The sequence below is a fragment of the Bifidobacterium sp. ESL0775 genome, assembly GCF_029395475.1.
In the GTDB taxonomy this organism is placed as follows: domain Bacteria; phylum Actinomycetota; class Actinomycetes; order Actinomycetales; family Bifidobacteriaceae; genus Bifidobacterium.
Genome location: NZ_CP113917.1, coordinates 288,358 through 403,700 on the forward strand (window position 1 = coordinate 288,358; position 115,343 = coordinate 403,700).

General features: G+C 57.7%; 72 protein-coding genes and 2 tRNA genes (2 of these 74 only partly in view). 35 read left to right on the forward strand and 39 right to left on the reverse strand.

Annotation, left to right across the window (positions count from 1 at the left end; genetic code table 11):
• Positions 1-2,513: the 5' portion of a BspA family leucine-rich repeat surface protein gene (locus OZX73_RS00880; RefSeq protein WP_277149763.1), read on the reverse strand. The gene continues 784 nt to the left of window position 1, outside the view; 2,513 of the gene's 3,297 nt are visible here — the first part of the coding sequence; it begins with the start codon at positions 2,511-2,513; its stop codon lies beyond the left edge, outside the window.
• 1,175 nt (positions 2,514-3,688) lie between these two features.
• On the opposite strand from OZX73_RS00880, the gene OZX73_RS00885 reads away from it, so the two are divergent.
• Complete coding sequence (locus OZX73_RS00885; protein WP_277150867.1) at positions 3,689-4,987, forward strand: MFS transporter; 1,299 nt, start codon at positions 3,689-3,691, stop codon at positions 4,985-4,987.
• Between the two features lie 449 nt (positions 4,988-5,436).
• On the forward strand, positions 5,437-6,492 hold the full coding sequence (gene ilvC, locus OZX73_RS00890) for a ketol-acid reductoisomerase (RefSeq protein WP_277149766.1): 1,056 nt from the start codon (positions 5,437-5,439) through the stop codon (positions 6,490-6,492).
• A gap of 249 nt (positions 6,493-6,741) precedes the next feature.
• Here the strand turns inward: ilvC and OZX73_RS00895 are convergent, their stop codons facing one another.
• The 3 genes from OZX73_RS00895 to OZX73_RS00905 form a co-directional block, all read right to left on the reverse strand.
• On the reverse strand, positions 6,742-7,932 hold the full coding sequence (locus OZX73_RS00895) for an ATP-binding protein (RefSeq protein WP_277149768.1): 1,191 nt from the start codon (positions 7,930-7,932) through the stop codon (positions 6,742-6,744).
• 215 nt (positions 7,933-8,147) lie between these two features.
• Positions 8,148-9,677: an amino acid permease gene (locus OZX73_RS00900; protein ID WP_277149770.1), complete on the reverse strand. Its 1,530-nt coding sequence runs from the start codon at positions 9,675-9,677 to the stop codon at positions 8,148-8,150.
• Positions 9,674-9,823, reverse strand: coding sequence for a hypothetical protein (locus OZX73_RS00905; protein WP_277149772.1), 150 nt, complete (start codon positions 9,821-9,823; stop codon positions 9,674-9,676). The genes OZX73_RS00900 and OZX73_RS00905 overlap by 4 nt, the downstream gene beginning before the upstream one ends.
• A gap of 352 nt (positions 9,824-10,175) precedes the next feature.
• Here OZX73_RS00905 and OZX73_RS00910 point away from each other — a divergent pair, with 352 nt between their 5' ends.
• The 4 genes from OZX73_RS00910 (at position 10,176) to OZX73_RS00925 (ending at position 17,325) form a co-directional block, all read left to right on the forward strand.
• On the forward strand, positions 10,176-11,651 hold the full coding sequence (locus OZX73_RS00910) for an amino acid permease (protein ID WP_277150868.1): 1,476 nt from the start codon (positions 10,176-10,178) through the stop codon (positions 11,649-11,651).
• 845 nt (positions 11,652-12,496) lie between these two features.
• Positions 12,497-13,024 carry a MarR family winged helix-turn-helix transcriptional regulator gene (locus OZX73_RS00915; protein ID WP_277149775.1) on the forward strand — a complete coding sequence of 176 codons (528 nt, stop codon included), beginning with the start codon at positions 12,497-12,499 and terminating at the stop codon, positions 13,022-13,024.
• Positions 13,025-13,413: 389 nt separating this feature from the next.
• The gene (locus OZX73_RS00920) at positions 13,414-15,273 is read left to right on the forward strand and encodes an ABC transporter ATP-binding protein (RefSeq protein ID WP_277149777.1); all 1,860 of its coding nucleotides are present in this window, start codon (positions 13,414-13,416) and stop codon (positions 15,271-15,273) included.
• A gap of 216 nt (positions 15,274-15,489) precedes the next feature.
• A complete protein-coding gene (locus OZX73_RS00925) occupies positions 15,490-17,325 on the forward strand; it encodes an ABC transporter ATP-binding protein (RefSeq protein WP_277149779.1) in 1,836 nt (611 codons plus the stop codon).
• 274 nt (positions 17,326-17,599) lie between these two features.
• Here OZX73_RS00925 and OZX73_RS00930 read toward each other — a convergent pair whose 3' ends face one another.
• Positions 17,600-19,357 carry an MFS transporter gene (locus tag OZX73_RS00930; protein ID WP_277149780.1) on the reverse strand — a complete coding sequence of 586 codons (1,758 nt, stop codon included), beginning with the start codon at positions 19,355-19,357 and terminating at the stop codon, positions 17,600-17,602.
• 289 nt (positions 19,358-19,646) lie between these two features.
• Entirely contained in the window at positions 19,647-20,318 is a 672-nt protein-coding gene (locus OZX73_RS00935) for a hypothetical protein (protein WP_277149782.1), read from the reverse strand.
• Positions 20,319-20,522: 204 nt separating this feature from the next.
• Between OZX73_RS00935 and metG the strand changes: the two genes are divergently transcribed.
• From metG to OZX73_RS00960, 5 genes are all read left to right on the forward strand, one after another.
• Positions 20,523-22,400, forward strand: a complete 1,878-nt coding sequence (gene metG / locus OZX73_RS00940) for a methionine--tRNA ligase (RefSeq protein ID WP_277149785.1) — start codon at positions 20,523-20,525, stop codon at positions 22,398-22,400.
• Between the two features lie 631 nt (positions 22,401-23,031).
• Complete coding sequence (locus tag OZX73_RS00945; protein ID WP_277149787.1) at positions 23,032-24,006, forward strand: transporter substrate-binding domain-containing protein; 975 nt, start codon at positions 23,032-23,034, stop codon at positions 24,004-24,006.
• A gap of 1,625 nt (positions 24,007-25,631) precedes the next feature.
• Entirely contained in the window at positions 25,632-41,402 is a 15,771-nt protein-coding gene (locus OZX73_RS00950; RefSeq protein WP_277149789.1) for an InlB B-repeat-containing protein, read from the forward strand.
• A 237-nt stretch (positions 41,403-41,639) separates the two neighbouring features.
• A complete protein-coding gene (locus tag OZX73_RS00955; RefSeq protein WP_277149792.1) occupies positions 41,640-42,578 on the forward strand; it encodes an aldo/keto reductase in 939 nt (312 codons plus the stop codon).
• Between the two features lie 306 nt (positions 42,579-42,884).
• Positions 42,885-43,151, forward strand: coding sequence for a hypothetical protein (locus OZX73_RS00960; protein ID WP_277149793.1), 267 nt, complete (start codon positions 42,885-42,887; stop codon positions 43,149-43,151).
• A gap of 204 nt (positions 43,152-43,355) precedes the next feature.
• Here the strand turns inward: OZX73_RS00960 and OZX73_RS00965 are convergent, their stop codons facing one another.
• Both OZX73_RS00965 and OZX73_RS00970 read right to left on the reverse strand, forming a co-directional pair.
• Positions 43,356-44,147 carry a nitroreductase family protein gene (locus OZX73_RS00965; protein ID WP_277149795.1) on the reverse strand — a complete coding sequence of 264 codons (792 nt, stop codon included), beginning with the start codon at positions 44,145-44,147 and terminating at the stop codon, positions 43,356-43,358.
• A 275-nt stretch (positions 44,148-44,422) separates the two neighbouring features.
• Positions 44,423-44,725 carry a DUF4235 domain-containing protein gene (locus OZX73_RS00970; RefSeq protein ID WP_277149797.1) on the reverse strand — a complete coding sequence of 101 codons (303 nt, stop codon included), beginning with the start codon at positions 44,723-44,725 and terminating at the stop codon, positions 44,423-44,425.
• A gap of 40 nt (positions 44,726-44,765) precedes the next feature.
• Here OZX73_RS00970 and OZX73_RS00975 point away from each other — a divergent pair, with 40 nt between their 5' ends.
• On the forward strand, positions 44,766-45,113 hold the full coding sequence (locus OZX73_RS00975) for a hypothetical protein (protein ID WP_277149799.1): 348 nt from the start codon (positions 44,766-44,768) through the stop codon (positions 45,111-45,113).
• A 174-nt stretch (positions 45,114-45,287) separates the two neighbouring features.
• A complete protein-coding gene (locus tag OZX73_RS00980; protein ID WP_277149801.1) occupies positions 45,288-45,986 on the forward strand; it encodes a histidine phosphatase family protein in 699 nt (232 codons plus the stop codon).
• Positions 45,987-46,095: 109 nt separating this feature from the next.
• Here the strand turns inward: OZX73_RS00980 and OZX73_RS00985 are convergent, their stop codons facing one another.
• Both OZX73_RS00985 and OZX73_RS00990 read right to left on the reverse strand, forming a co-directional pair.
• Complete coding sequence (locus tag OZX73_RS00985) at positions 46,096-47,868, reverse strand: glycoside hydrolase family 13 protein (protein WP_277149804.1); 1,773 nt, start codon at positions 47,866-47,868, stop codon at positions 46,096-46,098.
• A 173-nt stretch (positions 47,869-48,041) separates the two neighbouring features.
• Positions 48,042-49,340 carry a LacI family DNA-binding transcriptional regulator gene (locus tag OZX73_RS00990; RefSeq protein WP_277149805.1) on the reverse strand — a complete coding sequence of 433 codons (1,299 nt, stop codon included), beginning with the start codon at positions 49,338-49,340 and terminating at the stop codon, positions 48,042-48,044.
• 291 nt (positions 49,341-49,631) lie between these two features.
• Between OZX73_RS00990 and OZX73_RS00995 the strand changes: the two genes are divergently transcribed.
• Positions 49,632-52,118, forward strand: a complete 2,487-nt coding sequence (locus OZX73_RS00995) for a TIM-barrel domain-containing protein (RefSeq protein WP_277149808.1) — start codon at positions 49,632-49,634, stop codon at positions 52,116-52,118.
• Positions 52,119-52,337: 219 nt separating this feature from the next.
• On the opposite strand, the gene OZX73_RS01000 is transcribed toward OZX73_RS00995, so the two are convergent.
• The 3 genes from OZX73_RS01000 to OZX73_RS01010 all read right to left on the reverse strand — a co-directional run bounded on the left by OZX73_RS01000 (position 52,338) and on the right by OZX73_RS01010 (position 55,451).
• Positions 52,338-53,174, reverse strand: a complete 837-nt coding sequence (locus OZX73_RS01000) for a carbohydrate ABC transporter permease (RefSeq protein ID WP_277149810.1) — start codon at positions 53,172-53,174, stop codon at positions 52,338-52,340.
• Positions 53,171-54,025 carry a sugar ABC transporter permease gene (locus OZX73_RS01005; protein WP_277150869.1) on the reverse strand — a complete coding sequence of 285 codons (855 nt, stop codon included), beginning with the start codon at positions 54,023-54,025 and terminating at the stop codon, positions 53,171-53,173. Before OZX73_RS01005 ends, OZX73_RS01000 begins: the two co-directional genes overlap by 4 nt.
• Before the next feature lie 73 nt (positions 54,026-54,098).
• Entirely contained in the window at positions 54,099-55,451 is a 1,353-nt protein-coding gene (locus tag OZX73_RS01010) for an ABC transporter substrate-binding protein (protein ID WP_277150870.1), read from the reverse strand.
• Positions 55,452-55,891: 440 nt separating this feature from the next.
• On the opposite strand from OZX73_RS01010, the gene OZX73_RS01015 reads away from it, so the two are divergent.
• From OZX73_RS01015 to OZX73_RS01045, 7 genes are all read left to right on the forward strand, one after another.
• Entirely contained in the window at positions 55,892-56,920 is a 1,029-nt protein-coding gene (locus tag OZX73_RS01015; protein WP_277149812.1) for a LacI family DNA-binding transcriptional regulator, read from the forward strand.
• A 140-nt stretch (positions 56,921-57,060) separates the two neighbouring features.
• Positions 57,061-57,717 carry a YesL family protein gene (locus OZX73_RS01020; protein ID WP_277149814.1) on the forward strand — a complete coding sequence of 219 codons (657 nt, stop codon included), beginning with the start codon at positions 57,061-57,063 and terminating at the stop codon, positions 57,715-57,717.
• Between the two features lie 120 nt (positions 57,718-57,837).
• Positions 57,838-59,031 carry a LacI family DNA-binding transcriptional regulator gene (locus tag OZX73_RS01025; RefSeq protein ID WP_277149816.1) on the forward strand — a complete coding sequence of 398 codons (1,194 nt, stop codon included), beginning with the start codon at positions 57,838-57,840 and terminating at the stop codon, positions 59,029-59,031.
• Positions 59,032-59,163: 132 nt separating this feature from the next.
• On the forward strand, positions 59,164-60,603 hold the full coding sequence (locus OZX73_RS01030) for a glycoside hydrolase family 32 protein (protein ID WP_277149818.1): 1,440 nt from the start codon (positions 59,164-59,166) through the stop codon (positions 60,601-60,603).
• A gap of 201 nt (positions 60,604-60,804) precedes the next feature.
• A complete protein-coding gene (locus OZX73_RS01035) occupies positions 60,805-62,127 on the forward strand; it encodes an ABC transporter substrate-binding protein (protein WP_277149820.1) in 1,323 nt (440 codons plus the stop codon).
• Positions 62,128-62,240: 113 nt separating this feature from the next.
• Entirely contained in the window at positions 62,241-63,095 is an 855-nt protein-coding gene (locus OZX73_RS01040) for a sugar ABC transporter permease (protein ID WP_277149823.1), read from the forward strand.
• Positions 63,092-63,928, forward strand: coding sequence for a carbohydrate ABC transporter permease (locus OZX73_RS01045; protein WP_277149825.1), 837 nt, complete (start codon positions 63,092-63,094; stop codon positions 63,926-63,928). Before OZX73_RS01040 ends, OZX73_RS01045 begins: the two co-directional genes overlap by 4 nt.
• 940 nt (positions 63,929-64,868) lie before the next feature.
• Here OZX73_RS01045 and OZX73_RS01050 read toward each other — a convergent pair.
• The gene (locus tag OZX73_RS01050; RefSeq protein WP_277149827.1) at positions 64,869-68,219 is read right to left on the reverse strand and encodes a BspA family leucine-rich repeat surface protein; all 3,351 of its coding nucleotides are present in this window, start codon (positions 68,217-68,219) and stop codon (positions 64,869-64,871) included.
• Between the two features lie 475 nt (positions 68,220-68,694).
• On the opposite strand from OZX73_RS01050, the gene OZX73_RS01055 reads away from it, so the two are divergent.
• The 3 genes from OZX73_RS01055 (at position 68,695) to gndA (ending at position 72,801) form a co-directional block, all read left to right on the forward strand.
• Positions 68,695-69,873 carry a DUF262 domain-containing protein gene (locus OZX73_RS01055; RefSeq protein ID WP_277149829.1) on the forward strand — a complete coding sequence of 393 codons (1,179 nt, stop codon included), beginning with the start codon at positions 68,695-68,697 and terminating at the stop codon, positions 69,871-69,873.
• Between the two features lie 248 nt (positions 69,874-70,121).
• The gene (locus OZX73_RS01060) at positions 70,122-70,964 is read left to right on the forward strand and encodes a tyrosine-protein phosphatase (protein ID WP_277149831.1); all 843 of its coding nucleotides are present in this window, start codon (positions 70,122-70,124) and stop codon (positions 70,962-70,964) included.
• A gap of 376 nt (positions 70,965-71,340) precedes the next feature.
• Positions 71,341-72,801 (forward strand): NADP-dependent phosphogluconate dehydrogenase, encoded by a 1,461-nt coding sequence (gene gndA, locus OZX73_RS01065; RefSeq protein WP_277149833.1) that lies wholly within the window; start codon positions 71,341-71,343, stop codon positions 72,799-72,801.
• 302 nt (positions 72,802-73,103) lie between these two features.
• On the opposite strand, the gene OZX73_RS01070 is transcribed toward gndA, so the two are convergent.
• The 12 genes from OZX73_RS01070 to OZX73_RS01125 form a co-directional block, all read right to left on the reverse strand.
• Positions 73,104-74,066 (reverse strand): 6-phosphogluconolactonase, encoded by a 963-nt coding sequence (locus tag OZX73_RS01070; RefSeq protein WP_277149835.1) that lies wholly within the window; start codon positions 74,064-74,066, stop codon positions 73,104-73,106.
• Between the two features lie 99 nt (positions 74,067-74,165).
• Positions 74,166-75,140 (reverse strand): glucose-6-phosphate dehydrogenase assembly protein OpcA, encoded by a 975-nt coding sequence (locus OZX73_RS01075; protein WP_277149837.1) that lies wholly within the window; start codon positions 75,138-75,140, stop codon positions 74,166-74,168.
• A complete protein-coding gene (zwf, locus tag OZX73_RS01080; RefSeq protein WP_277149839.1) occupies positions 75,137-76,675 on the reverse strand; it encodes a glucose-6-phosphate dehydrogenase in 1,539 nt (512 codons plus the stop codon). The genes OZX73_RS01075 and zwf overlap by 4 nt, the downstream gene beginning before the upstream one ends.
• A 73-nt stretch (positions 76,676-76,748) precedes the next feature.
• Positions 76,749-78,737, reverse strand: a complete 1,989-nt coding sequence (locus OZX73_RS01085) for a hypothetical protein (protein WP_277149841.1) — start codon at positions 78,735-78,737, stop codon at positions 76,749-76,751.
• Positions 78,737-80,170 carry a hypothetical protein gene (locus OZX73_RS01090; RefSeq protein ID WP_277149842.1) on the reverse strand — a complete coding sequence of 478 codons (1,434 nt, stop codon included), beginning with the start codon at positions 80,168-80,170 and terminating at the stop codon, positions 78,737-78,739. The genes OZX73_RS01085 and OZX73_RS01090 overlap by 1 nt, the downstream gene beginning before the upstream one ends.
• An 83-nt stretch (positions 80,171-80,253) precedes the next feature.
• On the reverse strand, positions 80,254-80,553 hold the full coding sequence (locus tag OZX73_RS01095) for a type II toxin-antitoxin system YafQ family toxin (RefSeq protein WP_277149844.1): 300 nt from the start codon (positions 80,551-80,553) through the stop codon (positions 80,254-80,256).
• On the reverse strand, positions 80,534-80,785 hold the full coding sequence (locus tag OZX73_RS01100) for a type II toxin-antitoxin system RelB/DinJ family antitoxin (RefSeq protein ID WP_277149846.1): 252 nt from the start codon (positions 80,783-80,785) through the stop codon (positions 80,534-80,536). The genes OZX73_RS01095 and OZX73_RS01100 overlap by 20 nt, the downstream gene beginning before the upstream one ends.
• A gap of 395 nt (positions 80,786-81,180) precedes the next feature.
• Positions 81,181-82,251, reverse strand: coding sequence for a 2,3-butanediol dehydrogenase (locus OZX73_RS01105; RefSeq protein ID WP_277149848.1), 1,071 nt, complete (start codon positions 82,249-82,251; stop codon positions 81,181-81,183).
• Positions 82,252-82,493: 242 nt separating this feature from the next.
• Positions 82,494-83,513: a class 1b ribonucleoside-diphosphate reductase subunit beta gene (nrdF, locus tag OZX73_RS01110; RefSeq protein WP_277150871.1), complete on the reverse strand. Its 1,020-nt coding sequence runs from the start codon at positions 83,511-83,513 to the stop codon at positions 82,494-82,496.
• A 495-nt stretch (positions 83,514-84,008) separates the two neighbouring features.
• On the reverse strand, positions 84,009-85,556 hold the full coding sequence (locus OZX73_RS01115; protein ID WP_277149850.1) for a sucrose-6-phosphate hydrolase: 1,548 nt from the start codon (positions 85,554-85,556) through the stop codon (positions 84,009-84,011).
• A gap of 26 nt (positions 85,557-85,582) precedes the next feature.
• Positions 85,583-86,929 carry an MFS transporter gene (locus OZX73_RS01120; RefSeq protein WP_277149852.1) on the reverse strand — a complete coding sequence of 449 codons (1,347 nt, stop codon included), beginning with the start codon at positions 86,927-86,929 and terminating at the stop codon, positions 85,583-85,585.
• A 259-nt stretch (positions 86,930-87,188) separates the two neighbouring features.
• Positions 87,189-88,250: a LacI family DNA-binding transcriptional regulator gene (locus tag OZX73_RS01125; protein ID WP_277149854.1), complete on the reverse strand. Its 1,062-nt coding sequence runs from the start codon at positions 88,248-88,250 to the stop codon at positions 87,189-87,191.
• A 134-nt stretch (positions 88,251-88,384) separates the two neighbouring features.
• Here OZX73_RS01125 and OZX73_RS01130 point away from each other — a divergent pair, with 134 nt between their 5' ends.
• From OZX73_RS01130 to OZX73_RS01140, 3 genes are all read left to right on the forward strand, one after another.
• On the forward strand, positions 88,385-88,744 hold the full coding sequence (locus tag OZX73_RS01130; protein WP_277149856.1) for a DUF1516 family protein: 360 nt from the start codon (positions 88,385-88,387) through the stop codon (positions 88,742-88,744).
• A gap of 80 nt (positions 88,745-88,824) precedes the next feature.
• A tRNA-Lys gene (locus tag OZX73_RS01135) sits at positions 88,825-88,897 on the forward strand.
• Positions 88,898-89,260: 363 nt separating this feature from the next.
• Complete coding sequence (locus OZX73_RS01140; RefSeq protein WP_277149858.1) at positions 89,261-89,431, forward strand: hypothetical protein; 171 nt, start codon at positions 89,261-89,263, stop codon at positions 89,429-89,431.
• A 57-nt stretch (positions 89,432-89,488) separates the two neighbouring features.
• Here OZX73_RS01140 and OZX73_RS01145 read toward each other — a convergent pair whose 3' ends face one another.
• Together OZX73_RS01145 and OZX73_RS01150 are read right to left on the reverse strand one after the other, a co-directional pair.
• Positions 89,489-90,526, reverse strand: coding sequence for a glycosyltransferase family 2 protein (locus OZX73_RS01145; protein ID WP_277149860.1), 1,038 nt, complete (start codon positions 90,524-90,526; stop codon positions 89,489-89,491).
• 244 nt (positions 90,527-90,770) lie between these two features.
• Complete coding sequence (locus OZX73_RS01150; RefSeq protein WP_277149863.1) at positions 90,771-91,502, reverse strand: TetR/AcrR family transcriptional regulator; 732 nt, start codon at positions 91,500-91,502, stop codon at positions 90,771-90,773.
• Positions 91,503-91,768: 266 nt separating this feature from the next.
• Here OZX73_RS01150 and ftsY point away from each other — a divergent pair, with 266 nt between their 5' ends.
• The 3 genes from ftsY (at position 91,769) to OZX73_RS01165 (ending at position 94,783) form a co-directional block, all read left to right on the forward strand.
• Complete coding sequence (gene ftsY / locus OZX73_RS01155; protein ID WP_277150872.1) at positions 91,769-92,926, forward strand: signal recognition particle-docking protein FtsY; 1,158 nt, start codon at positions 91,769-91,771, stop codon at positions 92,924-92,926.
• A 223-nt stretch (positions 92,927-93,149) separates the two neighbouring features.
• Entirely contained in the window at positions 93,150-94,445 is a 1,296-nt protein-coding gene (locus tag OZX73_RS01160; RefSeq protein WP_277149865.1) for an ammonium transporter, read from the forward strand.
• On the forward strand, positions 94,445-94,783 hold the full coding sequence (locus tag OZX73_RS01165) for a P-II family nitrogen regulator (protein ID WP_277149867.1): 339 nt from the start codon (positions 94,445-94,447) through the stop codon (positions 94,781-94,783). Before OZX73_RS01160 ends, OZX73_RS01165 begins: the two co-directional genes overlap by 1 nt.
• A 74-nt stretch (positions 94,784-94,857) precedes the next feature.
• Here OZX73_RS01165 and OZX73_RS01170 read toward each other — a convergent pair whose 3' ends face one another.
• Both OZX73_RS01170 and OZX73_RS01175 read right to left on the reverse strand, forming a co-directional pair.
• The gene (locus OZX73_RS01170; RefSeq protein ID WP_277149869.1) at positions 94,858-95,097 is read right to left on the reverse strand and encodes a type II toxin-antitoxin system YafQ family toxin; all 240 of its coding nucleotides are present in this window, start codon (positions 95,095-95,097) and stop codon (positions 94,858-94,860) included.
• A gap of 32 nt (positions 95,098-95,129) precedes the next feature.
• A complete protein-coding gene (locus OZX73_RS01175; protein ID WP_277149871.1) occupies positions 95,130-95,390 on the reverse strand; it encodes a type II toxin-antitoxin system RelB/DinJ family antitoxin in 261 nt (86 codons plus the stop codon).
• A 539-nt stretch (positions 95,391-95,929) separates the two neighbouring features.
• Here OZX73_RS01175 and OZX73_RS01180 point away from each other — a divergent pair.
• The 3 genes from OZX73_RS01180 (at position 95,930) to OZX73_RS01190 (ending at position 102,445) form a co-directional block, all read left to right on the forward strand.
• Positions 95,930-99,007 (forward strand): hypothetical protein, encoded by a 3,078-nt coding sequence (locus OZX73_RS01180; protein ID WP_277149874.1) that lies wholly within the window; start codon positions 95,930-95,932, stop codon positions 99,005-99,007.
• Between the two features lie 185 nt (positions 99,008-99,192).
• Entirely contained in the window at positions 99,193-101,196 is a 2,004-nt protein-coding gene (locus tag OZX73_RS01185) for an isopeptide-forming domain-containing fimbrial protein (protein ID WP_277149876.1), read from the forward strand.
• 253 nt (positions 101,197-101,449) lie between these two features.
• Entirely contained in the window at positions 101,450-102,445 is a 996-nt protein-coding gene (locus OZX73_RS01190; RefSeq protein WP_277149877.1) for a class C sortase, read from the forward strand.
• A gap of 111 nt (positions 102,446-102,556) precedes the next feature.
• On the opposite strand, the gene OZX73_RS01195 is transcribed toward OZX73_RS01190, so the two are convergent.
• A tRNA-Ser gene (locus tag OZX73_RS01195) sits at positions 102,557-102,641 on the reverse strand.
• Positions 102,642-103,024: 383 nt separating this feature from the next.
• On the reverse strand, positions 103,025-103,426 hold the full coding sequence (locus tag OZX73_RS01200) for a glycerophosphodiester phosphodiesterase (RefSeq protein ID WP_277149879.1): 402 nt from the start codon (positions 103,424-103,426) through the stop codon (positions 103,025-103,027).
• A gap of 693 nt (positions 103,427-104,119) precedes the next feature.
• Here OZX73_RS01200 and OZX73_RS01205 point away from each other — a divergent pair.
• Together OZX73_RS01205 and OZX73_RS01210 are read left to right on the forward strand one after the other, a co-directional pair.
• Entirely contained in the window at positions 104,120-105,910 is a 1,791-nt protein-coding gene (locus OZX73_RS01205; protein ID WP_277149882.1) for a GH25 family lysozyme, read from the forward strand.
• Between the two features lie 618 nt (positions 105,911-106,528).
• The gene (locus OZX73_RS01210; protein WP_277149884.1) at positions 106,529-107,857 is read left to right on the forward strand and encodes a DUF2142 domain-containing protein; all 1,329 of its coding nucleotides are present in this window, start codon (positions 106,529-106,531) and stop codon (positions 107,855-107,857) included.
• Positions 107,858-107,944: 87 nt separating this feature from the next.
• Here the strand turns inward: OZX73_RS01210 and rfbA are convergent, their stop codons facing one another.
• From rfbA to OZX73_RS01245, 7 genes are all read right to left on the reverse strand, one after another.
• Positions 107,945-108,832, reverse strand: a complete 888-nt coding sequence (gene rfbA, locus OZX73_RS01215) for a glucose-1-phosphate thymidylyltransferase RfbA (protein ID WP_277149886.1) — start codon at positions 108,830-108,832, stop codon at positions 107,945-107,947.
• A 9-nt stretch (positions 108,833-108,841) separates the two neighbouring features.
• Positions 108,842-110,290 carry a bifunctional dTDP-4-dehydrorhamnose 3,5-epimerase family protein/NAD(P)-dependent oxidoreductase gene (locus OZX73_RS01220; RefSeq protein WP_277149888.1) on the reverse strand — a complete coding sequence of 483 codons (1,449 nt, stop codon included), beginning with the start codon at positions 110,288-110,290 and terminating at the stop codon, positions 108,842-108,844.
• Positions 110,291-110,371: 81 nt separating this feature from the next.
• Complete coding sequence (gene rfbB, locus OZX73_RS01225; protein ID WP_277149890.1) at positions 110,372-111,391, reverse strand: dTDP-glucose 4,6-dehydratase; 1,020 nt, start codon at positions 111,389-111,391, stop codon at positions 110,372-110,374.
• Between the two features lie 91 nt (positions 111,392-111,482).
• Positions 111,483-112,649, reverse strand: a complete 1,167-nt coding sequence (locus OZX73_RS01230) for an acyltransferase (RefSeq protein WP_277149892.1) — start codon at positions 112,647-112,649, stop codon at positions 111,483-111,485.
• Between the two features lie 60 nt (positions 112,650-112,709).
• A complete protein-coding gene (locus OZX73_RS01235; RefSeq protein WP_348519457.1) occupies positions 112,710-113,789 on the reverse strand; it encodes an acyltransferase family protein in 1,080 nt (359 codons plus the stop codon).
• Between the two features lie 115 nt (positions 113,790-113,904).
• Positions 113,905-114,669: an ABC transporter ATP-binding protein gene (locus OZX73_RS01240; RefSeq protein WP_277149897.1), complete on the reverse strand. Its 765-nt coding sequence runs from the start codon at positions 114,667-114,669 to the stop codon at positions 113,905-113,907.
• Between the two features lies 1 nt (position 114,670).
• Positions 114,671-115,343: the 3' portion of an ABC transporter permease gene (locus tag OZX73_RS01245; protein ID WP_277149899.1), read on the reverse strand. 191 nt of this gene lie beyond the right edge of the window; only the last 673 of its 864 coding nucleotides appear in the window; the start codon falls outside the window, past its right edge; the stop codon is at positions 114,671-114,673.

The window sequence follows — 115,343 nt, forward strand, 5'->3', positions numbered from 1 at the left end:
ACTTTCAGACCGCGTGGCGCGCTGCCGCTGACGGTGGGTGAACCGACGAAACTCCAAGGTTGCCCGGTGCCGGTTATGCGGATTTGGTTGGTTGACGGGACGCGGTGCGCCTCGGTGATGATGGGGGTTTGGGCGGTGTGCCATACGGCGTAAAGGGTGACGGATCTGTTGGCATAATTGACTTCGGTGGGTATATGGTTTCCCGGATTGTAGGTGGCGTTGGGCACGGTGGCGGTGCTGCTGGTGGCCCATCCGGCGAACATGTCATGCTGGCCCTTGGTGGGGATGGTGTTGGTTGGGATGGTGAAGGCCGTTGCCCTGCCGTTGTCGGCATCGCCGAAACCGGACATGCTGGCGGGGGCGCCGGTGCCACCGTTGGCATTGAACGTGAGCTTGATATATGGCAGCACGCCATTTTTGACCGCATTCCCTGAGCTGACGTTGTTGCCTGTGGCCGGGTCGGTTATGGTGGTGATCGCGTTGATTCTGTAATTGACGCCAGGATTGGGCTCGAGGTCGGCCACGGGGCGGCCGGTGTAGTTCCAAGTGCCAGGGCCGGTCTCGGTGGACCACGTGCCACGGTTCGTGGTCACGGTGGTGGTACTTCCAGCCGGAGCGGCGGTGTTCGAGACCGTCAGGTCGACGGTCGTGTTGCCGGAGACGGGCGCGTGCACGACGGGCGGGTTAATGACCGGGACAGGTACATTGGCCCATTCGGCGTAAAGCGTGAGGGTTCTGACGGGGTAGGAGTCGCCTTGGTCGACGCTTATGGTGGATCCTGGGGCATATCGAGTGCAGTCGCCCGTGGTGCCGCCGGTGCTGCAGGTGTTCCAGCTCAAGAAGACGCTGGATGTTTTGTTCGAGGTGAGCACGTTGGCTTGCGGAACCGTGATGGTGGCCGCTGCGGTGGTGGTGTCGTAGGTGACCGGAGCGAAGCTGGTGGTGCCACCGTTGGCGTTGACGACGAGCTTCACACCGTATGTCATGAGCCTCGAGTCCACGTACACGCCGGCGGGGCTGTTGGAGGCCGCCCGTGCCTGGAGTTTGGCGATGCCGCCGATGGTGCCGACATGGTCGGCGCCGGCGTCAAGGCTTGACATCTCCTCCCAGGTGATGGTGGGGGACACGCTGAAAAACGCGTTGTTGTTAAGTTTCGTGTTCGGGCCCAATGCGAGGCGGCGCAGACCATTCGGCAGCATGCTGGACATATTGCCGAAGCAGTTGCTGGTGTCGAATCCTGACAGGTCGAGCGTGACGAGGTGCAAGCAGAGGTCGAACATGCCGCCCATGTCGGTTACTCTGGATGTCTTGAAATTCGAGGAGAACTTGATTGATGTGAGCGCTTGGCAATTATTGAACATGCCGTTCATGTCGGTGACCTTGGCGGTCGCGAAATTGCTCAGATCCAGTGAGTCGAGTTTGACGCAGCCGGTGAACATGCCGTTCATGTTGGTGACGCTGGTGGTCACGAAATTGCTTAGGTTCAGCGAGGTGAGCTGAGGGCAGTTGTAGAACATGTTGTTCATGGTGGTGACGTTGGCGGTCGTGAAATTGCTCAGATCCAGTGAGTTGAGTTTGACGCAGCCGTAGAACATACTGCTCATGCTCCGCACGTCGGCGGTGTTGAAGTGTGAAAGGTCGAGCGAAGCCAGACTGGAGCAGCCGTAGAACATCTCGCCCATACTGGTCACGTTGCCTGTCGACAAACTGGTGAGGTTGACGTAGGTGAGCGCGGAATTGTTATAGAACATATCGCTCGTGTCTTCCAGCAAAGGGGTACGGAAGCCAGAGAGATTCAGCGACGTGAGCTTTGAGCAATAGTAGAACATGCTGGCCATGCCCGTGGTCTGGCTGGTGTCCCAGCTGGTGATGCCGTTGATGGTGGTGAGCTTCGTGTCGCTGTCAAACAGGCCATTGGCGGCGGATTCCACCAGATGCAGGCTGCCGCGGGTGGTGTCGAAGCTCGTGAGTTTTGTCATCTGGGCGAACGCCGGGTTGAGGTCGACGTCGACGTCGCTTTTGACTAAGGTGAGGTTGCCGTCGACACTTACGCCGACGATGCTGGGGAGCTGGTTGTACCAGGGAATGCTGGTTGCTAGGGTCGGGATGTCCGGGCTGGTGCCGTTGCTCAGGTGCAGGACGCAGCTGGTGTCGATATACCATTTGACGGTGCTATGGTCTTGCCCGCTTACGCCGGTGTAGCCGGCATAAGGGCTTCCCCAGTTGGCTTGGGGTGTCTGGGGGCAGACGGCCTGTGGGCCCACTTCTGGCTGCGATGATTCCGATTGCCCGCCGCCTCGGGTTTCGACTTCTCTGGCGGTTCGTACACGTCCGTTTTGTGGGTTTGCCTGGTCGCCCCGCGAATCAGAGGGATTCGGCGAATTGGGCAAAGCGGTGTCCGCTCCGGCGCTCGCTGAAGAGCCCGGTGTCTGGTTCACTGTTGCTGGGACCGGTGTCATGAACGACAAGGCCGTGCAGAGGATCGTTGCGATAACGTGGAAGATGATGCTCATCGGGTTTCATCCTTGCGTTGTCTGTGCGAATGGATTCGAGTGCTTAAAGCGTTTGATGTTCGTAGCCCGCGCGGCGAAGTGGAAAAGGGGCTGAAAGAAGTTTCTTCTTGGTGAGTACCGAAGACATAAGGTGGCTCACGGTCCTTTCGAGGCACGGCGTCTGAGGATAAAAATTGCGTCGTTTCGTTGTCGCGTGCGCCATGGAGCGCGTTAATTCTACGAGTACTTAAAACGATACAAGATAAAATTATGTATTACGATGGATGATGGGTGCCGTTCTGTCTAGTGGCGTCCGGAGAACCAATCAATGATGGATAATGATGTCGGGAAAATAAAAATTTCCTTACGTTTTGTCGTGTTATGCTTCGCTAAAAACTAGCAAAAAGCCCTGATTTCGTCTTCGCTGATAAAGAAACTGTTCGGCGCTGGGTGAAAGACCCCTGCAAAGCGCGTTTTCGCTGGCGTTTTGGCGTCTCAATTTCGCGGGTTCTGCCATCCCTTGATGCAAGTCTCGGCAGGGCAATCCGAATACAGACGAACGGATAGCAGGTCATTTCGCTTGTCCACATAGTGAGACGGTTGGCGGAGTGGCGTAGAGGCGCGCCTATGGTAACTCATTAAACGGGTCACGAACCCGGAAGAACTTGGTAAATGTGAAAGGAGGACGCCATGAAGAACGGATTGATGAGTTTTAACGAATCTGCACGAATTATTAGCCCGTCTTCGTTGGCGGCCTGATTTTCACATTCAGCTTGAGCCCCGCCAATGAAGGCAGGGCAAAGCAAGCAATCGTTCAATCGAACGAATAGCGATATTGAAAAATATTTGGCGTATAGCTTTCAAGCCCTGCAATCAATGGCAGGGCTCTTTTGTTATCGCGCCCCAAAAGGTCACCGTGGTAGTGCCGCAAGTTCGTGCACGAACTATCCGTCAGCCGGATAGCAATAACTGAAAACCAATGACTCGAAACTCGAATCCGTTTCATGGCATCACGCCCGCGCCAAACGCAACGCAGGCCGCGGACGCAAGAGCACGAGAGAACAATGAAGCAGTGGTCGGTACCGAAAGTACCGAAGGAGAACATCATGACATCAGTCGACACAGCGACTGGGAATGGCAGCACCGGCGGGAACAGCAACGTCGGGGCCGCCGCACGCAAGGCAAAACTTCAGGAGATGGCGCACGATTCGGTCGGCACCGTCATCGCCGCCTCGATGGTCGGCACGGCCATTGAATTCTACGATTTCTACGCCTATGGCACCGCCTCGGCCAACTATTTCCCGAAGATCTTCTTCTCGGACAAGACCAACCCGACCGTGGCCCTGCTCGTGAGCCTCCTGACCTTCGCCATCGCCTTCATCGCCCGCCCGCTCGGCTCGCTGATTTTCGGCCATTACGGCGACAAGATGGGCCGCAAGACCACGCTGGTCGTTTCGCTGATGACCATGGGCCTCTCCACCTTCCTCATCGGCTGCCTGCCGACGTATAGCCAGTGGGGTCTGCTCGCGGTCGTCGTACTCTGCCTCTGCCGCTTCATCCAGGGCATCGGTCTGGGCGGGGAATGGTCCGGTGCGGCTCTGGTCGCCACGGAAAATGCCCCGGCCAACAAACGCGCGCTCTACGGCTCCTTCCCGGAGCTCGGCGCCCCGATCGGCTTCTTCCTCTCCAACGGCACCTACTTCGTGCTTGAATCCTTCTGCACCCCGGCGCAGATGCTCGCCTGGGGCTGGCGCGTGCCGTTCCTGCTCTCCATCGTGCTCGTCGTGGTCGGCCTGGTCGTGCGCGTCCACATGGAGGAGACCCCGATCTTCCGCCTCGCCCAAGAGCAGAAGAAGACCGTCAAGTCCCCGCTGAAGGAAGTCTTCCGTACCAGCTGGCGCCAGGTCCTGCAGGCCACGTTCATCGTCGCGGTCACCTACACGCTCTTCTACACGCTGGCCACCTGGTCGCTCGCCTGGGGTACCAAGACCCGCGCTGAAGGCGGCGGCGGACTCGGCTTCACCAACCGCGAGTACCTCTTGATGTTGATGGCCGGCATCTGCGTCTTCGCCCTGTTCATCGTGCTCTCCTGCGTCTACGCCGACAAGCTCGGCCGCCGCCGCGTGCTGATGTTCTCCGCGGTCGCGCTGGTCGTCTTCTCGTTCGTCTTCCCGTACCTCTTGATGGGCCACCGCAACTTCGTGGAGATCATGGTCTTCCTGTGCGTCGGCTTCGCTTTGATGGGCATCGCGTTCGGCCCAGTCGGCGCGATCTTGCCCGAGCTCTTCAGCGCCAACGTCCGCTACTCCGGCTCCGGCCTGGGCTACAACCTCGCCGCCATCGTCGGCGCGGCCTTCGTCCCGACCGTCGCCACTTGGCTCTCGTCGCATTGGGGGGTGCAGTCCGTCGGCCTCTACATGGCCGTGATGGCGGTGTGCTGCTTGGTCGCCCTGCTCACCTGCAAAGAGACCAAGGACACCGACTTCACCGCGTGACCGCGCTGGATGCCTGGCCCGTGGCTTCCGCTCCCTGCCTCTAACCCATGTGGAACGAGGGCTTCCGGCAGGGTTAGAGGCAGTATCTCGGCCATCCTGCCCACAAGACAAGTGGAAGTGGCGGTAGCTATGGCGGGAAGTTGGGAAATCGGCGAATGTTGCCCAATCCCTTGACCGGTTTATCCATTCGTTAATCATAACTGAATATTAATAATTGAAAAGTAAAATAAACATTTGAAAGCGGCTGTTGATCCGGGATCTGTCCCGTCTCAATCTGTAAGAAATACCTGTTCGATAAATGGACGGCGGCGCGGTTCGCACTGTGACCGGCGTTACAATGGACGCACAACGGGACAAAATCCCCTTTTGATCAAGAGCCAATTTCTACGCACGGCAGGCAGAGTGCCTAGCCGGGCAAATAATAATAAATTATGCAAGGAGTGCATACTATGGCAGCACAAATCTGGTACGAAGACGACGCTGATCTCTCCGTTCTCGACGGCAAGAAGGTCTGCATCATCGGTTACGGCTCGCAAGGTCACGCGCATGCGCTGAACCTGCGCGACTCCGGTGTGGACGTCGTCGTCGGCCTGCGGCCTACCTCCAAGTCCGTTGAGTACGCCAAGGAGCAGGGCCTGGAAGTCAAGCCCGTCGCCGACGCGGTCAAGGAAGCGGACATCATCATGTTCCTGGCTCCTGATCAGTATCAGGGCACGATCTATAAGGAAGAGGTCGAGCCCAACATGAAGCCCGACGCGGCGCTCGCTTTCGCGCACGGCTTCAACATCCGTTACGGCTACATCAAGCCGGGCAAGGGCCATATGACCTTCATGGTCGCCCCGAAGGGCCCGGGCCACATCGTCCGTCGTGAGTACGTCGCCGGCCGTGGTGTGCCGGTGGTCGTTGCCTGCGAGAACGACGACAAGGGTGACGGCTGGGATATCACCCTGGCTTACGCCAAGGCTCTGGGCGCCCTGCGCGCCGGCGCCATCAAGACCACCTTCAAGGAAGAGACCGAGACCGACCTCTTCGGTGAGCAGGACGTGCTCATGGGTGGCGTCAACCACTTGGTCGAGACCGGTTTCGAGGTCCTCACGGATGCCGGCTATCAGCCGGAGATTGCCTACTTCGAGGTCTGCCACGAGCTGAAGATGCTCGTCGACCTGATGAACGAAGGCGGCCTGAACAAGGCCCGTTGGTCCTGCTCCGACACCGCTCAGTACGGCGACTTCACCTCCACGGTGATCGACGAGCACACCCGCCACAACATGGAGCATCAGCTCCAGCGCATTCAGGACGGTTCCTTCGCCAAGGAATTCATGGACGACCAGGCCAAGGGCGCACCGCGCTTCAAGGAGCTGCAGCAGAAGTACAGCCACGAACGCATCGAGACCGTCGGCCCGAAGCTTCGTTCGATGTTCTCCTGGCTCAAGGGCAAGTCGGCCGACGCCGACGAGAACGAGTCCTTCAACGGCGACATCGCCCGTACACAGGTTCAGAAGTGAGCTTGCCGCGAGGCCACTCGTTCTGACTGACTGAGCGTTCGCGCCTGTCAGGCTAAACGTAAAGGGGTTGCCACCAAGTTTCAGCTTGGTGGCAACCCCTTTTGTTTGTTCCACATATTTTGTATCCGTGTTATTTTCTGCGTTCGTATCGGGAATGACCGTTTTATGGAAAGCTGTTTTGGCTTCAGATTTGTCTTGTTCTTTGGTTCGTCGTCGGCATTGGATTACCGAATCCCATTGATGATGAGGTTATTTTTCAAGCAACCAGTCGAGCAGGTTCTCCTGCTTGATGCCGTCATGGTCGCCGTTGCCGATGCGATCCAGAGTGAGCAGGGTTTTAGGGTGGTTGTCGTCAATACCTTGCAACGGCGCGAGTTCACGGTTCAAGGTTGCGCTATCAAGTACGGTTTGTGAGACTTGGAAATAGTGGACTCCGTCGGCATCGTTAGCGCAAAAGTCAATCTCCTTGGTTCCGATTTTCCCGATGGAAACGGTCCGATAACGTCGCAGAAGTTCAAGGTAAACCACGTTTTCGATGCGATGACCGATGTCGCCGCTTGATTTGCCGAGGAACCAGAATCTGAAACCTGGGTCGCCTAAGTAGTATTTCTCAAGCATTTTCATATAAGCTTTGCCTTTGATGTCATACCGGTTGGCGCTGAAGAGCAGGTAGTTTTCGCACAACGCAGATATATACTCGCGGACTGTGTTGGGGGAGATGCCGGTATGCTCCTGTTTCATGGTGTCCGCGATGCCTTTGACGGAGGTGATATTGCCAACGTTGTCGGCTAGGAATGCCGCGACTTCATTGAAGGCTGGCATATCGATTTTCGGATGGCGGACCGCTATGTCTTTAACGAGGATTGTGTTGAACACGCCCCCGAGGTAGTCGGTGATGCTTTGTTCGTCGTCGAGATAGGTCGTGTACGGCAGGCCGCCGTAGGTGAGGTAGCGTTCGAACGACTGGTCGGCGGTCTCCGATTCCGGCCTTGTGCTGCGGTATTCCGCGAACGAAAGTGGGAACATATTGAGTTCGACGTAGCGGCCGGTCAATAGCGTCGCTAGTTCGCTGGAAAGCAGTTTGGCGTTTGAACCGGTGATATAGGTGTCGGTATCTTTGCGGATATACAGTGCGTCGACAGCTTGCTCAAAATGTTCGACGTGTTGGATTTCGTCCAAGAATATGTAGTTTTGACCGGGTTGCAGACGCTTGACAATGTAATCGTAAAGCGGCTTGGCTTCGGTCGGATAGCTTTCGTCAAGGTTTTCGAAGTTGATGGCGATGATGTTTTTAGCATTGGTGCCTTCGCTCGTGAGACAGTCGCGGAAGATTTCAAGTATTTTCGACTTGCCGCTGCGCCGCATGCCAGTCACCACTTTGATGGGCTCCTTGTCGCGCCAGCGTTCCAGCCAATCCAAATAATAGGGACGATCAATCATTTCTTGCTCCAAACCTGTCAGTCTATTGATAACTTTAGCAGGAAATTGAAAGTTTTGTCAGTCTATTGACAACTTTAGTAGAAAAGTCAGAGAGTTGTCAGTCTGTTGACAGAACTTTTGATTTTGAACTGGAATTGTCAGCAGACTGACAGAACTTTCGCGACCGGGCTGCTAAGGGATCAGTCGATTATCGATATTCACCAGTAGATGGACGGTTACTTGCTTGCGGCCGCCTGTGCCTTCTGCTGTTTCAGGACTTCGGGGCGGGCGGAGGAGACGTCCATGTCAGTTAGCTTGACGATGTGGGTATGGTGGGTGAATTTGTAGCCGAAATAGAGGATGGCAACGAGGAGGACGCTGAAGTAGGTCATCAGGATTTCGCTCCAGTCGCCGGAGGCGAAGGCGGGGATATCCTGCCCGCAGATCACGACCAGGCAGAGCACGATGGCAAGGACCGGGCCGAGCGGGAAGAGCTTGGCGTGGTACTTCAATTCCGAGAGTTTGTGGCCTTGCAGCTTGAACGCGCGGCGGAAGCGGAGGTGGCTCAGCGCGATGCCGATCCACGAGATGAAGCCCGTCAGGCCGGTCGCGGTGACCAGCCACATGTAGAACTTCGGGCCAAAAATGCTCGATGAGAAGGCAAGCGCCTCGATGCAAAGTGTCGTGATCAGCGCCGCAAGCGGTACGCCGCGTTTGGTGGTTGTTCCAAGGAACTTCGGGGCGTAATCGTCCTTCGCCATGCCGTAAAGCATGCGGCTTGAGGCGTAGGCGCCAGTGTTGACGGCGGACAAAATCGAGGTCAGCACCACGGCGTTCATCACGCTTGCGGCTCCGGCCAGTCCGGCCTTTTCGAAGACGATGGTGAACGGTGACATCGCCACGTTCGTGTCGGAGACGCCGAGTAGATGCGGGTCGGTGTAAGGGATGATCGCCGCGATGACGAAAATTGACAAGAGATAGAAAAGGACGATGCGCCAGAAGACGTTGTTGATGGCCTTCGGCACCGCCTGACTTGGGTTTTCGGATTCGCCGGCGGTGACGCCCACGACCTCCGTGCCTTGGAACGAGTAGCCGGCGATGAGGAAGACCGCCATGATCGCGGGGAAGCCGCCGATGAACGGCCCGCCTTTGTAGGTGAAGTTCTTGAAGCCGATGGCCGGCTGGAACATGATGCCGCAAATCATCATCAGGCCGATGACGACGAAGATGACGATGGTGACCACCTTGATCAGCGCCAGCCAGAATTCCGTCTCGCCGAACGCGGAGACCACGAAGGCGTTGAGGCAGAAGATGATGACGAGCATGGTCAGGCTCCACACCCAGCCCGGCGATTTCGGGAACCAGTACTGCATCAGGAGCGCTGCGGTCGAGATGTCAGTGGCGCCGGCGATGGCCCAGTTAAGCCAATAGTCCCAGCCCATCGCGAAGCCCAGCGCGGGGTCGACGTATTTGGAGCTATACACCGAGAACGAGCCGGAGACCGGCATGTTGGTGGCGAGCTCGCCGAGGCTGGTCATCAGGAAGTAGATCATGATGCCCATGGCCGCGTAGGCCACGAGTCCGCCGCCCGGCCCGGCTTTGGCGATGGTGCCGCCGGAGGTCATGAACAGGCCGGTGCCGATGCACCCGCCCAACGCGATCATCGAGATATGGCGCGTCTTGAGCTTGCGGACGACGTGGTTGCCGCCGTGTCCCTTGGATTCGTCGGTTTTGCTGTTGCCGCCGGGAATATTGTCGTTGCTCATGCTGTTGCTGCCGTCGAGGGTTGAGGCGCTTCCGTCATCGAAATGCCGTCGACGTGGTTGCCGGCGCCCATGCCGGTGTGTCGATTCGGCGCTTTGTTTTCGTCGCTCATAGCGTTATTTCTTGCCGTGCCCGACTCGCTGGTCATGTGGCGCTCCTCTTTCACGGGATTCCCTGCTCGTGTATGTCCTATATATTTATATTTATATGTCGTTTTGGCTGCGCAAGTCTTGGCCGCGCGAAAGGAGCCGAAACCTGCGTTGCGCACCGGACCGATGGAGGATTCCCCTTCTCCCACCGCCGATGTGAAGCATAGGTCGCCCTCTCGATGTTTGGTTCCGCGCCGCCGTTGTGCGATTTTCTTGTGATGAACGTCTCGAAAACCGAATATGAAACGTTGATGTCATCTACTGCGGCGTAGTGTATTCACTATTGCGTAAGTAAGCATGTTCATGCGAAGGGATGAAATGACTGCAGAGGACAAAAGCGAAAACGCCCCAATGACTTCCGGCGGCAGCGGCAGTGGCAGCGTCGGTGAGAAGACCAACCAGCTCGAACGCGGCCTGACCAACAGGCACGTCCAGTTCATCGCCATCGGCGGCACCATCGGCACTGGCCTTTTCCTCGGCTCCGGCAAGTCGATCGCGCTGACGGGCCCCAGCATCATCCTGGTCTACATCCTCGTCGGCATCATGATGTTTCTGCTGATGCGCGCCATCGGCGAGCTGATGTATCGCGATCCGGACCAGCACACCTTCATCAATTTCATCGGCCGCTATCTCGGCGCCGGCTGGGGCCATTTCGCGGGCTGGACCTACTGGATCGTCCTCATCCTCATGGGCCTGAGCGAGCTCACCGCGGTCGGTACGTATTTCGTCACGTTCTTCGACACCTTCGGTTTCGACCTGCGCAAGTGGCAGCCGCTCATCGAGGTCTGCTTCCTCGTGGCGCTCGCGGTCATCAACCTCATCGCCGTGAAGGCGTTCGGCGAGACGGAATTCTGGTTCTCGATGATCAAGATTACGCTGATCGTCGGCCTCATCGTCACGGCCGTCGTCATGGTCGTCATCGGCTACCATTATCCGGCCGTGCAGATCCACGGCGTCGACCATATCAGCCCCGCTGGCCACGCCGGGTTCGACAACATCTTCAACGGGCTTTCGATGGCCCCGAACGGCTGGATGGCTTTCTTGATGAGCTTCCAGATGGTCTTCTTCGCCTATGAGATGATTGAGTTCGTGGGCGTCACGGTCTCCGAGACCAAGAACCCGCGCAAGGTGCTCCCCAAGGCGATCAACGAGATCATCATGCGAATCCTGATCTTCTACGTCGGCGCGCTCGTCGCCATCATGCTCATCGTCCCGTGGCGCACGTTCAAGCCGAACAAGGACGGCTCCTTCGCCTCCCCGTTCATCATGGTCTTCCAGTACGCGGGCCTCAATTGGGCTTCGGCGCTCGTCTTCTTCGTGGTCATCACCGCCGCGTCCTCCGCGCTCAACTCCCTGCTTTATTCCTCGGGCCGCCACCTTCTGCAACTCTCCGAGGTCTCCACCTCGCCCACGTTGCGCAAGCTCAGCGTCGTTTCGAAGCGCAGGGTCCCGGCGCGCGCCATCATGGTCTCCGCCTGCTTCATCCTCCTGTCGCCGGTCATCAACGCGATTCCCAAGATCTCCAACGTCTTCGTGCTTTTCTCCTCGGCCTCCAGCGCCGTGATCATCTTCGTCTACATCTTGACGATGATCGCCCACCAGCGCTACCGCCAGTCCGCCGATTTCGACGCGGACGGCTTCGTGATGCCGGCCTACAAGTTCACGAACACCCTGACGATCATCTTCTTCGTGTTCATCTATGTGACGCTGTTCCTCTCCGCCGATACGCGCGGTTCCGCCGTTGCCGGCCTCGTTTGGCTGGGCCTCTTCGGCGGCTACAGCCTGATTCATTACCGCGGCAAAGAATCGGTTGAACTGTTAAACTAAAATGGATATAAATCATTACTGTTAAACGGATATAATTATCTGTTTTATTGCATTAACTTTAAACGTTGAATACAAGGTCTTTTATTCTATTTTATACATTTGCCTGTAAACATAAAATGTTTGACGTTAATTCTGTTCTGAGAATGTAAAACATTGATTCTAAGCAAAAATAAAATGTGAAAAATACCACGAAACGCGGCAATTGGGATTGACAAACTGGAATCCTGTATTACCTTAAGAAATGTTGGTATGTATCAAAATCCCATATCATGGTGTGTTGTGGACTGGATTCTTTATCGGGAATAAATTGGGCATTTTTCTAATTTTTTCCTAGTAAAGTGATACGATGTATTAGCCTGTAACACAGGTAATCCATATATATTACGGAGGTAGGAAATGGCTAAGGCAGTAAAGGCGCAACATGGCGGGCGTCAGCTTCAGGAGCGTACATGGTGCGTACGTGCAACATCGGAGCTTGCTGATTGGGTAATCTCGAGCGCGGCTGACGAAAACGTCCGGACCTCCGTACTTATTCGTGAGGCAGTTGGGGAATATCTCAAGCGTCATCACTCCAATCTCCGTCCGAATCAGGGCGTGAAAGCCTGATTCGTTCTCTTTGACTGTATCGGTTTTCGTGCTTATTTACGACTAAGGTTTGGTTTCCTCCATCCGTTGCCTGCGCTGCGGATGGTTTTTATTTATTTGTTTGCGTATGGCGCATGTCAATTAAGTGTTGATGGTTTTCATATTTGTGAAATATTTACGGGGTTCACTATTTCTGGTGTTAGACTATTTAATAGTTGACTGATTGGCTACCCGGTTAGCTGGTCGATCGAGGAGGGGACATGGGATTTGAACAAGAGGCGCTGCAAACGCTGCGTGACGAGGTGCACGGCAACAAATCGGCCATGTGGCATCAGGTCGAGGGCGCGGGCAAGGGCGAACCGTTCGTGCTGCGGCACCTGCTCAAGCACGGCACGCAGACCCCGTCGCGTCTGGCCGAAGCGTTGCATGCCAGCTCAGGCAGGATCTCCGCCCTGCTCGGCTCCATGGAGAAAAAGGGCTATGTCACACGGGAAATCGACGATCATGACCGTCGCAATATCCTTGTTTCACTGACGCCGAAGGGCACTAAGCAGGCCAAGCGCGACCGCGATGACATCGATTCGGTCGTGCGCTGGATCTTCTCGCAGATGGGGGAGCGCCGCACCCGCGAGTTCGTCGACCTTTCGCAGGAATTCATGACCTATATGTCGGTGTGCAAGCCCGGTGCCCCCAGGCCCACCGCCGAAGAGGTCAACGCCGCCTTCGCCGCCAAGCGCGAGCAAAATGACAAGCGGACCAAGGCTTCTTCCGCCCAGACTGATGGGTGAATGGCCGTTTTCTTGCATTATTGAATAGGGGTACAAGGAACAAGCCATTTAGCGGCTCTTAGTGGCCGTTTTCTTGCTTAAGCTGGGCTGGATGCAAGAAAACGGCCGCTTGCGGGTCGGTAGTGGGCGTTTTCTTGCTTAACGTGACGTGGAAGCCAGAAACCGGACGCTTAGAAGTTGTCAGTGGCCGTTTTCTTGCATAGTGCGGCGTGGATGCTAGAAAACGGACACTCGTTCTCGCAGACTTCCTACGCGTTGGGTGAAAAACAGACGCAACCCAGCGTCCGCGAGTATTGTACTTCTCGTCAATAAAATATTTAACATCGTTAACCATTAAGGGTGCTCGGTAATTACGAATCCGGGGCCAACAACAATACGGAAGGGGATTCATGCTTCGCATCAGCAAATATCTCTCCAAAACGGAGATCGGGCAGATGCTGCTGAGCCTTGCGTTCATCGCGGGGCAGGTCTTTTTCGACCTGAAGCTGCCGGACTATATGTCCAAGGTGACGGCGCTGGTCGAGACGCCGGGCAGCAAGATGGTCGACATCTGGAAAGAGGGCGGCAAGATGCTGCTCGTTTCTCTGGGCTCGGTGCTCTGCGCCATCGCCGTCGGATACCTCATGGCCCGTATCGGCGCCTCGTTCAGCCAACGCCTGCGCTCGCTTGAGTTCCGCAAGGTCGAATCCTTCGGGCCTGCCGAGATGAGCAAGTTCTCCACGGCCTCGCTGATCACCCGCTCCACCAACGACATCACGCAGATCCAGATGTTCATCACCATGGGCGTGCTGCTGATCTTCCGCGCGCCGATCATGGCAGTCTGGGCAATTTGCAAGATTGCCGGCAAAGGCTTCGAGTGGACGGTCGCCACGGCCGTCGCCACGGTGATCATGCTGGTCTTCGTCATCGTCATCATGATCATGGTGATGCCGAAGTTCCGTTCGATGCAGCGCTTGACCGACAACATCAACGCCGTCGCCCGCGAGAACCTGACCGGTTTGCGCGTCGTGCGCGCCTACAACGCCGAGGATTATCAGGAAAACAAGTTCGCCAAGGTCAACGACGATTTGACCAATACCCAGCTCTTCACCACCCGCGCGATGGCCGCGATGAACCCGGTCATGTCCAGCGTGATGAACGGCCTCGGCCTGGCGATCTACTGGATCGGCGCCTACCTCATCAAGGACGCGGCGCTTCCGGCCACCAAACTCACCGACTTCTCGAACATGGTCGTCTTCTCCAGCTACGCGATGCAGGTCATCATGGCGTTCCTGCTTCTGAGCATGGTCTTCGTGCTTTGGCCGCGTGCCGACGTCTCCGCGCAGCGTGTGATGGAAGTGCTTGATACCGAGCCGTCCGTCAAGTCCGGAACGTTGAAGGACGGCAAGCCCGGCGAGACCGGCACCGTCGAGTTCCGCAACGTCGGTTTCGCCTACCCGGGCACCCGCGACGAAATGCTCAAAGACATCAGCTTTACCGCCAAGAAGGGTCAGACCGTCGCTTTCATCGGTTCCACCGGTTCCGGCAAGTCCACGCTCGTGAACCTTGTGCCGCGTTTCTATGACACCACCGAAGGCGAGGTTTTGGTGGACGGCGTGAACGTCAAGGACTACGACATCAAGGATCTGCGCGACAAGATCGGTTACGTGCCGCAACAGTCCGTGATGTTCAAAGGCACCGTGGCGTCCAACGTGAGCTACGGCGACCGGCCCGGCGATGCCGAAACCGTCGAGATCGCCGACACCTCCACCGCCAAAGGCCGCAAGCGCGAACTGGCGCTCATCGAAGGCGAAGACAAGCGCGACGAACTGACGCCCGAACAGAAGGCCAACGTCCGTGCGGCGAGCGAGGTCGCGCAGGCCGACGAATTTGTGGAGCGCATGGACGGCGAGTACGAGGCGCCCATCGCGCAAAGCGGTTCCAACGTCTCCGGTGGTCAGAAGCAGCGGCTTTCCATCGCCCGCGCCGTTTATCGCCACCCCGAAATCATGATCTTCGACGACTCGTTCAGCGCGCTCGATTTCAAAACCGACCGTGCGGTGCGTGACGCCTTGAAGAAGGACGCCGCCGATTCCACCAAGCTCATCGTCGCCCAGCGCGTCGGCACCATCATGGACGCCGACACCATCGTCGTGCTCGACGACGGCAAGGTCGTGGGCGAGGGAACACACAAGGAACTGCTCAAGACCTGCAAGGTCTACAAGGAGATCGCCGAGTCCCAGCTGAGTCCCGACGAGCTGGCCGCATAAAAGCCGAAACTGCCTCTAACCCAACGCGAACCGAGCGTTGTCGCTGGGTTAGGGGCAGGAAGCCGGGTTTGTGCCTCTAACCCAACAGGAGCGGATTGTTCGACAAGGGTTAGGGGCAGGAACCTGAAGATAGTGCCTCTAACCCGCCGCCGGAAAGAGTTCGGTGCGGCGGTCGGGGCAAAAGAAAACGTAAAAATCAATAGGAAAGTAGCCAAAATGCCAAGAATGAGGGGACCGGTCGAGAAGCCGGCCGATTTCGGCGGAGTGATGCTCAAACTGGTGCGTTACTGCCGCAAATACCTGCCCGTCATCGTCATCGCGCTCATCTTGGGCGCGGCCGGCACCATCTGCCAGATCATCGGGCCGGACCAACTGAAGAACATGACCAACGCCATCGCCAAAGGCCTGCCCGCCCTGGTGCACGGCAAGCCCGTGATGGGTGCGGTCGATATGGGCGAGGTCACGCGCATCGCATGGCTGCTGGTCGGCCTCTACGCCGGCTATGCCATCCTCGGCTACGCGCAGCACTGGATGATGGCCACCGTCACCCAGCGCATCGGCCAGAACCTGCGCAAGTCGATCTCCGACAAGATCAACAAGCTGCCGCTCAAGTACTTCGACCACACCAGCTATGGCGATGTGCTTTCACGTATTACAAACGACGTCGACGCCATCGGCCAGACCCTGGGCCAGTCGCTGGGCATGCTGATCACTTCGACCACGCTGTTCATCGGGTCGCTGATCATGATGTTCTACAACAACGTCATCATGACGCTGTGCGCGATCGGGATTTCCGTCTTGGGCGTGGTCATCATGATGACCATCATGCACTTCTCGCAGAAGTACTTCGCCCGCCAGCAGATCGCGCTCGGCGACGTCAACGGCCACGTCGAGGAGATGTACTCCGGCCATATCGTCGTCAAGGCCTACAACGGCGAGGCCGACTCCATCCGCCGCTTCGAGAAGTACAACAACGACCTCTATGATTCCGCGTGGAAGAGCCAGTTCCTCTCGGGCCTCATGAACCCGATGATGAACATGGTCGGCAACCTGAGCTTCGTCGCGGTCTGCATCGTCGGTGGCGCGCTCGCCATCAACGGCAAGATCGAGTTCGGCGTCATCGTGGCCTTCATGATGTACGTCCGCCTCTTCACCCAGCCGCTTTCCCAGTTCGCACAGGCCTTCCAGAACCTGCAGCGTTGCGCTGCAGCGTCCGAGCGTGTCTTCGGCTTCCTTGAGGAGCCCGAGATGAGCGACGAGAGCAGGAAGCCCGCGCTGCTCGGCCGCGACCCGAAGACCGGCAAACCCACCCGTGTGCGTGGCGATGTCGAGTTCAAGGACGTCAGCTTCGGCTACGAGCCCGGCAAACCGATCATCCACGACTTCTCCGCGTCCGTCAAGGCCGGCCAGAAGGTCGCCATCGTCGGCCCGACCGGTGCAGGCAAGTCCACCATGGTCAATTTGTTGATGCGCTTCTACGACATCGACGGTGGAGCCATGTACATCGACGGCATCGATACCTCCACGGTTCCGCGCTCCAACGTGCACGACCAGTTCTCGATGGTCTTGCAGGACACGTGGGTGTTCCGTGGCACGGTCAAGGAGAATGTCGCGTATTCCAAGAAGGGCGTCACCGATCAGCAGATCGAGGACGCGTGCAAGGCCGTCGGGCTTGACCATTACGTGCGCTCGCTGCCGCAGGGCTACGACACCGTGCTTGACGACAATTCCTCGCTTTCGCAAGGTCAGCGCCAGTTGCTGACAATCGCCCGCGCGATGGTGCAGGACGCGCCGATCCTGATCCTGGATGAGGCCACCTCGTCGGTCGACACCCGCACCGAGGAGCTGATCCAGAAGGCGATGGACGACCTGACTGTGGGCCGCACGAGCTTCGTGATTGCGCACCGCCTCTCGACCATCAAGGACGCTGACATGATTCTGGTGATGAACCACGGCGACATCGTCGAGCGCGGCACCCACGACGAGCTGCTTGCGAAGGGCGGCTTCTACGCCGACCTCTACAACAGCCAGTTCTCGACGTTGGTGGCGTGAGCGTCTGCAGCCGTCGGTTTTTATCGAGCCCAAAGCATGCGTCAGTCCGCTAAGCTACTTGCCGTTTGGCTCGGTTTGAGGCCATGGTGCTTTGCATAACGAGAAGCCGTTTATTGCGTGGTAATTCGCAATAAACGGCTTCTTCGTTTCCGTCAATGGTTATCGTTTTGAATTTCCCATTAACTTGACACTTAACTGACCACATTGTTCAGTAGGTGTTCGGTTAAGTGTCAAGTTAATGGTAGTTCAGGAACGACGGCTTGGGTATGAGGCTTTATGCCTTGTCGTTTTTCGAATCGTCGTTTGAGGATTTATCTGACGGGGATTCGGTCGCTTCGGCCGGTTTGTCTGAGTCTGATTTCGAGTCCGATTCCTTGGTTCCCTTGTCATCGTGGATAACCGGCTTGATGTTTTCCGGACGCTGGGGGAGCGTTTGACCGACAGGGATTTCCACCGTGATCATCGGCATCGGCATGGTGCTGGTGTCGAGGTTCGGGTTCTGTTCCTGCGTCAGCACGAGCTCGCGCGCCTCTTCCTCACTGCCCACCGTCGGCATGGAGCCGGGCAGCGGGGACTTGGAGGATTCGCGCATTACAATGCAGGCGATGCCGCTGAAAATGGCGAAGAACATGATGTAGAAGCCGGGGGCGTCATGGTTGCCGGTGAAGGTGATCAGCGCCTGCGAGACCAACGGCGTGGTGCCGCCGAAGAGCGAAACCGCGAAGTTATAGGAAAGCCCCATGCCGGAGAAGCGCGATTCGGTCGGGAAGAGCGCCGGCAGTGTGCTTGCGGAGACGCCCGCGTAGAAGGCCACGGGGACGGCGATCATGGCAAGTGCGCCTTGGATGGACCAGAACGTGCCGTGGTGAAGCAGCTGGAAGGCCGGGTAAACCAAGACGAAGGTCGAAACCACAGCGATGCCGTAAATCGGCTTGCGGCCGATGATGTCGGAAAGATGGCCGATCAGTGGCAAGCAGAGCGCCATGATGATGAGCACCGGCACCGTTGCGGCAGCGGCCATGGTTGGGGTTGTGCCGACTTCCTCACGAAGGTAGGTCGGCATGTAGCTGGTGAGCACGTAACCGGCGGTGTTGGTGGCCGCGACAATGGCCACGGCAATCAAGAGACGGCGCCAATGGCGCTTGATGACGTAGAGCATCGTGCCGGGGCGGTCCCAAGGCGATTCCTGCCTCCACGCGGCCTCCTGTGCCTCGTGCGACCAATGCTCCTGTTCTTCCTGCTGGCGTTCCTGATGCGCCGCGAACTGCGGGGTTTCGGGGATATGCGTACGAAGCGCCATTGCCAGAATGCCCAACGGAATGGTGAGAAGATAAGGAATGCGCCAGCCGCCGTTGACCATGGCGTTCGCGCCCCAGCCGTTTTCGGCGATGGTCGTGGTGATGGCCACCATCGCGGCGCCGAAGGCCGAGCCGATGTAGGAGCCCATGTCAAGCCAGGCGCTGTAGAAGCCACGCTTGCGGTCGGGTGAGAATTCGGAGATGTAGGTGGTCGCGCCAGAGTATTCGCCGCCGGTCGAGAAGCCCTGCACCATCTGCAGCGCGTACAGCGGCACGATGGCCCAGACGCCGATCTGCTTGCTGGTCGGCAAAATGCCGATGAGCGCAGTGGAGACCACCATCATGCCCATTGTCAGGAACAGCACTTTCTGCCGCCCCACGCGGTCGCCGAGCGGACCCAAAATTATCCCGCCCAAAGGCCGGACGAGGAAGCTCACGGCAAAGCCCAAGAGCATTACGATCAGGCTCATGCTTTTCGGCAACCCGCTGGTGAAGACGCTCGCCATAGTCACCGCAAGGTAGCCGTAAATACCGAAATCGTACCATTCCATGAAATTGCCGACCACGGTGCCGGCGATGGCCTGTTTCAGCGTCTTCTCCTGGACGACGGTGATGTCCTTCTCGCGCAGGAACTGGCGGCGCATGTGGATTTTCTGCATCTGCGGCTCGGCTGACCCACCCGCCGGCGAGCCCTGCCCGGATTTGCCCTGCGTCGAACCCGTTCCGATATGCATCGCATGTTTGACGCTCGCTATCGGATGCACACCATGTGAGGTGCGTCCTGGATCCCCAGCATCGTGGTTTTGACCCTGATTGGCTGGTGTTGACATGGCAAACCCGTCCTTTCAACGCGCGCTACGGCCCGTCCGTTGGGCGTGAGCGTGATTGTTCCATGATAGTCTCCTGCCTGCTAAGTTGCATTGCTGGGCTTAATCGAGATCTGTACGAGGCCGGTTCTCATCTGTGTTTCTCCCTTTCTTCGGCCTGTTTCGCAAGCATTATTGAGAGGCGATTCAAAACGGTCTAAAGGCAGTATTCCACCGCCTTGAAGAATTGCCGCGCCTGCGCGGTGTTCGGCCAGAAACGGTTCTCGTCGAGGATTTTCAGGCAATCCGCCGGATCGATGTGGTATTCCTGTATCATCGCGTAGGCCAGTTCCGTCCGCCGTTTGCCGGGTATCGTGCGCCCATCCATCAGCGCGATGTCACACACCGTCCTGGTCGGCGAGGTCAGTTTGAGCCCGCCGATGGCGCTCATCTGCCCGGCCGGCACCCTGCGGTCGTAGGTCTTGATGGCCCGGCCGTAGACCATCGAGCGGTAATGCGAGCCCGAGATGATGTCGATGACGTCGGGGAATGCGCCGCCCATCCACACCCACAGCGCACTGCGGCCGCAGGCGATGCAAGGCCGCGGCACGACCTTGGTCATGATGACGCCCCTGCCGAAAAGCGTGTCCGAATATTCCGCGAGATAGGCGTTGAGGTCGTCGAGGCGGTGCACCGCGCCGAAATCATCGAGCCGGTTCATGCTCAAAGGTCCTGGCAGGTCGCGGTTGCTCATCAGCATCGGCATGGACGTCGGTGCGGAATAGTTCGCTGGTGGCGGCCGGCCGGTGCCGAGGTATCCGTCTTCGTTTTCGATGTCGCGGAGGTTGGAATGGTTGGTGTGCCGTGTGGTCATTGTCGTAGTGTTCATGCTTCGCAATATAGATAGGTCATCACGGCGCTGGCAAATCGGAAAATCCGAAAAGTGGATATGTGCATAACCGGCGATCGCGTCACGGAAAATGTGGACGACACGGTTAACAAGTGTTTCGACGCCGCTGATTGCCTCGGTTACGCCGGCAAGCTATACAAAACGTGTGCTTGCTGTCCCCGCTGGGCCCAATAATCGGTAGTTATGACTCATATTTTGGTGAACGTTGCATGGCCGTACGCGAACGGCCCACGCCACATCGGCCACGTGGCCGGTTTCGGCGTGCCGTCCGACGTGTACGCGCGCTATGAACGCATGAAGGGCAACGATGTCCTGATGGTCTCGGGCACCGACGAACATGGCACCCCGATTTTGGTCGAGGCCGACAAAGAAGGCGTGAGCCCGCAGGAGCTGGCCGACCGCTACAACCGCGTCATCGCCAAGGATCTCTGTGACCTTGGCTTGAGCTACGATCTTTTCACCCGCACTACGACGGGCAACCACGAGCATGTCGTGCAGGAGCTGTTCAAGCAGTGCCTGAAGAACGGTTACATATATAAAGGTACGCAGAAAGTCGCGATCTCGCCTTCCACCGGCCGCACCCTGCCTGACCGCTACATCGAGGGCACCTGCCCGATCTGTGGGGCCGACGGCGCCCGCGGCGATCAGTGCGACAATTGCGGCAACGAGCTCGACCCGGACGAACTGATCAACCCCGTCTCCAAGATCAACGGCGAGACGCCGGACTTCAAGGAGACCGAGCACTTCTTCCTCGACCTGCCGGCGCTCGCCGAGGCGAATCTCGAATGGCTCAAGACCCGCAAGGGCTGGCGCACCAACGTCATCAACTTCTCGCTTGGCCTCTTCAAGGAGGTCAAGCCGCGCGCCATCACGCGCGACATCGACTGGGGCATCCCCGTACCGGTCGACGGCTGGATCGACAACCCCAACAAGAAGCTCTACGTCTGGTTTGACGCGGTCATCGGGTACTTGTCCGCCTCCATCGAGTGGGCCCGCCGCAAGGGCGACCCGGACGCGTGGAAGGCCTGGTGGAACGACCCGCAGTCCCCGGCCTACTACTTCATGGGCAAGGACAACATCACTTTCCACTCCCAGATCTGGCCCTCCGAGATCCTCGCCTACAACGGCGAAGGCTCTAAGGGCGGTGAACCCGGCGAATACGGCAAGCTCAACCTGCCCGAGCAGGTCGTCGCCAGCGAGTTCATGACCATGGAGGGCAAGAAGTTCAGCTCCTCGCGTGGCATCGTCATCTATGTCAAGGACATCCTGGAGCGCTACCCGGTCGACGCCGTTCGGTATTACATTTCCGTGGCGGGTCCTGAGACCTCGGACGCCGACTTCACATGGTCTGAGTTCGTGCGCCACAACAATGAGGAGCTTGCTGCGAGCTGGGGCAACCTGGTTAACCGCGTGGCCAACCTCATGTACAAGAACTTCGGTGAGATTCCGGAGCTCGATGAGGATTCCATGACCGCCGAGGATCGCGCGTTGCTTGAGGAGACGGCCGCCGCCTTTGACACGGTCGGCGGGCTCATCGAGCACCATCACCAGAAGAACGCCCTGAACGACGCCATGAAGGTCGTCGGCGACATCAACAAGTACATCTCCGCGGTCGAGCCGTGGAAGATCAAGGACGACCCGAAGCGCCTCGGCACCGTGCTGCACACCTGCGCGCAGGCCGTCAGCGACGCGAACCATCTGCTCGCCCCGTTCCTGCCACAGTCCGCGCAGAAGGTCTGGGAGGCGCTCGGCGGTACCGGCACGTTCTCGCCGCTGCCGCGCATTGAAGAGGTCGAGGACCTCGACAAGCCTGGCTTCAAGTATCCGATCATCACCGGCGACTACGAGTTCGGCAACACCGTGCATCCGTGGCAGAGCGAACCTCTCGTCTCGGGCACGTCCGTGCCGAAGCCGTCCCCGATCTTCCAGAAGATTCCAAAGGAAGCCGTCGCCGAGGAACTGGCTCGTTTCGAGTCTGATCTTCAGGCCCGCAAGGAGGCCGAGGCCAAGCGTCTTGAGGAAGCCAAGGAGAAGCTGGCGGAGGAAGAACAGGGTAAATAACTGCCAGCTATTATTCTGCGGTGTTTTAGCGGTTATATGGTTTCCCACCAGCCGTATTTCATTACGAGATAAACAAACCCTGCCATTGAGTTAAAGGATGGCAGGGTTTTGTGTCATGATAGGACGCTGCGGTGATGATTCGGCAACCTCATTGACTTTGTTGGCACTCTGAAAGGCCGGTTTTGAGCCTGTGATCCCTCCGTAATAGAGAATATCAACGTATCGTTACAAAATCATTACAATTTTCACAGAGTTCTTTGAGTTATGCGTATCGTTTCTCTAAGGAAGGCGTAGTTATATTAAAGATGTCAGCAGTTGAACAGCTGGCGAGATTCTTCTTTGAATCCCATAATTGAACCTTCTTCTCTCTTCTCTCGCCCGGCGGCTTTCTCTCCGCCGGGCATCTCTTTTTCTAATCGGAATGTCTTGCTAGTAGATAGGCATCGCACAGGAATTTATCAGGTTATTGTGTAAACTTGGATGAAGGAGACACAAATTGTGTTTGGGCTGTTGCCAGGACTGTGATCATGGTTGTCATGGCTCGTGAACAGAACGCGTCAGACAAATCAGCGATAATAGACGACCAATCAATGACAAGTACGGTAAGTACGAGGCAAGGGGAAGATATTTCATGGTGTTATCAGCTATGCGGCAGAAGCGGAAGACGCTTGGTTTGGTTGTGGCGCTTGTGGCGGTGGGCATGGTGCTTGCAGGTTGTAGCGCGCAAAGTTCCGTCCAGGTCAGTGGCCCCACAAAAGTGGCCAGCAAGGCGCTCGATGTTAAGGCCTTCGACCAGCTGGTTGCCTCTGGTCCGAAGGCTTCCGAAAAAGATGTTAAGGCCAACAAATGGGCGTCCACGATCAAGCAGCAGGGCGTATTGCATTATGGTGGTGTCACCGATTCAGCCGTTTTTGGCATGCAAGGCAAGACCGACGGTAAGGTCCGTGGTTTCGATGCAGGACTTGCGCAGCTTCTGGCCTGCTACATCGTAGGCAGCCCAAAGGCTGAGGTGACGCCGGTACGCCCAGGTTCGCGCGAGGCGATGCTGGGCAACGGCGCGGTCAATGCCGTGGTTGCCACCTATTCCATCGACGCCACACGTTCCAAGCGGGTTGATTTCTCCGAACCATATCTCACAGTGAGGCAGGGCATTCTCGTGAAATCTGACACGAAGGGTGTGGACGCAGTCTCTGACTTGGCTGGCAAGAAAGTCGGCGTGCGTGCGGATACGACCAACAGCGAAACGTTTACAAAGGACGTCCCGAAGAAAGCCAAGGGTGTGCTGTACCGTTCCGACGATGAGATGTTCAAGGCTCTCAAGGACGGGAAAATCGACGCGTATGTGACCGACGAACCTATCGTGCTCGATGCGGTGGCTAGTCGTCCGAAGGAGTTCAGGCGGGCGGGCAAGTCGTTTGGCGATGTGGAGGAATACGGTATCGGCCTGCCCAAGCATACCGATGCGAAGAAGTTCGTGGACGCTTGGTTGGAGAAGATCAAGGCCGACGGCACGTGGGAGAAGCTTTGGAAGCTGACGATTGGTGACCGCACTGGCGAGGCCAATGCTCCCAAGCCCCCTGTTGCTAAAGATGAGAAGAAAAAGTAGTTTCAGGCGCGTCTGAATCTTGGTGATATCAATGTGGGTCGTCGGCTTTATCGGCGGCTCACATTTTTCTTTATGAAGGTCGGAAAATACGTTGCTAGAGAATCAAAAAACAGATTGTTGAAAATGTCAGACATCCTGTGCTAACGTGTCTATCATAGTGTCATGTGCCTCACTGGAGTATACCGTGGTTGCCGAGATTTGGTGGAACCCGGGCACATTGAAGCGGTGAGGTGTGGCTTGCAAGATACGAAGAAGAGGGAAGCATGTCGCGTTTTCATGGTTGGGTGCACGAAGTACGTAATTCGTTGAATCCCAAGAAGAGAGGCAGGAAGTGCCTCACTTCGCTGGTCGCCTTGTTGGTAGGTGTGGCGATGGTGTTGCCGTCCACTGCGACGGCGGCGGAACCCGAACAGGTTCAGGCGCAGCAGCCTGCCTCGCAATCGCAGGAGTTGCAGCAGACTTCACAGCAGGGTCAATCTGAATCCGGCAAAACCGAGACCGGCCAGTCCGGTGAGGCGAAAGAACTCAACAACCAGAATGGTTCTGGCCAGTCGAGTGGCCAGTCAGGCCAATCAAAATCAAGTCAGGCCGGTAAGACCAGTAGCTCGTCCATGGCGGGCGCGTCTGGTTCTTCTTCGCCCGTGCTGAAGACCCAGCCTCAGCTCCCGGGTGCTTCGCAGGGGTTGCAGCCCCGAGGGGGCGGTGTGGTCGGTCCGCAAAGCGGTTGCGTCGTCGACAGCAGCACGATTGCCGAGTGCTTCCCCGATCCCGCATTGGCGCAGGTGGTAGCTTCTCGCGCTTCAACGACGACTAGTGCTGTATTCACTCAGCAGATTGTTGACAACACGACTGGAGTGAGTGGCAACAACGCAGGTATTGTGAGTCTTGAGGGTCTGCAGTATTTGACCAATTTAACAAGTGTGACCTTCATGGTGAATCAGATTTCGGATATATCTCCATTATCTGGTCTTACACATTTATCTCGAGTCAGAATAAGAGAGAATCATATCAGCGATATGAGTCCACTCTCTGGTAAGCATCTTGATGGATCGGATCTTCAAGGCCAATATTTCAATCGTTTGGGTATTGATGATGGCACCTATGTAACAGTAACGGCACCTGCACCAAAGGATGTTGACGGCTCAGATACTACACTTTCTTCGTTTCTACCAGAAAGTGGGTCGCTAGTTGGGCCTGGGGGCGTGGTGCGCTGGCCTTCGGGCGCTGTAAGCCCCTCCGGTCATTTACAATATCATTTTCAGGGTAAGATGCCTCCGGGCTCTACCGGCACAAGTTATCGGGGTGAAGTTTCCATCGATCCAGTCAAATCTCGTGTCGCATATGGGGCGGGTGATGGCGGCTCATGGACGGATAGGCCTGATCCTTCTTTACATATGGTTGGTGACAAGGTTCCGACTTTGTCGTCATCCGTTTTGTCGGGTTTGTCGAACCCCCATCACCATATTGCTGGTTGGCAGTATCGCAGAGGTGGTACTCACGATGATTGGCAGAGCTTCACGTTCGGTGTGACGTCGGTGCCCGCGTATGGTATCGAGGTGCAGCCGAAGTGGGAGGAGGATCCCTATAATTATTATTTTGACAATCACGGAGTCTCTTGGACTTCTATGCCTACCGCTGCCGCGCAGGCTTCCCAAGGCGATGTGATCCCAGTTTCCGCAAAGCCGTCAGCAGCTCAGCTGGCTGACCTGCAAATTCCGGCGCACAATCACCTTTCTGGTTGGGAATACCGCAAGAAAGACAGTTCAGAGTCGTGGGTTCCCTTTACGTTCGGTACGACAACCATGCCTGGCTACGATATCAGTATTCGCCCGACATGGAAGACGGACCAGTACAAGGTCTCCTATGATCTCAATGGCGCGTCGGCTTGGGGAAGCAAACCAGACGACCATGATTATGATTTTGGTTCGAAGATCACCCCGGAACCGAATACCTCTGATTTGACGCCACCTGCGCATCAGCAGTTTGATGCGTGGGAATATTCGCAGGACGATGGTTCCACTTGGAACCCGTTCACGTTCGGCACCACGCCGATTCCGGACCACGACATCATCATCCATCCGACGTGGATGTCTGCAGGATGCGCGATAGGCCGAAACACCATCACTAAATGCTTCCCAGATACTGGTCTGGCTGCAGCTGTGGCCGCAAGAAATTCCACGACCGTGAGCGCGACGTTCACCCAGACGATGGTCGACGCGACGACTGACCTCAACGCTGCGAACCGCAGCGTCACAAATCTCGAGGGCATCCAGTATTTGACCAAGATGACGCACCTTAATCTTGTTGAGAACACGGATCTTTCCGACCTGGGCAAGTTGTCAGACCTGACCGCGCTGAAGCAGCTGGAGTTGACGGACGACAACGTCACCGACCTCAGGCCGCTGCGTGGTCTTACGGGGCTGACGAATCTGAATCTCATGCACAATAGGAATCTTTCTGATTTGTCCCCATTGGGTGGGCTCACGGGTCTGACATGGTTGAACCTTAGCCAGAACAGCATCACAAGTACGTCTGATTTGTCGAATTTGACTGCGCTGACATACCTGAACCTCGGGAGCAACAGCGATCTCTCGGATATATCAGGTTTGTCGAACCTTACATCCTTGCAGAGCCTCGTGCTTTCTGGAGACAAGATTTCGAATGTCTCGGCGTTGGAGAATTTGGCGGCTTTGACGTCACTGAATTTGGGTGACAACAAGATCGCCGATATTTCTGCTTTGAGTGGCTTGAATGCTCTGCAGGTTCTTAATCTTTCGAATAACGAGGTCTCCAGTGTGTCGGAGTTGGGTGGTTTGACCACTCTGACGACGCTGAACTTGTCTAACAACAAGATTTCAAGTGTTTCCGATTTAGGATCATTGAGCTCGTTGACAGTATTGAACTTGAATAACAACAAGATTCTGGATGTTTCGACATTAGGCCAACTAGCATCGTTGTCGAATTTCAGCGCCACAGGCCAGACGCCGGAATTGCCAAAAGTGTATCGGTATTTTGGGGATTCCAATCTTGATTCGAAGCTGCCTTACGCCACGGATCGTGACGGCAGTGGTATAGACTTGACTGGTACGGCTCCTGCCGGAGGCTTCGATTATGCCGGCGGTGCCGGCGGCTACTGGTGGTGGGACTTTGTATCCTCTGTGTCTGCCTTGCCGTTCTACACCGGAATAACGGATTATACGGGCAGTTTCGCTTCCTCGGACGGAAAGTTCACCGGTACAGTGAAACGTCCCGTAGGACGTGTGCCTAGGGTGTATTTGAATGAGAATGGCGGGGTGCTCGCCGCTCCAGGGAAAACCGCGCTTCCTGCGGACGCGACAAGCAAGAAGGCCACAGCGCCCTCGGATCCGACGCGTGAAAATTACACGTTTGAGGGTTGGCACAAGGGCAGTGTATCCGGTGATACGTTCAGTTTCGATGATGAGCTGAGCGATGATACTGCTGTAGTCGCAAAATGGTCGCCAAAACCGTACTTGGTATCCTATGATGCTGATGATGGTACATGGGATGGTGCGGCTCCAACGGCGGATCGGCATGCCTACAACTCAACGATAGCCTCGGCTCCTTCGACAGCGATTTCACGTACGGGCTACACGCAGAACGGCTGGCAGTACCACAAGACGGGCAGTATGGACGGCTGGGAGACGTTTACGTTCGGTATTACTACGGTTCCGGGCTATGACATCACAATCAGGCCGAAGTGGGAGATTAAGAGCTACAACTTGAGTTACGATGTGGATCAGGGCTCTTGGCCGGGAACGCCTCCGACGGGCGGTTTGGTGGTCTACAACACGAAGATTGCCTCGGCACCTGACGCGCCGTCGCGTACGGGGTATACGCAGGATGGCTGGCAGTACCACAAGACGGGCAGTATGGATGACTGGGAGACGTTTACGTTCGGTACCACTACGGTTCCGGCTTATGACTTCACGATCCGCCCGAACTGGAAGGTGAACCACCACGACGTGTCGTTCGACGCTGACGGCGGCTTGCCGGTCCCCGGGGGGCAGACTGGTGTGGCGTATGGCTCGACGGCGGTGTCACAGCCTCCGGCTCCTTCTAAGACGGGTTATACCTTGGCTGGCTGGAAATGGCAGCCGACGGGTTCGGGCTCATGGGAGCATTGGATGTTTGGCACGACGGCTATGCCGGACCGTGACGTGACGCTTGTAGCGGACTGGACAGTCCAGTCATACACAGTGACGTATGACCCGATGAATGGTTCGGATGTGACTTCACGTCCGACCAATTTCGATGCTGCGTTCCCCATGGTTGCGGATCCGTCGAAGACGGGCTACACGTTCCGTGCATGGCAGTACGAAGCTTCAATAGGTGTGTGGCGAGACTATGCGTTCCCAGCGAGGATGCCGGCTGAGGATGTGACGTTGCACGCGTCATATACTCCGAATCCGTATCGGGTGAGTTATGACGTGGACCAGGGCTCGTGGACGGGCTCTGCGCCGGTGGACGGCCCGGTGGACTTTGGTTCAACGATTGCGTCGTCTTCGGCGCCGTCGGCGTCGCGTGAGGGTTATACGCAGCATGGCTGGCAGTACCGGAAGACGGACAGCTCAGACAGTTGGGGTACGTTCGTGTTCGGGATCACCACGATTCCAGCTTATGCCATCACGATTCGTCCGAACTGGCAAGTCAACAGCTATAACGTGACGTATGACAAAGATGGGGGTTCGTGGACAGGTGTCCCTCCGGTGAATGGACCGGTGGAGTACGGTTCGGCGGTCTCGCCGGAGCCCGGCGTGTCGCGTGAGGGCTATACGCGGCAGGGTTGGCAGTACCGGAAGACGGACAGCAATGATAGCTGGGGTGCGTTCTTGTTCGGTTCGACGACGGTGCCGGCCTACGGCATCACGATCCGCCCGGACTGGAAGGCGAACCACCACAACGTGACCTATGTGTTGAACGGCGGTGTTGGCGGTTCGGCGCCGGCCGGCCCGGATCGGCATGACTATGGCACGAAGCTGACGAAGCCGGTGACCAGTCCTACGAGGACAGGCTACGAGTTCGGTGCGTGGCAGTGGCAGCCGGCGGGCTCCGGCCCGTGGGCCGACTGGGACTTCGACAGCGACAGCATGCCGGATCACGATGTGGTTCTTCAAGCCAAGTGGACGCCGAAAAACTATCAGGTGCATTACGATCTGAATAGCGGTACGGGCACCTTGCCTGGTGATGCGAGGCACGATTTTGACTCGAGGCTTCTATCAGAGCCTGACCATCCGACGCGTACGGGTTATGCGTTCGGTTCATGGGAGTATTCGACGGACAATGTGAACTGGAATCCGTTCTCCTATGGCTCGGCGGGCACGACCATTCCTGCCAGCAACATCACGATTCGGCCGAAGTGGACGCCAAACTCTCATCAAGTCACGTATGACGTGGCTGGTGGCACATGGAACGGCACTCCTCCAGCGGATGGCCCCCATGATTATGATTCAACGCTTTCCCCGGAGCCTTTGTACCCATCGAAGTCGGGGTACACCTGCATGGGCTGGGAATATAAAAAAACAGGTAGCAGTGATGACTGGGCTACGTTCACGTTCGGTGTTCCGAGCGTTGGTACGACTATGCCCGACTATGCCATCACGATTCGGCCGAAGTGGACGCCGAACAGCTATACGGTTCATTACGATCTGAATGGTGCGACGGGCGGCACGTTGCCCGACGATAAAAACTATAATTTTGGCTCGACGATTGAGACCGAGCCCGATCATCCGACTCTTGACCATCATTCGGTTGTCGGTTGGGAATATACCAAGAACGGTACAGATTGGTTTCCATTCTTGTATGGATCGGTTGGCAGCGGCACGCCGATTCCAAACGGCAATATCACGATTCACCCAAAGTGGCAGCTGAATCATCATACTGTAACGTATGACGCTGATGAAGGTTCTTGGACGGGCACTCCTCCGACCGACGGGCCGGTTGACTATGGCACGGTGATCGCACCGGTTCCGGCGCCGGAGGTTTCGAGGACCGGCTACACTCAGGACGGATGGCAGTACCGGCGGACGGACAGCAGCGACAGCTGGGCCGCGTTCGTGTTCGGCTCGACGCTGATGCCGGACTATGCGGTCACGGTGCGCCCGAACTGGAAAGTGGACCACCACGATATCTTGTTCGACGCAGTTCACGGTTCGCCGGTGCCTGCGAGTATGACAGATGTAGCATATGGCACGACTGCGTTGACTGCTCCGGCTGAGCCTTCGAGGACGGGTTACGATTTCAAGGGTTGGCAGTATGAGGCAATTGCGGGCGACGACAATTCGTGGACGGACTGGGAGTTCGGCACGACGGCTATGCCGGATCATGACGTGACTTTGAAGGCGCATTGGAAGGCGAAGCTGTACCATGTCACGTTTGACCAAGATCCCAATTACGTGTGGCCTGGTGGTGCGCCTCCAAGCGATGGTTGGTATGAGTATGATACGACGATTTCGACGGAGCCTGCTCATCCGTCACGTAAGGGCAGTAGATTTGTCGGCTGGATGTCTTGGCAGACCTCTGGTGGTGGCGCTCGGCGAGAATTCAAATTCGGCCCGGAGGGCGTTGGAACTTATATTCCGGCCTATAACTTCGAAATACGTCCGAAATGGGAATTTGTCTCGTATCAGGTGACGTATGACGTAGATGGCGGCACGTGGACGGGCACACCTCCGGTGGACGGGCCGGTGGAATATACGTCAATATTCTATCAGGAGCCGAACGCTCCGTCGAAGACGGGTTACACGCAGGATGGCTGGCAGTACCGGAAGACTGGCAGTTCCGATGACTGGCAGAAGCTTGAGTTCTTCGATTTGTACAATCCCGGAACTACGAGGATGCCAGATTACCCGATTACAATCCGCCCGAAGTGGCAGCCGAATCATCATACGGTGCATTACGACTTGGACAACGGTACGGGCACGCTGCCCGGTGATGCCGAGCATAATTATGGTTCGGTGGTGGCCTCGTTACCGGAGCCGGGCGTGTCGCGCGAGGGGTATTCGCGGCAGGGCTGGCTGTACCGGAAGACGGACAGCAGTGACAGCTGGGGCGCGTTCGTGTTCGGCTCGACGACGATGCCGGACTACGCGATCACGATCCGCCCGAACTGGAGGGTGAGAAGCTATAACCTTTCGTATGACGCGGATGAGGGATTGTGGCCAGGCGTGGCGCCTTCAGGCGGTTCGGTGGTCTATGGTTCGACGGTCGCGGTGTCTTCGGCGCCGGCCGCACCGTCGCGTACTGGTTATACGCAGCATGGCTGGCAGTACCGCAAGACGGGCAGCCTGGACGACTGGGAGTCGTTCGTGTTCGGCTCGACAACGGTACCGGCCTATGACTTCACGGTGCGCCCGAGGTGGACGCCGAATCATCATCGGGTGTCGTATGATGCGGCCGGCGGTGCGTGGACGGCGTCGCCGTTGCCGGTGGACGGCCCGGTGGATTATGGTTCGACGATTGTCCGGGCGCCTGCGCCTGCGACGTCGCGTGCTGGTTATACGCAGCATGGCTGGCAGTACTGCAAGACGGGCAGCCTGGACGAGTGGGGGGCGTTCGTGTTCGGCGTGGCGGGCACGGGCACGGCGATGCCGGATTACGACATCACGATCCGGCCGCACTGGATGCCGAACCGCCATACCGTGGAGTTCGACGCGGCTGGCGGTGCGTGGCCGGGCGCGGCCCCGTCCATGATCGCCAGGCAGCCCTATGGCGCGGCGGTCTCGCCGGAGCCGGCGCATCCGTCCCGTGAGGGCTACACGCAGGACGGGTGGCAGTACCGGATGGTGGGCAGCACGGACGACTGGGAGGCGTTCGTGTTCGGCTCGACGCCGATGCCGGACTACGGCATCGTGGTGCGCCCGGACTGGGAGGTGAACCACCATGCCCTTTCGTATGAGCGCAATGGGGGTTCGGTGTTGCCTTCGGGTGGTTCGACGGCGTATGGGACGGCGTTGTCGGCGCCTCCTGCCCCGACGCGCGAGGGCCATGAGTTCGCGGCGTGGGAGCATTCGACGGATCATGGCGCGACGTGGTCGCCCGGTTTCCCGTCGAGCATGCCGGACAGCGACCTGTCGGTGCGTCCGACGTGGACGGTGAAAAACTACCGGGTGAGCTATGACGCGGCCGGGGGTTCGTGGACGGGCGTGCCTCCGGTGGACGGGCCGGTGGCGTACGGTTCGGCGGTCTCGCCGGAGCCGGGCGTGTCGCGCGAGGGGTATTCGCGGCAGGGCTGGCTGTACCGGAGGACGGGCAGCAGTGACAGCTGGGGCGCGTTCGTGTTCGGCGCCACCACGGTTCCGGCCTACGCGATCACGGTCCGCCCGGACTGGAAGGCGAACCACCACGACGTGTCGTTCGACGCGAACGGCGGGTCGCCGGACCCGGCGCCCCAGACGGGCGTGGCGTATGGCTCGACGGCTGTGTCGCGGCCCGCGGCTCCTTCGCGGGCGGGCTATTTCCTGGCCGGCTGGCAGTACCAGGAGACGCCGGGCAGCGGCCCGTGGGCCGACTGGGACTTCGGCGTGACGACGATGCCGGACCACGACGTGGCGCTGCGGGCGCATTGGACGGCGAACCCGCATTCGGTGACGTACGACCCGGTGGACGGTTCGTCCGCGTCGGTGCGCACGACCGGTTTCGGCGAGGCGTTCCCGAGGGTCGCGGACCCGGTTCGGACGGGCTACGCGTTCCGGGCGTGGCAGTACGAGGCGTCGCCGGGCGACTGGGAGGACTACGCGTTCCCGGCCACGATGCCGGACGCGGACCTGGTCCTCCACGCCCGGTGGGACGTGAACCACCATGCCCTTTCGTATGAGCGCAATGGGGGTTCGGTGTTGCCTTCGGGTGGTTCGACGGCGTATGGGACGGCGTTGTCGGCGCCTCCTGCCCCGACGCGCGAGGGCCATGAGTTCGCGGCGTGGGAGCATTCGACGGACCATGGCGCGACGTGGTCGCCCGGTTTCCCGTCGAGCATGCCGGACAGCGACCTGTCGGTGCGTCCGACGTGGACGGTGAAAAACTACAATGTGTCTTACGACGCGGCCGGGGGTTCGTGGACTGGCGTGCCTCCGGTGGACGGCCCGGTGGCGTACGGTTCGGCGGTCTCGGCGTCTTCGGCGCCGTCGGCGTCGCGCGAGGGTTACACGCAGGACGGCTGGCTGTACCGGAGGACGGGCAGCAGTGACAGCTGGGGCGCGTTCGTGTTCGGCGCCACCACGGTTCCGGCCTACGCGATCACGGTCCGCCCGGACTGGAAGGCGAACCACCATCAGGTGACCTATGTGCTGAACGGCGGTGTTGGCGGTTCGGCGCCGGCCGGCCCGGATCGGCATGACTATGGCACGAAGCTGACGAAGCCGGTGACCAGTCCTACGAGGACAGGCTACGAGTTTGGTTCGTGGCAGTGGCAGCCGGCGGGCTCCGGCCCGTGGGCCGACTGGGACTTCGACAGCGACATCATGCCGGACCGCGACGTGGTCCTCCAGGCCCGGTGGACGCCGAATCATCATCGGGTGTCGTATGATGCGGCCGGCGGTGCGTGGACGGCGTCGCCGTTGCCGGTGGACGGCCCGGTGGATTATGGTTCGACGATTGTCCGGGCGCCTGCGCCTGCGACGTCGCGTGCTGGTTATACGCAGCATGGCTGGCAGTACCGCAAGACGGGCAGCCTGGACGAGTGGGGGGCGTTCGTGTTCGGCGTGGCGGGCACGGGCACGGCGATGCCGGATTACGACATCACGATCCGGCCGCACTGGATGCCGAACCGCCATACCGTGGAGTTCGACGCGGCTGGCGGTGCGTGGCCGGGCGCGGCCCCGTCCATGATCGCCAGGCAGCCCTATGGCGCGGCGGTCTCGCCGGAGCCGGCGCATCCGTCCCGTGAGGGCTACACGCAGGACGGGTGGCAGTACCGGATGGTGGGCAGCACGGACGACTGGGAGGCGTTCGTGTTCGGCTCGACGCCGATGCCGGACTACGGCATCGTGGTGCGCCCGGACTGGGAGGTGAACCACCATGCCCTTTCGTATGAGCGCAATGGGGGTTCGGTGTTGCCTTCGGGTGGTTCGACGGCGTATGGGACGGCGTTGTCGGCGCCTCCTGCCCCGACGCGCGAGGGCCATGAGTTCGCGGCGTGGGAGCATTCGACGGATCATGGCGCGACGTGGTCGCCCGGTTTCCCGTCGAGCATGCCGGACAGCGACCTGTCGGTGCGTCCGACGTGGACGGTGAAAAACTACCGGGTGAGCTATGACGCGGCCGGGGGTTCGTGGACGGGCGTGCCTCCGGTGGACGGGCCGGTGGCGTACGGTTCGGCGGTCTCGCCGGAGCCGGGCGTGTCGCGCGAGGGGTATTCGCGGCAGGGCTGGCTGTACCGGAGGACGGGCAGCAGTGACAGCTGGGGCGCGTTCGTGTTCGGCGCCACCACGGTTCCGGCCTACGCGATCACGGTCCGCCCGGACTGGAAGGCGAACCACCACGACGTGTCGTTCGACGCGAACGGCGGGTCGCCGGACCCGGCGCCCCAGACGGGCGTGGCGTATGGCTCGACGGCTGTGTCGCGGCCCGCGGCTCCTTCGCGGGCGGGCTATTTCCTGGCCGGCTGGCAGTACCAGGAGACGCCGGGCAGCGGCCCGTGGGCCGACTGGGACTTCGGCGTGACGACGATGCCGGACCACGACGTGGCGCTGCGGGCGCATTGGACGGCGAACCCGCATTCGGTGACGTACGACCCGGTGGACGGTTCGTCCGCGTCGGTGCGCACGACCGGTTTCGGCGAGGCGTTCCCGAGGGTCGCGGACCCGGTTCGGACGGGCTACGCGTTCCGGGCGTGGCAGTACGAGGCGTCGCCGGGCGACTGGGAGGACTACGCGTTCCCGGCCACGATGCCGGACGCGGACCTGGTCCTCCACGCCCGGTGGGACGTGAACCACCATGCCCTTTCGTATGAGCGCAATGGGGGTTCGGTGTTGCCTTCGGGTGGTTCGACGGCGTATGGGACGGCGTTGTCGGCGCCTCCTGCCCCGACGCGCGAGGGCCATGAGTTCGCGGCGTGGGAGCATTCGACGGACCATGGCGCGACGTGGTCGCCCGGTTTCCCGTCGAGCATGCCGGACAGCGACCTGTCGGTGCGTCCGACGTGGACGGTGAAAAACTACAATGTGTCTTACGACGCGGCCGGGGGTTCGTGGACTGGCGTGCCTCCGGTGGACGGCCCGGTGGCGTACGGTTCGGCGGTCTCGGCGTCTTCGGCGCCGTCGGCGTCGCGCGAGGGTTACACGCAGGACGGCTGGCTGTACCGGAGGACGGGCAGCAGTGACAGCTGGGGCGCGTTCGTGTTCGGCGCCACCACGGTTCCGGCCTACGCGATCACGGTCCGCCCGGACTGGAAGGCGAACCACCATCAGGTGACCTATGTGCTGAACGGCGGTGTTGGCGGTTCGGCGCCGGCCGGCCCGGATCGGCATGACTATGGCACGAAGCTGACGAAGCCGGTGACCAGTCCTACGAGGACAGGCTACGAGTTTGGTTCGTGGCAGTGGCAGCCGGCGGGCTCCGGCCCGTGGGCCGACTGGGACTTCGACAGCGACATCATGCCGGACCGCGACGTGGTCCTCCAGGCCCGGTGGACGCCGAATCATCATCGGGTGTCGTATGATGCGGCCGGCGGTGCGTGGACGGCGTCGCCGTTGCCGGTGGACGGCCCGGTGGATTATGGTTCGACGATTGTCCGGGCGCCTGCGCCTGCGACGTCGCGTGCTGGTTATACGCAGCATGGCTGGCAGTACTGCAAGACGGGCAGCCTGGACGAGTGGGGGGCGTTCGTGTTCGGCGTGGCGGGCACGGGCACGGCGATGCCGGATTACGACATCACGATCCGGCCGCACTGGATGCCGAACCGCCATACCGTGGAGTTCGACGCGGCTGGCGGCGCGTGGCCGGGCGCGGCCCCGTCCATGATCGCCAGGCAGCCCTATGGCGCGGCGGTCTCGCCGGAGCCGGCGCATCCGTCCCGTGAGGGCTACACGCAGGACGGGTGGCAGTACCGGATGGTGGGCAGCACGGACGACTGGGAGGCGTTCGTGTTCGGCTCGACGCCGATGCCGGACTACGGCATCGTGGTGCGCCCGGACTGGGAGGTGAACCACCATGCCCTTTCGTATGAGCGCAATGGGGGTTCGGTGTTGCCTTCGGGTGGTTCGACGGCGTATGGGACGGCGTTGTCGGCGCCTCCTGCCCCGACGCGCGAGGGCCATGAGTTCGCGGCGTGGGAGCATTCGACGGATCATGGCGCGACGTGGTCGCCCGGTTTCCCGTCGAGCATGCCGGACAGCGACCTGTCGGTGCGTCCGACGTGGACGGTGAAAAACTACCGGGTGAGCTATGACGCGGCCGGGGGTTCGTGGACGGGCGTGCCTCCGGTGGACGGGCCGGTGGCGTACGGTTCGGCGGTCTCGCCGGAGCCGGGCGTGTCGCGCGAGGGGTATTCGCGGCAGGGCTGGCTGTACCGGAGGACGGGCAGCAGTGACAGCTGGGGCGCGTTCGTGTTCGGCGCCACCACGGTTCCGGCCTACGCGATCACGGTCCGCCCGGACTGGAAGGCGAACCACCACGACGTGTCGTTCGACGCGAACGGCGGGTCGCCGGACCCGGCGCCCCAGACGGGCGTGGCGTATGGCTCGACGGCTGTGTCGCGGCCCGCGGCTCCTTCGCGGGCGGGCTATTTCCTGGCCGGCTGGCAGTACCAGGAGACGCCGGGCAGCGGCCCGTGGGCCGACTGGGACTTCGGCGTGACGACGATGCCGGACCACGACGTGGCGCTGCGGGCGCATTGGACGGCGAACCCGCATTCGGTGACGTACGACCCGGTGGACGGTTCGTCCGCGTCGGTGCGCACGACCGGTTTCGGCGAGGCGTTCCCGAGGGTCGCGGACCCGGTTCGGACGGGCTACGCGTTCCGGGCGTGGCAGTACGAGGCGTCGCCGGGCGACTGGGAGGACTACGCGTTCCCGGCCACGATGCCGGACGCGGACCTGGTCCTCCACGCCCGGTGGGACGTGAACCACCATGCCCTTTCGTATGAGCGCAATGGGGGTTCGGTGTTGCCTTCGGGTGGTTCGACGGCGTATGGGACGGCGTTGTCGGCGCCTCCTGCCCCGACGCGCGAGGGCCATGAGTTCGCGGCGTGGGAGCATTCGACGGATCATGGCGCGACGTGGTCGCCCGGTTTCCCGTCGAGCATGCCGGACAGCGACCTGTCGGTGCGTCCGACGTGGACGGTGAAAAACTACAATGTGTCTTACGACGCGGCCGGGGGTTCGTGGACTGGCGTGCCTCCGGTGGACGGCCCGGTGGCGTACGGTTCGGCGGTCTCGGCGTCTTCGGCGCCGTCGGCGTCGCGCGAGGGTTACACGCAGGACGGCTGGCTGTACCGGAGGACGGGCAGCAGTGACAGCTGGGGCGCGTTCGTGTTCGGCGCCACCACGGTTCCGGCCTACGCGATCACGGTCCGCCCGGACTGGAAGGCGAACCACCATCAGGTGACCTATGTGCTGAACGGCGGTGTTGGCGGTTCGGCGCCGGCCGGCCCGGATCGGCATGACTATGGCACGAAGCTGACGAAGCCGGTGACCAGTCCTACGAGGACAGGCTACGAGTTTGGTTCGTGGCAGTGGCAGCCGGCGGGCTCCGGCCCGTGGGCCGACTGGGACTTCGACAGCGACATCATGCCGGACCGCGACGTGGTCCTCCAGGCCCGGTGGACGCCGAATCATCATCGGGTGTCGTATGATGCGGCCGGCGGTGCGTGGACGGCGTCGCCGTTGCCGGTGGACGGCCCGGTGGATTATGGTTCGACGATTGTCCGGGCGCCTGCGCCTGCGACGTCGCGTGCTGGTTATACGCAGCATGGCTGGCAGTACCGCAAGACGGGCAGCCTGGACGAGTGGGGGGCGTTCGTGTTCGGCGTGGCGGGCACGGGCACGGCGATGCCGGATTACGACATCACGATCCGGCCGCACTGGATGCCGAACCGCCATACCGTGGAGTTCGACGCGGCTGGCGGCGCGTGGCCGGGCGCGGCCCCGTCCATGATCGCCAGGCAGCCCTATGGCGCGGCGGTCTCGCCGGAGCCGGCGCATCCGTCCCGTGAGGGCTACACGCAGGACGGGTGGCAGTACCGGATGGTGGGCAGCACGGACGACTGGGAGGCGTTCGTGTTCGGCTCGACGCCGATGCCGGACTACGGCATCGTGGTGCGCCCGGACTGGGAGGTGAACCACCATGCCCTTTCGTATGAGCGCAATGGGGGTTCGGTGTTGCCTTCGGGTGGTTCGACGGCGTATGGGACGGCGTTGTCGGCGCCTCCTGCCCCGACGCGCGAGGGCCATGAGTTCGCGGCGTGGGAGCATTCGACGGATCATGGCGCGACGTGGTCGCCCGGTTTCCCGTCGAGCATGCCGGACAGCGACCTGTCGGTGCGTCCGACGTGGACGGTGAAAAACTACCGGGTGAGCTATGACGCGGCCGGGGGTTCGTGGACGGGCGTGCCTCCGGTGGACGGGCCGGTGGCGTACGGTTCGGCGGTCTCGCCGGAGCCGGGCGTGTCGCGCGAGGGGTATTCGCGGCAGGGCTGGCTGTACCGGAGGACGGGCAGCAGTGACAGCTGGGGCGCGTTCGTGTTCGGCGCCACCACGGTTCCGGCCTACGCGATCACGGTCCGCCCGGACTGGAAGGCGAGAAACTACAATGTGTCTTACGACGTTAACGGAGGTTCGGCTCTGCCCGCTTCAACTCCCAAACCTTATGGTTCGCAATTGAGGGAACCGGATCATCCAACGCGTGAGGGTTATACCTTCGCCAGCTGGCAGTCTTCGGTCGACAACGGTTCAACGTGGGCAGAATGGAACTTTGCCGCTGACCGCGTTCCGGCTCAAAATCTGCTGATTCGTCCGACGTGGACGCCTATCAATTACACGATCACTTATGATGGTCATGGTGGCATCCCCTCCACATCGACTGATCATGCGGATTATGATACGCAATTGACGCCGCCTACTGATCCGTCTCGTACAGGCTATACGTTCCGTAAGTGGCAGTACCAGGTGACACCTGGCAGTGGTCCATGGGTCGATTGGGACTTCAGCATCATGAGAGTTCCTGCGCACAACTTGAAGTTGCGGGCTGATTGGACGCCGAACCCGTACAACGTGACCTACGAACTGGCTGGTGGCGCTGGTCCTTCAGTGCCCTCCGGTCCGGTCGCACACAGCTATGGCACACGTCTGACTGAGCCGGCGCATCCGACAAAGACCGGCTACACGTTCACCGGTTGGCAGTATCAGGTGACGCCTGGCAGCGGCCCGTGGACCGACTGGCGTTTCGACACCATGACGGTTCCCGATCATGATGTGACCTTGAAGGCGCATTGGACGATAAAATCGTACACTGTGACTTTCGATGGCCATGGCGGAACCCCTGCCACCTCCACAGACCATGTGGAATACAACACAGCGGTCTCGCGTCCGACGCGTCCGACGCGTGAGGGCTATACGTTCCGTGAGTGGCAGTATCAGGTGACGCCAGGCAGTGGTCCATGGACTGACTATGTGTTCACGACGCCGGTGACAGATGATCTGACACTACGTGCTGATTGGACGGTACATAGCCACAATGTGACCTATGATCTGAATACCGGCACTGGTGGTTCGGCGCCTGTTGGTGCTGTCCCTCATAACTATGGCACTCGGTTGGTGAAACCTGTGACCAATCCCACGAAGCCGGGTTATGATTTCGTCAACTGGCAGTACGAAATTACTCCAGGCAGATGGGCGGAATGGAACTTCGGTTCGACGACGATTCCTGACCACGACGTTACGTTGAAGGCGAGCTGGACACGAATTATGCACACCGTTACTTTCAACCCGGCCAACGGCTCAGCAGCCACTTCGGTGCCTGTCGGAGATGGTGATCCTGTGTCGAGTCCTACGGATCCGACCCGTACTCACTACTCGTTTGACTACTGGACGGCTGACGGCAGCACGTCATATGTGTTCACTACGCCGGTCACTCACAACATCACGCTCACGGCCAAATGGACCCGCATCGTTCGTACGGTCAGGTTCGATGTCCAAGGTGGTTCGCCCGCCCCGACTTCGCCAATCACTGTCAACGACGGTGACAAGATCAACTCGGAGCCGGCCGAGCCGGCTAAGAACGATTACGCATTCAAGGGCTGGCTGACCGACGGTGTTGGTGGGACACACAGGTTCGACTTCTCCACTCCGATCACCTCCAACTTAACCTTGACAGCGAAATGGGTGCCATTGATCACCATCACGATTGATGTTGAGGGTGGCGAGGCCATTCCTTCACGTCGGGTTCCTTTGGGCGATCCGTTGGGTCCATTGCCTACTCCGGTTCGTTCTGGCTACCGCTTCGATGGTTGGTTTATGGAAAGCCTTGTGCGCAGCTGGGTGCCTTATGATCCGGCCGCCCTTGCTGTCAGTGATGTCACAGTTGTGGCCCATTGGACCAAGACTCAGTTCACGGAGCCGCCGAGCTTCGGATGGCTTGAGACTCTTGAAGGGCATAACTGGTTGAATACTCCTAAGGGCCATAAGTGGCTTGGCACGAATCCGGGTCATGCTTGGCTTGGTACGTCTGATGGTCATGCTTGGCTTGAGACTCCTGAGGGGCAAGGGTGGGTCTCCAATCCTTCGGATACTGGTTGGCTCCATGGTTCATCCGATACCTCTTGGCTAGGCTCGTCATTCGGTGACGAATGGCTCGGTACAGCGCCTGGTCAGGCTTGGCTTGGCAGTTCAGTTGGTAAGGCTTGGCTTGACACGCCTGACGGTATCGCTTGGATTTCCAACTCTTCGAAGACTGCATGGGTCCACGGCCAATCTGGTCATGCTTGGCTTGGTACATCGTTCGGTTGGGATTGGCTCGACATGTCTGCAGGCCGTACTTGGCTTGGAACAGCTGCTGGTCAGGCTTGGCTTGACACGACTGATGGTATCGCTTGGCTCAATTCGCATAGAGGTCTTTCTTGGCTTTCCGATCCTTCGGGTACCGCTTGGGTCGCTGGTCAATCTGGTCATGCTTGGCTTGACACGTCGTTCGGTTGGGCGTGGCTTGACACGACGGCTGGTTGGGCGTGGCTTGACACGCCTGCCGGTGGCTCGTGGCTGCACACGCTATCTGCTGGACGGTGGTTAATTAGTCCTGGTGGTCAACGGTGGCTCAATGTCCACCGGAAGAGGAAGACGGTGGCTTCCACCGGCGCTGAAGTCGCAGCACCGATGGGGGTGATGGTCTCCATGCTGGTGCTTGCCATTGGTTTGGAAATCATCCGCCGTCGTCGCTACGACGACTGATGGTTGATTCAAGAATACTAGCTGTGTACTCCGTCTAAATTGTGCGCGGAGCATGACTTGTGTGTTATGTCAAGGCTGGTAAGAGGCGTCCTGTCTTATATCAAATGGTTTTCTTTTGGTATCGGGCAGGGTGCTCTCTCATATCTTGGCAGCGTTCAAAGTTGAGAATATAGGTATTTCGCGGTCACGCCTTAGACTGGGAGTACTGACGAAATACCAAGGAAAGTGCGGCCAATAATGAAATACAGCGAACTCGGAACATCGGGCGTGAAAGCCTCGCGCACGGCCCTCGGCGCGATGCGCATCCGCAGCAAGACCCGGGACGAGGCGAAGGAAATCGTGCGTACCGCGTTGGACGGTGGCATCAACTTCTTTGACACCGCCGATTGCTACGGCGCCGGCGAGAGCACCAGGCGGCTTGGCCAGGCGCTCAAGGACGTGGGCGTGGACCGCGGCTCGATCTATGTCCAGACGAAATTCGGCATCTACCGCGACCCGGCGAGCGACGACATCACGCGTTACAACTTCTCGAAGGGCCATCTTGTTGCCGCGCTCGACAGCGAGCTGAAGAACCTGCAGACCGATTACGTCGATTTCGTGCTCCTGCACCGCCCCGATACACTCGTCGAGCTCGATGAGCTGGCCGAGGCGTTCAACGAGCTGCAAACCAGTGGCAAGGTGCGTCATTTCGGAGTGAGCAACGTGAACCCGATGCAGGTCGAGCTGTTGCAGAGCGCGCTGGACCAGAAGCTCGAGGTCAACCAGCTGCAGTTCGGGCTGGGCCACACCGGCATGGTGCGGCAGGAGTTTCACGTCAATATGGATGACGCCCCGAGCATCGACCATGACGGCGGGCTGATCAGCTACTCGCGTCTCAAGAAGATGACCATTCAGGCGTGGAGCCCGTTCCAGTTCGGCTTCTTCGGGGGCGTGTTCATCGACAACCCGAAGTACCCCGAGCTCAACAAAACATTGCAACGTGTCGCCGATGCGCACGGAGTCAGCAAGAACGCGATCGCCGTGGCGTGGATTCTTCGTCACCCCGCCAAGATGCAGGTGCTGCTGGGCTCAATGACACCGAGCCGCTTGAGGGAGATGATGGCTGGCGCGGACGTCGAAATCAGCGCCCAGGAGTGGTACGACCTTTACGTCGCCGCTGGCAACGATCTGCCGTAAAACATCAATCGTCTACGCCGAAAACCGTTCATACCCGACTGCAGAGTGAGCGGTTTTCTGCGTTCTTGTGGAGCTGTGCTGAAAAAAACATTCATTCATACGTACTCAGTGATGTTTTTCGCATGTTCACGTGCAGAAGCAAGAAACTGTTCATTCAGAATCTCTCAGTGATTGTTTTTGCATATGCACCGCCTGATGCTAGAAAACGTTCATTTAGCGTTGCTCAGTGATCGTTTTTTCGCATATCATGTGCGGATGCTAGAAACCATTCAGTCGCCTGTAATCCCGCGTTGCTAGGGTGGTCTCGTGCACTATTTCACCCCGAAACGTTGCGCCAGCTCGCGCAAGATCATCTACCACGACAAGGCCCAGGCCGAGCGCGCCGCCCGGCAGGCCTTCATCGAGCGCGATGCCGAGCTGTGGGTCTATCGGTGTGAATATTGCGGTGGCTGGCACTTGACCCATCACGACCCGAAAGAGGAACAATTCCTGCGTGGCGTCAGCGCTCAGGCCGCCGCGCAACGCGGCAAGCCCCGCTCCCGCAAGCGCGGCTTCAAACCCCGTAGACGGTAGCGGGATATCTGGCTGTGTGAGAAGCGAGGAGCGATTTTTGGGCTAGTCGCACTTTCTTGATGATAATGTCGGGAAAATGCAAGTTGGCTCTTGTAAAGTGCACTTTCTTGACGGTGGCGTCAAAAACCTGCAAGTTGGTTTACGTAAAGTGCACCTTCTTGACGTTAGTGCGAAGAATGTGCACTCTATGAAATCGAATCAGGTTCAGTGGTCGAGGCGGAAGCCTTGGGCCTCGGCGACCGGCTTGACGGCGCGGTTGAAGACGCCGGTGTCGACGGCGTTGTTGGCGATCTGGTCGCTGAAGGCGTCCACCGGACGCGAGGTGTTGCGCAAATCGTAATACTTATGGACCACAGTGTCGAAGTCGTCGAGTCCGTGGAGCAGTTGCTCGTCATCGGCGGGGTAGCGGTCGACGAAGAACTGGTCATCGCGTTCCATGCGTGGCTTCAAGGTCGGCGATTGGTCGGGCTTGCCGATGGCGAGGCCCAGCACCGGGTAGGTGAATTCGGGCAGATGCAGCAATTCGATGAGCTTGCTGGCGTCATTGAGCACGGAGCCGAGGATGACGCAGCCTAGATCGAGCGAATATGCCGCCGTTTCCATGGCGTGCAGCGCGAGCACGGCGTCGTTCTGGGCTTGCGAGAAGCGGTAGCTCGCGTTGAGCGTGAATTCGGTGGAGTGGACCTTGACTCCCTTGCGCGTGGCGATGGCGGCGTTGCGGTGCTCGTCGGCGATGAAAAGGTAAAGCAACGGCGCCTCGGCCACGTAAATCTGGTTGCAGATCGCCGCGATGGCGCTTTTGAGCTCCTGGTCCTCAACGCGCACGGCCGACCAGTCCTGCAGATATTGGCTGGAGGCGGCGTGCTGCGCGACGATCTCAAGCGTGGCGACGGTCCGCTCGTCGATGGCGTCCGGCTTGAACTTGCGGATCGAGCGGCGGTTGAGCAGTGTTTCGATGGTCTCATTGGTGCGAAGATCGTTTGTTGATTCAGTCATAATGCCATTCTTTCAAAAAGAAGCGAAACAAGCCAACGTTTTTCCGCTCTGGGTAATGAGGCGAATGTGAGATTGGTATCTATTCGTCTCGTGATGTTGCGCCGCAGTGACATCATATGCTATCGCGGCTGGTTATTTGTCGCGAAATGCGCGCTTGCGAATGAGTGCTATGCCAAAAGCGACAATTGGGGGCCGTAATTGTCGCTTTTCGTTCAGTCGTCGTCAGATAGCGTCCCGAAAGTGACATTTGTCGGGGTGGTCAGCTGCGCTATCGTCTATTTCCCGTTACGCCGGTTCTGACGGCGGGTGACCAGCGCATCCGAGCCGCGCGTGCCGAGTGTCGAGATGACGGAACTGAACGCCGCCGAAACCGCCGCGAAAATGATGCTGGCGACGAAGCCTTGCTGGTTCGCGTCTTCGGCCGCGTCGCCGCCCGCCGGCCCGCGACGATTGGTGACGCGGCTGTCCCAAATGGTTTTGAATACCTTGCCGGCCAACGCTCCCAGAACAGTAGGCATCACGATCTTGAAGATTTTGTCGCCCAAGGTGTCCGGGTCTTGCAAACGGTTCTGACGCATGGTGGCTACTTTCTGGTCGACGCGGTGAAGGCTTTCGACGATGCGGTCGGCCGACGAAGATGGATTGGAGGATGAGTTGGAAGCCGGATTGAAATCCGACGATGAGAATGACGATGAGGATGCCGGCGATGCCGTCACGGCAGCGAATGAGGATGCGGATGGCGATGACAACGGCGAAGATGGTGAAGACGGCGAAGATGACGAAGATGACGCTGGCATTGACTTCGGCTGGCTTGAGGAAGGCGCTGCCGTGTCACCTGCTGAGTGGTTTTCGGACGATTCGGCAGGCATGAAAGAATCCCATGCGGGTGTGCCTGAATCCCCGAAGGCCTTCTTCTCGGATTCCTCCACTGCGGTTTTGCTGTGTCGTGCGTGCATGTCTTCATGATAGACGGCGCACTGTCCGTGGCGATGCCGCGAAATCTTGGGTGGCAGATTATCCGTTTATGAAAGCGCTTAAGTGCGTGTGCCAAAGCCGGACATGAAGCAGATCCGCGCTTCGTTCCCGAATCGCGCCCGAGCGCTTTTTGCCCACGAGCGTAGCCTGAGTTAAAGTGGCGGTATGAGTAATTTCCTTACTTCAGGCGAAGGGGCCTCGAAACCCGGTTATTTGGTATTGCTGCGCCATGGTCAGACGGCGTGGAGTCTCAGCGGACAGTACACAGGACGTACGGACGTGCCGTTGAATGAGGACGGCCGGCGGCAGGCGCTGGCTGGTGGCAAACGGTTGCGTGAGGTGTTTCCCGAGGGCTTCGGCCGCGGGCATATCTTTTCCAGTCCGTTGCGTCGTGCCAGCGAGACCGCGCAATTGGCCGGTTATTCCGATTTTGAGACGCTTGACGATTTGATGGAATGGGATTATGGCGGTGCCGAGGGCCGCAGACGTGAGGAAGTGAGCGATATTTTAGGGCACGATTGGTGCGTTTGGGACGAAGGCCCCGAGATGCTGCCCGATACCATGGCGGGTGATTGGACCTGCACGCTTCCCAGCCGGGAGACGGTGGATGTCCACAATGGTCCCGGCGAAACCGTCGATGAGGCGGCCGCACGCGCGCGTCGCGTGATTGCCAAGGTGACCCCGCTGATCCTCGCCGGCCACAACGTCCTGCTCGTTGCACACGCCCACATCCTGCGCATCGTCACCACCCAATGGCTGCGTGCCGACCCCCATTCCGGTCGTCTGCTTCGCCTTGACACCGCCCATCACTCGGTCCTCGGCTACTACAAAGACGACCCCGTCATCGTCCGCTGGAATGTGTGAGTTGCGCTGTTTATAAACGTATTACGCATTGATATACGTGAGACCCGCAAAATCGGAAGTGATTCTGCGGGTCTCAATCATTACGCGGGAATCGCGTAGGGCTCAGTAATTACTTGTCGAGCAGGAGCCAGGCGCTCGCGTCTTGCGGCAAGCCGCCGTCGGCCGCAAGCTTGGCCGAGGTGAGCAGGATGCGGCCCTTGGGCAGGGCCACCGGGGCGGCGCCGAAGTTGGTGACGCTGGTGAATGTGGCGGCTGAGCCCTGATAGGTGGCCGGGCGCGTGTAGGCGATGACGTCGTCGCCCAAGTCGAGCCAATCGAAGCTCTCATAATCGCCGGTGGCGGTCAGCAGCTCGGCACGGTCCTTCATTGCCGAACGGTAAAGCGTCAGCATCGAAGTGGGGTCGTTGGCCTCCTTGTCGGCCGCGAAGTCCTTGAACCACAAGGGCTGCGGCAGGTGTGGCGCCTCGGAGGGCGTGCCATCGGCCTTGGTCGCCGGCGAGAAGCCGAACGAGGCGCCCTCGCCGAAGTCCTTGTCCCAGGAAGCCGGCTTCGGCTCATCGCCCGCGGTCCACGGCAGCGGCACACGGCAGCCGTCGCGGCCCTTGTCGGTGGCACTTTGGCTGGTACGCGTCGCGTTCGGATCCTCAAGACGGTTCCACGGGATATTCGGCACCTCGAAGAGCCCGAGCTCCTCGCCCTGATAGACGTAGACGGAACCGGGCAGGCCCATTTCCATCAACACCGCGGCGCGGGCGCGACGGGTGCCCAACTCGCGGTTTTCGAAATAGGTCTTGCCGTCGCGCAGCAGCCAGTCCTTGGCGAGCTGGTGCTTGTCGCTCGAGGCAACCTGCGGCAGGCCATAGCGCGTGGGGACACGCGGAAGGTCGTGGTTGCTCATCACCCAAGTGGAGGTGGAGCCGTTGGTGCGCGACGCGGAATCGAGCCCCTCGGTGATGGCGGCGCGCATGTCGTCGACGGTCCAGTTGGCCTTGGCGAACTCGAAGTTGAAGACCTGCCCGAGCTCGTCCATGGAGGCGTAAAGGTACTGGTGCTCGGGGATCACCCAAGCCTCGGCCACCGCGAAACGCGGCGGATTGTACTCGTTGAAGACCTGGCGCCATTCCTTGTAGATGTCGTGGACCTCCGGGCGGTCCCACATCGGGCTGCGGCCGTCGCGATTCTCCTGGGCCTGCACACTGAACTCCGCGCCCAGCTTCTCCAGCGATTCGGAATCGAAGTCCTTGGCCAGGCCGTGCGCCACATCGATGCGGAATCCGTCGACGCCGTGGTCGCTCCAGAAGCGGAACGTCTTCTTGAACTCCTCGTGGATGTCCGGGTTCTTCCAGTTGACGTCAGGCTGCTCGGCGGCGAAGATGTGGAAATACCACTGGCCGTCGTCGACGCGCTTCCAGGCCGGGCCGCCGAAGAGCGACTGCCAGTCGTTCGGCGGCAGCTCGCCGTTCTTGCCGCGCCCCTCGCGGAAGATGTAGCGGTCGCGTGCGGCCGATCCGCGCCCGGCCTTGAGCGCCTCCTGGAAGAAGCGGTGCTTGTCGGAGGTGTGGTTCGGCACGATGTCGACGATGATCTTAAGGCCGGCCTTGTGCGCGGCGGCGACCATCTGGTCGAAGTCGTCCATTGTCCCCAGCCGCGGGTCGACGTTGCGGTAATCGATGACGTCGTAACCGCCGTCGGCCAGCTCGGAGGGGTAGAACGGCGAGAGCCAGACTGCGTCCAGGCCCAGGCCCTTGAGGTAGTCCATCTTCTCGGTGATGCCCGCGATGTCGCCGAGCCCGTCTCCGTTCACGTCCTTGAAGCTGCGTGGGTAGATCTGATAGACGACGGCTTGCTTCCACCAGTCGTCGCGTGTGTTGTTAGCGGTCATGTTTGCCTTTCTTGGGTTTCCGATACGTTCCGTCTCAATAAACATTGATTATTGACAACGTTAGCATGGAATCATCACTTTATCGGTTTGACTCGCGGATTCATTGCAATTTTATTATTGATTACGTTGTCAGTAACATTCAGCCTGTGAGGTGTATGGCGTTATTAAAGGGTTTACGCCCTGCCGCGGTAGGCGGGAGTGGGCACATAGGCGAAGGATGAAGCCTTCGGCGAAACCGGAGCGACCGAGGAGGTGCGTTCGCGTCGCAGCTCATCCGGGGATGCTTCCGCCGCGTCCGCTGCGGCCAGCGGTGCCGTGGTGTCGCGCAGCATGAGTTGCACCGGGAAGACCTGATAAGGATTCCCGTCAGATGATTCGGGGGATGGCCAGCCGCTGGCTGCCTCGGCTGCTTTGACTGCCTCGTCTGCCGGAGGTTCCTGATGGCTGTCTTCGCCTTGGTCCTGTTTCGCGGTGGCGGTGCCCGATGCGCGATCTTCGGATTGGCCTGCGTCCGCAAGGCTTGCCGTCGTGTCCTCCGCCTTGTTGTCCATGGCCGACAAGGTCTTACGGGCCGCTTCGGCGCCGATTTCGAAGGGGTCTTGGTGCAGTGTGGTCAAGCCGATCGCGGAGGCGAGCTCGATGTCGTCGAACCCGATGGCGGACAGGTCGCGCGGGACCTCGCGGCCATAGCGGTGCAGCCGGTAGAGTATCGGCAGCGCCGTCTCGTCCTTGATGAAGCAGACCGCCGTGAGCCGCGGCCGCGAGGTCAGAATCGCGTTGATGGCCTGGTCGCAGAATTGCGGGCCGGCATCGAAGAGCAGGACCTGCGGGCGCACGTCGCCATGCTGTGCGCAGGCGTCGCGAAACCCCTGCAGGCGCGACTCCGCGCTGTAATGCAACTGCCGGTGGCTGTATTCACCGATGTAACCGATGTCGCGGTGCCCGAGTGCCGCCAGATGGTCGACGGCGGTGTGCATGGCGCCCTTGTCGTCGATGCCGACGGTGGCGTCGAAGCCGACCGGTGAGGGCACGTTGATGCCCACGATCGGCACGTGCATGGTTTTGAGGCGCGAGACCTCCTCCGGGTCGATGTCGAAGGAATCGACGATGACGGCGTCCACATTGCGGCGCACCGGCAGGTCCATGAAGAACTCGCGGCGCTCGGCTGTGGTGGTCATCCTGAACACCGAGATGTCGTATCCTGCCGGGTGGAAGACCGAATCGAGGCCGGCGAAAGCGTGCGCGTCGAACCACGTCGACACCCCGTCGCTGGTAAGCAAGGCGATGCGCATGGTCTGCCCGCTTTTGAGCGCCGCCGCGGAACGTGAGATATGGAATCCGAGTTTTTCGGCGGCCTGCGTCACTTTCGTGCGCGTCCGAGGCGCGACGAGCTCCGGCTTGGTAAATGTGCGGGAGACGGTGGAGATCGAGACCCCCGCCGCCCGCGCGACCTCCCTGATGTCTGTTGCCATGCGTCCGCCTTTGTGTTGTTTGTACTCATTATATGGTCGGTGGCGCCGTTCTGGAATCGTTGGTGGACGCGCGCGAAGTTTTCGGTGGTGTGGCGATGAGTCGTGCTCATGTCGCATTGAACAAGACGAAGTAAGCAAATTTTCGCAAACGCTAGCAAAAGTTTTGAGTACTGACAATTCAGTGTAAATTGATTTACATTCGACACGCTTTGAACGATTTTATGCAAGCGCTGTCATTATCGTGCTTTAAAATAATTACTTGTTATCTTGGCTTTTCAAAGGAGATTACGTATGTCGGCATTCCCGCAACCAAGGACAAATCCGGCCATGGATCCAGCCGCCACCATTCAGGGGGATAAGTGGAGGATAGGCGTCATCACGGATTCATTGCTTCGTCTTGAATGGCAGGAGCAAGGCGAATTCGAGGACAACGCGACGCAGGTTGTCGTCAACCGAAATTGGGGCGCCAAACCGCAATTCACCAAAATCGTCATCGACGGCCAACTCGTCGTCGACACCCCCCATCTGCGCCTCACTTACGACATGGGTCCCTTCAGCAAGGAGGGCTTGAGCGTCGTCGCCAAGGGGATTCGCTATTCCCAGGCGAACACATGGAATTATGGCGATGCGCAATATGGCAATCTGGGCGGGACCGCGCGCACCCTCGACGGCGCCGACGGCGCGGTGCCCCTGGGCGATGGCGTGCTTTCGAAAAACGGATGGGCGGTCATCGACGACTCGAAGTCGAACCTCATCGCCGAAGTGCCGGAGGTCCGCGGGCAGAAGAACCCGTTCAAGACCTGGATCCAACCCCGTGCGCACGGCGGCATCGACATCTATGTTTTCGCTTACGGCCATCGCTACATCGACGCGATCGGCGATTTCTACCGGCTCACCGGCGAGACGCCGCTGCTTCCCCGTTTCACGCTCGGCAATTGGTGGAGCCGTTACCACAAATACTCGGAATCCGAGTATCTGGACCTGATGGACCGCTTCGACCGGGAGAGGCTGCCGTTCACCACCGCGGTCATCGACATGGACTGGCACCGCGTCGACGACATCGACCCCAAGTATGGTTCCGGCTGGACCGGCTATTCGTGGAACCGCAAGCTCTTTCCCGATCCGCCCCGGTTCCTTTCCGGTCTGCACAAGCGCGGCATGAAAGTGACGCTGAACGTCCATCCCCGCGATGGCATCCGTGGTTACGAGGACCAGTACGCCGAAGTCGCCACGGCCATGGGCATCGACCCCAAAAGCGATCTGCCGGTCAGCTTCGACCTGACCAGCTCGAAATTCATGCAGGCGTATTTCAAGCTGCACCACCAGCTGGAAGACGAAGGCGTCGATTTCTGGTGGCTGGATTGGCAGCAGGGCGGCGTGACCAGGCAGAAGGGCTTGGACCCGCTGTGGATGCTCAACCACCTGCACTACTTGGATTCCGCGCGTGACGGCCGATGGCCGTTGACCTTCTCCCGTTTCGCCGGCCCCGGTTCGCATCGTTACCCGGTGGGCTTCTCCGGCGACACGATCGTCACCTGGAAATCGTTGCAATTCCAGCCTTATTTCACCGCCACGGCCAGCAATATCGGCTATGGCTGGTGGAGCCACGACATCGGCGGCCACATGTTCGGCTTCCGCGACGAGCAGCTGGAGGCGCGCTGGTACCAGCTGGGCGCGTTCAGCCCAATCAACCGCTTGCATTCCACGGAATCCCCGTTCAACGGCAAGGAACCTTGGAATTTCCATCCGGGGGTCAGGGAGGCCATGTCGGACGCGTTGCGCCTGCGGCAGGAGCTCATCCCGTACCTCTACACGATGAACTGGCGCGCGCACGCGCAGGGTCGGCCTTTGGTCGAACCGATGTATTGGCAGAGCCCGGAGAACCTTGAGGCGTATAGCGTACCCAACGAGTTCAGGTTCGGCACCGAGCTCATCGCGGCGCCGATCACCGAGCCTATGGACGATTCCGCCCAGCGGGCCAAAGCCGATGTCTGGCTTCCGCAGGGGACTTGGTTCGATTTCTTCACCGGGCGCAGGTACGAGGCCAAGAACGCGATGGGCCGCAAGCTCGAAGCCTGGCGTGGCCTGCAGAGCATGCCGGTGTTCGCCAAGGCAGGCGCCATCGTGCCGATGCAAGCGCTTGATTCCGACAACGGTCGCATCAATTCCGTCGATAATCCGCGCCATCTGCGCGTGCTGGTCTTCCCCGGCGCCGACGGCTCCTTCGACCTTTACGAGGATGACGGCATCCACGACGATGGTTCCGTATCGGCCGTCACGGCAATCCGTTACGAGTCCGCCCTCGAAGGCGGCAAAGGCTCGCGCCTGAGCATCACGCGCCCGACAGGACGGCCGGAATGTCTTCCGGAGTCTCGTAGCTGGACTTTCGTCTTCCGCGGCGTCAAGCAGGGCAACGTTGCCGCGGTCAGCGTCGACGGGGCCAAAGTCGATGCGGATTGCGAATACGACGAGCGAACCTCAAGCCTGAGCGTGCGCGTCAACGAGGTCTCCCAAGGCGCCAAGATTCGTGTCGATTTCGCCCGCCAGCTTGCCTACGCCGCGGATGGTTGCCTTGAAGACGCCTACCAAGTCCTTTATGACGCCCAGATCGGGTATCGCGCCAAGGACACCGCCTTCCCCATCCTCAAGCAGTACGGCAAATACGCGCTTCCCTCGCTCTACAGCATGGGTGCCGGAAAGGCCGTTTCGGACGACACCTACCTTCCCGATGCCGTGATCCGCGCCGTCGCGGAACATCTCCTGCGCGTCGAGGAGTAAGTAAGAACAGATTGGGTGAATGGGACGTTGGTACAATACGCCGGCGTCCCATTTGCTATCTATTGATTGATAAAGTGGTTACCGTTCATTGGCGAACGTATAAACCGTTCCGGACTGTTCCAAACGCTCCAAGCCACCAGACGCACTCCATACGAAAACGCCTCCATACGTAACGCATACGTATGGAGGCGTTTCCTTTGTATTGAACCTTCTGTGGCTTCAGCCCTTCACAGCACCTGCGGCGATGCCGCCGATGATGTACTTCTGGCAGAGCACGTAGAAGATCATGATGGGGATGATCGCCAGCACGAGGCAGGCCATCATCGCGCCCATATCCACGGTTCCATACCCGCCGCGCAGGTACTGGATCGTGATCGGGATGGTCTTGAAGCGTTGCATATCGAGCGTCAGGTACGGCAGCAGGTAGTCGTTCCACACCCACATGGTCTCAAGGATGGCCACGGAGATGATGGTCGGCTTCATCATGGGGACCACGATGGTGAAGAAAGTGCGCAGCGTGCTGGCGCCGTCGATCATCGCGGCCTCCTCGATTTCCTGCGGGATCGACTTGACCACACCGGTGAAGATGAACACCGGCAGGCCCGCGCCGAAGCCCAGATAGATGAACCACAAGCCCCAAGGGGTGTTCAGGTTGCTCATATCGGCCAGTTTCGAGAGTGGGTACATCACCATCTGGAACGGGACGATCATGTCCAAGAGGAAGAACACGTAGATGAACTTGGCGAACACGGTGTTGACGCGCACGATCCACCAGGCGCACATCGAGGTGCAGATGAGGATGAACACGACCGTGCCGAGTGTGATGATCAGCGACCACAGGAAGCTGGAGAAGAAGCTGGTTTTCGCGATGCCATCAGTGTAATTGCTCAAACCCGCGTTCATCTTCCCGGTGGGGAGTTTGAACGTGTCGGTGGAGATGAAGACCTTCTTCTTGAAGGAGTTGATCAGCACCAGAACGATGGGGAAGATCCATGCCAGCGAGATGATGGCGAACAGGGTGGTCCAGAACGGACCATGCTTGATTTTCGTGTTCATGCTTGCGTCTCCTTGCTTGTCGTCAACCAGTTCTGGAGGATGGCGATGATGGAAACCAGGATCAGGAACACCACGGCCTTGGCCTGGCCGACACCCTCGAATCCGGGGCGGCTGTAGAACGTGCGGTAGATATTGAGCGCCAGCAACTCAGAAGTGTTGGAAGGCGCGCCGTTGGTCAGCGCGAGGTTCTGGTCGAACATCTTGAAGCCGTTGGTGACGGTGAGGAACGAGCAGACGGTGATGCTGGGCATCATCATCGGCAGGGTGATATTGAACAGCACCTGCCTTGGCGAGGCCCCGTCAACCTCCGCCGCCTCGATCAGGTCGTTGGGCACGTTCTGCAGGCCGGCGATGTAGATGACCATCATGTAGCCGATCTGCTGCCAACAGACCAGGATGACCATGCCCCAGAAGCCTAGTTTCGAGTTGTAGGTCAGCGAGATGTTCCAATGGGCCAGCACGCCGTTGAGCAGCAGCTGCCAGATATAGCCGAGCACGATGCCGCCGATGAGGTTGGGCATGAAGAAGATCGATCGGAACAGCTTAGCGCCGGCCATCGCCTTGGTGAACATGTAGGCGACGAAGAACGCGGCGACGTTGATGAGTATGGTCGTGACGATGGTGAACTCGACGGTGTAAATGAACGCGTGGGCGAACTCATTGTCCTGGAACGCCCTGCGGTAATTGTCGAATCCGACCCAGACGGCGTCCGTGATGGTGGTGAATTTGGTGAAACTAAGATAGATGCCGGCGATCAGAGGGACGATGAATCCCATAAGGAAAGCGGCGAGCGTTGGGAAAACAAATAGCGGCCACCAACGCCGAATGGCGCGCCCAGTCATTGTAATCATCATGAACCTATTCGTTGAATGATATGGAAAGTGAAGTGGGCCAGCGCTGGTGCACTGACCCACAAAGGAACCACTAGTTGTTATACGTGAGCTTGTATTCCTTGGCCCAGTTCTCGGTGTAGACCTTCTTGACGGCGTCCCAGTTTCCGCTTCCTTGAGCGTAGTTGAGCAGCGCGGCCTTCAGGTCGTCCTCCCACTGGTGGGAGGGATCGGGGACGAGGACGGTGTCCTTCTTGCCGGCCTTCTGATAGGCCAGGTTGTCGAGGACCAGCGGGTTGGTGGTCTGGTACTTGGCGTCGTCGAACGTCTTGAACGGCGTGACCAGGCCCATGTCCTTGGAGATCACGGTGCGGGACTTGTCGGAGGTGATGAGCCACTTCAGGAACTTCTGGGTGACTTCCTGGTCCTTCTTGGAGACCTTGGAGTTGATGCACCAGTAGTTGCTGATGACCTGCGTCAGGCCGTGGTTCTCCTCACCGGGGATGCCCATGTAGATCGGCAGCACGCCCATGTCGGAATCCTGGACGGTCTGGCCCTTGATCTGGCTGTAGCTCCAGACGCCGTTCTGATAGAACACGGACTGGCCGGTGGCGAACTCGGCGCTGGAATCATCGATGGTCTTGCCGGAGATGGCGCTGGGGGCGACGGTGGCGTCCTTGATGTAGAGATCGTAGATGTTCTTCATGTTGTCGACATACGTGCCCTTGAGCGAGGACGGGGTCTTGGTGATGTCCTTGTGTTCCTTCTCGGCCTCATAGAACACCGGAAGGGTGGCCATGTGGTAGTCGTAGCGGAACGCGGAGGTGGTGTCCATGCCTGCGGAAGCGAATGCGCCCTTGACGCCCATATCGTCCTTATGGGCTTGGATTTCCTCGACGACGGTCTTCAGCGCCTTGAAATTGTTCAAGTTGTCGATCGACTTGACGGTCGACCAGGAAGAGTCGAAGTACTTCTTGAGCAGCGTCTTGTTGTAGATGATGCCGTAGCTTTCCACGGCGTAGGGGATGGCGATCGGCTTGCCCTGCGAGTTCTTGAGCGCCTTGTTCTTGGTGTTGGCGTTCAGCTGCTTGTAGATCTCGGAGCCGGACATGTCGATGGCATAGTCGGCCCAGCCGTTCATGAAGCTCGGGCCGTCGGCCTGGAACATGGTCGGGGCCTGCTTCTTGGCCATCTCGCTTTTCAGCGTGGAATCGTAATCCTGGCCGCCAGTCTGGATCTGGACCGGGATGCCGGTCTCCTTCTGGAACTCCTGCCCCAGCTTCACCCAGGACTTCTGTTCCTCGGCCTTCTTGTTGAGATAGTAGACGCGGCCGTTGGCGTCATCCTTCGATGAGCTGCTCGAGCCGCAGGCGCCGAGCGTTCCCACTGAAAGCGCTAGCACGCAAGCGATGCCTAGGGCTTTGGTCCACGAACCATATCGTTTCATCTTCACTGTTACCTCCATGTAACTGAGCAACCGTAAGGTGCCCACTCACTTCTGCAACGCAAGCGTTGTTGCGCTCGCATCGCTATCGACGATGGCATTTTTGCAATTGTCACCATTAAGCTCACAAAAGGTGGTGTGAACTTCCATGACATGATTAATGATAGCGCTTGTATTTTAGTTAGCCAAATCAGTTGCTCGGTATTTCCTAGAATTTTGACAAAAAAAGAACAAAATATAAACATTTGACTGGCGGGTTTTATGATTTTTCAAGGCTTGGTTGACACTTTTAAGAAAACGCTGTCATTTTATGTCGAAATAGTCCAGACGATGTTATGGTTATAGGAACATGATGGCGATGGCCGTATCATTACCATATATACTTTTTAGGGGCATGTGGCATGGTTGCGCAGTGCCCATATATGCTTGAGGAGGGCATCGTTATGGCGACGTTGCAGGATGTGGCCGACAGGGCCGGGGTTTCCGTATCCACCGTCTCCCGTGCGCTGCATGAGACCGGACAAGTGAAATCCGAGACGTCACAGCGTATCAGGTCGGTGGCCGACCAGCTTCATTTCTCCCTGTCGCGCAGCGCGTCGTCGCTGGCGTCCGGCAAGACGATGCGGGTCGTCTACCTGACCTACAACAATCTCAACACCTGGTACACCTCGCAATGCATGGAAGGGCTCTATACCGGGCTTTACGGAACCGGATATGATCTGATCCCGTACGTCACCACGGTCAAGGAGGACCTCGACGCGTTCATCGAGGAGCTGCCGAGCAACGGCAATCTCGACGGCCTGGTGCTCACCTCGTTCCCCTTCACCGAAGACCAGCTGACGCTTTTAAGGGGGTTGCACATCCCCACGGTCGCCATCGACTCGAATTCCCCCGACGTCTTCGACGCGTCGGTCATGCTGGACAACAAATCAGCGATGTACAGCGCCGTCCAGCTTCTGCAAAGGTTGGGGCACACCTCCATCGCCTATGTCGGCGATCTGTTGAGCGACCGGTTCTTCATCAGCTCGAGGACGAGGTGCGAATATTTCCTGGACGCCGCCCACCAGCTGGGCTATGGCGATGACAACATCGAGGTTTTCACGCGTGATGACGCCAAGCCGGAGGTGAACGGAAGCCAATCGATCATTGCGCAATATGTGTCCTCGATCCTCTCCAGTCCGAAAAAGCCGACCGCGCTGTGCGCCTCGACCGATTACCTGGCGATGAGCCTGATTCACGGTTTCCGTGAGGTGGGGGTGAGCGTGCCCGACGATTTCTCGATCGTCGGTTTCGACGACATGGAGTGCGCCGACCTCATGGACCTCACCACCTTGCACCAAGACCCGCTGAAGACCGCGAAACTGGCTGCGGAGAAGCTGCTGAAGCTGATGAAGGGCGAGGAAGTCGAGGAACGCTATACCGAGATGAAGGCGTCGCTGGTGGTGCGGCATTCCACGAAACGGGCCTCGTGAGCGACGGCGTGCGCTGGTTGTCGGCGGGTTCTTCGATTCTGAAGTCGGTAAGTAACGCTTGCAAAGGGCATGTTGCCGTGGCCACGGATTATGGTCGGTGCGGTTTCGCGCCTCGTTGATTTTCAGAATGGAGATGGATTATGGGCTGGCTGTCGCCGGATTCGCGGTTCATGCGCGGGTTGTCCGATCTGACCGATGCGATCTGGATCAACATCCTTATGCTGCTCACCTCGATTCCCGTCGTCACCATCGGCGCGGCGCTTACGGCCGGCCACGACGCGAGCCGGCGCGTCCTGATCGGCGAGGGCCATGCGACGGCCAATTACTTCAAGGCGTTCAAAAGCAATTTCGCGCGCGCCACCGAGCTCTGGCTCGTCTTCGGCCTGACCGGCGCGGCGCTCGCCTATAGCTGGATTGTATTACAGATAACCCCGCTGCTCATCCCCAAATTCGCGCTCACCATCGTCTGGGCCATCGGCTTCGAATGGGTCTGGGCGCTGCAGGCGCGTTTCGAGAACACCTTCCTGACCACGCTCAAAAACGCGTTCGTGTTCGGTGTCGCCTACATCGGCCACACGCTCGGCCTCCTGGCGATCGACGTGGTGTTCATCGGCCTCGTCGTCGGCTCTTGGTTCTACATGCCGCAAGGCGAGTTCCTGCTCGTCATCTTCGGCTACGGCTCGATGGTCATGGTGCATATCCCGTTGCTGGAACGCGTGTTCGCCAAATATGTGCGGGCCGACGAGGCGAGGGGCCAGGATTCGTCCGCGGCCGCGGCCGAGAAATCGGATCGGTGACTTCTAGGGACGCTGTTATATTTTCAATGTCACACAAAGGCAGCGGCCGTCGCCTCTGCTGTATAAGCCGTTTGTCGCGAATGCGACCGGAACCGACGTGGGCGGGTAGGCTTGAGAATTATGGGAAAAGTAACGCTGCAGGACGTGGCCAAGGCCGCGGGCGTCTCGACGGCCACGGTGTCGTGGGCCGTCAATGACAAGCGCGACGTCCGCATTCCCGAATCGACGCGTAAGAAGGTGCGCAAGGTCGCGCGTGAGCTTGGTTATCATCCCAATGCGTTGGCCAAAGGGTTGGCGCAGGGCTCGTCATCGCTCATCGGCTTCATCAGCGACGACGTGGCGACCTCCCCGTTCGCCGGTCAGGTGATTCGCGGCGCGCAGGACGAGGCGTGGCGCCACAACAAGATTTTGCTGGTGGTCGACACCGGCGGCAAGGAGTCCATCGAGCGTTCGGCGTTCGATTTCATGATGGAGCACCAGGTCGAAGGCATCATTTATTCGAGCTGGATCCATCAGGAGATCACCCCGCTGGAGGGCTTTTCGCCGGACAACACGGTTTTGGTGAACTGTTTCGACAAGGCCCACGAGTTTCCCGCTGTGGTGCCCGACGAGCGGCAGGGCGGCCGTGAGGCGACGGAGCTGTTGCTGAAGGCCGGCCATCGGCGCATCGCCTACCTCAAGCACCCGAACTCGAAGCCCGATTCGGTGGGGCGCCTCGCGGGCTATCGCGATGCCTTGCAGGCGGCGGGCATCGAGTACGACCCGTCTTTGGTCATCAGCGCCTACGCGAACCAGGAAGGCGGCTACGGCGCGGCCGATGCCCTGCTCGCCACCCACGCCACGGCGGCGTTCTGCCATAACGACCGTTTGGCGATGGGCCTCTACGACGCCTTGCACGAGCGCGGGTTGCATGTCCCTGACGACATTTCCCTGGTCGGTTTCGACAACCAGGAGGTCATCTCCGCCCACCTCCACCCGGCGCTCACGACGGTCGGCTTGCCGCAATACGACTTGGGCAAGTTGGGCGTCCGCATGCTTCTCGAGCGCGACGAGGATGATTCCGGCGACAAAGATGATTCCGACAACGAGGACATTTCCGGTGACGAGGGTGATGCCGGCTTCAGCGGAAGCGAAACAGGCGATTCCGTCCGCTCCGATGTTCCGCAATCCGATGGCGCCGATTCCAGCACCGGCACCGATGTCGACGGCGATCTCGATAAGCCCGAACACTCCGATCGGCCGCGCCAGCGCATGATGAACCGGGTCACCTGCCCGGCCGTCATCAGGGATTCCATAGCGCGTTACCAAGGTTGACTCGCGCCTCTTTCCGGCGCTTACGGTAATCGAGTTTGACAAGAAATTCTTACGTGCTATCATAATGATTAATCGCTTAAACGCTTAAGCGATTAAATACAAGCAAGACAAGAGATTATGACAAAATCTCCAATGCGAATGAGGCGTATCACCGAAGCTGGTGGCGCGGAAAGGTTCGGTATGAAGCTGTACTATCAATTCCCCGACACATGGTTTGGCGATTGCATGCCATTCGGCAAGGGCGACCGCTTCTTCCTTTTCCATCAGCGCGACACGCGAAACCCCGGTCCGTTCGGCGAGCCCTTCGGCTGGTCGCTGGCCACGACGAAGGATTTCGTCCACTATGAGGATTGCGGCACGGCCATCCCGCGCGGTGCCGATGACGCGCAGGACCAGTTCATCTACGCGGGCAGCGTTTTTGAGGGCGAGGGCCAATACCACGCTTTCTACACTGGCTACAACCGCGATTTCCCGGCGCAGGGCAAGCCTTCGCAGGTGCTGATGCACGCCGTGAGCGACGATCTGTACCACTGGCGGAAAACCGAGGACAAGCTGACGTTCGTCCCGCAGGCCGGATACGACCCCGACGACTGGCGCGACCCGTGGGTGGTCCGCGACGACGAGCACGACCAATACCTGCTGATCCTCGGCGCCCGCAAGATCGGCCCGAAATCGCAACAGACCGGCCGCACCGTCAAATTCACCTCGAAGGACCTCAAGAACTGGAAGTTCGAAGGCGACTTCTGGGCCCCCGGCCTCTTCACGATGCACGAGATGCCCGACCTCTTCAAGATGGGCGACTGGTGGTACCACATCGTCACCGAGTACAGTGACAAGCACGGCATGGTCTACCGCATGGCCAAAAGCCTCGAAGGGCCATGGATCAAGCCTGCCGACGACGCCTTCGACGGCAGCGGCTATTACGCCGGACGCACCTTCGAGCTGAACGGCAAGCGCGTCCTCTTCGGCTGGGTCGGCACCAAGGAAGACAACGACGACACCAAGAACTACGAGTGGGGCGGCACCTTCGTTCCCCACGAGGTCTACCAGCGCGAGGACGGCACCTTGGGCTGCCGCCCGGTCGACACGCTGTGGGCCGCTTTCGACAAGCGCGAGCCGATCACCGACACGGTCATCGACGCTCCCCACAAGCGCGTCAACAAGGTCCTGGCCCGCGACTGCGGCGACTTCTTCTCCTTCGAGGCCGACGTCAGCTTCGAGCCAGGCACGCGCCAGTTCGGCCTTCGCCTCTTTGAAAACGAGGAGACCGGCCGCAGCTATCAATTCAACTTCAAGGTCGACGAGAACCGTTTCGTCTTCGAGGGCAGCCCCAATTACGAATGGTTCAATGTCATGAACATCGGCCTCGAGCGCCCGATTCGCCTTGAGGCAGGCAAGAACTACCATATCCAGGTCGTCGTCGATGACACGATCGCGACGCTTTATGTCAACGGCGTCGCCCTGAACGCGCGCATGTATCGCCACCACGGCGATGCGTTGAGCATGTTCGCCACCGACGGCACAGTGCGCTTGGCGAACATCTCCATCGCGCGAGGGATTAAGGAGGGGTGACGGCAACAAACGGCAAAGCTTAATCAGAGAAACGGTGCGAAGCTCCAGCGCAAGGGGATGCCGAAGTCCTCTGGGCCGGAGCGGGTAGCCCGAAATAATGTATTGCATGGTGGGGCAGAGCCCGCCAAAGCCTCGCGCGCAAAAACGCGGACTTCCTATTGAGTGTTGATAACAATGCGGTTAGACATATCGGAGGGAAAAATGAAAAAGGTAATGAAGGCAGTGGCGCTCGCGGCGGCCGCGGCGATGTGCGTCGGCACGTTCGCCGGCTGCGGATCGTCGTCAAGTTCGGGCGCGAGCTCGGACAAAGGGCACGTCTACTTCCTGAGCGGCAAGCCCGAGCAGCTTGACCAGTTCAAGCAATTGGGCAAGGAATTCACCAAGGACACGGGCATCGGCTTCGATGTCACCGCCGCTTCGTTCGACAACGGCCAGCAGACGCTGAAAAGCGAGCTCGCCAAGTCCGAGGCGCCCACGCTGTTCGACGTCGACAACAACAACTTCCTCGACTGGACCAGCTATTACGACGACATGTCCGACACCAACATGTACAAGGACCTGAACCATCAGGAGTACGCGCTGAAGGACGGCCAGAAGATCGGCGCGGTGCCTTACGTCCAGGAGCGTTACGGCATCATCTACAACAAGGCGCTGCTCAAGAAGTACTTCGACGCCAAGTGGTCGTCGATCAAGTCCATCGACAAGATCGACAACTTCAAGGCCCTGAAGACAGTGGCCGACGAGATCCAGGACCACAAGGGCGACATCGGGGTCAAGGGCGCGTTCAGCTCCGCCGGCTTCGATTCCAGCTCCATCAAGCGTTTCGGCGACCAGCTCGCGCATATCCCGGTGTATTACGAATATCACGATATGAAAACCACCACGGAACCCGCCACGGTGACCGGCAAGTACATGCCGAACTTCAAGAACATCTTCGACCTCTACCTGAAGGACTCCACCACGCCGCCGAGCCAGCTCTCCAGCGCGACCATGGATGACTCCAACTCCGAGTTCTCCTTGGGCGACGCGGTCTTCCTGCAGAACGGCTCCTGGGGCTATTCGCAGATCAAGGACCAGCAGGTGCTCGACAAGGACATCGGCGTGCTCCCCATCTACATGGGCGTCCCCGGCGAGGAGAAGCAGGGCCTGACGGTCAGCTTCCTCTACTTCGCGGTCAACAAGAACTCCTCGGCGAAGGACAAGAAGGCCACCCGCCAGTTCCTCGATTACATCCTGAAGAACGACAAGGCCCGCAAGATCTTCACCGACGACATGGGCTTTGAGACGCCGTTCAAGTCCTACGCCAAGGCCGGATACAAGACCAAGAACCCGATCCAGCGCGCCAACGACGCCTACGCCAAGGCCGGCGACTACGACACCGTCATCTACCCGCTTCCCAGCCAGCAGTGGGCGCAATCCCTCGGCAACGCCATGCTTGAGTACGCTCAGGGCACCGGCAGCTGGGCCAAGGTGACCAGCGCGTTCGTCGACGGTTGGGCCAAGGAATACAAGTCGACCCACTGATCTGGGGTCCTGCGCGGCGGGCCGTCGGAGCCATTGAGCAAGAGGGCGAAAGCCTCCGGCTTCAATGGCCTGCCGCGATTTTCCGGCTATCCAAGCAAATCTAGGAGGTTGCAATGATTTCAATGGCGGGTAAAAGCATCCGCAGGTGGTGGGCGTTGTTCGCGCTTCCTACGTTTGCCGCCTTTATCATCGGCTTTGTGGTGCCTTTCGTCATGGGCATCTATCTGAGCCTGTGCAAGTTCAGCACCGTCACCGATGCGAAGTTCATCGGTTTCTCGAACTATTCCAAGGCGTTGGCCGACCCTGAGTTCTGGCACGCCATGTGGTACACGATCGCGTTCACCATCATCACCACGCTGATCGTCAACATCATCGCGTTCTCGGTGGCGTACATGCTCACCAAGGCGATTCACGGCGCCACGATCTTCCGCTCGATATTCTTCATGCCGAACCTCATCGGCGGCATCATCCTGGGCTATGTCTGGCTGCTGCTGTTGAACGGCGTGCTCGCCAAGTGGGGCAGGTCGATCACCTACTCCGGCACCTACGGATTCTGGGGCATGGTCATGCTTTACTGCTGGCAGCAAATCGGCTACATGATGATCATCTACATCGCCGGCCTGCAGGCGCTTCCCGGTGACGTGATCGAGGCCGCGCACGTCGATGGCGCCAACGGACGCCAGACGTTGTTCGATGTCACGCTGCCGCTGATGATGCCATCGATCACCGTCTGCACCTTCCTGACCATCACCAACGGCTTCAAGATGTTCGACCAGAACTTGGCGTTGACCAACGGCGCCCCGTCCAACAAGTCCGAACTGCTCGCCCTCAACATCTACCGCACCTTCTATGGGCGCGCCGGATTCGAGGGTGTCGGCCAGGCCAAGGCGGTCATCTTCTTCATCATCGTCGCCGTCATCGCCGTGATCCAGAACCGGCTCACCACAAGCAGGGAGGTGGCAGCATGAGTGACAAAGTCAAGCATCCATGGATATGGACGGTGTTCTTCACCCTCGTATCCCTGGTTTGGATCTTCCCCATCGTCCTGGTGCTGATCAATTCGTTCAAGCAGAAGGCCTACATTTCGCATGACACCTTCGCCATCCCGCGTGGCAAGATGTTCGTCGGGCTTGACAACTACCGTCGTGGCGTCGAGCAGACCGATCTGTTCGCCAGCTTTGGCTGGACCGTCGTGGTCACCGTCGGCTCCGTCCTGCTCATCCTCATCTGCACCTCGATGTGCGCCTGGTGGATCGTGCGCGTCAACAATTGGGTTGCGAAGGCGCTGTACCTGCTCTTCCTGTTCAATATGATCGTGCCGTTCCAGATGGTCATGTTCACGCTTTCCAAGCTCGCCGACATGATCGGGCTGAACACGCCTTGGGGCTTGTGGATCGTCTACCTCGGCTTTGGGGCCGGGCTCGCGGTGTTCATCTTCACCGGCACCGTCAAGGGCATCCCCGAGGAACTCGAGGAGTCGGCCATGATCGACGGCGCTTCGGTGCCGCGCATCTTCTTCCAGATCGTCGTGCCGATCATGCGCCCGTCCATCGTCTCCGTCGCGATTCTCGAGGCCATGTGGATATGGAACGACTTCCTGCTTCCGTACCTGACCTTGGACATGCGCAAGTACAAGACCATCTCCATCGCCATCCAGTACCTGAAGGGTGGCTACGGCTCGATTGATATGGGCGCGATGATGGCCTGCCTGATCCTGGCGATCATCCCCATCGTGATCTTCTACCTCTTCTGCCAGAAGTACATCATCAAGGGCGTCCTCGCCGGCGCCGTCAAGGGCTAAATAGGTTGCTTGCCGATTGATTGGAATCGGGCCGCTCGTTCCGCGATGTTCGCGGAGTGGGCGGCCTGATTTTTTAATATCCTACTTTTGGCTAGATTATATGCGGTTACGATTTGCGGCAATTATTTAGGACAATTGGGACATTTGGGACATTTAGGACAATTGGCGTGGGATTGGGGCGAGACATCTTATGTGGGATTGTTTTATCCTTCTGATTGGCATCGGTCTGGCGCTTCTGTGTTGTTTTGCGTGGGAACGGACATTTCTACTTCGATTATGGTTGTCAATAGCAGATCTTGCCAAGAAGGGTGTTCCTACTTTTATGTTGGATTTGGAAGGATTCTCTTGCTGAGTCGTGTTGAACATGTTGCATGACAATTCACGGATGGAGCTATTGACATACGCGAATTTAGCAAAACGTCGCAAAATGGTGTCCATAAGACGCGAAAAACGTCGCAAAACAGTGCCTTCTACCCTCGAAAAACGTCGCAGAACAGCGATGGAAGCCCGGAATTGCAACGATTATGGGAGCTTTTAAAAGTAATATCGTTATTTGATAAGATTTCGTTTTCTTGGATATAGACAGTTTGGTAGCAACGTTTGATCGATATGTAAGGCGATATTTCGTCGTTGTGTCGTTTTGGTATGGGTAGATAAGCCAATGCTGACAGTAATCTTATGTATAAATCACACGACAGTACGAGGGTGCGCTGGGAAATGGTGAGGTGGGTGGGTGTCGGCGCGGGGTTGGTTTGGGTTGTTGGTTGCCGTGCCGGCACCCGGTTGGGTTCCCGCCGGCCGGAGTGTTGGCGCGGCTCGACGGGAAGTCTTTGGTTGGGGCACTGGGATGTGGTTGGTGTCCTTGTATCTTGACTGGTTGTTTGCTGGTTTTGGGTTGGGCTTGTTCATGTTTGGCATGAGCAAGCCCACGCATGCTGGTTCATCTGCTGTGGCGGGCTTTGGCTTGGCGTTGGTGGCGTAGCCGGTCCACCAACGACAGGAGCAGGAGCGCCAGGCCGAGGCCTCCGGCGAGGAAGGTGGCCAGGTGTTGGGGTTGCCCTCCGGTCAGGGGGAGGGCGTGTTGGTAGGGGCCGCTGACGCGGATGGGCGTGGCTCCGGTGTCGGCGGTCAGGCTGCTGACGGTTCCCGGTGTGCGCCAGGTGTCGGTGGTGGTGAGGGTGGCGGACACCTGGTATTGGCCGGTGTCGGGGATGGTTGTCTTCGGGATGGTGCGGGTGAACGTGTGGCTGGTGCCGCCGTCCCACGCGCCCGCGCCGGCCTGGATGTCCTGGCAGGTGGCGGCGCCGGGCGTGCCGGCTTTGGGGGTGAGGCATAGGTGGATGGTGTCGCTGGCCGCCCAGGGTTTGCCGGTGGCGGTGACGAGCACGTCGTTGGTGCCCGGGTCGCGTTGGACGGTAAGCCCGGTGGGCGCGGCGACCTCGTGCCATACCGCGTAGAGGCTGGTGGACTGGCCCGCCGTGGTGAGCACGGGCAGCCCCTGCCCCGGATCGTACGCGCTGTCCGGGCTGGTGGCGGTGTCGCTGGTGTTCCATCCGGCGAACACGTGGTGGGCGAGGGCGGGGATCGCGTCGGCTCCGCTGTTGGGGATGGTGTAGGGGGCCTTGCCGGTGGCGGTGTCCGCGTAGCCCGCGTACGCGGTTGGCGCGCCGGTGCCGCCTTGCGGGTGGTAGGTGGCGTTGGAGTAGGGGAGGGTGCGAGCGACGGTGGTGGTGCCGCCGGTGATGGTGTTGCCGGTGAGCGGGTCAGTGACCTGCCCGGCGCTGGCCGTCAGCGTATAGGATTGGCCGGGTGCCGGCTGGAGGCTGGTGGCGGGCTCGCCGGTGATCGCGCACGTGCCGGTGCAGGTCCAGGTGTGTCCGGCGCCGCTGGACAGCGTACTGGTGCGCTCGGCGGTGATGTCGACGGTGGCGGGCCCTCCGGCCGGGGCGTGGACGGTGACGGGGCCGATCGCTGGGTCATTGCTCTTCCATTGGGGGATGAGGGTGATGATCCTGCTGGGATAGTACTCGCGCGTCCCCAGGCTCAGGGTGCTGCCGGGGGTCCAGGATACGCCGTCCTGGTCCCTCCACCCGTCGAACAGGCGTCCCGGCTTGTTCGCGGTCATCACCGTGGGAGCGGGGATGGGCACCGAAGCGCCGGTGGTGTGGGTGTCGTAGCTGGTCGGCTGGTAGCTGGCGGCGCCGCCGTTGGGGTCGATGACGATCTCCACGCCGGTGAACGAATGGTCCACATAATAGCCCTTCGGATTCGGCCCCGAGGCGCGCGCGGCCAGGGAGTAGATATTGCCGATGGTGCGTATGTAGTGGGCGGTGGTGCCGAACCCGTCCAGCTCGTCCCATGTCATGTTCGTGTTGACGTTGGAGAACGCGTTGGAGCCCAGCTTCGTGTTGGGGCCGAGGGCGAGCATGCGCAGCCCGTCGGGCAGCATGGCGGACCAAGTGTTGAGAGGGTTGGGGTTCCAGCCGTGCAGGTCGAGTGTGGTCAGGCTGGTGTCGCCTTGGAACATGTTGTTCAGATTCGCGTTCGTGGATGGTAGGGTCCAGCGGGACACGTCGATGTTGGTGAGCTTCGGGTCGTTGCGGAACGCGGCCTCGAAGCGGGTGACGTGGCTCACGTCCCAGTCGGCCAGGCCGCGGATCGTCACCAGGTTCGGGTTGCTGGCGAACGCGCCCATCATGTCGGTGACGTGGCTGGTGTCCCAGCCGCTGACGTCCAGGGTCACCACGCTGGGCATGCCGCTGAACGCGCCATACATCATGTTGGTGAGGTTGCTCGTGTCCCACGTCGATGCGTCAAGGGTGGTGAGGTTGGGCGCGGTGCTGAACCAGTTGTCGTACTTGCCGGTGGTGGTGCTCCAGTGGGCCACGTCGACGGTGGCCAGGCTGGTGCAGCCAGTGAACATATAGTCTTTGTACGTGGTCGCGTTCGAGGTCTTCCATCCGGACAGGTTCAGCCGGGAGAGGCTGGCGTCGTTCTGGAACATGCTTTGCATGTTGGTGGTCTTGCTGACGTCCCAGCCGTGCAGGTCGAGGCTGGCCAGGCTGGTGTCGCCTCCGAACATGCCGCCCATGTTGGCGAGGTTGCCGATGTTCCATGAATGCAGGTCGAGGCTGGCCAGGCTGGTGTCGCTCTGGAACATGGCCATCGTGTTGGTGATGTGGCTGGTGTCCCAGGCGCCGACGCCGGTGATGGTCTGCAGTTTCGGGCAGTTGGAGAACACGCCTTGCAGGTAGGTGACGCCGGCCATGCTCCACCCGGTGGCGTCGATGGCCTTGAGGTTGGGCGCGGTGCTGAACCAGTTGTCGTAGTGGTTGGTGGTGGTGCTCCAGTTGGTGGCGTCGATGGAGGTCAGGCTGGTGCAGCCGCGGAACATGATGTTTTTGTTGGTGGTCGTGTCCGAGGTCTTCCACCTGGACAGGTCCAGCCGGGAGAGGCTGGCGTCGCCGTAGAACATGCCTTCCATGTTGCCGATGCCGCTGACGTCCCAGCCGGACAGGTCGAGGGTGGTCAGGCTGGTGTCGTTCTGGAACATGCCCGGCATGCCTGCGGCCTGGCTGACGTCCCAGCCGCGCAGGTCGAGGCTGGTCAGGCTGGTGTCGCCGCCGAACATGCGCCATCCTCCGCCTCCGGCGAGGGTGACCCTGCCGGAGGCGGCCGTGACCACGCTTCCCAGAGAATGCCAGTTGGCGAACGCGTTTTCGGAGCGGATGGTGAGGGCGCCGTCGATGGTCACGCCGGTGACGCTGTTGGCGATCGTGCCGGTGGTATTGCCGTCGCCGAACATGCTGGCGCTGGTGGTGGTGCCGGTGTCGCCGCCGTGGATGACCAGCGCGCAGTCCGCGTAGAGGTTCCAACGGGCCGAGCCCCACAAGCCGCTGTCGGCGGCGCACCCGGACTGCGGGCCGACCTGCGGCTCACTGCGCGTCAACGGCGGGGACGCCACGCTGGCGTCACGGCTGTCACCATCCGCCGGCAGGGAGGCAACGGCGCCGGACTGCCCGCCAAGGACCCGCGGGACGGGACGGACAACGGAAGAAGCCGAGGGGTTGCGACGCGGTGTCGCCTTGGAGAATGCGGAAGACTCGGAAGAGCGCGCGGGCTGCGATGGGTTGGAAAGATGTGTGGAACCGGAAGGTTCAGAAGAAACTGTAGATTGGGAAGTGGCGTTAGGCGAGGGTGAGGGTTGGGATTGGGAGGTATCGGAAAGTGAGGAAAAACCTTCAGTTACGCTAGTATTGCGGGGGGGGTTACCGTCAATGCTGTAATACAAACCAGCATCGAGACCAACGCGCGGATAACACCCATAGTGAACACCAACCTTTTTATCTTCGTTGCAAACCCTGTGGTGCAATATAACACGCGGGGCGGCTCTCGCGATGCAAACTAAATTATACATTATACGGGTTTCCGTGTGGGCTCAACCCCGTTCCGGCGCATGTCCCGTATCCGCGACACCAGGGCGGTCCATCGTCTCGAAAGGTTTGCAGTCCAATGATGTCAGACGTTTTACGGAGTAAGTGAAAGGTTTTCGAAGTACTTTCCCATCTAGCCAAAATAGGTCCAAGAAAAGACCGCTCCGGCGTGTCGTGACGGATTGATTGGATGTGCGTTCTAAAATTATTAGGTCCTAGCGAAATATGGTGTATAATGGCGGTAATTGAAATAAAACCGTTAGGTCCTAAGGAGTAATAATGACATTCGCAAGGCTCAATATCACACCTTCTGCGTTACCAATGCTTTCCATCATGTCGTCTATCAAAAACGTGCGTATGAATGGCCTGGATCTCTCTCCGGATTATCAGCGTGGTTACATCTGGTCCAATGAATACAAGGATCAACTCATTCTGAGCATTATCTTGAACTACCCAATCGGCAACATCGTCATCAATAACCTCGACCACCCCAATGCCAGAAATGCCAGGCAGGAGTTGGTGGATGGCAAGCAACGTCTGACCACCATCCTGCGTTTCATGGAAGGGGGGAACGTCGGGCAATGGATTGAAGGCGATGACGACTGGTACAAGCTCAGCAAGAAAACCTCGGATCAGGCCAAGCCCATCATCGAGAAAATCGTGGGCGAATCCGATTCTGCGGGCATCGAGAAAATGAACCGGGTGAGCCGTTTGTCCTTTAAGGATTTGCCGGCAAGCATCCAAATGAATTTCAATTCGTATAGCATCCCGGTCTACACGATGCAGGCCGCTGATCCCGCGCAGATTCGTGATTATTTCAAGGTGTTGCAGAATCAGGAGAAATTGCGCGCCGGCGAAATCATCAATGCGTTGCCGGATAACCCAATGAGCCAATACTTTGATCGGATTCCGGCACAGCGTTTCATGCAACGGATTGGTTGCAAGTTCAAGCGCGCTGAACTGGAGAAAGTCTACTATTCCGTTTTGGGCACTTGGTTCGGCAAGCTGCAGCTCAATTCTTCGGACAAGAACGTGATCTCGTTCGTCGAGAATATGAGATCGTTGACGGATGAGCAGATTCAATCCATCGAGACCCTCGATGAGGGCATTGCCGCCATCGCCAATCTTCCGGTTCAGATTTCACATCCTCGCAGCAGCAAGCGCATGCTCAAGCTGCTTTTCGGCCTGGTGTTGGAACAGCCGGGATTCTTCTCGGGGCCGGATGTGCTCTCCAAGGTCGAGCATATTGGTGAGTTGTCGGCCAAATTGGCCGCTTTCAACTCGAGCGAGTCCGACGAGGTCGCCTTTGCCAAATATTTCGGAGACGAATATAAGAGCAATGAGGAATCGTTCAAGGAAGACAGGGCCCCGCTTTATCGGTTGATTTTTTCAGCCACGACGAGAAGCACGCCGAAAAACGAATTCAAACGCGTCATGACCATGCTGCAATTGCTCATGGAACAATCGTTCAAGGCCGCTCATGATTTCTATTTGGAGACACTTACGGCTTGATTCTTGGTTTTGCCGGATTGAGGTCGCCGACGGGTTTGCACCGCAGGCGTAGGCAAGTATTGTTGGTCTTGGTTTGTTTGGGAAACTGGGCTGCAACGTTTGAGGCCTGCGCCGGGTGGTGGAGATGAACTCCTATATTCGGAAATTCGTTCAGGAAAATCTGAGAAATTCCGATAAAATTATTTCATTAACGGTTTTAATGGTGATGTGTTTGTTCAATACCATTAATTGATGAAAGCGGACTTTTTATGACGGCTTTAGACGAAAATAATGCGACCTCGAATAGTAACGATGATTCCGGTGATATTACCGGCACCGGGTACCTCGATTATCGGCCGGCTGGCGACGGGGCGGGCGTCGAGATCGACGGCGTGCCCAATTCCCGCGGTATCGGCGGGTATCCGACGGCGGATGGACGCAAGTTGCGCGACGGGCTTTTCTTCCGCACCGCTGGGCTCAATTTCCTGGGCGAGCATGGTGTCGATGACCTGCGCCGGCTTGGTATCAAGGAAGTGGTGGATTTACGCGACCCGCTTGAGGTGCAGGAATGGCCCTACACGCTCCCCGACGACATCCACGTCGACCGCGTCCCGCTGCTGAAGACCTCCATGACCGAGCAGGGCGGCATGAAGGAGATGGCCAAGGGCATCGATATGTCCGAGATGTACCACGACATCGTTTTCGGCTCTGCCGAGCAGATCGTGCTCATCCTGCGCAAGCTGCTGCGCGAGGACGGCCACCCGATGCTCATCCACTGCACCGCAGGCAAGGACCGCACTGGCATCACCGCTGGCATCCTGATGAGCCTGCTCGGTGTGAGCGACGACATGGTCGTCTCCTGCTATGCCCAGTCCGGCGCGAACCTCGGCGCCGCGTTCAAGAAGGCCGTGCTGAAGGGCCTCACCAACGACGAAAAAGGCGTCGGCCAGATCACGGCCGCTCAGACCGCCATGCTCGCCTCGCCGCCGGAACTCATGCGCGGCGTGCTCGCCGGCATCAAGGACGAATATGGCTCGGTCGAGCAATATTGCCTGCAAAACGGCATGAGCGACGACGAGGCGGCCGGGTTGCGTGCCCTGTTCGTCGAATAAGCGGTGCGGTATTTACTCGATTGCGTATTCCGCGCTTGATTGAATGGGCGCGAGCGATTTTGTAAGCAAATTGCCGTAATGGGATGAATTATTCGTACGTTGCCCTACTTTGAAAATAATCGTCACCAATTAACGATATTTCAAGCTGTTTTATTACGTGCATGTTGCCAGTATTTGCAAGCCAGGCACACTGGGAATGTGGCGTATTCCACGTTTCGCGAATGCGCGTAGGCGTAGGTGGCGATAGACTGGGATTGTGCGTTTCGGACGATGAAACCTCCGAAAACGCTAAGGACTTAGGCGGGTCGAAACGGAGCCGGATGAGATGTGCCGGCCGTCGCGGCCACCGAAGGAATGTCAAATTGAAAGGCGAACAATGACGGAAGCTATTGCAAATATTGGAGTCGTCGGACTGGCGGCCATGGGCTCGAACCTCGCGCGGAACCTTGCGCGCCACGGCAACACGGTGGCCCTTTACAACCGCCACTATGAGCGTACCGAAAAGCTCATGAAGGAACACGGCGACGAGGGCAAATTCGTGCCCGCCAAGACCATCGACGAGTTCGTGGCGTCACTGACCAAGCCGCGCACGGCCATCATCCTGGTCAAGGCCGGGGCCCCGACCGACGCGATGATCGAGGCGCTCGCCGACGCCATGGATCCGGGCGACATCATCGTCGACGGCGGCAATGCCTACTTCAAGGACACCATCCGTCGTGAGAAGGAAATCCGCGCCCGTGGCCTGCACTTTGTCGGCTGCGGTGTTTCCGGTGGCGAAGAGGGCGCCCTGAACGGCCCGGCCATGATGCCCGGCGGCACCGACGAGTCCTGGAAGACCCTCGGCCCAATCCTCAAGTCCATCGCCGCGCAGGCGGAGGGCGAGCCCTGCGTCACCCACATCGGCGAGAACGGCGCCGGCCACTTCGTCAAGATGGTCCACAACGGCATCGAGTACGCCGACATGCAGCTCATCGCCGAAAGCTACGACCTCATGCGCCGCGGCATGGGCATGACCCCCGAAGAGATCGGCGACGTGTTCGAAGAGTGGGACAAGACCGAGCTTAACTCCTACCTCATCGACATCACCGCCGACCTGCTGCACGAGAAGGACAAGAAGACCGGCAAGCCGCTGGTCGACGTCATCGTCGATCAGGCTGGCATGAAGGGCACCGGCACCTGGACGGTCCAGACCGCCCTCGAGCTCGGCACCCCGGTCACGGCCATCGCCGAAGGCGTGTTCGCGCGCGCCCTCTCCTCTCAGGTCGAATTGCGTGAAGGCGCGTCCAAGCAGGACCTCACCGGTCCCAGCGCCAAGATTGAGTTCGCCAACGATGCGGAACGCATGGCCTTCATCGAGGACATCCGCCAGGCGCTCTACGCCTCAAAGATCGTCGCCTACGCGCAGGGCTTCAACGAGATCAGCGATGGCGCCAAGGAATACAACTGGAAGATCGATCTCGCGGCGGTCGCGCGCATCTGGCGCGGCGGTTGCATCATTCGCGCCCAGTTCCTGAACGTCGTTTCCGACGCGTTCGAGTCCGGCGAGGCCGATGTCTCGCTGCTCTTCGCGCCGTACTTCAAGAGCGCCATCGAGAAGGCGCAGGATTCCTGGCGTCGTGTCGTGGCCAAGGCCGCGACCTGCGGCATTCCCGCACCGGTCTTCTCGACCTCGCTTTCCTACTACGACGGCCTGCGCTCCAAGCGCCTGCCTGCCGCCGTCATCCAGGCCCAGCGCGACTACTTCGGCGCCCACACCTACGGCCGCGTCGACGAGCCCGGCGCTTTCCACACCTTCTGGGCTGAAAAGAACCGCCACGAGGAAAAGATGTCCGACTGATTGCTTGGTCGATTAATCGCCAGCGTCTGATTTTCGGATGTTGGTTGCTCGCTAATTGATTATTCGGTTGGCAAGTAACGTTTGTGCCTCTGTTCCGTAAATGGAACAGAGGCACAAATCGTATAGAAGGTGAATTGTTATGTATTCACTACATGATTTTTTCTGCACTCAATGTTTTTCGTGCGGATTTTTTATCAGACAAAACTTTTATTCGCTAATATCTTTGAATACTTGGCATGAACGAATTTGATTCCGATTCATCGATACCAAGCATCTGCCCATCTGTTCACCTATTGAAAATTTTAGAGTTGGGTCACCGCATCGGGCGTGGTGAACCAGACGAATTCGTCGGTTCCCGTGGCGAAGCTGGCCGGGTAGGCGGGATTGTTGGTCTGCGCGAAAACGTGGGCGGTGGCGTCAGCCTTTCCGGCTCCGCAGGTGAGCATCCAGGTGCGACGGCTGCGGGCGAGCATCGACGCGGTCATCGAGACGCGCAACGGCGGCATCTTTGGAGAGTGCGAGACGCCTACGGCCAGGCGGCGCGGGTCGTTCATTTTGATTCCGTCATGACTCGGGAACAGCGACGCGAAGTGGCCGTCTGGTCCCATGCCGAGGATCAGCAGGTCCATTGTGGGCAGCGTGGTTGCCGGTTTGTTGTTGTCGGCTAGGTCGCTTTCCGGGGTACCTCTGTCGACGTCATCGGCCGTATTGACTTCAGTGTTGCCGCTTGTATTACGCGAATTTTTGACACCGACTACTTCATTTGCTGAAAGCTGGTCTTGTCTGCCCAATTCCCGGAACAGCTCGGCTTCATAATCCGCAGCGACTTTGGCCAACAGCTCGCTATTTTCGGCATCGCTGGCGGCGGCGACCTGTTCGGGTGCGCGCGTGTCCGCGGCTATCTCATGGATGTTGCCTTCTGGTAGACGGCCATCCCCGACCAGCTTGTTGAGGAAACGCTTGCGAGCCTGATATGAGCTGCGGTCCTCATCGGTCGCGGCGACGAAACGGTCGTCGCCCCACCAGAAGTGCACGCGGTTGAAATCGATGGCATCGGCCAACGGATTCGAGGCCATATAAGTCAGCGCCTTCAGGATGTCCGAGCCGCCGGTCAACGCAACATCGTAGCGCTCGCGCAACGGCTTCGCCGCCGAACCGCTGTCTCGCTCGCTCAGCCCATCCAAGATAGTGAGCAATGTGCGTTGCGCCGCCGCCTGGGCCACGGTTTCCGCGTCTTTATAGACTTCAAGTTTTCGATTGATCATCGTTACCTCTGACGGTTACGCACAAGTCGGTAGATAGATTTTCCGGAATGGCCATTTTCCGCCAATCTCAAAAAGCTATCTACCGACTTGTGCTTCGGCTCAGCCTTGGATCATGTCCCAGCCTTTGCGGATCACGTCGGCGTAGACCTCGTCCGGGTCGATGCGGCGTAGTTCCTCGCTCAGGCAGTCCTCGAGCGAACGCAACGGCATGGCGACCCTTTGCGGTGCCTGGCCTGGCTGGCTGATGACAGCCTCGCGCGAATCGGGACGTTCCAGCGCGATCGTGCCGTCCGAACGGTTCAGATAGACGCCGGTAATCGCCTCAGCTCCGGTGACATAGCCAAGTTCCACTGGAACCTTCAACGTCAGCGCAAGCCATGCGGCCAATAGCTTCAGCGGCAGGTAATCGGGCTGTCCGCAAACTTTGACGCTTTCGATCGGCAGGTGCGGCGGCTGGTCGATGGTGGTGGCGAGCATCGCGCGCCAGATGGTCAAGCGCGTCCATGAGAAATCGACGTCCTTCGGCTCCCAATTGGCGCGAAGTTTGGCAAAGGTCGCATCGGGGTCGTCGGAACGCAACGCGTCGGTGATGCGGCTTCCGGCCATCGCGCCCAGCGGGTCCTGCGACGGGTTGGCGGGCGGGTTGGTCGGCCACCAAGTGACCACGGGCGCATCCGGCACCAGCAGCGGCATGACCAGCGTATCGGTGTGCTGGCAAAGCCCACCGCGTGGACGCAGGATGATGACCTCACCCGCACCAGCGTCCGCACCAAAGCGAACCTGGGCGTCCAAATCGGTCTCATCCTCGCCGGAATCGGTGACGTAGCAATCCGGTTCCTTGTCGACGTCACAGAACGGCAGTTCCTTGCTGTTCGGCACGATGGCGATGACACGGCACGGGTGCTCGCGGCCGGCGGAATTGGCGATTCTCAGCGCGTTCTCGAGCTCTTGCTCGTCCGTCGAGATGATCAGCGTCAGCACTCGGTCGTTGCCGGCCTCGCCGCGCTCCTGGTGCAGCTCGTCGACTTTGCGCGCGATGGCGTTGGTCTGGGTATCGGGCATTTTGATGATCATGGCATCCTCCAATGGCGTCCGTCGCGTGCGAGCATTTCGTCGGCTTCCTTTGGCCCCCACGTACCGGCGCGGTAAGGCTGTGGCTGGCCGAGCGTGGACCAGAATTCTTCGATCGGGTCCAGGATCTGCCAGCTCAGGTCGACCTCTTTGGTGGTCGGGAAGAGCGGCGGATCGCCGAGCAGCACGTCCAAAATCAACCGTTCGTAAGCCTCGGGCGAGTTTTCGGTGAAGTTTTGGCCGTAGCTGAAGTCCATCGACACGTCGCGGACCTCCATGGCGGTGGCTCCCGGCACCTTCGCGCCGAAGCGCATGGTGACGCCTTCGTTGGGCTGCACGCGGATGACGATGGCGTTGTTGCCAAGCTCGCGCACGGCGGTCTGCTCGAAGGGCAGATGCGGGGCGCGCTTGAAGACCACGGCGATTTCCGTGACACGCTTGCCCAGGCGCTTTCCGGTACGCAGGTAGAACGGCACTCCGGCCCAACGTCGCGTATCGACGTCAAGCGTGATGGCGGCGTAGGTCTCGGTCGTGCTGGACTTGTCGATGCCTTTTTCGTCGAGGTAGCCGCAGACTTCCTGCGAACCCTGCCAACCGGCGGCGTACTGGCCGCGGGCGGTATAGGCTCCGAGGTCACCAGGCAGGCGGACGGCGGAAAGCACTTTTGTCTTTTCGGCCGTGAGGTCGGAAGCGGCGAAGCTCACCGGCTCCTCCATCGCGGTCAGGGCCATCAGTTGCAGCAAATGGTTTTGTATTACGTCTCGTGCAGCGCCGATGCCGTCATAATATCCGGCGCGGCCGCCGATGCCGATGTCTTCGGCCATCGTGATCTGCACATGGTCGACGTAGTTGGAGTTCCAGATCGGCTCGAACATGGAGTTGGCGAACCGCAGCGCCAGCATGTTCTGCACGGTTTCCTTGCCGAGGTAGTGGTCGATGCGGAAGACCGAGCTTGGGTCGAAGACCTCCGAGACCACGCGGTCGAGTTCCTTCGCGCTTTCGAGATCGTGACCGAACGGCTTCTCGATGATGACGCGGCGCCATGCATCGTCGTTGGACTTCGCCAGCCCGGAATCGGCCAGTTGCTTGGAGACGATGGGGAAAGCGCTCGGCGGCACGGACATGTAGAACGCATGGTTGCCGCGGGTGCCGCGGTCGCGGTCGAGCTCCTTGACCGTCTGGCTCAGGCGGTCGAAGGCCGCCTTGTCGTCAAACGTGCCCTGTACGAAACGCATTCCCTTGGCCAGATTGGCCCAGGTCGATTCGCGGAACGGCGTGCGGCAGTGGGCCTTCACGTTTTCCTTGACGAAATTGGCGAATTCCTCGTTGCTCCACGGACGTCTGCCAAAGCCGATGAGCCCGAAGCTCGGCGGCAGCAAACCGCGATTGGCCAGATCGTAAATGGCCGGCTGCAGTTTCTTTTTCGCCAAATCGCCGGTGACGCCGAAAATCACCAGGCTGCAGGGTCCGGCAATGCGTGGCAGCCGCAGGTCTCGCGGATCGCGCAGAGGGTTCACCCAAGTATTTTGTTCACTCATACTTACATACTAGCTGGATAGGGCCATGTGTGGATTAATTATGCCACGCTAAATGTCTGTACTGTTATGCAGTTCACAACTGGTTTAGCTCTATAGGCGCGGACGCAGTAGTCTCTGCTGCATACATCGGATGAATAGGAACTTTCTCTGTAATCAAGAACTTTTTTGGTATGTTGTATTGGAAACCGTTTGCTTCGATAAGTATATTGTTTTCGACTAATAATTCGCTAAGTACTGCAGTCATTTCGTCGATTTCGTAGTTATTTTCGAAATAAGAGCATTGTTTTATTCTATTTTTGAACTGATCAAGGGCTATCCATGCTTGTTGTCTATGCAACTTACATACGGTATGTTGAAGTGTCTCATTGAGAATTTTCAGAAAATGGGGGAACTGTATTTCGGAACTATACATATCTGGGCAAAGTAGAATGATATCTCCCAAAATGGTACCAATCTCAGATGGATCGGAAGCTGCCAGCGCTGATTCGCCTTCCTGCAAAGAATGCGTGTAATCCTGAATGCGCATGATAACTGAGCCGTAAAGTGATTGTTCCATCTCGTTGAGCGTCATTTCGTGCTCTGTATCTAAGTTGAAGAGCTCTAGTGAATAAGTTCTGAGAGCATTGAGAGAAAAATCTGATTTTTGTAGTAATGCCTCGTATGATACCCAGTTATCATGTGTTATCTCGAAAATGCCATATGACGCAAATGACTTTTCTAAGACTTTAGGCAATTGCTCAAGAACCGGTATGACTTCGTAAGGATCAGGAATATCTTTGTAGTCCAAGCACGCTTTCGATCGGTACCAATCTGATGTAGTAAAACATAAATGTGCTAAAGCTTTGAACAGATCTTTATCGTTGCCAAATGTCGCAGGATGAAGAATGATGTATCTAAGAAGTTTATCGACGTCACGGTAAGGTGCTTTGTCGCTCCTGTTATTAAGTATGACACCTTTTAGCAGTTCAATGGTTCTTACGAAAGGAAAAGGTTCGTTTTTCAATATGAAAGTTATGATTTTTGTCGATTTAGCTGCTACCGAATTGATGATGGAATAATCTTGCTCGTCATTGATTTCGTCATTAGTGAGTAATTCTCTGAGAAATGACGGTCCCAGAGATTCATTGTTATCGTAGTTTCTGGCAACGGTCCACATCATTGTGCCAAAGTTGTCTTGAAAGTTTGTAGTTTTGCGGTTCTCTGGATCTGACAGAAAGCCAGCTATATCCACATTTAAAAGATAAGGCGTCTCCAACTGATCCTGATGCTTTATAAGGATATAACGAATGTCTTCTGAAGAAAGGTGATAAAAGAAATCTATCTGATGACGTCTTAACACGCGGGCTTCGAAGCTTGCGACCGAAGGGCTTAAACCTTCTGGGAGTGATACCAAGTAAAAGGGATAGGTCATGTCAATGTATCCGTTGGTAAGAAGTTCAAGGGCGAGATTTCGTCTTACTTCATCATTTTCATCTTTAAAAGCCTTGTCGTAGAGTTTTTGGATGAGGGAATAAAGTGTTTGGCCGCGCTGATAATCTTTTGCATCAAAGTTTCGGCCTTTGGGCTCTTTAGCGGGAGGCAAGGTATATCGAGCATGTTTATTCGCAAGAGATGTGAAATCACTGGCAATGAGGCTCTGCTTAATCTTATAGGGGTCAAAAAGTGGCGTATTTTTTTGTTCCTCAGAACCCTCACGGATTCGTTTATTCTGTGCTTCGATATTTTGATTCCTTAGTTTTAGCCATAAATCATAAATATGATCCAGTATGCTGCGTCCGTTGGGGATTCTTTCAGCATCCGTCAGATACACGTTGCGGTATATCAGTAAACTTAACAACTTTATTTCTGGCGAATGGTAGTTTTTCTCATTACGCTCCTTAATGGTTGAAGCAGTCTCAAGTTGTTTAAGTTGTTTTTTTAATACCTCTTTATAAATGATGAAGTCGTTTCTTATGGTTTTCATGAGGCGGATATCGGTGATATAAGGCGAAACCAATTTGAAGAGCTGTACGTATTCAGCTGTTTTTTCATCGTTTGTGATTGGTGTGGCGTTACTTGTCATTAGGATCTCGCTTCTTTGGATGATTTGCTATTGGTTGCTTTTGGCGGCATGGTCTGGAATACATCTTCCAACAATTCTGTGGAATCGAATGCTGCGCTGAACGGGACGACTGAAATAATAATATCGAAGAACTTCGCTCGGCTGCTTCCAGGTTGGTCTTTGTCTGAATTACTGTTACCATCATCTTGATTTGAAAGCTTGTCGCTGTCGAAGATACTGTCTTTGATTGCGTAAATGAATCTAACGGTTTGCTTGACGCCTGGAGCCTTGTTGATAAGAGTGTTCAGCTCGCGCAAATCATCGAAGATCTCAGGTTCCCCAAAACGGTCCAAATCTTCGAAAACAACGACTGTATAACGTCTGTTGGTCTCGAAAAAGTAGATGATCTCATCAAGGAAATCATCAAAATAAGCGTTGGGAGTTCCGCCTAACGATACGGCTGTCTTATCGAAACTCAGAGAGGTTATATGGAAAGGTGCGCAGATAAAGTAGAAGAAACAGCAGATTAAAAATGTAATGATGAAAGCCGTTATTGCCTCGCCGATTACCGTGGCATTCTGGGCGTTCAGATTCAATTTTGTTACGATTGCCTGGGCCAGCGGAATCTGATCGAGATGGAGGGTCGAATTAATCAGAGCAAAGCGTTTCCCGGCGCCGAAGAGCATTAACAGTATCGTTATACAGATTGCCGAGAAGAATGATTCTGTCGCAATGTGGACTGCATCGGTTTTATGGGCTAGCGTGTACTTGGATTGTTTGGCTTTGTTCGGCTTGTTTGCAAAAATCAATTGCTTGACAATGGCTCGTTGGAGTTTGCGTGTCGTTGTTTCCGGAGGTTTTTGATTGGCCTTTTGAGGAACAGTGAAGGTGCCTTGTGAAGAAGATTCTGTTCTTGAAATTTTGAAAGTGCCGTTTGAAACCGATTCGTTATCGTCAGCATGGGGAGCAAGGGTGGAAAGCGATATGGTAAAGATATGGCGCTTCCATACGGGATTTTGTTGCAAACCGTCAAGAATACTGCTCTTGCCTGTGCCATAAGCTCCCGATAATGCAATATTGCGATTTTTGTCGTTATTGAGCGCTTCTATCAAATACTTGATATACACCATATGGCTGTGGTGTTCTGGATCATATTGCGGAGTCAGGGTTTGCAGTTTATCGTGCTTATTAGATGAGTCTGTTTGCTTTTTGGAATATTTAGCATATTCGTCCGCGGTATCTTGGAAGTAGTATCCTTTTATTGTTTTCCATTGGTTTCGTAACCATGAACGTACTAAGAACCAGAGGTAAGTCAAATATGACGCATGTCTTGATTCAGCATTTTTAAAATAAGCGGAAAATTTGTTTGAAGCAATAAACAAGCCTATGACAACTAATATGACGATTATTACAAAAAATCCCGTATCTTTGATTGATAAACCTGGCTGATTCATCGGGCCTCTTCTCTGATTTCCAATGAATATTAGTCTATCTCAATGTGTGCTCTTATTGTGAATCCGGGTTTATTCTATGTCTGCTATTTGCCTAGCAACTGCTTGTGGCTACCTGTTTCTACGAGAACGAGTGTTAATGTACCATGCTCGATTTGATATACCAGAAGCCAATCGGGCTGTATATGGAGTTCGCGCAATGTGTGGAGGTTGCCTTTTAGAGCATGGTCATCATATTGATGGATCAGAGTGACGGTGTCCTGGTCCATCAACAGTTTGATGACATAATCGAGCTTGTCGAGGTCAAAATGTTTCCGCTTGAGTCGTTTGACATCCTTGAGGAATGTCCCGGTTCGTTTGATGTGGCTAAGCATTCCGTAACTCATCCATGAGATCGTCGACGTTGTCGAAAGTACGGGTGCCGCTGTTCATTGCTTTTTGTACTCGGGTTTCGAAAGCGTCGCGCTTGGGGCGAAAGGGGAGGCCTTGGTCGCTGATGACTTGGCGAAGGAAGATGTTGATGGCGCCGCTCATATCAAGGCCGATGCTTTTCAGCACTTCCTGTGCTTCCTTCTTGACTTCCGGATCGGTACGTACTGCGATGGTTGCGCTGCTCATGGTATGCTCCTTGTATAACTTATTTTCATACAATGTATCGATAATAGCACGAAATTAGGTTACTTTATTTTGAGCAGGAGATTATATGGAGTAATTGATGTATACCGGCGCTTTCCGATACGATGTCGCAAAATCTTTTTCATAAGCTATGCTGAGAACCAAGCCTGCCTTTGAGGAGGTATGGAAGTGGAAGCCGGATGTCCTCGTGTTTCACGAGACCCGGCTTCCGCGCTGTCTACGAAGACTTGTCTTGAGTTTTCCGTAGGGGTTGCGAGCCCGAGAAGTCGGAAATAAAAAACGGGGGATGTTTGGCGTATTGAACCAAAACATTCCCCATCCTGGGTTGATAGGCGAGTGATGCGCCTCCTATCAACCCAAAGCAACGGATTGGAGCTTTAGAGTTCCGGGGTGATCATCACCTTGACCTGGGACTTGTCGGTGGCCAGGGCCTTGATGCCCTCGATGGCGTCGTCGAGGCTGACCTTCTTGGTGATGACCGGCTTGAACTGGTCCTGATGGGCGTTAATGATGCCGAGGACGGTGTCGAAGCTGTTCTGGTAGCACAGCGTGGTGTAGATGTCGATGCCCTGCATGATCGCGTCATCGGTGAAGTTGACGGAGACGGGCTGGCCGAACAGGGCGACGAGCATGATCTTGCCGGTGCGGCGGGTGACCTTGAGCGCGGTGTCGAACGTGGCCTGCACGCCGGCGCACTCGAAAGTGATGTCCACGCCGGTGGGGTAGTCGGCGCGAATGACCGCGTTGACGTCCTGCTTGGCCGGGTTGAGCACGTCGGTGAAGCCGAGCTCGCGGGCCTTGGCCAGGCGGACTTCGGAAACGTCGGAGATGTAGACGCGAGTCGCGCCTGCGATGCGGGCGAGCAGTGCGGTGGTCAGGCCGATCGGGCCGGCGCCCATCACCGCGACGGTCTGGCCTGCGCGCAGTCCGACCTTCTTGATGCCTTCGTAGGAAACCGAGACCGGCTCGCACAGCGCTCCGAGGTCGTAATCCATGCCTTCGGGCAGCTTGTGGGCGAAGACGTCATCGATGTTCGCGTACTCGGCCATGCCGCCATCCTGCGAGAAGCCCAGGAAGTTGCCGGCGCCGTCCTCGGCCACGACGTTGTCGCAGAAATTGTAGTTGCCCGAACGGCAGTTGGCGCACTTGCCGCAAGCCAGCAGCGGCTCGACGGCGATGCCGTCTCCCACCTTCAGATCGGTGACCGCGCTGCCGACTTTGACGACCTCGCCGGAGAACTCGTGGCCCAGCGTGATCGGCACAGTCTTGCCGGTCAGTGGGTGCGGCTGCGTCGGCAGGCCCCAGCCTTCTGCGTAGGCGTGGAGATCCGAGCCGCAAATGCCGCAGTTCTTCACCTTGATCTGTACCTGATCCGGCTTTGGATCCGCAATGGCGACATCCTCGACGCGCACATCTTCCTGACCGTAAATGCGAACAGCTCTCATCATTGATTCCTTTCGTATAGGGGCTTTATTACCCCGGTGTCTCTTTTATTATATAAAAGCAGGCAATACGTATGGGCGATTGTGCGTTAACGCTAACATGAGGTTGCCGAAAACGGCCTCATTGTGGGTCTGAGCTGTCAACAAATATGGAAAGACCAGGAACGAGGTTATGGAATATCGCCGAATCCGCCTTGTTCCCGGTCTTTGTATTACAGTTATCGCGCTATATCAAGCTCGCTATCGAATCAGAAGTCCCAATCGTCGTCATCGGTGGCCTCGGCGTTGCCGATAACATAGGAGGAGCCCGAACCGGAGAAGAAGTCGTGGTTCTCGTCGGCCGAGGGGGAGAGCGCGGCGATGATCTCAGGGCTCACCTTGGTCTCGGCGGCGCTGAACTTGGCCTCGTAGCCGAGGTTCATCAGCGTCTTGTTGGCGTTGTAGCGCACGAACGCCTGCACATCGTCGATGAAATCGAAGCCTTCGTAGACCTGGTCGGAATACTTGACTTCCAGCTCGTAAAGCTGGTTCAGCAAGTCGTCGGTATACTTTTTGAGCATCTCCTGATCGGCGGCGGTGCGGTGCTCGAGGTGGCGCTGGTACTTGTAGCCGGAATAGTAGCCGTGGATGGCCTTGTCGCGCAGGATGAGGCGGATCATGTCGGCCGTGTTCATCAGCTTCGCACGGCTGGAGAAGTAAAGCGGCAGGTAGAAGCCCGCGTAGAGCAACAGCGAGGAAAGCATGACGGCCGCGACCTTGCGCTTCAAGGGATCGTCGGACTGGTACTGCTCCATGACGATGCGCACGCGCTCCTGCACCAGGTCGTTGCCCACAGCCCAGCGGTAGGCCTCGTCAATCTGTTCGGAAGAGCAAAGGGTGGAGAATATAGAGGAGTAGGAGCGGGCGTGCACCGACTGCATGAAGGCGATGTTGGTGTAGATGGCCTGCTCGTGCTCGGTCAGCGCATCCGGAATCTGGACGAGTTCGCCCACGGTGGCCTGCTCGGTGTCGAGCGTGGTCAGCCCGGTGAAAACGCGCACGGTGGTCTGACGCTCGTGCTCGGTCAAAGAACGCCAGGAAGGGATGTCGTTGGACAGCGGCACCTTCTCGGGCAGCCAGAAGTTGGCGATGAGGCGATTCCAGACCTCGAGGTCCTTGTCGTCCTGGATGTTGTTCCAGTTGACGGGGCGGATGCGCATGGACTTCGGATCCACGCCCTTCGCGAAGGCCGTCGACCACTGCGGAGGTGTCAGCGAATCGGCCATCATCTTGTCGTCGGCGAGTTTGACCTCGTTTGTCATGGGTGTTCCTTCTTTTCGTGCCGGTCTGTTTTAAAGTTTTGCGGTACCCGCTTCGCGCTTTGGCCGGCTGCTCGTGAATGCGTTCGGAGGGTTCATTCTCCCGTATTCCGTTGACATAGAGCGCTGGTTTTCGACACCGGCAACACTACATCTAGTGGTTAGGCAACGCGATACCTCTACATATAGTAATCGGTCGGTCATGGCTCCGCTTGGCGGCACGCGGTATATTGCTGTGATGTATCTAACACAGGTGGCTTCTATGTTGCGCGGTTGACGTTTACGCCATAAATAAGCCGCTGACCCCATCTGAGAGGCCCAAATGTGTCGCGAATGATTTCTTTCCATATAAATAGGCCGCTGGGGCAAGCTAAGAGGCCCGAATATGTCGCGGATAATTTTTCCTGACAGATTCAGACCCCTTGGGTGAAGCCAGCGGCTTGTTTATGGCGTGAACTGGTTAATTTACTCCAGACCGATGCTCCTGATGTCATGCATGGTCAGGCGCGTGGGGGTCAGGGTGCCGGACTCGGCGGAAAGGCGGATGGCGCGCGGGCCGTCGGACGGGTAGCTGTAGGAGCTCAGGACGTGGCGGCCATCGTTGACGTAGACCTCGACCGAGCCGCGGTCGACGTAGACGCGCAATTTCAGCTCGTCGGCGTTGAGTTCCTCGTCGGTCAGTTTGGCGGCGCGGTAGCCCCGGTCGCCGCGGGCGGCCGCTTGGCGATCGACGACCACGGTGCCGGCCTGCGCGTCGAAAGCGACATAGGTATAGGAGCCGTCAGGAGTGGCGTGGACCTTCAGGCCGGCCCGCTCGGCGGTGGTGTGCTTCAGGTCGATGTCGAGCTCGACCTCCACGGCCTCCGCGTCCTCGTCCAGAAGGATCTCCTCGTTGGCCTCAAGCGGGCGCGCGGAATGCTCGAAGGTGTTGATACGCAGTTTGTCGATTTCCGGCACCGGCACGGTGTGCAGGTCTCCGTCCTCGCCCAGGTAGCATTCGCGCGGCAGCGTCATCTGCCCGCACCAGCCGTCGGATTGCATGGGCGCGTTCTCGCTGAAGGGGCTCATCCATCCGTACATGATGCGGCGGCCGTTGGTCTCAAAGGACTGGGGCGCATAGTAGTTGGCTCCGCAGTCGAGCAGGCGCAGCTCGGTCTCGGCCTTGAAGGGCTCGCCGGGTTTCCAGGTGCCGATCATGTAACCGGCGTTGTTCTCGTTGCGGTTCATGTAGCCTTGTGATTTCGAGCCCATCGCGGAGAAGACGAGTACCCACTTGGTGTTGCCGTCCTTGTCCTTCAAGGGGAAGAAATCGGGGCACTCGAGCATGAACACGTCGGAATCCGGGTCATCGAACAATACGTATTGGAAGTCCCAGTTGGTTATGTCCTTTGAGGTGTAAAGCCAGATCTGTCCGTGGCCGTCGATGGTCGAGACGCCGTGGATCATCGTCCACACGCCGTCCTGCTTCCAGACCTTCGGGTCGCGGAAATGGTCCTTGGCCTTATCGAGCGGACAATCGACCACCATGCCGAGTTTCTTGAGCTTGGTGGCGTCATCGTTCTCGGCCACGGCCTCCATCTGCACCTGCCACTGGCCGTCGGAACTGTCCTTGCCGTTCATCCAGCGATGGCCGGTGTAATAGAAACGCAGTTTGCCGGCGTCGTCGATGACCGCGCATCCGGAGAAGACACCGTCTTTTTCCTCTTCGAGGCTAGGGGCCATGGCGATCGGGTCGCGGCGCCAGGAGACCATGTCGGTGCTGGAGACATGGCCCCAGTGCATCGGGCCCCACTGGGTGCCGTAGGGGTGCAGCTGGTAATAGACGTGCCAGCGGCCTTTGTAATAGCACAGGCCGTTCGGGTCGTTGATCCATCCGGCGTTCGAGGCGATGTGGAACTTGGGGTACCAGCGGTCCTCGCGTTCCAGCTCAAGCCCGTCGACGCTGGCCTCGGCCTTGGCGAGTTCCTCGTCATGGTTGCGGATCTCATGGTAAACGGGATATGTGGTGGTCATCTTCGATGCCTTTCTTTTCCTTTATATTAAGCGGGAATCTGCGCTTGATCCTGGTTCTTGGCCGCTTCCATCTTCTTGCGGTCCTTGATACGGATGAACGGATCGCCGCCCACCTCCTGGTCGTCCTTCTTGATGATGAAGAAGCCATAGATCAACGCGAGGATGACGATGCCGGAGATGGTGAAGAAGGTCTTCTGCGGGCCGAGCGCGTCACGCAACGCACCCAACGGATGCGACATCAAAACCTGACCGACCTGCGAGGCGATCTGGAAACCGACCATATACAATGTCGCCGATAGCTTCGTGTCGTAATGCAATGTGAAGTAACGGAAGACCGGCAGCATGAAGAGCGGGGTCTCGATCGCGTGGAACATCTTGACGAAGGAGATCATCACCGGGTCGCGGAAGACGCCGCACAGGCCGATGCGCAGGAACATCACGCAGGTGCCGAGCAGCAGGGAGTTGCGTACGCCGATGTGGTCCATGATGATCGGGACGACGCCCATCATGATGGATTCGCAGAACACCTCGCAGGCGTTCAACACGGAGTACCATTGCGCGCCTTGGTTGGGATCGGCGAAGAGGCTCTTGTAATAGCTCGGGAACATCTGCTGGTCGAAGACGGTGTAGAAGGTGTTGGTGAAGATCACGAAGATGATCAGGAGCCACAGCGAGCCCATCGTGAGCACGGAGACCATTTCCTTGACGGTCGGGTTGGTGCGCGGCGCGTTCGGGTCGGCCTCTTTCTTGAGCTCTTCTTTTTGCTCCTCAGGACGCCAGAAGAGGTAGACGCACAGCATGCCGAGGCCGAAGACCGAACCGAGCCAGAAGTTGTACATCATGCTCTTGTTGAACAGGAAGCCGGCGACGAGGGCCACGATGGCGTAGCCGAAGGAGCCCCATGCGCGGGACTGGCCGTATTCGAAGCCGAACTTGCGGCTGTAGCGTTCGGTGAGCGCCTCGACCAGCGAGCAGCCGGCCATGAAGCCTGCGGAAAGCACGACGGAGCCGATCAGGACGCCGATGAACTTGGTGGTGCCGCCGGCCTTGAGCATAGGGGTGTAGATGAACTGCGCGAACGGGCCGACGAAGGCCGCGATGCAGGAGATCACGATAACCAAGCGGCGCTTGATGCCCAGGTTGTCCTGGATGACGCCGTAGACGAACATGATGATGAGGGTGACCAGCGAGTTGGCGGAGTAGATGTCGCCTTGCTGGGCCGCGGTCATTCCGAGGCCCTTCGGTTCCGGGCTTGTCAGCCAGATTGAGAAGAAGGACCACCAAATGCCCCACGAGCAGAAGAACATGAAAATACCCGCGGAACTCTCAAGATAGGAGGGGTTCCGATAGGTCCTGGCGCCATTGATTGCCATGATCGTCACCTTTCTTTCTGGTGCCGCTGCCGCGCGGCATCTTCTTTTTTACTGCTGCCCTTGCTGATTTCTGCGGCATTGCCCTGAGCAAGAAACTGCTAGCAATATAGAACGAGAAACGATTTACGTCAAATTGTAAATCGTTTCTCGCGTTTTCAGATAAATGAAGGTTATCGGTTTAAACTAAGTTAGCTAATTTGCTGTATTTATTATTGTGTGCGTATTTCAGGTGATGTGCCATCGCCAAGTTTGGCGCAAGTCAGGCCGTCATGGAGCCACGGCCGGCCACTGAACCGCGTTCGAGCAAGGTGCAACGGATATGCACCGGGCTGGGCGCGTCAAGAGCGGGGATTTCGGCGGCGGGTTTCTCGCTGTTGGCCGGAGCCAGGTCACGGTTCTCAATCATCGAGACCAGCTTGCGCGCGCCCCAATAGCCCATTTCGTAATGGGGCAGGGCGATGGTGGTCGGCTGTGGTTCGAAGGTCTCGGCGATGATGCGGTTGTTGTCGATGCCGACCACGGAGATGTCGCGGCCGATTTCCAGATCACGCTGCGCGGCGCATTGGTAGACGTACCAGGTGCGGGCGTCGTTGAAGCAGAAGAAGGCGTCGGGGTGTTTGCGCTCGAAAAGGTCGGAGACGGCCTGGAGCGCGCCGCCGTTTTTGCCCACGCCGACAACCAGGTCCGGATCAATGTGACGACCGGCATCTTTGAAGGCTTTTTGATAGCCTTTCAGACGCAAAGATTCCGCGAGCAGGCCTTCATTGCAGCCGATGTAGGCGATGCGTTTGGCTCCGGAATTGATGAGGTACGTGGTGGCGTCGTAGCCCGTGGCGACCTCGTCGGGGACGATGCATGGCACGCGCTTGTCGGATGAGGTGGCGTCGATGAGCACGGTGTGCTCGCGCGCCAATGACTGCGGAACACTTGAGATTCTGTCATACATTTTGGCGTAAAGATAGCCATCGACGCCGTATCGTTTGAGCGCCGCGATCTCGCTGGCTTCGTCGGCCTCGCCATCGGTGTTGACCAACAGCATCATGTAGCCCAGTTCGCTTGCGGCGTCCTGCGCGCCCAGGATCATCTCGCCGGCGTAAGGGGTGGTGGCGATTTCCTCGCTGATGAAGCCGATGGTGTGCGTGCGGCTGGTACGTAGCGAGCGCGCCAGCGGATTGGGTCGATAGCCCATTTCCCTTGCGGTTTCGCGGATGTGCTCGGCAAGCTCCTTCTTGACGTGCCCGTCCTCGCGGTGGTTCAGCGCCATGGAAACAGCGGTCACCGATGCCCCGGCCGCTTTGGCCACCTCTTTGATTGTCGTCATTCTTCACATGCTATCTCTCACCCGTGATTCGGCCATACCGCTACGCCGACAAAGAGCAATGTTGATAGTGCGGGCGGCGGATTATATATTGGATGTAGTTGGAGCTGTAATTAGCGTGATTGTGAGGAGCGGATATGGTCTGGCCTTGGATGCATTTGATTGTCGGAGTGGTGTTGATTATCGCGGTGGCCGCGGGGCTGCTGGGGCCGGAGAAAGGCACCAAGATCTGGGCGATGATTGCCCGCGTTTGCTATATCCTCATTATCCTGAGCGGTGTGCTGATGATCGTGCACGCCTGGCACCGCAATCCGGTGCTGCTTATCGTCAAGCTCGTTCTGGCGCTTGCGATGATCGCGTTCGCCGAAATCGGTTTCGCCAAGAAAAGCAAGGGCGCCGCAACGGCTGTGGCCATCTGGGTGCCGATTGCGCTCGCCGTTGTCGTCGCGGTGCTTGGTTTCGTGCTGACTGGTGGTTTCCCAATCATCATGAAGTAGTTGAGGCGGGTTGAAGCCGATTTGCGACACGCAAAACCCGATACACAAATCGAGAAGTGATTGTATAATGAAGATTTGTTGCCCCTCTGGCTCAATGGTTAGAGCAGCGTCCTTTTAAGTCGTGGGTTGTGGGTTCGAGTCCCACGGGGGGCACAAGTAAGGTACCGTCGTTTGGCGGTGCCTTTTCGTTTTTGGACCTCCGGCAATGTTTGAAATCCGTAGGGCCGGTACCCGATAAATCGGATACCGGCCCGCGGCTTAACAGAAAGGACTATGCAAAAGCCCTATCGGCTTGGCATCATCTGCTAAAGCTTTATTTGCCCGACTTTAATGTGCAGACGAATGGTGTGCCAATCGATAAATATATTATAGCGCATATTCTGGATTCGGCTCTTGATATGCTGGATTCATCGCCGAATCCCATATGGTGTGGGCCGAAGCGATCGTATGGGCTGCCCGGCTCATACGCCGTAGCCGCGTCCAACGTGGCGCGGCCTAACAGATAAGGCATTTATTATGCCGAATGCACCGAAAGGACCAAGTAAAAACAACTATTTGCGGGAGTTCATCGCGACGATTCTTGCCGTCTTTGTTGTAAAGGCGGACAACATCATCGTCGACATCGTATTGGTGGCCGTTACCGGCTATCTGGTGATGATGGATTTCCGCGATAGGCGCGATTTCTGATTGGTAAAAACCTGCCCGTGCAGTTCGGGCAGGGCCTTTCCTGTGTATGGCAAAAGTTTAGTTAAATCCGATGATGTTTTCAGCTACGTTGTAGCCCATGCGGATGATCCAGCGGCCTACCGAGCCTGGGAGGTTGATGGCGCGGGACGGCAGCTGGCGGCGCACGTCGCGCGCGATGCGTGGCGAGACGGCCCGCTGGTTCTCCCAGAGTTCGCGCTTGATCTGGTAGTTCGCAGGGTTGCGCGAGAGGATGAGGAAGACGCTGGCCACCACGGACTCGATGGAGAGGAAGTGGATCATATAGCGGTAGAGGCCGTCGGGAACGGTGCCGCGCTCGGGGGTGGCGGCGACCATCGCGCGGTTGACGCGCACGAGCTGGTCCACTCGCCGGATCATCACGTCGGTCTGCACGCTTTGCCCGTCGCGGCCAATGAAGTAGTGGTAGAGCGGCGTGCTCACGTACATCAGCGATTTGACCCAGGGGAACGGCTGGTAGGCGTAGATGAAATCGACGTAGAACGTGTGCTCGGGCAGCTGGGTCTGGGCCTGCCGCAGGACTTCGGTGCGGAAAATGAGCGCGTGCATGATCATGTATTGCGCGATGCCGAAATGCTTGAGATCGTCCCAATCCAGGCGCCTGTCCGCGTCCATCACGCTGTCGAATTTCACGACGTGCTTGCGTTTTTTGCCGACCTTGTCGTAGACATAATCGGTGACGAACATGTCGATGGGTTCGCTGGCCTCGCGCTGTTTACGCATTACATCCATGAGCTGTTCCAGCGATTGCGCGCCCACCCAATCGTCGGCGTCGACGACCTTCAGGTACATGCCTAAAGCGTTGGCGATGCCGGTGTTGACCGCGCCGCCGTGCCCTTTGTTGGTCTGGTGGATGACGCGGATGATGCCGGGCTTTGTCGCCGCGAGCCGGTCCGCGAGTTCTGGGGTGCCGTCGGATGAGCCGTCGTCGACGATCAGCACTTCGATGTCGTCGCTGTCGGGGTTGGCGGTCAGCGATGAGACGCAACGCTCGAGGTAGGTGTCCATATTGAACGCGGGTACCACGAAGGTGAGCGTTTTCGAGCTAGTGTGCGGCATAGTTCCTCGTTATTGGAATTCGCCGCGTTGGTGCGGTGAACAAGCCCAATTTACCATGTAATCTCGAGAATGGAGGGTGCGGGCGCATGAATTGCGCCACTTTTATCGTAAGTTGCGCAAAAGTATTATTAGATGAATTCTTTATCGGTGCTTGATTTATTTGCTGCCCACGGCTTCCAAGGTTTTCGGCTTTAGGGACGGTTAAATTTTGGCGTTCGCGCTTTACTTTTTTCAGCGGCGCATGTTATTCGTTCGTATTGGCGCCATCGATGTCGTTGTCGGCGTCATCGTTGCTGCCGGCGTCTTTGACGTCTTCGGCTTGATCGTTGTTGCCATCGGCTGAGGCGTTCAAATCGTTCTCGAACTGCAGTTTCGGCTTGGCTTCTAGGCGAGAAAGCCCATGCCAGGCGAGGTTGACGATATGCGCGGCAAGCTGTTCCTTGTCGATTTTCTTCTGGTTCGCGGCCCAATACTGGCCGGTGAAAACGGTCATGCCCACGAGCATCTGCGCGTAATACGGCACGCCTTTCGCGGGCAGCTTGTGCTGCTTGAACGCTTTGGTGAGGATCTCCTCGACGCGCAAACTCACGTCGCCCAGCAGCGAGCTGAACGAGCCGGCCGGGTCGGTGCTGGGGGAGTCGCGCACGAGCACGTTGAAGCCCTCTGAGTTCTCCTCTATATACGTCAGCAGTGCCAGCGCGGTGCGTTCCACGATTTGGCGCGGATGGGTGTCGCCTGCGGAAAGCGCGTCGATCAACGTGCTCGTCAGCTTCTGCATCTCACGGTCGACGATGACGGCGTACAACCCTTCCTTGCCTCCGAAATGCTCGTAAACGATCGGCTTCGAGACTTTCGCGGCGGCCGCGATCTCCTCCACGCTCACCGCTTCGTAGCCTTTGGCGGCGAAAAGCCCGCGGCCGACGGTGATGAGCTGTTCCCGGCGCTGGTACGAGGTCATTCTGGAAGCATTCGACATAGTTATATTGTATGTGACGCACACCCAAACGGCGGTATTTGAAATGGGGCCGGCCTGACTCCAAGGCTCTGATTTCAAATACCCCAGGTTGGGTGTGCGTTTGTGTCGGCTTCTCATCAAGCAGCGGTTAGTGAATCGACTTTGCAAAATGGCAAGCATTCTAAATTCAATGATGTAATACAAGTGTATTTCAGTGGATTTCGATGTAGGCTTGTTGCGTCGCGCCTCGCCAATAATCTTGAAGCATGACTCTTACTATGAATCCGATGCTTATTGTCGCGGCGCTGGTCGTTGTCGTCGTGCTTGTTGCCGCGATCGTGCTGGTGGTGCGCTCGCGTAAGAACGACGATACGGACACAGGGGATGCCGACGTTCCCGAGCGATCAGAGCGATCAGAGCAATCTGAGGAAAAGGACGATTCCGAACCCGCCACTTCGAGTGTCGCTGAAAAAGAGGAATCATCCAAGGTCTCAAAAAATGCTGAGATGGAGACTCCGGAAACCAAAGCCTCGCGTGCGGTGCGTCTCAAGGAGAAGCTCAGCAAGTCGTCAAATCCGTTTGGCAAGGCGCTTTTTAACATTCTCGCCAAAGACCAGCTTTCCGATTCGGATTGGGACGAGGTCGAGGACACGCTGCTGCTGGCCGATGTCGGCAGCGAGGCCAGTGAGAAGCTGGTGGGCGAGTTGCGCAACGACGCCCGCATCACCGGCACCTCCGATCCGAAGGTCGTGCGTGAGGCCTTGCGTTCCAAGCTCATCGACATGGTCAATTCCCAGCCCGACCGCGCGCTCAACGCGGACAAGCCCGACGCCAAGAAGCCGAGCGTCATCATCATGGTCGGCGTCAATGGCACCGGCAAGACCACGACCGCCGGCAAGCTCGCGCGCCTCTTCGTCTCCGAAGGCAAGAGCGTGATGCTCGCCGCCGCCGATACCTTCCGTGCCGCCGCGGCCGACCAGCTTGAGACCTGGGGGCAGAAGGTCGGCGTGCCTGTTGTGCGCAGCGAGAAGGAGGGCGGCGACCCCGCTTCCGTGGCGTTCGACGCTTCCAAGCAGGCTAAGGAGCAAGGGGTTGACGTATTAATCATCGACACTGCCGGCCGCCTGCAGAACAAGGCGAACCTCATGGATGAGCTCGGCAAAATTCGTCGCGTCACCGAGAAGAACCTGCCAGTCGACGAGGTGCTGCTCGTGCTCGACGCGGTCACCGGCCAGAACGGCATGGCGCAGGCCAAGGTCTTCGCGCAGGCCATCGGCATCACCGGCGTCGTGCTCTCGAAGCTCGACGGCTCGGCCAAGGGCGGCATCGTCATCTCCGTGCAGCAGGAGCTGGGTGTGCCGGTGAAGTTGGTCGGCCTCGGCGAAGGCCCCGACGACCTCGCCCCCTTCGATCCGGAAGGTTTCGTTGACGGCATCCTCGCCTGAGTTTTAATCAGCCATATTTTTTCAACCGCGCATCGTTCTTTAAGAATCGGTGCGCGGTTTGCTTTTCGGTAAGTAACCATCATGTTTCGATATCTCCATGAGTTTTACACCGCCGTAATCTCGCGTCAAACTTCTCCTTACGTTTCCCGTGTTTCATAGCCCCATACGGTTCAGGACGCGTCGGACCCCGTCGCGCAAAGGGCCGGAGGAGAGGAAACGCGAAATGAATACTGGAAATGCCGCATGGATGTTGGTCTGTGCGTCGCTCGTCTTTCTGATGACGCCCGCAGTGGCGTTCTTCTACGGGGGCATGGTGCGCCGCAAGGCCGTGCTGAACATGCTCATGCTTTCCGCGGGCGCGCTCGCGGTGAGCGCCATCATCTGGGCCCTGTGGGGCTGGTCGATTTCGTGGGGTGGCAAGGACATCGGCGGTATCTTCGGCGATCCCGTCTCCGGCTTCCTGCTTGGCGACACGATGAAAGCCGGCAAGGACGGCGTTTTCACCGCCACCGGCTTGACCCCCAACGGCAACAAATACCCGGTGAGCATTGACGTCGCCTTCCAGCTGGCCTTCGCCATGATCACCGTCGCCCTGATTTCCGGGGCGCTCGCGGAACGCATCAAATACAGCACGTGGATGATTTTCGTGGCCATCTGGATCACGCTCGATTACGCGCCCATGGCCCACATGGTCTGGAACGGTGGCATTCTTTCGCCTGATGGCCCGATTTCCAGGTTCATCGGCGCACCCGTCCACGATTTCGCCGGCGGCACTGTCGTCCATATCAACGCGGCCGTGGCGGCGCTGGTCATCGTCCTGTTGATCGGCAAGCGCAAGGACTTCGGCAAGGCGCCGATCCGTCCGCACAACGTCCCCTTCGTGATGCTCGGCGCGTTCCTGCTTTGGTTCGGCTGGTTCGGCTTCAACGCCGGTTCCGCCTTCTCGGCCAATGGCACCGCCGGTTACGCGTGGGTGAGCACTTCGCTTTCCGCCGCGGCGGCGATGCTGACATGGGGCTTCACCGAGAAGATTCGCACCGGACATTACACAGCGGTAGGCGCGGCCTCCGGCATGGTGGCCGGCCTGGTCGGCATCACCCCGGCTGCCGATGTGGTCTCCCCGCTCTGGGCCATCGTCATCGGTGCCATCGTCGGCGTGCTGACCTGCCTGGCGTGCGGCTTGAAGTTCCGCTTCGGCTACGACGATTCCCTCGACGTGGTCGGCGTCCACGGGGTCGGCGGTCTGACCGGCACCATCCTCATCGGCTTCTTCGGCGAGGGCACCGGTCTCTTCGCCGGTGGCAGCTGGCGGCAGCTGGCGGTGCAGGTGGTGGTGGCGCTCGCCGCGGTCATCTACTCCGCTGTGGTCACGTTGGTGATTGCTTTTGTATTGCAAAAGACCGTAGGCTGGAGGGTGAACGAGGATCAGGAACTCTCGGGCGTCGACCTTGCCGACCAAGGTGAGAGCGCGTACGATTTTGTTGGTAAGGCTACGGCTCTCCTGAAGGAGATGAAGTGATGAAACTGATAACAGCGATTATCCAGCCACAGAAGTTCGACGAGGTCAAGGAGGCCCTCGCGGCCGCCGGTGTCGAAGGCATGACGGTCAGTGAAGTCAACGGTTGCGGTGAGCAGCACGGCTACACCGAGGTCTACCGCGGCGCCAGCTACTCGGTCAACCTCATCCCCAAGATCCGTGTGGAGGTGGCGGTGCGCGACGCCGACGCCGCCCCGTTGGTCGACATCATCGTCAAAACCGCGCGCACCGGCAACATCGGCGACGGCAAAGTATGGGTTCTCCCACTCGATTCGGTCACCCGAGTCCGCACCGGAGAAACGGATGTCGACGCCATTTAGAATGCCATTTAGTTACAGAAGTCGGTCGGTTTGATGTTCAACACCAAGCCGACCGACTTTTTTAGTTGACCACCTTATAGCAGTTGGTCGTGGGTTCCGGTGCGTAGCAGGATGATAGTCACCGTTGACTTTCTTTTCTTATAAACCAGCAACCAGTCGGCTTCGATATGCAGCTCACGGCAACCGGACAAATCGCCGGTGAGTTTGTGGTCCCTGAAATGGCCCGAGAGTAGGTCGGTGTCGTTCATGGCCAGTGCGTCAATCGCCCTTTTCAGCTGCGTCATAGCCCTGTGACGTCGCTTCATCGCTTTCACGTCACGTTTGATATTGAGGGCTGACCTCGAAGTTATAAGGCATCGATCATATCCTTCACGTCCTGCGTGCTGCCCACATACTCTGCGGGTTCGGACTCTGCAGCCTTGACGGCCGCGGCAAGTGGGTCGGCGACGGGCCGGAACGGAAAGCCGCCTTCGTGCACGGCTTGTGCCACGAACATGCTCACCGCGCTTGACAGGTCTGTTCCCATTGAGCGAAACAGCCGTTCGCCCTCTTCCTTAAGTTTGGGGTCGATTCGAATCTGCATTCTCGTTTTCGTTGCTGCTACCAAATTAATCACCTCCTTAGGTACAAGAGTACCCGTTTTGACAATATTTTGCAATTATTTGGTTTTATGAACAGTGATTGTGTTTGGCCTGCTTCTTGGAATTTGAATATTGATATTTCTGAGAGATATAAAAACGTTTGCTGGTTTATGAGTAATATCACAATTAAGTATGGTGTGTCGCATTATATTTTCTCATCGTTGAGCGTTTTTATTCGTAATAATATTCAATGAGGAATAGCTTGTTTATGGCTCAATATCAATGATTTTGGTCAAATAAGAGTAATGCAATCTTGCGTCGGCAAACGAGACAAATCTCACAGCACTGTCTAGATTTGTCTAATTATCTTTGCGATTACTTGTCTTGTAGATACCGCACACTGGTTGTCCGTTGATTTTTCTCGCGCGTTTTAGGAGGGGAACGTGCGGATTGCCTGCAACGACAATGCGACGGATAACACTTGAAAAGCATGACATTTATGCGCATACGTGAATAAATATAAGAATTGCATTTCATTGCCATGCATGTTGAGGGGGTGATTGCTGTGAAGTCGAACGATTTCCGTAACGAACGTATATCTCAAAAGCCAGCAGCGATCCCGCACCGTGGCCATTTGCTCATGGCGGTGGCCATCGTGGTGTCCCTGCTGGTGGGAAGTCTCGGGCTGAGCCCGTATATCGCGTCGGCCGACCCGACGCAGCTCGGGACGTATGTCGCCCAGAACATCGCGGCGCAGGACGCCGCCAATGTCCAGAGCGGCGTTGCGAGCCTCGCGTCCGGCAACAACGTGGCTCCCGACGTCTCTGCGGAAGACGTGACCGTCGACGACTACCCGGCGCTGTGCACGCAAGACACCACCAGCACGGTCCCCGCGGACAAACGCGTCGACTGCAAGCCCGAGCTCTACAAGTTCCTCGCCAACAACAACAAGATGCAGGGCAACGATGTCGACGACGAGTTGCGCATGGATTTCGTGCTGCGCATGCCTCACGGCATGGTGAACCCCAACTGCACGACGGTCGGGGGACAGCCTTCCGATTTCGGTGGCAACGGCGACAACAAGGGAAAGTACGCCAACGGGGAGAACCCGAGAATCGACTGCGGCATGCAGATGCTGGTCTCGCTGTCCGGCGCGCCTGGCACCGATCCCAACACTAAGTTGGTGAGTTTCCCGTATCTCAACACCTACGGTGGCGACAGCGACCGTGCCGCGGACACGAACGCGCAGCAGGCCGCCCTCAAATGGGCGCAGAACGCGGACGAGCGCTACACCATCCACAACGTGCTGGTTTCCGGTGACTACGATTACCTCACCATCTCCATCGAAGGCAATATCTTCTACACCGGAAAGAACCTGGATTCGGGCAACGTCGGCGGCACCGAATACGACCAGTACATCTACGCCGTGGCGGCGCCGGGCAGACAAATGAACGGAAAGATACCGGCCAGCACATGGGACGGCAAGTATTCCTATTCGTCGCTCGATTCGCGCTATGTCACCAATATCAGCGAAGGCGTGCCCTCGTATATGTACGCCGGCAACTGCAATTGGGCGTCGGGCACGGCGGCGCAAAGGGTGCAGCAGTGCAATGGGCCGACCGCCCACGTCGGCTTCGACGCGCATCCCTACCTGTTCAGCGGCGGTCAGGCCAACTGGGGATTGGTGACCGATTACGGCTTCCCCAGCCAGAGAACCGGCGCGGGCGTCGCCCCGGCCAATTCGTTCTTCGTGTACTGGTACAACATCGGCTATAACTATTTTCCCTGCTCGCAGATCACCTCGTTCTACTACCAATGGCTCGCACTGAAAGGCGGCAAGGACTGGGTGCCGGTGCAGTCGCTGACGCCGAGCGCAGTGCGTGTCGACGGAGAGCCACCTTACTCCAATTACGGGGGTAACCAAAGTTATTCGGCATTCAACGCTCCCAATAACCCGGGAGGTACCCCGAACCGCTTGATGGTTCCCGGCGCCGGCACGGACCCGGACAAGCTGCAGGACGCCAAAGGCAACATCGATTTCGGCAAGATCAAGGAGAAAGAAAAGCTTGACGGCTATTTCAAGCTGGTGACCTGGCCGATCTCCACCAACCCCGGCGTCAGCAATCAGGACAGCGCCGCGGCCTACGAAGGCTGCACGGTGCAGAACACGCCGACCGGCGGGCAGACGAGAAGCGTCCATGACGCTTACAATCCGCTTTACAACAACGCCGATCCGGCCAAGCCGCTGAGCATCACCTCCACCTCGACGCAGGAAGAGATCGACAAGCTGGTCGACACCGGCTGGACCATCGACACCGCGTTCGCCAACTACAGCATCCCGCGCCCGAAGCCGCCGACGATCAATCCGTTCAATAACTATGTGCACACCGCTTCGCGTACCATCACCGGCACCGGCATTCCCGGCGACACGGTGACGCTTTTCGCCGAGGACCAGTCGCATATCATCAACCTGGCCAAACCGAACGACCCCGCGACGCGTGGCATCAGAATCGCGTCCGTCCCTGTGGACGATGACGGCAAGTGGTCCATTCCCGATAATCGCGCGATCGACACGAACCTGCAGCACTCCATCCGCTACCACGCCTGGCAAACCGACGGCAACGGTTTCAATATATCCTCGCTCTTCTCGAACGTCGTGCAGGGCAATTTCCAGCTCGAGCTGAACAAGAATCCTGAGATCAAGCAGCTCAAGGTGCCGCACACCGTGCGCAACGCGGCCGGCAAAAGCCAGATGCCGGCGGACGCGAAGGTGACCATCAAAGGTTCGGCGGAAACGGTGAACCCGAACGACAGCCTCAAGCTCTACGCGGTGGCGCAGTCCGCGCCGATTCATCACGATACGGTGACCGGCCAACCTTACGACGACCCGAACAACCCGCAACCGCCCGCGGACACGTACTTGCTGAAGGATTTCGGCCCGCTCAACGCCGCCGGCCAAAAGCAACGGCAGGAACAGGGCAGCGGGCATTGGCTCACCGATTGGGTTTGGCAGGGGCCGGTATCGACCTTCACCCAGGGCGACAACGCCGGGAAGATTCTTTTCACCATCATCGCGGTGCTCAACAACTCGGAGACGCACGTACTGACCTTCGGGCAGGTGCGCAACCAGCTGATCGACACCTACCCGACGGCGGTCCAGGTCACGTCCGTCAGCCGCAAGGACGGCATCGAGGGCACGGTGAGCGACACCGCCCACACGGGCCTCGACCCGTCGCCGGTCAGCAAGCTTACGGGCATGGAGGGCAACCACGTCACCGTTCGTTGGCCGGACGGCAACGAGACCAGCACCACCACCGACAAGGACGCGAAATGGCATATCGACATCCCGACGTTCATGCCGCCGGGTCGGCTCACCATCACGTCGATGGACCGGGCCGGAACGCTGGACTTCGTCTACAACATCAACACGCTTGCCGAGATCTCGGGCAGCGAGCCGGGCAATCAGTCGGACGCCGTCACTGCGGATCTGACCACGTCCGCGCCGGTTTCGTTGCTCCCGTTCACCGGTTGGAGGCGTTGGTGGTTGCTGGTGGTCGCGGCCGTGGTCGCGCTCTCCAGCGCGGCGGGATACGTCTATCTCACCCGATTCAAGAAAAAGGTCGGGGCGCATGCCAAGCGGTGAGTCCGTTGCGTGCGGCGTGGTCTCGTGACGGGCCGGTGTGCCGTTGGGCTGCCGGTTGCCGTGACGCGCGATAAACGTAATACAAAATTTAAAGATTTGGCCTGATGAAACCGTTGGGAACAAAGGTGCAAGGCCGATAACCAATATCCGTATCAATTGAGGAAAGAAAGACAAGGTCAGGGTATATGAGTTTCAAAACCACCATACACAAGCTTGCCGGGGCCGCGCTCGCCGCAGCCACGTTGCTGGCAGTGGCCCCGCTGGGCGCCGCGAACGCCGCGGGGGATGGAAACATCTCCGTGCCGAGTGCCGTCGCCGCGCCATACGCGGGCGAGACCATCACCATCCAGGGTGACAAGAAGATGATCGAGAACCACAAGTTCAAGGCGGTGCGCATCGGCACCTACGTGAACGCCAAAGGCACCGCGAATGTGGACGGCAAGACGGGCGTGCTGAACGCCGTGTCCGTCGGCACCGACCCCCAGCTTCGCGACGAAGCCACGGCTGCGCTGAGGGCGGTCAAGGGCGGCGACGCGGATGTGCACTATCAGGGCAACCCCGTCGGCGAGGTGGCGGCCAAGTGGCTCGGCTATCCAAGCCAGGTGAATGGCGGCAACGCCAACGAGGACACCACTTCCAACTATGGCACCGCCGCGGACGCTTGGAACGGCAAGCTGCGCCAGTTCGTCAGCAACGTCTTCTACAGCGCCAAGTTCACGAGCCTGGTGAGCGCGGCCACGGCGCAGTCCACGGTCGCCTCCGACACCGGCGACAAGATGGCCGTGAGCATTTCCGGCCTGTTGCCGGGCATCTACATGGTCGATGACGTCACCGGCGAGGCCGGCGTGAGCGGCCAGTCCGGCGCGGCCGATCCGAAGACCGCCGGCAACTCCATCCCGATGCTGGTGAGCACCGCCATCACCGACGGCGGCGTGACCTACAACGAGATGGCCGGTGACAGGACCCTCGGACTGGTCGATATGAAGAACGACGCCCCGACGGTCAGCAAGGAACTGGATTCGGACAAGACCAACGATGCCTCCATCGGCGGCGAATTGCATTACAAACTTACCGGCAGCGTCCCGCTGACCACCGGTTTCCGCCGCTACATCTACACCATGGTCGATCGCCCCGCACAGCTTGGCCTCCATTATGTCGACAATTCCGAAACGGTGATGGTCGGCACCACCAAGCTCAATGCCGCCAACGGCGATTACAAGGTGACCGCCCACAAGGCCGCGGCCGGCCGGTTCCAGAGCATCGCCGGAGACGATTCCACCGATTACGTGGTCTTCGACCTTTCGCCGAGCATCTTGAGGTTCCATTACCAGGACGCGATCACCATCACCTACACGATGTCGATCACGGATGACGCCACCGGCGGCCAGCTTCAGAACGGCGTGACGCTCAGCTATTCGAGCGATGCCAACAACCAGCCCACGGCCACGAACGCGAGCGACCCCACCGAGGCCACCATCGACCCGAACACCGGCAACGTGAGCGGCTCGGACACCGGTTCCATCGCCTCCAACTCCACCAGCCCGCAGAATCCCGCTTCCGTGGCGAGCTTCCGCAAGTTCTCGGTGATCACCAAGCCCAAGGTGGCGTGGGACGACGCCAAGGACGAAAAGGAACAGGACGCGATTGCGGGACTTGCAGGCGCGAAGTACCGCCTGTCCGCCGCCGCGGCATCCGCCCAGTCCCGGTCCGGCGAGGCTGCTGCGGCCGATGCCGCGCTCAAGTTCATCAAGCTGGGTGACGGCCATTACAAGCTGGTCGCCGCGCAGAGCGCCACCAACGATGACTTCGTCGAGGACCTTGAGGTCGGCTCCGATGGCGTCCTCACTTTCGACGGCCTGGGCAAGGGCTACTACACCGTCAAGGAAGTCGCCGCTCCGGCCGGTTTCTCGGATACCTTCATGCCCAGCTTCAAGGTGCACGTGCAAGCGGATGCGACCAATGCCTCAAAGTCCACCTACACCAACGAAAGCGACACCTGGCGCCTGGTCGTGGCGCACAGCCAGTCGGTCTCGAGCGAGACGCCGATCGTGGTGCTCGCCATCACCTCCATCTCGCAGCTGCCGCTGACCGGTGGCGCGGGCATGGTCCTCGCGCTGCTCCTCATCGTGGTGCTTCTGGTGGTCACCGGCCTGCTGATCATGGCCCGTCGCCGCCTGCGCAAGGAGTAACGCGAACGCTAGGTAGATAAACGGCTATGGCGGCTGTCTGGATTGCGCTGATGGCCGGCTGATAGCTGGTTGACTGCCATATAGCGTCGATAATCGGCTGATTGCCGATACCGATTGCCGGTACTGACTGCCAACAGCGCAATGATGAGGGATGATTCCGCAACAGGTCTCATCCCTCGTCCTTTTCCATCGTTTGTTTCACGTAATAAGCGTAAAAGCTACAGATAAACAGGTAATAAGGTATGGGGGCGCCGTGGATTTCGAGACGATTTTGCGCGACAGAAGTAGCGGAATAAGCGGTTCCCGCAGGACGGTCATTCTCATCGTCGACGTGTTGCTGGTCTGCTGCGCCACGGCGCTTATCGTGGCCATCGCGTGGTTCCCGACGGCCTGGGCGATCCAGTCGTATCGGCAGGGCCGGCTCGTCGACGATTCGGTGAGCCGCGTCGATCGCTGGCCTCAGGGCAAGGTCGTCGACGAATACCGCCAGGCGCAGGCCTATAACCGACGTATAGCGGATTCCGGCCAGAAGTCATTGGGGGAGTTCGTCGATCCGTTCGCGGCCTCCGACAAATCACCAAAGACGAAAACCCGCAGCGAGAACGACCAGGAGTATCAAAGTCTTTTGAACGTCGGAGACGAGGTGATGGGCAATGTCCGTATCCCCAAGATCTCGGTGAACATGCCGATCTACCACGGCACTTCCGACGACGCATTGCTCCACGGCGCCGGCCATCTTTACGGCACGAGCCTGCCGGTCGGCGGCCCGTCCACGAACGCCGTCCTGAGCGGCCACCGCGGCCTGAGCAGCGCCCTGTTGTTCACGCGCCTCAACGAACTCAAGCGCGGCGACATCTTCTACGTCCAGACGCTCGGCCGTACGATGGGCTACCGCGTCACCGGCATCCACGTCATCGACCCGCAGGACACCCACCTCTACCGCGTCGTGCCGGGCCGCGACCTGGTGACGCTGATGACCTGCACCCCCTACGCCATCAACACCCAGCGCCTCATCGTCACCGGCACCCGCCAGCCCATTCCCGACCCGATTCCCGAGCCGAGCCACGCCAAAGGCGATCCCATGCTGATCGCCGTAATCGTTGCCTTAACGGTTCTATTTGCAAACGTGATTGCCGTTATTGTCCTGCGTCGGCATCCGATTCCGGCACGTCACAGTTTCATTGGTCCTGCGGTGCGTCGGTCAAGACAACCCTCGCGCCCCATTAGCCCGGAAGATATCCTCTATTAGCTCTTGAGGGCATGGCTAAAAACCACACCCTTTCTCCACCGTTTTCCCCACTGTTTTTAAGGCACAAAAATTCCCGGAAACCTTGGTATTTCGCGGTTTCCGGGACACTCGCGGAGAATACGAGATTCGAACTCGTGAGGCTGTTACACCAACACGCTTTCCAAGCGTGCGCCATAGACCACTAGGCGAATTCTCCAGCATGTACGTCAATAAGCCTAACAAGCAGACAAATCAACACACAACTTATATAAGATACCATGAGCCCCCGAGCTTCGCAAGCAATTTCGCGTCGGCGTGGCGGTTCGCTGATATTGCGGGCTAGCGTTAAAAAAGTGCGCTTTATGAAACACAGCATGCACTTTTCTGACGTAAACGTACGAAAAGCGCATCGTGACTGGTGTTAACCGCACTTTTTAACGCTGGCGCTGCAAATCGGGCAAGTACGGGGGGGGCTGTAGCCACTCATTCCTCGGTTTTCGATTGGTTGAGAAACACGACAACGCCATGCCCGCTGAAACCCTCCAAAGGAAGGTATGCCAGCAAACATGGCGTCGTCGCGTTCGTAAGGATTAGTTACTCTCAGTCTTCCTTGAACTTGATGTCGAAGTTGCGCTCATAGTGCAGGAACATCGTGGCGCCGTAGCGGTCGACGTCGCGGTGGGTGAAGAGCATGCGGATCGCAAACGCGGTCTGCGCGTCGTAGGGCAGCGCCTTGAACGCCGCGTGCGCATCCCAGTTTGGCGGTGCTATGGCCCTGTCGGGCACGTAGGCGTAACCATAACCGTCCTCGTCAACGTAACCCATGAACGGCAGATCCCACGCGTTGTGGCTGGTGAGTTCCTTCTTGAAATCCTCGACCTTGGCGAGGGCGTCGTCTCCGATGCCGAATTTTCTGGCGACCTTGTTAGCGGCCGCGGTTTTCTCGGCTGCGGTTTCCCCGTAAAGCGCCGGATCGACGACGATGGTCTTGTCATCTGCCATGATGCATTCCTCCTTATCGGCTTTTTGCCGATGGATGACGTGCCGTTTTGTTCGTTGGATGTTATATCGAACATCCTTTTCGCAAGAACAACTCGTTCGGATATTTCCGACACTTTGCTGTGCCGACCCACTTAGTTTAGCACACGAACGAAGTAAAGAGCGCTACATTTCTGTAGAATTCACCACTATCGCGAATATTCGTTTTTATTCCGACAAAATCAATTTCGTTACTGAGTTTTAATAGTGAGATGATGATAAATAGAACATAAAAAATGTTCGTTTTTGTCATGGTGGTATCGGAATTTCATGTCATGAAAATCAACGAAAGCCAAGAACGGGAAAGTGTTCGCGACTCGTATCAGAAACACACCATGGAACCAAGCCCGATATTCAACCCTGGCAGCCCGGCGTAATGCGAATGTGCTGATTTCCGGCGGTTTGTAATAAAGTGTCATGATTTCGCCAATGTTTTGAAGTAAAAGCAGGCATTTTGTGCGTATGCCATTATCATGACAATAGATTGGATGAGAAAGCGTTCCAATAAAAGGATGCTGGCTGGTTCATTGAACGGAAGAGTATGTACTGAGAATACGGCAAATATGGATGACTATTTAGAACAGATTCCGTCAAAAATCTTAAGAAACCTTACGGGTCAACATAGTGTTGATAGCAAGCGGTGCAAAGGAAATGAAGATGAAGCACAAGTTGTGGAATAAAGTAGTCGGAATTACCACAAAAGTTGGGACGGTGTTGGTCGCTTCGGCGTTGGGTGTGACGTTCAGCGCCGTACCTGCAACTGCGGCGACGGATACGAATCTGAGTGATTTCAATAACTCTGTTGAAGATTCCGCAGCTTCACAAGTAAGGGGTGGAGCCGTCAAGACCATTGGCAATCAGGCAGTGGCATCGGCATCGGACGCTTCCGAGGACGCCATGCCGGACAATTCAAGTCAGAAATTGCCGGATAAGGTGAGCTCGGCCATTCCTGATAATGCGATGGTGGTTTCAAAGGATCTTGCCACTACTGCAGATGGCCAAATCAAGAACATCGAAACAGGAGCGCCTGTTACTGATCCAAAACTTGTGGGTACTGCGGACCAGCAGCCCGACCCCTTGACAAAAACGAATGGCATGCGTTTTATCCCAGTCGAGGCTGGCAAAGTCAAGGAAGCCGTCGCTGCAAATGGTGGTGACGTGCAAGCGAGCACAGCTTCGTCGAACGCTTCCGCTTCCAAAGCGACCACGACTGGCACTGTGCGCAATGCTGCGTTGCAAAACAATCAATATGGTGCTTATTGGGGCAGCTACAATGGCACCCAGGCGTTCTTTGAACGCGGCGGTAACCTCTTTGCGCAGCAGGCCAAAGGCGTGGTCGATGTCTCCGAGCATCAAGGCTATATCAATTGGGACGCAGCAAAGAATTCCGGGGTCGAAGGCGCCATCATACGTGTTGCGTTTGGTTGGGGAAATCGTTTAGATTATCAAGCGGCGCGTAATGTCAATGAATGCAAGCGATTGGGCATTCCATTCGGGGTTTATTTTTATTCATATGCGTATGATTATGACACCGCAACCCAGGAAGGCTTTGACGCGGTCAACAAACTGCGGCAACTTGGCATCAACCCTGGTGATTTGAGCTATCCGGTTTACTATGATCTTGAGAATTGGAGTTGGACTGGCCATACGCCGCCCACAAATCCATGGGTTTATGACAGCATGGTCAGCACTTGGTATTGGTGCCTGCAGCATTTTGGCTATAACAACCTTTCGGTGTACTCCTATACCTATTATCTGAATACGGCGTTGAACACGGGAAATATTCGTTCCAAGACCCGGTGGGTGGCGAGTTATGGCGCACGTACTAATTTCGGTTATTCCACCAATGACCGTGGTTGGCAGTACGCCGACAACGGCTGGGTCAATGGCATCGGCAACGTCGATCTCAATGCTTTCGGGAATAGAACCTATCAGAGTTCTGTGGGTATCGTTACTTTCCCGAATCAGGAGATGGTCGGCGTTTGTGGAGTGGTAGCCGGTCCCCATCGAAATGTGGAGTATCAGTGGATGGCCTACAATCTTTCTACGAACACGTGGAAAGCCATAGCGTGGTGGCAGGATTCCAATTGCGCGGAATGGCGAGACAATGCAGGAGATTATTGGTTGCATTTGGATGTGCGTGACAAGCAGACGCACAATTCCATCGGCAACCAGACGCTTCCCACCCATTACAAGCTCAATGCGTCCATTAACGGGATATATCTCGGTTGGCAGGGTGACCAGATGTTGCTCGGCGCGGCTTCCAACGATTCGCAAGGCAAATACGTCATTAAGTTATATGATGAAAATGCTCAGAGATGGTTTACGGCCTTCTATAGCCAATGGGCCTTGTGGCGGCCATATCATGGCAGGTTCTGGGCTCGCTATGAGCTTTACACTTCTGACGGAAGATTCGTGGATACCAGGACATACAATTTTAGCGTGTGAGCAAGGAGCTTTCATCTCGTTTTTTTCGAGGGCCGTACGCCAAGTACTCGGCTCAAAATATGATGGGAGGATCTTGATGAAGGTCTGTCTCTATCCTGCATATTGCTTGCCATGGTGAATATGCTCATCAGAATGAGCCTGCATTAGACAATGTTTATTCATTCTAGGAATTTCAAATGGGGATGCATTATCGGAAAGAATTTGTATCCCCAAAGTTTTGTTCGGGTGGAAGAGTTTTTTAAGCTTTGCCCAGAACGCGCTTTTGATGTATTGCGTTCTTCTGACATGGATTGATGTTTGCCTGCCCAAGAACGCATAATTACTGACCCTTGTTTATTGCAATGTCGCGTTTTGCCCGATTGGAGGTGTCCGTTTCAAAGTGGATTCGGCATCATAGTGGTGCCATCTGTTGATGAATTAAACATCAGAAACTTCGTTGAAAAGCAGGTGAGACGGTGGCATTGTACATGTCCTTGCTTGAAACCAAACTAAAAATGATGGTTTAGGCGCGGGTGTGCTTGGTAATCAAGAAAGTGCATAGTCCATCGGGCTTTATTGATTTGGCCAGCAGGTGGATAGATTTCAAGAGCTGGACGATTTGAAAGAGGAATCGGTAGGATGAGGATGAACGTTGGGAGAGGTTTGTCTCGAATATCTCTTGCGTGCAAGAACTTTTGGAATTTTCTGCGGGAAAAAATAGGTGATGTCGCACTTTTCTATTTGGGTTTCACTATTCTTTTCGGTACGATTCTTATCCTTTTCGATAAGAGACGTTCTTGGCCTGACCAGATACCTCATTGGCAAAGGCTCTATCAGATTGCCCATGGGCACATGCTCGCTCAGCCAAGCCCCAACGGCGATGGAACATTTGGCGGGTATATGGGGAATGGGCATTATGTTCCCTTCAGCAACACCGCGGTCAATACCCCATTCGCTTATTTCCCTGGTTTGCTGGGCTTCGGACACGTGCGTCTGGCGGCGTTCTCGACTTTGGTTATTTGTGCCTGCCTCATCGCTGTCGCGATTCGTATGTCAGGGATTTACGAACTGGTCTTTTGCGGTGTCTCGATGCTGCCGATTGTGTTCCTTTCGATATGCTGGCCTGGCGCAGATGCGGTAACCAGCGCTTTTTCCTTGCTTTTTGTTAGTTGTGTTTTGAGGATGCTGCAGGAAAAGGACGCTCCGTTCAAATTCGTGCCTTTGCTGCTGCTCCTGTCGTTGACCCTCGGCTTGATAAAAGTGACTTGCGTCGTCCTCGTGCTGCTGGCTTGGTTGTTACCCCTATATTCGCGGCATAAGGACAAGAAAAAGATGGTTGTGGTCGCGCTGGTGGCGACGTTATGCACGGCCATTGTGGCTTTGATTTGGGTCGTCCTGACATCCGGGATTTCTCCAAGCACCAATTCGGCGATTGATTTAGCACGATATACGCAAGTGAAGAAGGATATTATACGGCATCCCTTGTTGATGATACGTAGTTTCCTGCTGTCCTTTGTCCAGCCAATTAATTTGACCGGGGATCAATATGATATTGAGCGCAATATGCAGTTGTTTGCTGGCACCGGACCGCAGACCATGCTTCCGGCAAGCATCATGCTTCCGAGTTTGGTGGCTTGTGCAATTCTTATACTTTTAGGTATCCGAAAACAAGTGATGACAGCCAAGGGAAGACTGTTGGTCTTGGTGGTCACGGTGATTTTCTTCGCGCTGACAGCCGCTGGTGTATTGGCAAACCAAGGTTTCGCCTCGCCTTTGGGCAAGGGCATCTCTGGCTTGCAAAGTAGATATTACATCCCTATCTATGTGCCCCTGATTCTTTTGGCGCCAAGTCTTGGAATAGCCTTTGACTCGAAGAAAGCCCTCAGAGTTACAAAGCTATTTGTGGTGGGGTTGCTTGTGGCGGGCTACTCGCTGCTGCTCCTAGGCCATTGTCTCTCCTTTTCCTAAATGATGATTTTTGTGGTGAGTAATTGCCCTTAACAACGCAGTGGGCGGACCGGTTGTGTTCGGTCCGCCCACTAGATTCGTTTCAGACTACAGGTTTGACATGATGATTTTGTTTTCGGCAACTTGCAGCAGATGCTGGCCGTAAGGGCTCTTGCCGTACTTGTGCGCGGCTTCGAGCAGTTGGTCACGGCTGATCCAGTTGTTCTCGTAAGCGATTTCCTCGAGCACCGCGATCGGCAGACCTTGCGCGCGCTCGACAGTGCGCACGAATTCCCCAGCCTCGTAAAGCGAGTCCATGGTGCCGGTGTCGAGCCAGGCGTAGCCGCGGCTCAGCGTCAGCACGTTCAGGGAGCCGTCTTCCAGATACAGCTTATTGAGGTCGGTGATTTCCAGCTCACCTCGTGCGGAAGGCCGCACTTGCTTGGCGAAATCGACCACGCGGTCATCGTAGAAATACAGGCCGGTAACAGCGTAATTCGAGGCCGGGTGCTCCGGCTTCTCGACGATACTCACCGCCTTGTGGTCCTTGTTGAACTCCACCACGCCGTAGCGCTCCGGATCGTCGACGTAGTAGCCGAACACGGAAGCGCCATGCTTGACGCTTACGGCGCGCTTGAGCACCTGGCTCAGGCCGTTGCCGTAGAAGATGTTGTCGCCGAGCACCAACGCGCAGGAATCTCCGTCGATGAAGTCCTCGCCGATGATGAACGCCTGGGCGAGCCCATCGGGGCTTGGTTGCACCTTATAGGAAAGATTCAGCCCGAACTGGCTGCCATCGCCGAGCAAGCGCTCGAAATTAGGCAGGTCCTTTGGCGTGGAAATCACCAGGATGTCCCGAATCCCGGCGAGCATGAGTACGCTCATCGGGTAGTAAATCATCGGCTTGTTATAGACCGGCAGCAGCTGTTTCGAGGTCACTGTGGTCAACGGATAAAGACGTGTGCCCGAACCTCCGGCGAGAATAATACCCTTCATAACGTCCCCTTAGTCCTGATTACGTTTGTGGTCGGAAAGATAGCTCTCCAGGAGCTGTTCCCAATCCGCAGGCTCGAAACCGGTCGCGCGAATCTTGGAAAGGTCCAGTGCGCAGTGATGTGGGCGCTTGGAACCGCCGGTTTGGGCTGCGTAGGTGTCCACGGAATTCGCATCGATGTATTTGGTGTCCACGCCTTCCAGTTCAAAGATTTTCGCGGCGATATCGTACCAGGAGGCCACGCGGCCGGAACCGGTGAGATTGTAGGTGCCATAATCGCAGCTGGAATCGAGCAGGTGGAAGATGCCTTCGACCAAGTCGCCCACGAAGGTCAGACGGCCGCTTTGGTCGTTGGGAGCCTGTGCGGTCTGCCTTTGCGTTTCGGCGGCCTGCTCGGCGAGGCCGAGCATACGGGTCACGAAGTTCTTGCCGTCGCCGACGATCCAACTGGAGCGGACGATGTAATGGCGGGGAACTGTCGAGACGATGGCATCCGCCGCGGCTTTGGTTTCACCATAGACGCCCAAGGGCGCGAAGCCTTCGGTTTCGGTGTGCTGTTCGGCGGTTCCATCGAACACATAATCGCTGGAGATGTGGACCAGGGTGATGCCATGTTCCGTGGACACCTTGGCGAGGTTGGCCACGCCGTTGACGTTTGTGTTCCAGGCGGCCTTGCGACCGGCTGGGCTTTCGGCCTTGTCGACGGCGGTGAAGGCCGCGGTGTTGATGATGGTGCCGTAGAGGTCCCAGTCGTAGTTCTCATACGCGGCCGAATCGGTGATGTCAAAGGTGTCGGAATCGACGAATTCGAAGCTGTCGAGATGATGCGCCTCGACGTAGTTGCGGATGGCGTGGCCGACTTGGCCGTTGCATCCGGTGACCAGCGTGCGCTTGGGGGCCATGGGCTTGGCGTCCTTGAGCATGGGGTGGCGCAGATCCGCCTCGCTGCGCTCGCTCTGATCCAGCGGAATCGGCCAGTCAATATGCAGGTCCGGGTCGGCGAGGTTGACGAACGTGTAGGTCTTCTTCTGCTCGAGCGACCAGTGCGCGTTTACCAGGTATGTGTAGACCGTGCCGTCCTGCAAGGCCTGGAAGCTGTTGCCCACGCCACGGGGAACGTAGATCGCGCGCGAGGGGTCAAGACGGGTCGTATAGACCTGCCCGAAGCTTTCGCCCGGACGCAGGTCGACCCATGCGCCAAAGATCTCGCCGGCGGCGATGGAGATGTACTTGTCCCAAGGCTCGGCGTGGATGCCGCGGGTGACGCCCTTCTTGTCGTTGTAGCTGATGTTATTCTGCACCGGCCCGAAGTCCGGCAGGCCGAGCGCGGTCATCTTGGCGCGCTGCCAGTTCTCCTTGAACCAGCCGCGGTTGTCGCCGTGCACCGGCAGGTCGAACACCAAAAGCCCCGGGATGTTCGTCTTGGTGACCTTGAGGTCCTTCTCGAATTCAAATGCCATTTCTAGCCTCGTTTGCGTTTACGTGATTGCCGTGTTATTCAAGACAAAGCGCGCCACACTTTGCGGGCGGCGCGCACAGGATCACTGGCCTTGCTTCTTGTACTTGGCCTCGGTGGCCGCCTTGGCGGGCCTCCACCAGTCCTCGTTGTCCGTGTACCACTGGATGGTCTGCTTCAAACCGGATTCGAAATCGGTGTGCTTCGGCTTCCACCCCAGCTCGGTCATGAGCTTGGTCGGGTCGATCGCGTAGCGGCGATCATGGCCGGGGCGGTCGCGCACCCAGTCGAACGCGTCCTCGGGCTGACCCATCACGCGCAGGATGTCGTGCAAGACGTCGAGGTTGTTGCGTTCGCCATTGGCGCCGATCAGGTAGGTCTCGCCGATTCTGCCCTTGGTCAGGATCGCCCAGACCGCACTGGAATGGTCTTCGGTATGGATCCAGTCGCGCACGTTGAGGCCGTTGCCGTAAAGCTTCGGGCGCACGCCGTCAAGGATGTTGGTGACCTGGCGGGGAATGAACTTCTCCACATGCTGGTATGGGCCGTAGTTATTGGAACAGTTCGAGATTGTCGTGCGCAGGCCGTAGGTGCGGTGCCAGGCGCGCACGAGCATGTCGGCGCTGGCCTTGCTGGATGAATACGGCGAGGACGGGCGGTACGGGGACTCCGGCGTGAAACGATGTGGGTCGTCGAGCGCGAGGTCGCCATAGACCTCGTCGGTGCTGATCTGGTGGTAGCGCACATCGTACTTGCGCGCCGCCTCCAACAGGCGATAGGTGCCCACGATGTTGGACTGGATGAACGGCTCCGGGTCGGCGATCGAGTTGTCGTTGTGCGACTCAGCCGCATAATGCACGATGGCGTCGTGGCCGGGCACGATCTTGTCGAGCAGGTCGGCGTCGCAGATGTTGCCGTGCACGAACTCGACCTGATTCTCAGGCAATCCGGCGATGTTCTCGATGTTGCCGGCGTAGGTCAGCGCGTCGAGCACGGTGACATGCGTCTCAGGATGGTTCTTCGCCACCCAGCGCACGAAGTTCGACCCGATGAACCCGCATCCGCCGGTCACGATGATGTTCTTAGGCATAAATTCTTCAGTCATGGTCACCATTCTACTTTGTTATGTGAACTGTGAGTGTGTCTGATGAATAATTACAAGGTTCAGACACAATATCACCGTCGAGAAGTTTTCTCTATCGAGATGTGTTCGTTGGTTTGATGTCACTGATTTGGGTTGATTGATTCTTTCTATTTAAAAATTTGGTTGCGTGGTCCCAAATCAAGTCGAACCATTGACCCTTGTTCCTATCCACTGTGAATTTGAATATGACTGATTTAACTACGTCCAACAGAACACAAACTATGCAAAGGAATAGAACCACTCCGATTGGATAAAAAATGGACATAACTCTGCTGTGGTAATAGGGCTCGTAATTAAATACCGTTCCCCATATCCAATCTCGGATTGGTACGAATTCAGTGATGAGATAGATGGCGAAGACGTGTGAGGCGATCCAGTTGATGATTTTGCTGTGGAAATGGAGATGTGAGAAGAGAATAAACCATCCGAACGCCTGCACAAGAATACCGAGGTTCAGCATTTTAGGAAATATGAAGGCCGAAGCTGTCTGGGGGAAGACCGTGGTTGCTGTGGCTTCTTGGACACCGATAATGGCATAACCGAAAATCAGACAAGCCAAACCAATCCAGTTCGAAGGCAGCTGCTCGTGATACCAACGTATGTAGCACAAGAGCACCAGTAAACACAGCATCTGAAACAGGTCGTCGTTGATCATGAAATTATTCAGGCCGGGAATGTCGCCCATGATTGGACCGATAAAGAGGATTAGGCAGGTTAATGCGAAATGTTGGCGTTGGGTGAGGGCTTCAAGCCCCCTGACCAACATTGGCAGCAGCAGGAGGATAAGGACATATATTGTCGCGTACCACCAGTGATAGCTCAACAGCGGCAGGAATATTTCCAAGACAAGAGCCAGGCTCAGTGGTGTGAGTTTGAACATTAGGCATGCGATGCCGAGGACGATGGACCAGAAAAACAGCGTACGTTCCAGAATCCATGAACGTTTTGCCGTGCTCCGGAACGAGATTTGACGGTGTGGCTTGCACAAGAACCAAATTGAGATGGCGAAGAACAGGTCAACGCCAACTCGTCCCTCTGTAGCTAAGAAGGTCTGGATAAGAACTCTTTTCCGGCCTATAGGTTGTTGGGGAAGAGGAAATTTATTAAAGAAAAAGAAATGATGCATGATGATCATCACCATGGCCACAATGCGGAGCAATTCCAAGTTGGATTGTCGCGATCCTTGTTTGTGCGTTGCAGTTCCTGTCTCTTCCCTCACCTCGTGCCTCCCTTAGCCGGCTTGTCGGTTCGATAGATATTATATGGGAATCGTCTCTATTTAGCCGAGATTTTGCTTTCGCGACTGAGCTGTGTTGGACGTTTCAGAAGCTTTATATATTTTTGTCCAAAGCAATTCAAACCAGTGACCTTTGCGATGATCGATGGTTAGTTTGAAAATAGCTGATTTCATGATATCAAGCAAAATACAGATAATACTGATGAATAGCGTCACTGTTATCGGGTAGATCATGGACATCAAGCCGTGATAATAGGGGCCATAGTCGAATATGGTACCCCACAACCAGTTTCGAATGGGAATGAATTCGGTGATGAGGTAAATGGCGAACACGTGTGAGGCGATCCAGTTGATGAACCGGCTGGAAAAATGTAAATGTGAAGCCAAAGTGAACCAGCCAAAGGTTTCCACCAAGATGCCCAAGTCCATCATCTCGTAGATTTGGAACCCGGCATGTGCTTCCAAACCTACAATTGCATAGCCAACTACAAGGCAGGCCAAACCAGTGAGGATGTTGGGGAATTGTTCGTGATACCACCGAAGATAGGTGACGAATACCATGAGGCAAAGAAACGCGAGAGGGCCGCTTTCCACCATCTGATGATAGAAACCGGGTATCACTCCCAGAATCGGGCCAAAGAAAAGAAGGATGACGCAAAGGTAAAAATGTTGCCTTTGGTTTAGACAGCTGATGCCTTGGTTGATGAATGGCAGCAATAACAGGATGATGATATACGAGGTGGCGTATCCCCAGTCACAGGTTGCAGTAGGGAAAATAGCATTAAGCACAGTTTGTAGCGTCACCGGTACCATTCGGGTATATGCACAAGCAATTGTCAAGATAAGAGACCAGAACAACAGGGTGCGCTCCAGAATCCACGCACGCCTGGCTGAATCGTGGAACCGGATTCGGCGATTCGGTTTGCAGAGAAACCAGACGGATATGGCGAAGAATATGTCAACGCCGACCCTGCCTTGACTTCCGAAAAACGTTTTGAGGACGATTCTTTTGAGTCCCATTGGCTGTTGATCGAGGGAGAATTTGTTGTAGTAGAAGAAGTGGCATAGAACAATCATCATCATGGAAATGATGCGGAGCAGCTCGAAATTCGATTGGCGCATCGTCCGTTTGGGTTGGTCTGAATCGCCCCTTGGTAAACCTTGCAATTTTCCCTCTATTGTTTTAGCGTCGCTTCTTTTCCTGATGGGAATTGTCTATGGCGATTTTGATCGACCGCTAAAGGTTCTGGCGCATCACGTTGAAGGCTTCTTCCGGCTCGCCATCGAAGATGACATGGGAGTGGGCGAGGACGATGCAACGCTGGCAAAGCTCCTTGATCTGGCCCTCGCTATGGGAGACAATGACCATGGTCTGACCAAGTTTCTGCTGTTCCTTAAGACGTGTGATGCACTTCTTCTGGAACGCTTCATCTCCGACGGCGAGAATCTCGTCAATCAGGAAAATATCAGGATTGCTGTAGACTGCGACGGCGAATGCAAGGCGAAGGAACATGCCTGAGGAATAGAACTTGACCTCGGTGTCCATGAACGATTCGATGCCGCTGAAGGCGACGATGTCATCGTATCGTTCGTCGATTTCCTCTTCGGAAAGTCCGAGAATGGCGCCGTTGAGGTAGACGTTTTCACGGCCCGTCAAATCCTGGGCAAAGCCAGCGCCCACTTCGATGAGACCCGCGAGGCGGCCACGGATTAGGACATCGCCTGAATCGGGCTGCATCACTCCGGAGATCATTTTCAGCATGGTCGATTTGCCGGATCCATTGGCGCCGATGAGGCCGACCGTCTCACCTTTGTCGATGTCGAAAGAGATGTCGTCAAGAGCGTGGAAGAGCTCAATCTGAGGACGCTTCTTCTTCGGGGTGAACAGTTTGACAATCGATTCTTTGATTGATTTATTGGCCCGCAGAGAGAAATGTTTGCTGACGTCATCGACTCGGATGGCGACGTCTTCGGGAAGGGTTAACCGTTTTGGTGATTTCATATTAAAGCTCCTGTGCAAAACGGCCTTCGAGATGCTTGAAGGTCAATTCTCCGACTGCAAGACAGAACAATGAGACGAGCAGACTCACTCCGAGCCTCATAACCCAGGAACCGGAGAACTGGAAAGCTCGATCGGTGGCGCCCCACCAGAAACCGCGGTGGAATGCCTCCACACAAACAGCGATCGGATCTGCGAAATATAATTCCAACAGCCACTTCGGCACATGTGCCGCGACCATGGTCCAAGGATAGAAGCAAGGAGCTGCCCATGGCGCAATCATTGCCACCAAATCGGTGATGTTCTCGGCGTCCCGATAGAACACGTTGATTGATCCGAAAAACAGACCCAGGCCAAATGCGAAACAGCACAATGCGAAAAAGCCGACGAAAGCGATGATGAGTCCCTTGATGTCGGGGATCCAACCTGTGAACGCCGCTCCCAGCAAAAGAATCACGAGCTGCGGGAAGAAGTGAACGAAGGCGACGCGCAGCGATGCTAGGGGGAACAGTTCCCTGGGCAGATAGATTTTCTGGATAAGACCTGAATTGCTGAGAATTGAACGGGTGCAATTGCCGAATGCCTCAGTGAAGAAGTTGGTGACGATGACGGCGGCGAACAGATAGACCGGATAGACCTGAAGGTTGCCGGAACGTCCCATGCCCATGAAAATGCCC

Bases quoted from the DNA above. Each gene is read 5' to 3' on its own strand.
- OZX73_RS00885 (WP_277150867.1), top strand. From the start codon at position 3,689: ATGGCGCACGATTCGGTCGGCACCGTCATCGCCGCCTCGATGGTCGGC.
- ilvC (WP_277149766.1), top strand. From the start codon at position 5,437: ATGGCAGCACAAATCTGGTACGAAGACGACGCTGATCTCTCCGTTCTC.
- OZX73_RS00895 (WP_277149768.1), bottom strand. From the start codon at position 7,932: ATGATTGATCGTCCCTATTATTTGGATTGGCTGGAACGCTGGCGCGAC.
- OZX73_RS00900 (WP_277149770.1), bottom strand. From the start codon at position 9,677: ATGAGCAACGACAATATTCCCGGCGGCAACAGCAAAACCGACGAATCC.
- OZX73_RS00905 (WP_277149772.1), bottom strand. From the start codon at position 9,823: ATGACCAGCGAGTCGGGCACGGCAAGAAATAACGCTATGAGCGACGAA.
- OZX73_RS00910 (WP_277150868.1), top strand. From the start codon at position 10,176: ATGACTTCCGGCGGCAGCGGCAGTGGCAGCGTCGGTGAGAAGACCAAC.
- OZX73_RS00915 (WP_277149775.1), top strand. From the start codon at position 12,497: ATGGGATTTGAACAAGAGGCGCTGCAAACGCTGCGTGACGAGGTGCAC.
- OZX73_RS00920 (WP_277149777.1), top strand. From the start codon at position 13,414: ATGCTTCGCATCAGCAAATATCTCTCCAAAACGGAGATCGGGCAGATG.
- OZX73_RS00925 (WP_277149779.1), top strand. From the start codon at position 15,490: ATGCCAAGAATGAGGGGACCGGTCGAGAAGCCGGCCGATTTCGGCGGA.
- OZX73_RS00930 (WP_277149780.1), bottom strand. From the start codon at position 19,357: ATGCATATCGGAACGGGTTCGACGCAGGGCAAATCCGGGCAGGGCTCG.
- OZX73_RS00935 (WP_277149782.1), bottom strand. From the start codon at position 20,318: ATGAACACTACGACAATGACCACACGGCACACCAACCATTCCAACCTC.
- metG (WP_277149785.1), top strand. From the start codon at position 20,523: ATGACTCATATTTTGGTGAACGTTGCATGGCCGTACGCGAACGGCCCA.
- OZX73_RS00945 (WP_277149787.1), top strand. From the start codon at position 23,032: ATGGTGTTATCAGCTATGCGGCAGAAGCGGAAGACGCTTGGTTTGGTT.
- OZX73_RS00950 (WP_277149789.1), top strand. From the start codon at position 25,632: ATGCCTACCGCTGCCGCGCAGGCTTCCCAAGGCGATGTGATCCCAGTT.
- OZX73_RS00955 (WP_277149792.1), top strand. From the start codon at position 41,640: ATGAAATACAGCGAACTCGGAACATCGGGCGTGAAAGCCTCGCGCACG.
- OZX73_RS00965 (WP_277149795.1), bottom strand. From the start codon at position 44,147: ATGACTGAATCAACAAACGATCTTCGCACCAATGAGACCATCGAAACA.
- OZX73_RS00970 (WP_277149797.1), bottom strand. From the start codon at position 44,725: ATGCGTCAGAACCGTTTGCAAGACCCGGACACCTTGGGCGACAAAATC.
- OZX73_RS00975 (WP_277149799.1), top strand. From the start codon at position 44,766: ATGCGGTCGGCCGACGAAGATGGATTGGAGGATGAGTTGGAAGCCGGA.
- OZX73_RS00980 (WP_277149801.1), top strand. From the start codon at position 45,288: ATGAGTAATTTCCTTACTTCAGGCGAAGGGGCCTCGAAACCCGGTTAT.
- OZX73_RS00985 (WP_277149804.1), bottom strand. From the start codon at position 47,868: ATGACCGCTAACAACACACGCGACGACTGGTGGAAGCAAGCCGTCGTC.
- OZX73_RS00990 (WP_277149805.1), bottom strand. From the start codon at position 49,340: ATGGCAACAGACATCAGGGAGGTCGCGCGGGCGGCGGGGGTCTCGATC.
- OZX73_RS00995 (WP_277149808.1), top strand. From the start codon at position 49,632: ATGTCGGCATTCCCGCAACCAAGGACAAATCCGGCCATGGATCCAGCC.
- OZX73_RS01000 (WP_277149810.1), bottom strand. From the start codon at position 53,174: ATGAACACGAAAATCAAGCATGGTCCGTTCTGGACCACCCTGTTCGCC.
- OZX73_RS01005 (WP_277150869.1), bottom strand. From the start codon at position 54,025: ATGATTACAATGACTGGGCGCGCCATTCGGCGTTGGTGGCCGCTATTT.
- OZX73_RS01010 (WP_277150870.1), bottom strand. From the start codon at position 55,451: ATGAAACGATATGGTTCGTGGACCAAAGCCCTAGGCATCGCTTGCGTG.
- OZX73_RS01015 (WP_277149812.1), top strand. From the start codon at position 55,892: ATGGCGACGTTGCAGGATGTGGCCGACAGGGCCGGGGTTTCCGTATCC.
- OZX73_RS01020 (WP_277149814.1), top strand. From the start codon at position 57,061: ATGGGCTGGCTGTCGCCGGATTCGCGGTTCATGCGCGGGTTGTCCGAT.
- OZX73_RS01025 (WP_277149816.1), top strand. From the start codon at position 57,838: ATGGGAAAAGTAACGCTGCAGGACGTGGCCAAGGCCGCGGGCGTCTCG.
- OZX73_RS01030 (WP_277149818.1), top strand. From the start codon at position 59,164: ATGCGAATGAGGCGTATCACCGAAGCTGGTGGCGCGGAAAGGTTCGGT.
- OZX73_RS01035 (WP_277149820.1), top strand. From the start codon at position 60,805: ATGAAAAAGGTAATGAAGGCAGTGGCGCTCGCGGCGGCCGCGGCGATG.
- OZX73_RS01040 (WP_277149823.1), top strand. From the start codon at position 62,241: ATGATTTCAATGGCGGGTAAAAGCATCCGCAGGTGGTGGGCGTTGTTC.
- OZX73_RS01045 (WP_277149825.1), top strand. From the start codon at position 63,092: ATGAGTGACAAAGTCAAGCATCCATGGATATGGACGGTGTTCTTCACC.
- OZX73_RS01055 (WP_277149829.1), top strand. From the start codon at position 68,695: ATGTCGTCTATCAAAAACGTGCGTATGAATGGCCTGGATCTCTCTCCG.
- OZX73_RS01060 (WP_277149831.1), top strand. From the start codon at position 70,122: ATGACGGCTTTAGACGAAAATAATGCGACCTCGAATAGTAACGATGAT.
- gndA (WP_277149833.1), top strand. From the start codon at position 71,341: ATGACGGAAGCTATTGCAAATATTGGAGTCGTCGGACTGGCGGCCATG.
- OZX73_RS01070 (WP_277149835.1), bottom strand. From the start codon at position 74,066: ATGATCAATCGAAAACTTGAAGTCTATAAAGACGCGGAAACCGTGGCC.
- OZX73_RS01075 (WP_277149837.1), bottom strand. From the start codon at position 75,140: ATGATCATCAAAATGCCCGATACCCAGACCAACGCCATCGCGCGCAAA.
- zwf (WP_277149839.1), bottom strand. From the start codon at position 76,675: ATGAGTGAACAAAATACTTGGGTGAACCCTCTGCGCGATCCGCGAGAC.
- OZX73_RS01085 (WP_277149841.1), bottom strand. From the start codon at position 78,737: ATGACAAGTAACGCCACACCAATCACAAACGATGAAAAAACAGCTGAA.
- OZX73_RS01090 (WP_277149842.1), bottom strand. From the start codon at position 80,170: ATGAATCAGCCAGGTTTATCAATCAAAGATACGGGATTTTTTGTAATA.
- OZX73_RS01095 (WP_277149844.1), bottom strand. From the start codon at position 80,553: ATGAGTTACGGAATGCTTAGCCACATCAAACGAACCGGGACATTCCTC.
- OZX73_RS01100 (WP_277149846.1), bottom strand. From the start codon at position 80,785: ATGAGCAGCGCAACCATCGCAGTACGTACCGATCCGGAAGTCAAGAAG.
- OZX73_RS01105 (WP_277149848.1), bottom strand. From the start codon at position 82,251: ATGATGAGAGCTGTTCGCATTTACGGTCAGGAAGATGTGCGCGTCGAG.
- nrdF (WP_277150871.1), bottom strand. From the start codon at position 83,513: ATGATGGCCGATTCGCTGACACCTCCGCAGTGGTCGACGGCCTTCGCG.
- OZX73_RS01115 (WP_277149850.1), bottom strand. From the start codon at position 85,556: ATGACCACCACATATCCCGTTTACCATGAGATCCGCAACCATGACGAG.
- OZX73_RS01120 (WP_277149852.1), bottom strand. From the start codon at position 86,929: ATGGCAATCAATGGCGCCAGGACCTATCGGAACCCCTCCTATCTTGAG.
- OZX73_RS01125 (WP_277149854.1), bottom strand. From the start codon at position 88,250: ATGACGACAATCAAAGAGGTGGCCAAAGCGGCCGGGGCATCGGTGACC.
- OZX73_RS01130 (WP_277149856.1), top strand. From the start codon at position 88,385: ATGGTCTGGCCTTGGATGCATTTGATTGTCGGAGTGGTGTTGATTATC.
- OZX73_RS01140 (WP_277149858.1), top strand. From the start codon at position 89,261: ATGCCGAATGCACCGAAAGGACCAAGTAAAAACAACTATTTGCGGGAG.
- OZX73_RS01145 (WP_277149860.1), bottom strand. From the start codon at position 90,526: ATGCCGCACACTAGCTCGAAAACGCTCACCTTCGTGGTACCCGCGTTC.
- OZX73_RS01150 (WP_277149863.1), bottom strand. From the start codon at position 91,502: ATGTCGAATGCTTCCAGAATGACCTCGTACCAGCGCCGGGAACAGCTC.
- ftsY (WP_277150872.1), top strand. From the start codon at position 91,769: ATGCTTATTGTCGCGGCGCTGGTCGTTGTCGTCGTGCTTGTTGCCGCG.
- OZX73_RS01160 (WP_277149865.1), top strand. From the start codon at position 93,150: ATGAATACTGGAAATGCCGCATGGATGTTGGTCTGTGCGTCGCTCGTC.
- OZX73_RS01165 (WP_277149867.1), top strand. From the start codon at position 94,445: ATGAAACTGATAACAGCGATTATCCAGCCACAGAAGTTCGACGAGGTC.
- OZX73_RS01185 (WP_277149876.1), top strand. From the start codon at position 99,193: ATGAGTTTCAAAACCACCATACACAAGCTTGCCGGGGCCGCGCTCGCC.
- OZX73_RS01200 (WP_277149879.1), bottom strand. From the start codon at position 103,426: ATGGCAGATGACAAGACCATCGTCGTCGATCCGGCGCTTTACGGGGAA.
- OZX73_RS01205 (WP_277149882.1), top strand. From the start codon at position 104,120: ATGAAGCACAAGTTGTGGAATAAAGTAGTCGGAATTACCACAAAAGTT.
- OZX73_RS01210 (WP_277149884.1), top strand. From the start codon at position 106,529: ATGAGGATGAACGTTGGGAGAGGTTTGTCTCGAATATCTCTTGCGTGC.
- rfbA (WP_277149886.1), bottom strand. From the start codon at position 108,832: ATGAAGGGTATTATTCTCGCCGGAGGTTCGGGCACACGTCTTTATCCG.
- OZX73_RS01220 (WP_277149888.1), bottom strand. From the start codon at position 110,290: ATGGCATTTGAATTCGAGAAGGACCTCAAGGTCACCAAGACGAACATC.
- rfbB (WP_277149890.1), bottom strand. From the start codon at position 111,391: ATGACTGAAGAATTTATGCCTAAGAACATCATCGTGACCGGCGGATGC.
- OZX73_RS01235 (WP_348519457.1), bottom strand. From the start codon at position 113,789: ATGCGCCAATCGAATTTCGAGCTGCTCCGCATCATTTCCATGATGATG.
- OZX73_RS01240 (WP_277149897.1), bottom strand. From the start codon at position 114,669: ATGAAATCACCAAAACGGTTAACCCTTCCCGAAGACGTCGCCATCCGA.